Origin of the sequence: Lachnoanaerobaculum sp. Marseille-Q4761, assembly GCF_017565785.1 — a bacterium.
Classification (GTDB): Bacteria; Bacillota; Clostridia; order Lachnospirales; family Lachnospiraceae; genus Lachnoanaerobaculum.
In genome coordinates this window covers 173,015-288,357 of the sequence record NZ_JAGEKB010000003.1, presented here as the reverse complement: position 1 = coordinate 288,357, position 115,343 = coordinate 173,015, and the positions used below count along the sequence as shown (strand labels likewise).

The 115,343-nt window shown below is 36.1% G+C and carries 105 protein-coding genes, 10 tRNA genes, 3 rRNA genes and 1 riboswitch (2 of these 119 running past the window's edge); of the genes, 107 read left to right on the top strand and 11 right to left on the bottom strand.

Going from position 1 to position 115,343, the window contains the following annotated elements:
- The 30 genes from murQ to J4O15_RS12370 form a co-directional block, all read left to right on the top strand.
- A protein-coding gene (murQ, locus tag J4O15_RS12510; RefSeq protein ID WP_009218948.1) for an N-acetylmuramic acid 6-phosphate etherase crosses the window boundary here: on the top strand, positions 1–884 show its 3' portion. The gene continues 31 nt to the left of window position 1, outside the view; the window shows 884 of its 915 coding nt (coding positions 32–915); its start codon lies off the left edge, out of view; its stop codon occupies positions 882–884.
- A 202-nt stretch (positions 885–1,086) separates the two neighbouring features.
- A complete protein-coding gene (locus J4O15_RS12505; protein ID WP_208099327.1) occupies positions 1,087–2,412 on the top strand; it encodes an IS1380 family transposase in 1,326 nt (441 codons plus the stop codon).
- 207 nt (positions 2,413–2,619) lie between these two features.
- On the top strand, positions 2,620–2,931 hold the full coding sequence (locus J4O15_RS12500) for a PTS sugar transporter subunit IIB (RefSeq protein ID WP_208100998.1): 312 nt from the start codon (positions 2,620–2,622) through the stop codon (positions 2,929–2,931).
- A gap of 1 nt (position 2,932) precedes the next feature.
- Positions 2,933–4,279: a PTS sugar transporter subunit IIC gene (locus J4O15_RS12495; protein WP_009218946.1), complete on the top strand. Its 1,347-nt coding sequence runs from the start codon at positions 2,933–2,935 to the stop codon at positions 4,277–4,279.
- Between the two features lie 30 nt (positions 4,280–4,309).
- The gene (locus J4O15_RS12490) at positions 4,310–5,404 is read left to right on the top strand and encodes a DUF871 domain-containing protein (protein ID WP_208100997.1); all 1,095 of its coding nucleotides are present in this window, start codon (positions 4,310–4,312) and stop codon (positions 5,402–5,404) included.
- Positions 5,401–6,270 (top strand): BadF/BadG/BcrA/BcrD ATPase family protein, encoded by an 870-nt coding sequence (locus J4O15_RS12485; RefSeq protein ID WP_208100996.1) that lies wholly within the window; start codon positions 5,401–5,403, stop codon positions 6,268–6,270. Before J4O15_RS12490 ends, J4O15_RS12485 begins: the two co-directional genes overlap by 4 nt.
- A gap of 64 nt (positions 6,271–6,334) precedes the next feature.
- Positions 6,335–7,363: an RNA ligase family protein gene (locus J4O15_RS12480; RefSeq protein WP_208100995.1), complete on the top strand. Its 1,029-nt coding sequence runs from the start codon at positions 6,335–6,337 to the stop codon at positions 7,361–7,363.
- Positions 7,364–7,867: 504 nt separating this feature from the next.
- The gene (locus tag J4O15_RS16185) at positions 7,868–7,999 is read left to right on the top strand and encodes a hypothetical protein (protein WP_279546294.1); all 132 of its coding nucleotides are present in this window, start codon (positions 7,868–7,870) and stop codon (positions 7,997–7,999) included.
- A 57-nt stretch (positions 8,000–8,056) separates the two neighbouring features.
- Positions 8,057–9,698 (top strand): 16S ribosomal RNA (locus tag J4O15_RS12475).
- A 264-nt stretch (positions 9,699–9,962) separates the two neighbouring features.
- Positions 9,963–10,082 (top strand): 5S ribosomal RNA (gene rrf / locus J4O15_RS12470).
- A gap of 42 nt (positions 10,083–10,124) precedes the next feature.
- Entirely contained in the window at positions 10,125–10,337 is a 213-nt protein-coding gene (locus J4O15_RS12465) for a hypothetical protein (protein WP_009221296.1), read from the top strand.
- A gap of 5 nt (positions 10,338–10,342) precedes the next feature.
- A tRNA-Ile gene (locus tag J4O15_RS12460) sits at positions 10,343–10,416 on the top strand.
- A 458-nt stretch (positions 10,417–10,874) separates the two neighbouring features.
- Positions 10,875–13,764: ribosomal RNA gene (locus J4O15_RS12455) — 23S ribosomal RNA — on the top strand.
- The 16S, 23S and 5S rRNA genes sit together here with 4 tRNA genes alongside, the layout of an rRNA operon.
- A gap of 273 nt (positions 13,765–14,037) precedes the next feature.
- Positions 14,038–14,110, top strand: a tRNA-Asn gene (locus J4O15_RS12450).
- Between the two features lie 21 nt (positions 14,111–14,131).
- Positions 14,132–14,202 (top strand) — tRNA-Cys (locus tag J4O15_RS12445).
- Between the two features lie 22 nt (positions 14,203–14,224).
- Positions 14,225–14,308 (top strand) — tRNA-Leu (locus J4O15_RS12440).
- Positions 14,309–14,596: 288 nt separating this feature from the next.
- Positions 14,597–16,852, top strand: coding sequence for a C40 family peptidase (locus J4O15_RS12435; protein WP_208100994.1), 2,256 nt, complete (start codon positions 14,597–14,599; stop codon positions 16,850–16,852).
- Between the two features lie 218 nt (positions 16,853–17,070).
- The gene (locus J4O15_RS12430; RefSeq protein WP_208100993.1) at positions 17,071–18,708 is read left to right on the top strand and encodes an ABC transporter substrate-binding protein; all 1,638 of its coding nucleotides are present in this window, start codon (positions 17,071–17,073) and stop codon (positions 18,706–18,708) included.
- A gap of 30 nt (positions 18,709–18,738) precedes the next feature.
- The gene (locus tag J4O15_RS12425; RefSeq protein WP_009218939.1) at positions 18,739–19,713 is read left to right on the top strand and encodes an ABC transporter permease; all 975 of its coding nucleotides are present in this window, start codon (positions 18,739–18,741) and stop codon (positions 19,711–19,713) included.
- A 9-nt stretch (positions 19,714–19,722) separates the two neighbouring features.
- Positions 19,723–20,637: an ABC transporter permease gene (locus J4O15_RS12420; protein WP_208100992.1), complete on the top strand. Its 915-nt coding sequence runs from the start codon at positions 19,723–19,725 to the stop codon at positions 20,635–20,637.
- A 1-nt stretch (position 20,638) separates the two neighbouring features.
- The gene (locus tag J4O15_RS12415) at positions 20,639–21,610 is read left to right on the top strand and encodes an ABC transporter ATP-binding protein (RefSeq protein ID WP_208100991.1); all 972 of its coding nucleotides are present in this window, start codon (positions 20,639–20,641) and stop codon (positions 21,608–21,610) included.
- Positions 21,607–22,557, top strand: coding sequence for an ABC transporter ATP-binding protein (locus tag J4O15_RS12410; protein WP_208100990.1), 951 nt, complete (start codon positions 21,607–21,609; stop codon positions 22,555–22,557). The genes J4O15_RS12415 and J4O15_RS12410 overlap by 4 nt, the downstream gene beginning before the upstream one ends.
- An 18-nt stretch (positions 22,558–22,575) precedes the next feature.
- Positions 22,576–23,436: a YitT family protein gene (locus J4O15_RS12405; RefSeq protein WP_208100989.1), complete on the top strand. Its 861-nt coding sequence runs from the start codon at positions 22,576–22,578 to the stop codon at positions 23,434–23,436.
- A 57-nt stretch (positions 23,437–23,493) separates the two neighbouring features.
- Positions 23,494–23,922, top strand: a complete 429-nt coding sequence (locus J4O15_RS12400) for a hypothetical protein (protein WP_208100988.1) — start codon at positions 23,494–23,496, stop codon at positions 23,920–23,922.
- 161 nt (positions 23,923–24,083) lie between these two features.
- A complete protein-coding gene (gene rpmE / locus J4O15_RS12395) occupies positions 24,084–24,290 on the top strand; it encodes a 50S ribosomal protein L31 (RefSeq protein WP_009218930.1) in 207 nt (68 codons plus the stop codon).
- 79 nt (positions 24,291–24,369) lie between these two features.
- Entirely contained in the window at positions 24,370–25,296 is a 927-nt protein-coding gene (locus J4O15_RS12390) for a DUF1385 domain-containing protein (protein WP_009218929.1), read from the top strand.
- Position 25,297: 1 nt separating this feature from the next.
- Positions 25,298–26,125 (top strand): peptide chain release factor N(5)-glutamine methyltransferase, encoded by an 828-nt coding sequence (prmC, locus tag J4O15_RS12385; RefSeq protein WP_208100987.1) that lies wholly within the window; start codon positions 25,298–25,300, stop codon positions 26,123–26,125.
- A 24-nt stretch (positions 26,126–26,149) separates the two neighbouring features.
- Positions 26,150–27,217, top strand: a complete 1,068-nt coding sequence (gene prfA / locus J4O15_RS12380) for a peptide chain release factor 1 (RefSeq protein WP_009218927.1) — start codon at positions 26,150–26,152, stop codon at positions 27,215–27,217.
- A gap of 15 nt (positions 27,218–27,232) precedes the next feature.
- The gene (locus tag J4O15_RS12375) at positions 27,233–28,258 is read left to right on the top strand and encodes a branched-chain amino acid aminotransferase (protein WP_208100986.1); all 1,026 of its coding nucleotides are present in this window, start codon (positions 27,233–27,235) and stop codon (positions 28,256–28,258) included.
- 57 nt (positions 28,259–28,315) lie between these two features.
- Entirely contained in the window at positions 28,316–29,944 is a 1,629-nt protein-coding gene (locus J4O15_RS12370) for a nucleoside kinase (RefSeq protein ID WP_208100985.1), read from the top strand.
- Between the two features lie 49 nt (positions 29,945–29,993).
- Here the strand turns inward: J4O15_RS12370 and J4O15_RS12365 are convergent, their stop codons facing one another.
- Together J4O15_RS12365 and J4O15_RS12360 are read right to left on the bottom strand one after the other, a co-directional pair.
- On the bottom strand, positions 29,994–31,169 hold the full coding sequence (locus J4O15_RS12365; protein WP_208100984.1) for a ribose-phosphate pyrophosphokinase: 1,176 nt from the start codon (positions 31,167–31,169) through the stop codon (positions 29,994–29,996).
- Positions 31,170–31,361: 192 nt separating this feature from the next.
- Complete coding sequence (locus J4O15_RS12360) at positions 31,362–32,078, bottom strand: helix-turn-helix transcriptional regulator (protein ID WP_208100983.1); 717 nt, start codon at positions 32,076–32,078, stop codon at positions 31,362–31,364.
- A gap of 141 nt (positions 32,079–32,219) precedes the next feature.
- Between J4O15_RS12360 and J4O15_RS12355 the strand changes: the two genes are divergently transcribed.
- From J4O15_RS12355 to J4O15_RS12285, 15 genes are all read left to right on the top strand, one after another.
- Positions 32,220–33,683: an MFS transporter gene (locus J4O15_RS12355; protein WP_208100982.1), complete on the top strand. Its 1,464-nt coding sequence runs from the start codon at positions 32,220–32,222 to the stop codon at positions 33,681–33,683.
- A 28-nt stretch (positions 33,684–33,711) separates the two neighbouring features.
- On the top strand, positions 33,712–36,000 hold the full coding sequence (locus J4O15_RS12350; protein WP_208100981.1) for a glycoside hydrolase family 2 protein: 2,289 nt from the start codon (positions 33,712–33,714) through the stop codon (positions 35,998–36,000).
- Positions 36,001–36,440: 440 nt separating this feature from the next.
- Positions 36,441–37,766, top strand: coding sequence for an ABC transporter substrate-binding protein (locus J4O15_RS12345; RefSeq protein WP_208100980.1), 1,326 nt, complete (start codon positions 36,441–36,443; stop codon positions 37,764–37,766).
- A 74-nt stretch (positions 37,767–37,840) separates the two neighbouring features.
- Positions 37,841–38,734, top strand: coding sequence for a carbohydrate ABC transporter permease (locus tag J4O15_RS12340; RefSeq protein WP_208100979.1), 894 nt, complete (start codon positions 37,841–37,843; stop codon positions 38,732–38,734).
- A gap of 11 nt (positions 38,735–38,745) precedes the next feature.
- Positions 38,746–39,606 (top strand): carbohydrate ABC transporter permease, encoded by an 861-nt coding sequence (locus tag J4O15_RS12335; RefSeq protein WP_208100978.1) that lies wholly within the window; start codon positions 38,746–38,748, stop codon positions 39,604–39,606.
- A gap of 39 nt (positions 39,607–39,645) precedes the next feature.
- Positions 39,646–40,602: a metallophosphoesterase family protein gene (locus J4O15_RS12330; protein WP_330638812.1), complete on the top strand. Its 957-nt coding sequence runs from the start codon at positions 39,646–39,648 to the stop codon at positions 40,600–40,602.
- Positions 40,603–40,642: 40 nt separating this feature from the next.
- Positions 40,643–41,332, top strand: coding sequence for an MBL fold metallo-hydrolase (locus tag J4O15_RS12325; RefSeq protein ID WP_007592448.1), 690 nt, complete (start codon positions 40,643–40,645; stop codon positions 41,330–41,332).
- A 25-nt stretch (positions 41,333–41,357) separates the two neighbouring features.
- Positions 41,358–42,188, top strand: coding sequence for a glycerophosphodiester phosphodiesterase family protein (locus tag J4O15_RS12320; RefSeq protein WP_208100976.1), 831 nt, complete (start codon positions 41,358–41,360; stop codon positions 42,186–42,188).
- A 29-nt stretch (positions 42,189–42,217) separates the two neighbouring features.
- Positions 42,218–44,401, top strand: coding sequence for an extracellular solute-binding protein (locus J4O15_RS12315; protein ID WP_208100975.1), 2,184 nt, complete (start codon positions 42,218–42,220; stop codon positions 44,399–44,401).
- 20 nt (positions 44,402–44,421) lie between these two features.
- Positions 44,422–45,483 carry a hypothetical protein gene (locus J4O15_RS12310; protein ID WP_208100974.1) on the top strand — a complete coding sequence of 354 codons (1,062 nt, stop codon included), beginning with the start codon at positions 44,422–44,424 and terminating at the stop codon, positions 45,481–45,483.
- Between the two features lie 17 nt (positions 45,484–45,500).
- The gene (locus J4O15_RS12305) at positions 45,501–46,178 is read left to right on the top strand and encodes an MgtC/SapB family protein (RefSeq protein ID WP_208100973.1); all 678 of its coding nucleotides are present in this window, start codon (positions 45,501–45,503) and stop codon (positions 46,176–46,178) included.
- A gap of 214 nt (positions 46,179–46,392) precedes the next feature.
- Entirely contained in the window at positions 46,393–47,763 is a 1,371-nt protein-coding gene (locus J4O15_RS12300) for a DUF512 domain-containing protein (protein ID WP_208100972.1), read from the top strand.
- On the top strand, positions 47,756–49,087 hold the full coding sequence (der, locus tag J4O15_RS12295; RefSeq protein WP_208100971.1) for a ribosome biogenesis GTPase Der: 1,332 nt from the start codon (positions 47,756–47,758) through the stop codon (positions 49,085–49,087). Before J4O15_RS12300 ends, der begins: the two co-directional genes overlap by 8 nt.
- On the top strand, positions 49,087–49,725 hold the full coding sequence (plsY, locus tag J4O15_RS12290; protein ID WP_208100970.1) for a glycerol-3-phosphate 1-O-acyltransferase PlsY: 639 nt from the start codon (positions 49,087–49,089) through the stop codon (positions 49,723–49,725). The genes der and plsY overlap by 1 nt, the downstream gene beginning before the upstream one ends.
- Complete coding sequence (locus J4O15_RS12285; RefSeq protein ID WP_208100969.1) at positions 49,722–50,717, top strand: NAD(P)H-dependent glycerol-3-phosphate dehydrogenase; 996 nt, start codon at positions 49,722–49,724, stop codon at positions 50,715–50,717. The genes plsY and J4O15_RS12285 overlap by 4 nt, the downstream gene beginning before the upstream one ends.
- Positions 50,718–50,764: 47 nt before the next feature.
- Here the strand turns inward: J4O15_RS12285 and J4O15_RS12280 are convergent, their stop codons facing one another.
- Entirely contained in the window at positions 50,765–52,510 is a 1,746-nt protein-coding gene (locus J4O15_RS12280) for an Rqc2 family fibronectin-binding protein (protein WP_208100968.1), read from the bottom strand.
- 662 nt (positions 52,511–53,172) lie between these two features.
- Between J4O15_RS12280 and J4O15_RS15995 the strand changes: the two genes are divergently transcribed.
- The 16 genes from J4O15_RS15995 to J4O15_RS12195 all read left to right on the top strand — a co-directional run bounded on the left by J4O15_RS15995 (position 53,173) and on the right by J4O15_RS12195 (position 71,430).
- Positions 53,173–59,844, top strand: coding sequence for an FMN-binding protein (locus tag J4O15_RS15995; protein WP_330638811.1), 6,672 nt, complete (start codon positions 53,173–53,175; stop codon positions 59,842–59,844).
- A gap of 289 nt (positions 59,845–60,133) precedes the next feature.
- Positions 60,134–62,791, top strand: coding sequence for an alanine--tRNA ligase (alaS, locus tag J4O15_RS12265; protein ID WP_208100967.1), 2,658 nt, complete (start codon positions 60,134–60,136; stop codon positions 62,789–62,791).
- A 12-nt stretch (positions 62,792–62,803) separates the two neighbouring features.
- Positions 62,804–63,529, top strand: coding sequence for a glucosamine-6-phosphate deaminase (gene nagB, locus J4O15_RS12260; protein ID WP_208100966.1), 726 nt, complete (start codon positions 62,804–62,806; stop codon positions 63,527–63,529).
- Complete coding sequence (gene nagA, locus J4O15_RS12255; protein WP_009218903.1) at positions 63,520–64,671, top strand: N-acetylglucosamine-6-phosphate deacetylase; 1,152 nt, start codon at positions 63,520–63,522, stop codon at positions 64,669–64,671. Before nagB ends, nagA begins: the two co-directional genes overlap by 10 nt.
- 254 nt (positions 64,672–64,925) lie before the next feature.
- On the top strand, positions 64,926–65,717 hold the full coding sequence (gene codY, locus J4O15_RS12250; RefSeq protein WP_009218902.1) for a GTP-sensing pleiotropic transcriptional regulator CodY: 792 nt from the start codon (positions 64,926–64,928) through the stop codon (positions 65,715–65,717).
- A 117-nt stretch (positions 65,718–65,834) separates the two neighbouring features.
- Positions 65,835–66,152, top strand: coding sequence for a hypothetical protein (locus J4O15_RS12245; protein ID WP_208100965.1), 318 nt, complete (start codon positions 65,835–65,837; stop codon positions 66,150–66,152).
- Positions 66,153–66,198: 46 nt separating this feature from the next.
- A complete protein-coding gene (locus J4O15_RS12240) occupies positions 66,199–66,531 on the top strand; it encodes a hypothetical protein (protein WP_208100964.1) in 333 nt (110 codons plus the stop codon).
- Between the two features lie 17 nt (positions 66,532–66,548).
- Positions 66,549–67,400, top strand: coding sequence for a CbrC family protein (locus J4O15_RS12235; protein WP_208100963.1), 852 nt, complete (start codon positions 66,549–66,551; stop codon positions 67,398–67,400).
- Between the two features lie 224 nt (positions 67,401–67,624).
- Positions 67,625–68,398, top strand: a complete 774-nt coding sequence (locus J4O15_RS12230) for a DUF2262 domain-containing protein (RefSeq protein ID WP_442911602.1) — start codon at positions 67,625–67,627, stop codon at positions 68,396–68,398.
- Positions 68,399–68,416: 18 nt separating this feature from the next.
- Entirely contained in the window at positions 68,417–68,851 is a 435-nt protein-coding gene (locus J4O15_RS12225; protein WP_208100962.1) for a GNAT family N-acetyltransferase, read from the top strand.
- Between the two features lie 18 nt (positions 68,852–68,869).
- Positions 68,870–69,373, top strand: coding sequence for a YfbM family protein (locus J4O15_RS12220; RefSeq protein WP_009218893.1), 504 nt, complete (start codon positions 68,870–68,872; stop codon positions 69,371–69,373).
- Positions 69,374–69,377: 4 nt separating this feature from the next.
- On the top strand, positions 69,378–69,911 hold the full coding sequence (locus J4O15_RS12215; RefSeq protein WP_243762062.1) for a hypothetical protein: 534 nt from the start codon (positions 69,378–69,380) through the stop codon (positions 69,909–69,911).
- Positions 69,912–69,921: 10 nt separating this feature from the next.
- A complete protein-coding gene (locus J4O15_RS12210) occupies positions 69,922–70,275 on the top strand; it encodes a hypothetical protein (RefSeq protein ID WP_208100960.1) in 354 nt (117 codons plus the stop codon).
- 2 nt (positions 70,276–70,277) lie between these two features.
- A complete protein-coding gene (locus J4O15_RS12205) occupies positions 70,278–70,508 on the top strand; it encodes a phosphohydrolase (RefSeq protein ID WP_208100959.1) in 231 nt (76 codons plus the stop codon).
- A 20-nt stretch (positions 70,509–70,528) separates the two neighbouring features.
- A complete protein-coding gene (locus J4O15_RS12200) occupies positions 70,529–71,017 on the top strand; it encodes an SF0329 family protein (RefSeq protein WP_208100958.1) in 489 nt (162 codons plus the stop codon).
- A gap of 2 nt (positions 71,018–71,019) precedes the next feature.
- Positions 71,020–71,430, top strand: coding sequence for a hypothetical protein (locus J4O15_RS12195; RefSeq protein ID WP_208100957.1), 411 nt, complete (start codon positions 71,020–71,022; stop codon positions 71,428–71,430).
- A gap of 28 nt (positions 71,431–71,458) precedes the next feature.
- On the opposite strand, the gene J4O15_RS12190 is transcribed toward J4O15_RS12195, so the two are convergent.
- Positions 71,459–72,817, bottom strand: a complete 1,359-nt coding sequence (locus J4O15_RS12190) for an MATE family efflux transporter (RefSeq protein WP_208100956.1) — start codon at positions 72,815–72,817, stop codon at positions 71,459–71,461.
- Between the two features lie 216 nt (positions 72,818–73,033).
- Between J4O15_RS12190 and J4O15_RS12185 the strand changes: the two genes are divergently transcribed.
- The 27 genes from J4O15_RS12185 (at position 73,034) to J4O15_RS12055 (ending at position 98,844) form a co-directional block, all read left to right on the top strand.
- A complete protein-coding gene (locus J4O15_RS12185) occupies positions 73,034–73,765 on the top strand; it encodes a TraX family protein (protein WP_208100955.1) in 732 nt (243 codons plus the stop codon).
- 48 nt (positions 73,766–73,813) lie between these two features.
- A tRNA-Arg gene (locus J4O15_RS12180) sits at positions 73,814–73,887 on the top strand.
- A gap of 91 nt (positions 73,888–73,978) precedes the next feature.
- The gene (locus J4O15_RS12175) at positions 73,979–74,833 is read left to right on the top strand and encodes an energy-coupling factor transporter ATPase (RefSeq protein WP_208100954.1); all 855 of its coding nucleotides are present in this window, start codon (positions 73,979–73,981) and stop codon (positions 74,831–74,833) included.
- Between the two features lie 19 nt (positions 74,834–74,852).
- On the top strand, positions 74,853–75,728 hold the full coding sequence (locus J4O15_RS12170; protein ID WP_208100953.1) for an energy-coupling factor transporter ATPase: 876 nt from the start codon (positions 74,853–74,855) through the stop codon (positions 75,726–75,728).
- Entirely contained in the window at positions 75,721–76,527 is an 807-nt protein-coding gene (locus J4O15_RS12165) for an energy-coupling factor transporter transmembrane component T family protein (protein ID WP_208100952.1), read from the top strand. The genes J4O15_RS12170 and J4O15_RS12165 overlap by 8 nt, the downstream gene beginning before the upstream one ends.
- Positions 76,528–76,531: 4 nt before the next feature.
- A complete protein-coding gene (gene truA, locus J4O15_RS12160) occupies positions 76,532–77,269 on the top strand; it encodes a tRNA pseudouridine(38-40) synthase TruA (RefSeq protein WP_208100951.1) in 738 nt (245 codons plus the stop codon).
- A 330-nt stretch (positions 77,270–77,599) separates the two neighbouring features.
- Positions 77,600–78,163: an alkyl hydroperoxide reductase subunit C gene (gene ahpC / locus J4O15_RS12155; protein WP_009218881.1), complete on the top strand. Its 564-nt coding sequence runs from the start codon at positions 77,600–77,602 to the stop codon at positions 78,161–78,163.
- Between the two features lie 14 nt (positions 78,164–78,177).
- Positions 78,178–79,788, top strand: coding sequence for an FAD-dependent oxidoreductase (locus J4O15_RS12150; RefSeq protein WP_208100950.1), 1,611 nt, complete (start codon positions 78,178–78,180; stop codon positions 79,786–79,788).
- 210 nt (positions 79,789–79,998) lie between these two features.
- Entirely contained in the window at positions 79,999–81,609 is a 1,611-nt protein-coding gene (locus tag J4O15_RS12145) for a mannitol dehydrogenase family protein (protein ID WP_208100949.1), read from the top strand.
- 324 nt (positions 81,610–81,933) lie between these two features.
- Complete coding sequence (locus J4O15_RS12140) at positions 81,934–82,197, top strand: type II toxin-antitoxin system prevent-host-death family antitoxin (protein WP_208100948.1); 264 nt, start codon at positions 81,934–81,936, stop codon at positions 82,195–82,197.
- Complete coding sequence (locus J4O15_RS12135; RefSeq protein WP_009218877.1) at positions 82,190–82,492, top strand: type II toxin-antitoxin system RelE/ParE family toxin; 303 nt, start codon at positions 82,190–82,192, stop codon at positions 82,490–82,492. The genes J4O15_RS12140 and J4O15_RS12135 overlap by 8 nt, the downstream gene beginning before the upstream one ends.
- A 260-nt stretch (positions 82,493–82,752) precedes the next feature.
- The gene (gene uxuA / locus J4O15_RS12130) at positions 82,753–83,820 is read left to right on the top strand and encodes a mannonate dehydratase (protein WP_208100947.1); all 1,068 of its coding nucleotides are present in this window, start codon (positions 82,753–82,755) and stop codon (positions 83,818–83,820) included.
- 227 nt (positions 83,821–84,047) lie between these two features.
- Entirely contained in the window at positions 84,048–84,617 is a 570-nt protein-coding gene (locus J4O15_RS12125) for a cell wall-binding protein (RefSeq protein ID WP_208100946.1), read from the top strand.
- A 271-nt stretch (positions 84,618–84,888) separates the two neighbouring features.
- A complete protein-coding gene (locus J4O15_RS12120; protein ID WP_208101321.1) occupies positions 84,889–85,059 on the top strand; it encodes a hypothetical protein in 171 nt (56 codons plus the stop codon).
- Between the two features lie 96 nt (positions 85,060–85,155).
- Positions 85,156–86,091 (top strand): tRNA-dihydrouridine synthase family protein, encoded by a 936-nt coding sequence (locus tag J4O15_RS12115; RefSeq protein WP_208100945.1) that lies wholly within the window; start codon positions 85,156–85,158, stop codon positions 86,089–86,091.
- A 180-nt stretch (positions 86,092–86,271) separates the two neighbouring features.
- Positions 86,272–86,736, top strand: coding sequence for a DUF5684 domain-containing protein (locus J4O15_RS12110; RefSeq protein ID WP_009218872.1), 465 nt, complete (start codon positions 86,272–86,274; stop codon positions 86,734–86,736).
- A 117-nt stretch (positions 86,737–86,853) separates the two neighbouring features.
- Positions 86,854–87,546 (top strand): GntR family transcriptional regulator, encoded by a 693-nt coding sequence (locus J4O15_RS12105; protein WP_208100944.1) that lies wholly within the window; start codon positions 86,854–86,856, stop codon positions 87,544–87,546.
- 310 nt (positions 87,547–87,856) lie between these two features.
- Entirely contained in the window at positions 87,857–88,627 is a 771-nt protein-coding gene (locus J4O15_RS12100; protein WP_208100943.1) for an acyl-CoA dehydratase activase, read from the top strand.
- A gap of 135 nt (positions 88,628–88,762) precedes the next feature.
- Positions 88,763–89,185 (top strand): IS200/IS605 family transposase, encoded by a 423-nt coding sequence (gene tnpA / locus J4O15_RS12095; RefSeq protein ID WP_009221315.1) that lies wholly within the window; start codon positions 88,763–88,765, stop codon positions 89,183–89,185.
- A 155-nt stretch (positions 89,186–89,340) separates the two neighbouring features.
- On the top strand, positions 89,341–90,570 hold the full coding sequence (locus tag J4O15_RS12090; protein ID WP_008754478.1) for a 2-hydroxyacyl-CoA dehydratase subunit D: 1,230 nt from the start codon (positions 89,341–89,343) through the stop codon (positions 90,568–90,570).
- An 11-nt stretch (positions 90,571–90,581) separates the two neighbouring features.
- On the top strand, positions 90,582–91,688 hold the full coding sequence (locus tag J4O15_RS12085) for a 2-hydroxyacyl-CoA dehydratase subunit D (RefSeq protein WP_208100942.1): 1,107 nt from the start codon (positions 90,582–90,584) through the stop codon (positions 91,686–91,688).
- A 10-nt stretch (positions 91,689–91,698) separates the two neighbouring features.
- Positions 91,699–92,853, top strand: coding sequence for a YkvI family membrane protein (locus J4O15_RS12080; protein WP_208100941.1), 1,155 nt, complete (start codon positions 91,699–91,701; stop codon positions 92,851–92,853).
- Between the two features lie 20 nt (positions 92,854–92,873).
- A complete protein-coding gene (locus J4O15_RS12075; RefSeq protein WP_208100940.1) occupies positions 92,874–94,106 on the top strand; it encodes a CaiB/BaiF CoA transferase family protein in 1,233 nt (410 codons plus the stop codon).
- Positions 94,107–94,189: 83 nt separating this feature from the next.
- Positions 94,190–95,737 (top strand): class I adenylate-forming enzyme family protein, encoded by a 1,548-nt coding sequence (locus tag J4O15_RS12070; RefSeq protein ID WP_208100939.1) that lies wholly within the window; start codon positions 94,190–94,192, stop codon positions 95,735–95,737.
- A complete protein-coding gene (locus J4O15_RS12065; protein ID WP_008754468.1) occupies positions 95,701–96,849 on the top strand; it encodes an acyl-CoA dehydrogenase family protein in 1,149 nt (382 codons plus the stop codon). Before J4O15_RS12070 ends, J4O15_RS12065 begins: the two co-directional genes overlap by 37 nt.
- Positions 96,850–96,861: 12 nt before the next feature.
- The gene (gene etfB, locus J4O15_RS12060; RefSeq protein WP_009218866.1) at positions 96,862–97,650 is read left to right on the top strand and encodes an electron transfer flavoprotein subunit beta; all 789 of its coding nucleotides are present in this window, start codon (positions 96,862–96,864) and stop codon (positions 97,648–97,650) included.
- Positions 97,651–97,662: 12 nt separating this feature from the next.
- Positions 97,663–98,844, top strand: coding sequence for an electron transfer flavoprotein subunit alpha (locus tag J4O15_RS12055; protein WP_208100938.1), 1,182 nt, complete (start codon positions 97,663–97,665; stop codon positions 98,842–98,844).
- A 326-nt stretch (positions 98,845–99,170) separates the two neighbouring features.
- Here J4O15_RS12055 and ymfI read toward each other — a convergent pair whose 3' ends face one another.
- Positions 99,171–99,890: an elongation factor P 5-aminopentanone reductase gene (gene ymfI / locus J4O15_RS12050; protein ID WP_208100937.1), complete on the bottom strand. Its 720-nt coding sequence runs from the start codon at positions 99,888–99,890 to the stop codon at positions 99,171–99,173.
- 390 nt (positions 99,891–100,280) lie between these two features.
- Between ymfI and tnpA (J4O15_RS12045) the strand changes: the two genes are divergently transcribed.
- From tnpA (J4O15_RS12045) to tnpC, 3 genes are all read left to right on the top strand, one after another.
- Entirely contained in the window at positions 100,281–100,640 is a 360-nt protein-coding gene (gene tnpA / locus J4O15_RS12045) for an IS66 family insertion sequence element accessory protein TnpA (RefSeq protein WP_009219910.1), read from the top strand.
- A complete protein-coding gene (tnpB, locus tag J4O15_RS12040; protein ID WP_009219909.1) occupies positions 100,589–100,990 on the top strand; it encodes an IS66 family insertion sequence element accessory protein TnpB in 402 nt (133 codons plus the stop codon). Before tnpA (J4O15_RS12045) ends, tnpB begins: the two co-directional genes overlap by 52 nt.
- A 90-nt stretch (positions 100,991–101,080) precedes the next feature.
- Positions 101,081–102,622, top strand: coding sequence for an IS66 family transposase (gene tnpC / locus J4O15_RS12035; protein WP_208099562.1), 1,542 nt, complete (start codon positions 101,081–101,083; stop codon positions 102,620–102,622).
- Between the two features lie 1,216 nt (positions 102,623–103,838).
- On the opposite strand, the gene J4O15_RS12030 is transcribed toward tnpC, so the two are convergent.
- Complete coding sequence (locus J4O15_RS12030) at positions 103,839–104,303, bottom strand: RrF2 family transcriptional regulator (RefSeq protein WP_208100936.1); 465 nt, start codon at positions 104,301–104,303, stop codon at positions 103,839–103,841.
- 244 nt (positions 104,304–104,547) lie between these two features.
- Here J4O15_RS12030 and J4O15_RS12025 point away from each other — a divergent pair, with 244 nt between their 5' ends.
- The 9 genes from J4O15_RS12025 to rsfS all read left to right on the top strand — a co-directional run bounded on the left by J4O15_RS12025 (position 104,548) and on the right by rsfS (position 109,169).
- Positions 104,548–104,955, top strand: a complete 408-nt coding sequence (locus J4O15_RS12025; RefSeq protein ID WP_208101300.1) for a GerW family sporulation protein — start codon at positions 104,548–104,550, stop codon at positions 104,953–104,955.
- 109 nt (positions 104,956–105,064) lie between these two features.
- Positions 105,065–105,373: a 50S ribosomal protein L21 gene (rplU, locus tag J4O15_RS12020; protein WP_009218860.1), complete on the top strand. Its 309-nt coding sequence runs from the start codon at positions 105,065–105,067 to the stop codon at positions 105,371–105,373.
- A gap of 5 nt (positions 105,374–105,378) precedes the next feature.
- Positions 105,379–105,696 (top strand): ribosomal-processing cysteine protease Prp, encoded by a 318-nt coding sequence (locus J4O15_RS12015; protein WP_009218859.1) that lies wholly within the window; start codon positions 105,379–105,381, stop codon positions 105,694–105,696.
- Positions 105,697–105,987: a 50S ribosomal protein L27 gene (rpmA, locus tag J4O15_RS12010; protein WP_009218858.1), complete on the top strand. Its 291-nt coding sequence runs from the start codon at positions 105,697–105,699 to the stop codon at positions 105,985–105,987.
- Positions 105,988–106,048: 61 nt separating this feature from the next.
- Positions 106,049–107,326 carry a GTPase ObgE gene (gene obgE, locus J4O15_RS12005; RefSeq protein WP_208100935.1) on the top strand — a complete coding sequence of 426 codons (1,278 nt, stop codon included), beginning with the start codon at positions 106,049–106,051 and terminating at the stop codon, positions 107,324–107,326.
- Positions 107,327–107,337: 11 nt separating this feature from the next.
- Positions 107,338–107,634, top strand: coding sequence for a ribosome assembly RNA-binding protein YhbY (yhbY, locus tag J4O15_RS12000; RefSeq protein WP_208100934.1), 297 nt, complete (start codon positions 107,338–107,340; stop codon positions 107,632–107,634).
- Position 107,635: 1 nt separating this feature from the next.
- Entirely contained in the window at positions 107,636–108,244 is a 609-nt protein-coding gene (gene nadD / locus J4O15_RS11995) for a nicotinate-nucleotide adenylyltransferase (protein WP_208100933.1), read from the top strand.
- Positions 108,237–108,830, top strand: coding sequence for a bis(5'-nucleosyl)-tetraphosphatase (symmetrical) YqeK (gene yqeK / locus J4O15_RS11990; RefSeq protein WP_009218854.1), 594 nt, complete (start codon positions 108,237–108,239; stop codon positions 108,828–108,830). The genes nadD and yqeK overlap by 8 nt, the downstream gene beginning before the upstream one ends.
- Positions 108,831–109,169, top strand: a complete 339-nt coding sequence (gene rsfS / locus J4O15_RS11985; RefSeq protein ID WP_009218853.1) for a ribosome silencing factor — start codon at positions 108,831–108,833, stop codon at positions 109,167–109,169. It abuts the gene before it with no gap.
- Positions 109,170–109,210: 41 nt separating this feature from the next.
- On the opposite strand, the gene J4O15_RS11980 is transcribed toward rsfS, so the two are convergent.
- From J4O15_RS11980 to J4O15_RS11960, 5 genes are all read right to left on the bottom strand, one after another.
- A tRNA-Thr gene (locus tag J4O15_RS11980) sits at positions 109,211–109,283 on the bottom strand.
- A 67-nt stretch (positions 109,284–109,350) separates the two neighbouring features.
- Positions 109,351–109,422, bottom strand: a tRNA-Glu gene (locus tag J4O15_RS11975).
- Between the two features lie 25 nt (positions 109,423–109,447).
- Positions 109,448–109,519, bottom strand: a tRNA-Glu gene (locus J4O15_RS11970).
- A gap of 6 nt (positions 109,520–109,525) precedes the next feature.
- Positions 109,526–109,599: transfer RNA gene (locus J4O15_RS11965), tRNA-Pro, on the bottom strand.
- A gap of 10 nt (positions 109,600–109,609) precedes the next feature.
- Positions 109,610–109,680 (bottom strand) — tRNA-Trp (locus J4O15_RS11960).
- Positions 109,681–109,792: 112 nt separating this feature from the next.
- A riboswitch (TPP riboswitch) is annotated at positions 109,793–109,890 on the top strand.
- 28 nt (positions 109,891–109,918) lie between these two features.
- On the opposite strand from J4O15_RS11960, the gene J4O15_RS11955 reads away from it, so the two are divergent.
- From J4O15_RS11955 to J4O15_RS11925, 7 genes are all read left to right on the top strand, one after another.
- Entirely contained in the window at positions 109,919–110,227 is a 309-nt protein-coding gene (locus J4O15_RS11955; RefSeq protein WP_009218852.1) for a thiamine-binding protein, read from the top strand.
- Complete coding sequence (locus J4O15_RS11950) at positions 110,214–110,981, top strand: ABC transporter permease (protein WP_208100932.1); 768 nt, start codon at positions 110,214–110,216, stop codon at positions 110,979–110,981. Before J4O15_RS11955 ends, J4O15_RS11950 begins: the two co-directional genes overlap by 14 nt.
- A complete protein-coding gene (locus J4O15_RS11945; RefSeq protein ID WP_208100931.1) occupies positions 110,965–111,969 on the top strand; it encodes an ABC transporter substrate-binding protein in 1,005 nt (334 codons plus the stop codon). The genes J4O15_RS11950 and J4O15_RS11945 overlap by 17 nt, the downstream gene beginning before the upstream one ends.
- On the top strand, positions 111,950–112,726 hold the full coding sequence (locus tag J4O15_RS11940; protein WP_009218849.1) for an ABC transporter ATP-binding protein: 777 nt from the start codon (positions 111,950–111,952) through the stop codon (positions 112,724–112,726). The genes J4O15_RS11945 and J4O15_RS11940 overlap by 20 nt, the downstream gene beginning before the upstream one ends.
- Positions 112,727–112,825: 99 nt before the next feature.
- Positions 112,826–113,800, top strand: a complete 975-nt coding sequence (locus J4O15_RS11935; RefSeq protein ID WP_208100930.1) for a choline-binding protein A — start codon at positions 112,826–112,828, stop codon at positions 113,798–113,800.
- Positions 113,801–113,870: 70 nt separating this feature from the next.
- Positions 113,871–115,052: a M14 family zinc carboxypeptidase gene (locus J4O15_RS11930; protein WP_208100929.1), complete on the top strand. Its 1,182-nt coding sequence runs from the start codon at positions 113,871–113,873 to the stop codon at positions 115,050–115,052.
- Between the two features lie 10 nt (positions 115,053–115,062).
- A protein-coding gene (locus J4O15_RS11925) for a hypothetical protein (protein WP_208100928.1) crosses the window boundary here: on the top strand, positions 115,063–115,343 show its 5' portion. It continues 232 nt past the right edge of the window; 281 of the gene's 513 nt are visible here — the first part of the coding sequence; its start codon is at positions 115,063–115,065; its stop codon lies off the right edge, out of view.

Below are 115,343 nucleotides of genomic sequence, written 5' to 3'. Positions count from 1 at the left end.
AAAGAAATATTAACACGATGAATCTGGATGAACTTTCCACTGTAGAAATTATTGCGAAAATAAATCAAGAGGATAAAAAGATTGCGGACTGTGTGGAACCTGCTATAGCCGAGATTGGAAAGGCAACAGATTTTGCGGTCGGCAGTATAAAATCCGGAGGCAGGCTTATATATATGGGTGCAGGAACATCAGGAAGACTTGGGATACTTGATGCGAGCGAATGTCCTCCGACATACGGCGTACCTTTTGATATGGTTATCGGAATTATAGCAGGAGGAGATAAAGCTATCAGAAAGGCTGTTGAGGGTGCTGAAGATTCCAAGGAACTTGCGGTAAAAGATTTAAAAAAGATAGGCTTTAATGAAAAAGATACCTTAGTAGGACTTGCAGCAAGCGGAAGAACGCCTTATGTGATAGGCGGACTTGAATATGCAAGAAGTATAGGCGCAAAAACTGCAGCAATAAGCTGTGTTCAGGGAGCAAAAATATCCGATATGGCAGATGCAAAGATAGAGGTGATAGTAGGTGCCGAAGCGGTAACCGGTTCTACCAGAATGAAGGCGGGGACAGCACAAAAGATGGTGCTAAATATGATTTCCACTACCGCAATGGTGAAAATAGGTAAAGTTTATCAAAATCTTATGGTTGATGTAGCTACAACAAATGAAAAGCTGAAAGTCAGGGCATTAAATATTGTAAGCGAGGCTACAGGTATAGAGAAAGAAAGTTCAAAAAAACTTTTAGAGGATTCGGGATATGATGTCAAAGTGGCAATAGTTATGGGGCTGGCATCCGTAGACGCCTCTAAAGCAAGAAAGACACTTGAGAAAAATGATTTAAATGTCAGTGCCACAATAAAGAATTTGCTGATGCTTAATAAATAAAGTGCATATTTTGAACTTTACAATACAGGGTATAGTTATCCTAGATTATTCATGGCAACATCATGAACGTGGCTGAAAGCCATATAATTACTATATTTTAACAAAATATTGCTTTCACCTAGTAAGTGAATAAAAAAAGAGCGTCCATTTGTGGTAAAATTAAGGTGCTAAAACTCAATATAATCACACAAAGGAGCCCTTTATGAGTATTGTAAACACCTTATCACTTGAAAGCAATAGAAAAATTAAAATTAATTTCGATGGAGGAGATTTATCCTCCGATGCAGGCTTACTTCTTATAAAAGAATTCGTAAGTAAACTTGGCATTGACAAACTTTTCTGTAAATCATTTAAGACCAATGATTCTGCATTATTCCGTTATCACACTGATAAAGAAAACCTTCTTCAGATGATATATATGATCATTGCAGGCTATTTTGAAGATGATTCTTCAGATGAACTTACAAATGATCCTGTGTTTAAAGCAGTGCTGAATAAAGACACTTTAGCATCGCAGCCAACTATTTCACGATTTCATAATCGAATGGATGAGGACTCACTGAATCAGTTCCTTTCTATGAACCGGATCCTTCGAAAGAAAGTTTATAGTATTCAGATGCCTGAAGCTATCATTTTAGATCTGGACTCAACACTTCTTAATGCCTATGGCAAACAGGAAGGCAGAGCATTTAACTTCCACTATCAAAGTAACGGTTACCATCCACTTGTTTGCTATGATGGACTCACAGGAGATTTGATTAAAATTCAGCTTCGTGATGGGACTCAGTATTCAAGCACAGGTGTTGTGGAATTTCTTCAGCCTATACTTGATGAATATCTTAAAGATTTTCCGGAAATTAAACTTCTCCTTCGTGGAGATAGTGGCTTTGCAACACCGGGTTTGTATAAACAGTGTGAAGAAAACGGTACCGGCTATGTAATTCGTTTGAAAGAAAATGCTATACTTCGTGATAAGGTATCATATCTTGTAGATGAACTTGATGAAATCACAAAAAACAACAAAGTAGATTATGCTGTAGTTTATGGTGAATTCATGTATCAGGCAGGTCCTTGGCATTATGAAAGACGTGTTGTCTGTAAAGTTGAAAAACCTGAAAACCAAATGACTTACATGTATACATTCATTGTTACAAATATGGAGTCATCCCCTGAATATCTTATCAAGTTCTATTGCAAAAGAGGCTTGATGGAAAACTTCATAAAGGAAAGTAAAACAGGTTTTGACTTTGCTTCTGTCAGCAGTCATACAAGAATTGTAAATGCCAACAGACTCCAAATACATGCACTTGCTTATAACATATTTAATTGGTTTAGACGATTAGCATTATCTGCAAATATGAGAAAACAACGAATTGATACTGTTCGTCTAAAACTGCTAAAGATTGCTGCAAAAGTAATTCGTTCAGCAAGGTATATAACATTCAAGCTGTGTAGCAGTTGCCCATATAAGGATGAGTTCTATGAGACTATATCAAATATTAGCAAGCTATATGTACAACTCGAATAGCAACTAATAACGAACCTTGAGAGCTTAATAACTACTCAAAAACTCTACCTAGGGGGAAGTCTGCCCATTTTTAGATGTATTAATTCAGTTATAGCGTCATTGGTCAAGTTTAAAGATTTATAGCACGGTAATTAACTAAAATATTGTACCGTGAATAATTCAGGGTTATTTTTAAAATTGAAATAATATTTAGAAAGAAGGTAATGTATGAAGGTATTATTTGTTTGTTCAGGCGGAATGTCATCAACCATTGCTGTTAATGCCTTAAAAAAGGAGGCTGAGAAGCATGGCGAAAGTATTGAGGTTCTTGCAATAGGAACTCAGGCTGTTGATGATGAGGTAAAAAACGGTTGGAACTGTGTTATGGTAGCGCCACAGATTCGCCATAGATTTGAAAATATCAAGGCTGCGGCAGATGCACAAAATATTCCATGTGCATTGATTGAACCCATGGCTTATTCACCTCTAGGTGGACCGAAGCTTTACACACAGATGAAAGGATTAACAGGAGGTAAGTAAAATGTTTGACAAGATGGCTACTTTTTTAGACAAGAATCTAAGTACACCTATGGCTAAGCTCAGCGAACAAAGACATTTAAGGGCTGTAAGAGACGGTATTATTGCGACTTTGCCTATAGTAATAGTGAGTTCTTTGTTCCTTGTAATCGCATTCCTGCCGAATCAAATGCCTGCAAGCTGGGGAATTGCACAGTTTATAAAAGCAAATGTAGGTAGAATACTACTTCCATATCGTATGGCAATGTATATTATGACATTGTATGCAGTATTTGGAATAGGGTTCTCACTTGCAAAAAGTTATGATTTGGACGGACTCTCGGGAGCTATTCTTTCAGAATTGGCATTTCTTTTGACAGTAGTACCTGTATCGCTCCCGGAGGCAAGTGAGGAGATTAAAAATCTTGCTGCAAGCAATCAGGCTTTGGCTGACTATCTTAAGGCTATACCGAGCGGATGGCATCTGGGAATGTCATATATAGGTTCTGACGGAATGTTTGTAGGTATTCTTACAGCCTTTTTTGCGGTAGAGATCTATAGATTTACACAGAAATCAGGTTTTAAAATCAGAATGCCTGAGCAGGTTCCCGCATCAGTTGCAAGAAGCTTTGAAGCACTTACACCTACAGTTATTATTCTACTTATAGTTTCGACTATATGTATGTGGCTTGGAATAAATGTTCACGGCATTGTAGGTGCGGTTATAAGACCGATAGTACATGTTGCGGATACACTTCCGTCAGTATTATTCCTTACATTCCTTGATTCATTCTTCTGGTGCTTCGGTATACATGGAAGCAGTGTTGTAGGAAGTGTAACAAGACCTATATGGCTTGTGCTTCTTGAGCAAAATTCAAATGCACTTGCTGCGGGAGTTCCTATTCCTAATATAGCACCGGAGGCTTTCTATCAATGGTTTATATTTATCGGAGGTTCGGGAACAACTATCGGACTTGCAATTTTACTTTTATTTAAGTCAAAATCACAGTATGGAAAGACACTCGGAAAGGTGGCTTTTGTGCCGGCACTCTTTAATATAAATGAGCCTATGATTTTTGGTTGTCCGATAATACTCAATCCTGTACTCTTGATACCATTTGTACTTACACCTACTATTTGTGCTATAATCGGATGGATTGCAACAGAACTGGGGCTTGTAAACAGAGTGGTGGCATCGGCGCCATGGACATTGCCCGGACCTATAGGTGCTTTTCTTGCTACAAATGGAGATATAAGAGCATTTATATTAAATGTATTACTTATAATACTCTCAGTGATTATATATCTTCCATTCTTTAATAAGTATGATGCTGATTTAAAGAAGCAGGAGGACAGTGATATAGCTGCTTAAATATTTTACGGATAAATAAAAAGGAGAGATATGCGTAGACTTGGAATATCGATTTATCCTGAAAAAGACAGTGTCGAAAATATTATTGAATATATTAAAAAAGCCGGAGATTCCGGCTTTTCTCGTATATTCTCATGTCTTTTATCAGTGAATAAATCAAGGGAAGAGATAGTAAATGATTTTAGAGATATAAATCTTTATGCAAAGAATCTTGGCTTTGAAATAATTGTGGATGTATCACCTTCAGTTTTTGATAAGCTGAAGATTTCATATAAAGATCTTAGCTTCTTTAAGGAAATAGGAGCGGACGGCTTAAGACTTGATATAGGATTTAGCGGACTTGAAGAGTCAATTATGACATTTAATGAATATGGACTTAAGATTGAAATAAATATGTCAAATGATGTTTCAACTATTGATACTATAATGGATTATGAACCTAACAGATATAATCTCTATGGCTGCCATAATTTTTATCCTCATAATTACAGTGGACTGGGGATTGATTTCTTTAAGCGCTGTACTAAAAGATTTAAAAAGTACGGTCTTAATACAGCGGCATTTATTACAACAAGAAGTGAAGGCTCATTTGGACCATGGCCTACTGATTTCGGACTCCCAAGTCTTGAAATTCATAGAAATATAAGTATTGATAAGCAATTAAAGCATATGATAGCTCTGGATGATATTGATGATATCATTATTTCAAACTGTTATCCTACAGATGATGAGCTTAAAAAGATAAAAAGTATTCCTCTTGACAGAGTGTGCTTTGATGTGGAGCTGTTACCTGAACTTCCCATACTCGAAAGAACTATAGTTTTAAAAGAAATGCATTTTAACAGAGGAGATAAATCGGATAACTTTATAAGATCAACAGCTTCAAGGGTAAAATATAAGGGTGAAAAATTTGAAGTAATAAATCCCGCACCTATAAAAAGAGGTGATATTATAATTGAAAGCTCACTCTACGGTCATTATGCAGGAGAACTGCAGATTGCTTTAAGCGATATGGAAAATTCCGGAATGAGTTCGGTTGTCGGACATATTGATAAAGATGAGTTGTTTTTACTTGATTATATCAGACCGTGGCAAAAGTTTGCTGTGAAAGAGAAGCATAGATGAAAAACACTTATTATATCGGAATAGACGGGGGAGGAACAAAGACAAATTTTATACTGTTTGACAATGATAAAAACAGTATTACATCTGTTTTAATGCCTACAATTCATCCTGCACAGACAAGTTTTAAGGAAGCGGTATCTATTCTTACTGCGGCAAAAGAAAAGTTGATTATCAATATAAAAGACTGTAATTATAATCTTAAGGTTGGGGCAGGTCTGGGCGGATATGGTATAAATACGGATTATAGAAAAAAGCTTGAAGATGAGTTTTCTATGGTTTTTGATGATTTTAAGCTGTATTCAGATGCATATATTGCAATGGTCGGGGCACTTGGAGGAGATGACGGTATACTTATAATTGCCGGTACCGGAAGTATAGGCTTTGCAAAGATAGGGAATAATACCTATAGATGCGGTGGCTTCGGATATAGATATGGTGATGAGGGCAGTGCATACAGCATAGGCAGGGATATTATATCAACTGCATTAAAAGAAGCTGACGGAAGGAATAAAAAAAGTAAGATATCAGATTTGGTGCCGGAATATTTTAATATGAATAGTGTTAATGATATAGCAACGGGTGATTTCACAAGAGAACATATAGCAGGTCTTGCTGCAGAAGCATCAAAATATATTTATAGCAGTGAAAGTATAAAAAATATATTTGAAAGAGCTGCAAGAGAAATAACTCTACATATCAGAGCTTTGAGTACAAAATTTGAAAAAAATAAAAGGATAAAGTTAAGTTATATAGGTGGAGTATTCAAGTCTGATTATATAATGGAACGTATAAAGGAAATGAATCCGGATATCGATATTGTTGCACCGTTATTTCCACCGGAAAAGGGAAGTATACTACAAGTATAATGCAAAGCAGTTATAAATTTGCTATAATGAGTGTATAGAAAAAAATTATTATGTTGAGGTGAAAATGGGAAAAAGAAAATTAGCCTCCATACAGTTTGTACATAATATCACGCCTATAGAAGGTGCTGAAAAGATAGAATGTGTACATGTATTGGGATGGCAATGTGTTGCAAATAAAGGTCAATTCAGTATAGGTGATAAATGTGTATATATGGAAGTGGACTCGTTCCTTCCGGTATGTGAACGCTTTGAATTCCTTAGAGCAAGCAGCTTTAAAGAAAATGAAATAATGGGAGCGGGATTCAGGTTAAAAACTATGAAATTCAGAGGACAGATATCACAGGGATTGGTACAACCGTTAGAGATACTTCCTACAGGTGAATATGAAATAGGTGATGATGTAACCGAACTCCTTGGAATAAGAAAATGGGAAATAGAGGAGAGAGTAAGCAATGACGGTACGGTTATTGCAGAGTTTCCAAGTGAAATCTCAAAAACTGATGAGCTTAGAGTACAGTCATATCCTGAGCTGATAGAAGAGTTTAGGACAGTAAGGGGGTACTACATCAGTACTAAAATGGACGGCTGCAGTGTAACCATGTATAAGAGCGGTGATCATTTCGGTGTATGTGGTAGAAACTACGAATATGCGGATGATGATAAATGTGCTATGTGGAAATATGCACATAAGCATAGAATAGAGGAAAAACTTAAAGAAAATAATCTTGAAAACATAGCAATTCAAGGAGAGTTTTGTGGTCCCGGTATTCAAAAAAACAGGTTAAAGCTGGCAGAACCGGAGTGGTATGTATTTACAGTAACCGATATGGTCAACAATGTAAGACTCTCTCTAGGTAAAATGGAAGAATTGTGTAAGCTTCTTGATTTAAATATGGTACCTGTAGAGGAAGTGGAGGAAGAGTTTAAATATAAAAGTGTTGATGAACTTTTGGAAAGAGCAAAGGGTAAGTATGATTCAGGTAAGAACAAGGAGGGTATAGTGATAAGACCTATAGAAGAGGTATATTCAAGTACTATATCAGGACCTCTTTCTATGAAGGTTATAAACAATGATTATCTGTTGAAAGAGTAGAAAATTTTTAAAGCATTAAAATGGCTATAGCTTCGGATATACTGTATCGAAGTTGTAGCCATTTTTACAGTTATTTTTGAGAGTATTTTTGCTCTTTTTTTCTTGGATTTTGCTTGACTTTGAAGATAATTGAATGTATAATCAGAACACTGCTTTTGCAAAGGACTTAATTCAAATGTCAGAATAACTTAAAAATAATTTAAAAAGTTATTGACAAGACAAAGAATAAATGATATCATATCAAAGTTGCTTGAAAAGAGCAGAAAAAGCTTTAAATAATCTGAAAAATAACTCTAAAAAAGTTGTTGACAAGATAAAATGAGCTTGATATAATAGTTAAGCTGTTGCAAACAGCAAAGCAATGAACCTTGATAATTTAAGATTAAACAGTACACACAACCCTGAAAAATTGCATATTTCGCATATTTTTCTTAGTGAAAGTGAGCGTAAGCGAAACTTGAATTTAGAAAAATAGCGCACCTCGTCGAGCGTAGCGAGACGATGGTGTTACATATAAATATGATGAAGTTTCAGATGCATTTTTCACTTGATGAAAACGAGCGAAAGCTTGTTTTATATCTTAGTGAAAAGAGAGTTCTTCGTACGAGTGAAACAAGTGCGATAGAACAACCTTAAAAAAATAGTAGATCTGTGAAAACAGATGCAAGCTAGCGAGAAGGCTAGATTAAACTTTTATATGAGAGTTTGATCCTGGCTCAGGATGAACGCTGGCGGCGTGCTTAACACATGCAAGTCGAACGAAGCTGCTTAAAGGAAGTTTTCGGATGGAATTTAGGTAGACTTAGTGGCGGACGGGTGAGTAACGCGTGGATAACCTGCCTTATACAGGGGGATAACGGAGAGAAATTTTCGCTAACACCGCATAAGACCACGGCACCGCATGGTGCAGGGGTAAAATATTTATAGGTATAAGATGGATCCGCGTCCGATTAGCTGGTTGGTGAGGTAGAGGCTCACCAAGGCGACGATCGGTAGCCGGCCTGAGAGGGTGAACGGCCACATTGGGACTGAGACACGGCCCAAACTCCTACGGGAGGCAGCAGTGGGGAATATTGGACAATGGGGGAAACCCTGATCCAGCGACGCCGCGTGAGTGAAGAAGTATTTCGGTATGTAAAGCTCTATCAGCAGGGAAGAAAATGACGGTACCTGACTAAGAAGCCCCGGCTAACTACGTGCCAGCAGCCGCGGTAATACGTAGGGGGCAAGCGTTATCCGGATTTACTGGGTGTAAAGGGAGCGCAGACGGCAATGCAAGTCTGAAGTGAAAGGCGTGGGCTCAACCCATGAACTGCTTTGGAAACTGTATAGCTTGAGTGTCGGAGGGGTAAGCGGAATTCCTAGTGTAGCGGTGAAATGCGTAGATATTAGGAGGAACACCGGAGGCGAAGGCGGCTTACTGGACGACAACTGACGTTGAGGCTCGAAGGCGTGGGGAGCAAACAGGATTAGATACCCTGGTAGTCCACGCAGTAAACGATGAATACTTGGTGTCGGAGAGGTAAACTCTTCGGTGCCGCAAGCTAACGCATTAAGTATTCCACCTGGGGAGTACGTTCGCAAGAATGAAACTCAAAGGAATTGACGGGGACCCGCACAAGCGGTGGAGCATGTGGTTTAATTCGAAGCAACGCGAAGAACCTTACCAAATCTTGACATACTCTTGAATAGCCTTGTAATGAGACTAGTCTTTCGGGACAAGGGATACAGGTGGTGCATGGTTGTCGTCAGCTCGTGTCGTGAGATGTTGGGTTAAGTCCCGCAACGAGCGCAACCCTTGTCGTCAGTAGCCAGCAGTAAGATGGGCACTCTGACGAGACAGCCGGAGATAATCCGGAGGAAGGTGGGGATGACGTCAAATCATCATGCCCCTTATGATTTGGGCTACACACGTGCTACAATGGCGTAAACAAAGTGAAGCAAAGCTGCGAAGCCAAGCAAATCACAAAAATAACGTCTCAGTTCGGATTGTAGTCTGCAACTCGACTATATGAAGCTGGAATCGCTAGTAATCGCAGATCAGAATGCTGCGGTGAATACGTTCCCGGGTCTTGTACACACCGCCCGTCACACCATGGGAGTCATCAATGCCCGAAGTCAGTGACCTAACCCACACTGGTAAACATAAAGCTGTGATAAGGATACGAGAGAGTAAGCCGAAAGGCTTATGAACGAGTATACTTATATGATATAAAGAATAGCAGTAAGTTGTGTTTAGCAGTGTGGGAAGGAGCTGCCGAAGGCAGGGAGGATAACTGGGGTGAAGTCGTAACAAGGTAGCCGTATCGGAAGGTGCGGCTGGATCACCTCCTTTCTATACATTTTTCACATAATGAAAACGAGCCGAAGGCGAAGTTTGAGTATTAGTGAAAAAGTAGTTCTTCATACGAATGAAGTGAGTATGATAGAACATAATTAAAGGCTTTAGTAGGGGTTGTGAGTACTGTTTAGTTTTACATTATTTTCTCGGCTAAAACGGGCGAAAGCAAGGTTTAATGCCGGAGAATAAGTACACCTTGTCGAATGAAATAAGACAATGGTGTAGCCTTATTTAAGGTTTAAAGCTAAAACCAACATTAGCGGTGTCGATGCGTCTGGGGGAGACACACCCGTTCCCATTCCGAACACGATGGTTAAGACTCAGTCGGCCGATGGTACTATATTGGAGACGATATGGGAGAGTAGGTGGATGCCGCTTTATTAAATGATTTAAATGTCTTTAATATATAGGAGGGGATGTATGGGTGAGCAATTTGGAAACTTGTTCAGACAATATCCATGGCATGTGGTTTGCCTTGTTTCATTATTATTTATAATCGGACAGGGAGTTATAATTTATCTGGCTAAGAGATATAATTGGTCGCTTAGAATAAGACCTGTACAAATCCTTATGTTTATTGTGTTGTTCTTTATATCATTGTATATGATAATCACAGGACAGACGACGATGTAAAGTAAGGGCTTATAGCTCAGCCGGTTAGAGCGCACGCCTGATAAGCGTGAGGTCGGTGGTTCGAGTCCACTTAAGCCCATGTATTTTTCACTTGATGAAAACAAGTAAAGCTTGAAGCCGGGTGAAAAAGTATGCCTCATCAATTAAAACAAGATGATGGTATTACCATATAGAAGAGATAATATCAGATATTCCTCTGGAGAGGATGAAAGATGTTGAAGTTCGAATCTTTAAATCTCATTTGCAGAGAATTTGAAAAGTTTTCTGCATAAGATGTACCTTGAAAACTGCATACCAAACGAGAAATTATATAAATATTTTATAATTAGACATCCGAGGTACTAATTACAAATGTAGTTAGTATTTAATGCATTATTTACTTGATGAAAATGAGCGAGAGCTTGTTTGGATTCCGGTAAATAAGTAGTTCTTCATATAAACAAAGTAAGTGTGAAGAACATCAAAAATAATAAATTTTAAATATAGTGTATGATACACGCTAGTGTCATACAAACACTAAATCTATATGATTTAAGAGGTTAAACATAAAGAGCGTAGGGTGGATGCCTAGGCACTGACAGCCGAAGAAAGACGTGACAAGCTGCGAAAAGCTGCGGGGAGAAGCACATATTCAGTGATCCGCAGATGTCTGAATGGGGAAACCCGCTTGGAAGGACTCCAAGCATCTGTATGCCAATACATAACATACAGAAGGGAACCCGGTGAACTGAAACATCTAAGTAGCCGGAGGAAAAGAAAACAACAGTGATTGCGGGAGTAGTGGCGAGCGAAACCGTAAGAGCCCAAACCGTGGTGCGTGCACTGCGGGGTAGAGGACTGCAAAAGGAGAAAGATATATTACCTGAACCGTTTTGGAAAAGCGGGCCAAAGAGCGTGAGAGCCGTGTAAGGGAAAATGTATAAAATCCTGCAGTATCCGGAGTACCACGAGACACGAGAAACCTTGTGGGAAGCAGGGGGGACCACCCCCCAAGGCTAAATACTAGTCAGTGACCGATAGCGTATAGTACTGTGAAGGAAAGGTGAAAAGAACCCCGGGAGGGGAGTGAAAAAGAACCTGAAACCCTATGTTTACAAACTGTGGAACACCGCAAGGTGAACCGCGTACTTTTTGTAGAACGGTCCGGCGAGTTACATGTACAGGCAAGGTTAAGTATTAAAGATACGGAGCCGAAGGGAAACCAAGTCTTAATAGGGCGAGTTAAGTCAGTATGTGTAGACCCGAAACCGGGTGATCTATCCATGTCCAGGTTGAAGTTTGCGTAAAAGTGAATGGAGGACCGAACGCACATCCGTTGAAAAGGGTGGCGATGAGGTGTGGATAGGGGAGAAATTCCAATCGAACCCGGAGATAGCTGGTTCTCCTCGAAATAGTTTTAGGACTAGCCTCGTTAACAGTCTACCGGAGGTAGAGCACTGAATTTTTGCGGGGGCGTCAAAGCCTACCAAGAGATATCAAACTCCGAATGCCGGCTAGATGATAAACGGGAGTCAGACTACACGAGATAAGTTGGGTAGTCAAAAGGGAAAGAGCCCAGACCTACGGCTAAGGTCCCAAAGTGTGTGTTAAGTGGAAAAGGATGTGGGATTTCAAAGACAGCTAGGATGTTGGCTTAGAAGCAGCCATACATTAAAAGAGTGCGTAACAGCTCACTAGTCGAGAGGTCCTGCGCCGAAAATGTCCGGGGCTAAACACAACACCGAAGCCTGGGAATGTATTTTATACATTGGTAGAGGAGCATTCTTATAAGCGTAGAAGCCATACCGGAAGGAGTGGTGGAGTAATAAGAAGAGAGAATGCCGGAATGAGTAGCGAGAAAGAGGTGAGAATCCTCTTGGCCGAATATCTAAGGTTTCCTGAGTAAAGCTGATCTACTCAGGGTAAGTCGGGGCCTAAGGCAAGGTCGAAAGACGTAGTCGATGGATAACAGGTACAGATTCCTGTACTACATATAATCAGAACTGTGGGGACACGGAGACTAAAAACCGAACCCGGGAGGACAAAAACCGGGGCAAGCGAAGTACCTGTATGGGAGGCAAATCCACCATGCAAAGGGAAAACGTGATGCGTACCGAAAGTTAGTAGGGAAGTCGGTTAGGGAGCCGTCAAGAAAAGCCGCTATTGTATTATATGTACCCGTACCGCAAACCGACACAGGTAGATGAGGAGAGAATCCTAAGGCCGGCGGGAGAAGCATTGTTAAGGAACTCGGCAAAATGACCCCGTAACTTCGGGAGAAGGGGTGCCACTTTAAAAGAGTGGTCGCAGAAAAAAGGCTCAAGCAACTGTTTAGCAAAAACACAGGTCTATGCGAAACCGTAAGGTGAAGTATATGGGCTGACGCCTGCCCGGTGCCGGAAGGTTAAGAGGAGAAGTCAGGAAACGAAGCTTTGAATTGAAGCCCCGGTAAACGGCGGCCGTAACTATAACGGTCCTAAGGTAGCGAAATTCCTTGTCGGGTAAGTTCCGACCCGCACGAAAGGCGTAATGATTTGAGCGCTGTCTCAACAATGCACCCGGTGAAATTGAAGTACCAGTGAAGATGCTGGTTACCCGCGCCAGGACGGAAAGACCCCATGGAGCTTTACTCCAGTTTGGTACTGGGATTCGGTAATACTCGTACAGGATAGGTGGGAGACATTGAGGCATGAACGCCAGTTTATGCAGAGTCGCCGTTGGGATACCACCCCTGTATTGCTGGATTTCTAACCTGCAGCCGTTAGCCGGTTGGGGGACAATGCCAGACGGGGAGTTTGACTGGGGCGGTCGCCTCCGAAAGAGTATCGGAGGCGCTCGAAGGTTCCCTCAGAATGGTCGGAAACCATTCAAAGAGTGCAAAGGCAGAAGGGAGCTTGACTGTGACACCGACGGGTGGAGCAGGTACGAAAGTAGGACTTAGTGATCCGGTGGTATAAAGTGGGATTGCCATCGCTCAACGGATAAAAGCTACCCTGGGGATAACAGGCTTATCACTCCCAAGAGTTCACATCGACGGAGTGGTTTGGCACCTCGATGTCGGCTCATCGCATCCTGGGGCTGTAGCAGGTCCCAAGGGTTGGGCTGTTCGCCCATTAAAGCGGTACGCGAGCTGGGTTCAGAACGTCGTGAGACAGTTCGGTCCCTATCCGGCGTGGGCGTAAGATATTTGAGAGGAGCCGTCCTTAGTACGAGAGGACCGGGACGGACTGACCGCTGGTGTACCTGTTGGAGAGTAACTCCATGGCAGGGTAGCTATGTCGGGACGGGATAAACGCTGAAGGCATCTAAGCGTGAAGCCCCCCTTAAGATGGGATATCTCATGTGAAAACAGTAAGACCCCTTGAAGACTACGAGGTAGATAGGGCCAAGATGTAAGTACAGTAATGTATTAAGTTGATGGTTACTAATAGGTCGAGGGTTTAACCAAAAGATAGGAAAATTTATGTATATAATCGGAGACATCATCAAATCCGTAAGTGAATTTGAGATGTGCTTTCTTACTAAGCTTTAAACAAAGGTTTAGCTAAGTAAGAAGTGCAGTTTGGTAGGCAGTTCTGAAGGTACATCACCTTTTCTTAGAGAGTACAGGCGAAGTGAATACGAGCTTAGAAAAAAGATTTTATGAAGTAAAATCATAGTAAATTCTTTTAAAAACCACTTGCAAAGTTAATAAAAATTTGCTATACTCCATAAGGAAATTGCCCTGATAGCTCAGTAGGTAGAGCATGCGGCTGTTAACCGCAGTGTCACAGGTTCGAGCCCTGTTCGGGGCGTTGTTTAGGAAACTAGACTACGGCGACATAGCCAAGCGGTAAGGCGTGGGTCTGCAACACCCTGATCACCAGTTCAAATCTGGTTGTCGCCTTGATTAGAAAATCTAATCCTTTGCGGGAATGCTGGAATTGGCAGACAGGCAAGACTAAGGATCTTGTGTCTGTATAGACGTGAGGGTTCAAGTCCCTTTTCCCGCACTTTTAAGAACAACTTCGGTTGTTCTTTTTTTAGATATACCTATATATTGAAATCTGACATATATAATATTTTAAACTGAAAATTATTATAGAGAAATTATCCAAAACATTAATGTATTAACAAGAATTTAATATTTAATAATGCAATATTAATAAAAAAGATTGCATAAAACCAAATGTAATTAAAAATTTAACATATTGTAATAAATATACTAGTGTAAATTAATTGTTCTATTTGCAAAACTCTGATATAATCTAATCGTTCTAAAATTAAAGCAAGGAGTGCTCATGGAAAAGAAAATTTTAACATTAGCATCTGCTCTAACCCTTGTTTCATTATGTAGTTTTAACGCTTATGCAGATATGGATTTGGAGACAAATAACGCGGTCTCCGGAATGGCGATAGCTTTGAATAATTATAAAGCCAGCTCTATATCTCCACAGACGGCTTTAGAGGAGTCACTAAAGGTAGCAACGACTAATACGATAGAAATAACAGGAGCTGACGATGCAAGAGTGAAGCTTGTAAATGATACGGTGAAGTACGAGGCACCATCTATACAGGATAAACTCAAAGAGGATATTGTCAAAGATAATATCGCAGTAGCAAATAAAAAAAAGGACACCGTAGTTCATGCAAGTGCAAAGGAAACCGGTGAAGCTGTAGGAAGTATTTCATACAGCTCGGTTGCAACAATTGTAAGCACTGAAGTAAATGAAAGCGGAGAGTGGCTTAAGATAAGCTCGGGAAGTGTTGAAGGATATGTAAAGGCTTCAGAAGTTGCAACAGGAAATAAAGCCAAGAAAATGGCGAAAGAATCGATTGTAACATATGCCACAGTGGTAGATATTGACAATGTAAGACTGAGGAATACCCCCGATATAACTTCAAATACCCTTACAATGCTTGAGGGTGGTGAAAAGTTCGTTGTCGTCGGACAGGATAAGAACTTTGTAAAGCTTCAGGTGGATGATGATTTGACGGGATATGTTTATAAGGACTTTATAAAGACCGATATTTCATATAAAACCGCCAAGACAACAGAAGAGAGTACCATTGAGGCATTAGAGAAGGCAAAGCTTGAGACTGAGGCAAAAGAAGCAATGGCTGTATATGAAAATCTTGTAGTTGCAGATGAGGAAAAGACTACTGCAGCTAAAAAAGAAATTGTTGCGATTGAAGATACAACCAAGGCTAAGGATACAACAAAATCCGAAGAGATAAAAACGTCCAAGGAAACAACAAAAGTAACGATAATTACTGATAAAACAACAGCTAAAGTGAGTGAAGAGCCAAAAACTGTTAAATCTCCTGCAGCTGAAAAAAGAGAAACACCTGCCAGCAAAGAGGCGAATATAAATGTTCCCGATACAACAAAGGAAACAATAAAGGCTATAGAGGATAAGCCTGATGTGCCAAAGAGTGCCGATGCACCGAAGGAAACACCAACTTCTCCTGAGACAACAGTAAGGGAAACAAGCAAGCCTACTGAAGCAAGCTCAAAGCAGGAAACCAAAGTGGAAACTACCACCGAAACGGTAGAGGCAAAAAAAGAGGCTGAAACTAAAAAACAGTCGGAATCTATTAAAGCGGTGGAAGATACCAAGAAAGAGTCGGAATCTATAAAGGCTATAGAGGATACCAAGAAAGAGTCCGGATCTATAAAGGCTATAGAGGATACCAAAGAGTCGGAATCTATAAAGGACATAGAGGATACTAAAAAAGAGAGTGAATCTGTTAGAATAGAGACTGCAAAAGAGCCTGAGGCAAGTACCACAGAGGCTACAAAGCCTGTTGAAACAGTGAAGGAACCTGATTCAACAAAGTCTGCCGACACAGTGGAGGATCCAAATGGAAATAAGCTGTTGTCAGCAGTCAAGGAGTCAGAAACAATAAAGGCTGTTGAGGATACAAGCAAGCAGCCTACGACTACAAAGGCGAAGGCGGAGACAACGACACAGGCAACTACTCAAGCTACAACTCAGGCAACCACACAGGCTACAACAGCAGCCCAGTACGGACCGGGAGGAAACAGTGAAAAGCCTAAGGAAACAGAGGCAAAGACTACAGCCGCTCAGAAGGAAACAACTGTTGTAACAGGAGAAAATGGCGGACCGGGTGTAAGCAAGTCAAAGGAGACAGCCGCTACAACAGCTGCTGCAACAAAAGCCGCTAAGGAAAAAGCGTCAAGGTCGGCAATAGTTGCCTATGCAAAGCAGTTTGTCGGCAATCCATATGTTTATGGCGGTACATCCTTAACAAATGGAGCTGATTGCTCAGGTTTTGTAATGAGAGTGTATGAGCATTTTGATATAAGTACCGGAAGAAATTCAAGACAACAGGCTAATAAGGGAACTGAGATAAGTATTTCAGATGTTCAGCCCGGAGATTTGTTATTCTATGGAAGTTCCGGTGAAATAAGTCATGTGGCTATATATGTCGGTGACGGAAAGATAGTACATGCAGCCAATAAGGAATTGGGAATTACAGTAGGTAGCAGAAGTTACCGTGCCCCTATAAAGGCAGTCACATTCCTAAGATAATATATACTGTTTATAAAAAGTCGGGTTAATTTGATATGTACCCGACTTTTTTATTATAATATGATGCTTTAAGAAAAAAACAGTATTAAAAATATATTTGATTATAAACACCTATGACATATCTACACGGTATTTACTAAAAGTATTATAAAAAATATTTGGCATTAATTACAAAAAGTATTATAATGATATGTAGTAAGAAGAAATGGGAGAAATAAATGAAAAAAAGTTTTATATTGTTAGGTGCCGTATTGGCATTAACGCTTAGCGCATGTGGCTCAAAGCCGGCTGAAACAACTTCCACACAGGGCAGTCAGGACAGTTCTGCAAAAACAAGTATTGACACTGCAGGATTCCTTGTTACTTCAATCAATGCGGATATACAGACTGCAGATCCACATAAGACATCCAAGGATTATCTTGTACCTCTGAATGTTTTTGACAGACTTGTGGAAGCACAGATTAAAGATGACGGTTCCAGTGAATTGGTGCCTTCTTTGGCAAAAAGCTGGGATATATCGGATGACGGAAAGGTTTATACTTTACATCTTCAAGAAGGTGTAAAATATTCAAACGGTGCGGATTTTAAATCAGATGATGTTGTATATTCACTTACAAGAATATTAGGCGTTACAGGAGCTGTGAACGGTGATTTTGTAAGTCAGATAGAAGGTGCGGATAAGGTTATGGATGGAAGCGCTACAGAACTTACAGGAGTAAAGGCTGTAGATGATTATACCGTAGAGATAACATTGTCGGAGCCTTATGCAGGTTTTCTTGCATGTCTGTCATCTTCACCTGTATGTATGCTTGATAAAGATACCACTGAAGCTGCCGGTGACAAGTTCGGAATAGATCCGGAGGTCACAGTAGGTACAGGTGCTTTTAAAATGGCGGAGTGGACAGTGAATGATTCAATAGTGATGACAAAGAATGATACTTACCGGGGTGGAGATGTATCTCTTCCGGGAGTTCTTATAAGAGTTATACCTGATTCAGAGACCAGAAATATGATGTTTAAGAATGGTGAGCTTGATATATTGGACTTTGACTTTATGCTTGACTATGTAGAAACATATAAGAAAGAGATGCCGGATGTACTTTATCATACACCAAGAGTAGGAATCACATATTTTACATTTAATGAGAATATCGAACCTTTAAACAATGTAAATGTCAGAAAAGCCGTATCAATGGCAATAAATCGACAGGAAATAATAGATTCTTTACTTGGCGGAGTGGCAGCGGTAGAGAACGGTATTTTCCCCAGAGGACTTATCGGACATAATAATGATTTGCCGGAGTTAAAGTATGATCCGGAAGGTGCAAAGGCTTTGCTTGCAGAGGCAGGTTATCCTAACGGTTTTGATATGGAGATATCAGTGGATTCATCATCTTCAGATACAACAAAGACAATACTTGAGGTAATGGCATCACAGTTAAATGAAGTGGGTATCAATGCAACCATTAAAAACTATGATGAGTCTACATGGCTTGCCACAAGAAAGGACGGAACCTTAGGTTCATTTATGTCTACATGGACAGCAGATTACAATGATCCGGATAATTTTATATATACATTCTTCGGAAATGAAAATAATACAAAGCAAAGATCAATTAACTATAGTGATAAGGCGGTAATGGACAGAGTAAGTGCAGCCAGAACAATAGTAAATACTGAAGAGAGAATAGCCGAGTACAATGAACTTGAAAAGAAGATTGTTTCGGAAGACTTTGCATGGCTTCCTATGTTCTCAAAAGAGCATTATTATGGTGTAAGTAAGAATATAGAGGGCTTTAAGCCAAACTGGGCAGGAATTTCGGATATGAGATTTGTCGGATTTTCAAAAAAATAGATATAGCACTTGATATGGATAATTGGTATAATGGAGCGAGATATCGCTCCATTTTTAAATGGGGATTTTTTGGAGGCGGAATTGTTTAAAAACATATTAAAAAGAGTTTTGGTTTCCATACCTGTGTTGATAGGTGTGGTTTTGATAATATTTATTATGTTAAGAGTTGTGCCGGGAGATCCTGTTACCACAATGCTTGGAGAACATGTAAATCAGACCGTTATAGATAAGATAAGTAAAGAAATGGGGCTTGATAAGCCTTTATATATGCAGTTTTTTACATATATTTCACATGCAATAAGAGGAGATTTCGGAACAAGCTACAGACTGAACAGGAATGTTACCGGTATTATACTTGATGCATTTCCAAATACTGTAAGGCTTGCAATATGCGCCGCAATAGTATCCTGGATAGTGGGAATAGTTGCCGGAATATTTGCGGCAGTAAATAAAAACAATATCTTGGACAGATTGTTTATGGGAAGTGCATTGCTTGGAGTATCCATGCCTGTATTTATGGTTGCGCTTGTTTTACAATATCTTTTTGCCTACAAGTTAAAAATTTTTCCGGTGTCGGGATATGAAAGTGCAGCTGCAATGGTATTGCCGTCTATAGTTCTTGGCTGGAATTCCGCCGGAAGTATTGCCAGAATGACAAGATCCAATATTCTTGAAGTAATGCAGGAGGATTATATAAGAACTGCAAGGGCAAAGGGCTTGCTTGAATTTGCTGTAATGAAATCACATGCATTAAAGAATGCCATGCTGCCTGTGGTAACAATGATGGCATTACAAATATCCTCCATGCTTTCAGGTGCCGTTATCACGGAAAATATATTTGGTATACCGGGGATTGGCAGGCTTGCTGTGAATGCGATAGAAACCAGAGATATGCCGCTTTTACAAGGAACGGTTATATTTACTACAATACTCGTTATATTAGGTAATCTGATAGCGGATTCATTGTATTCTATTTTAGATCCGAGAATCAGAAAGGAGATATAGGATAGTTCAATGAATAAAAAAGATAATATAAAAACAGATCCTGTAAAAGAACAGATATTTGGATCTGAAATTGAGCCGGAAGAGAGTTTTATAGAAAAACTTAAGAATATAATAAGTCAAAACAGATTGGCTTTCTTTTCTTTAATAGTTATTATACTGATTATACTCTGTGCTATATTTGCGGATATAGTATGTGTGTATAATCCATATGCGCAGAGTTTAAAGGACAGATTGCTGGCACCGTCATTTGCACATCCTTTGGGAACTGACGAACTTGGAAGAGATACTCTTACAAGAGTAATATACGGTGCGAGGATTTCACTTACAATAGGTTTGATACCTACATTTATCTCTATGACTATAGGTACAGTGCTTGGACTTATTGCAGGCTATTTTGGTGGAAAAATTGATTTTGCCATAATGAGACTTGCAGATATAATGCTTGCATTCCCTTCACTATTGCTGGCTATGGTGGTGATGTATACCATGGGTGGAGGGCTTATAAATATTTTTATTGCACTTTCTTTGGTGAACTGGGCATCTACATCAAGGGTGGTGCGATCAGAAACACTTTCTCTTTCAAAAAAGGAATATGTGGAAGCGGCAAAGAGTATGGGAGTAAATAACGCTACAATTATTTTCAGACATATATTGCCAAACTGTATACCGACCTTGGTTGTATTGTTTACTTTAAGTATTCCTTCGGCAATACTTTCTGAAAGCTCATTAAGCTTTTTGGGTGTCGGAGCTCAGCCTCCTACAGCAAGCTGGGGATTGATGGTTGTAAGTGCAAAGAAATACCTGTTTACACAGCCTGTACTTGTACTGGCACCTGCTATTGCCATAATGATAGTGGTTTTAGCATTCAATTTTCTGGGTGACGGATTAAGAGATGTGCTTGATCCATACCTTAAGGAGCAGTAATATGGACAATATTTTGACTATAAGAGATTTGAAGGTTGCCTTTCAGGTAAAGGGAAAATCAGCCTATGCACTGGACGGCATAGATATAGACATACCAAAGGGAAAGATAGTTGGGATAGTCGGAGAGAGCGGCTGTGGAAAATCTATGACTGCTATGAGTATTATGGGACTTATAAAAAAGCCTGGAAAGATAGTGGGAGGAAGTATAGATTTTTGTGGCAAAGATCTTACCAAAACAGGAGTGAAAGATTATGCAAAAATCAGGGGCAAGGAGATCTCAATGATCTTTCAGGAACCAATGACATCACTTAATCCTGTGGTAAAAGTAGGAAAACAGGTGATGGAATCCATTATATTGCATGAAAATCTTTCTAAGGATGAAGCCAAAAAAAGAGTTATTGATATTTTTAATGAAGTAGGTATACCGGAGGCTGAAAAAAGATTTAATTCATATCCGCATGAGCTTTCGGGCGGGTTAAGGCAAAGAGTAATGATAGGTATGGCAATGATATGTAAGCCTAAGCTTTTGATTGCGGATGAGCCTACCACTGCGCTTGATGTTACCATAGAAGCACAGATTTTAAAGCTTATGAAAAAACTTTGTGAGGATAACGGTACATCAATAATAATGATTACCCACAATATGGGTGTGGTGGCAGAGATATGTGACTATGTTTATGTAATGTATGCCGGAAGAGTGGTGGAATCGGCAGATACAAAGACAATTTTTACAGAAACTTCACATCCATATACATCAGGGCTTTTAAAGTCTATTCCGACAATCGGGAAAAAACAAAGCAGACTATATACCATAAAGGGAAATGTACCGAATATTTTAAATTTGCCAAAGGGTTGCAGATTTGTAGACAGATGTGATTGTGCAGAGAATATTTGTTATTACGACAGACCGGAAAATGAATTTATCAGTCAAAATCATATGGTTTCATGTTTCCTAAAAAAGGATATAAGATGAGAAATATTGTATTAAGATTAAAAAATATAGTTAAGGAATTTCCTACATCAAAGAAAAATAAAAAGGTTCATGCCTTAAGTGATGTAAGTCTTGTTATATATGAGAATGAAACTTTGGCACTTGTAGGAGAGAGTGGCTGTGGAAAGTCCACATTGGGGAAATGTGCCATAGGACTTATAATGCCTGACAGTGGGGAAAGTATTTTTCTTGATGAAAATATATATACTAAAAAAGGAAATGATTTAAAAAACACCAAGAAAAATTTACAAATAATTTTCCAAGATCCCTATGCCTCACTGAACCCCAGAATGACAGTGGGTGAAATAATATCAGAGCCCATTATTACACATAATAAGGGAATGAAAAAAGAAGAGGTAAAATCAAAAGTACTTGAACTTATGCAAGATGTCGGTATTAGAAAAGAGTACTATAACAGATATCCGCATCAGTTTTCAGGAGGTCAAAGACAGAGAATCGGAATTGCCAGAGCGATTGCACTTAATCCGAAGCTTATTGTATGTGATGAACCGGTGTCAGCTTTGGATGTTTCGATACAGTCTCAGGTTTTGAATCTGCTTAAGGATTTGCAGGAAAAGAAAAAGGCATCATATTTGTTTATTTCACATGATTTATCTGTGGTTAATTTTATTGCAGACAGAGTTTGCGTAATGTTTTTGGGTAAGATATGTGAGATAGGAAATACGGATGATATTTTTGAAAATCCTCTTCATCCATATACAAAGCTTTTGCTGGATGCCATACCAAGCATTGAAAATGCCGGAAGGCAAAAGGAAATGTTAAAGGGGGAAATACCAAGCCCTATAGATGTTCCAAGCGGCTGTAGATTTCATACCAGATGTCCGCATTGTATGGATATATGTAAAACAGATGAGCCGGTTTTGAATGAAAAGAATGGCAGAAGTGTAGCCTGCCACAGGGTAAAATAGATTTTGTGAGATAGTTTAATGGACGAAAATATAAAAAGGGATATAAAAAGATTTATTGTTATTACATTGGCGGCTGTTTTGATGGCCGTAAATATAAAGACCTTTGTAAAAACCGGAGATTTATTTCCGGGAGGTGCAAATGGAATTACTTTGCTTATCACCAGATCGGCAGATGTGTTTTTTAATGTGAAGTTACCATATACATTGGTAAATCTTATATTGAATTTCGTACCTATATACATAGGCTTCAAATTTATCGGCAAGAAATTTACATTATTTTCATGCTGGGTTATTTTTTTCGCAGGATTTATGGTAGATATTATTCCGGGATATGCAATAACAGAGGATATATTGCTTATATCTATTTTTGGAGGGATGATAAACGGAACGGTTATCAGTATATGTCTTTTGATGAATGCAACTACAGGCGGAACTGATTTTATTTCTATCTTCCTTTCAGAGAAAAAGGGGGTTGATGCTTTTAACATAATTCTCGCAGGAAATGCAGTGGTTATTCTTATCGCCGGTTTTTTGTTCGGATGGGATAGAGCATTATACTCTATTATATTCCAATATGTAAGTACTACTGTGATAAGAATACTGTACAGAAAGTATCAACAAATTACACTTTTTATAGTTACAGATCATCCGAATGATGTTTGTGATATGATTTCAAATATAAGTAATCACGGTGCCACTACATGGAAGGCTGAAGGGTATTATAATCACAGCGACAGAACTCTGGTTTACTCAATAGTTTCAAGCGCCGAAGCCGATAAAGTAGTCAGTGCCATCAAGAAAATAGACAAATCGGCATTTATAAATCTTATAAAAACACAGCAGCTTTTGGGCAATTTTTATAGAAGCAGAGAAGAATAGAAATAGGCGTAAAATCCGTACATATTCAGAAAGATAGGATAAAGTAGAGAAAGTATTATGGAGCTGAAAATTATTAATATATGTACAGACGGCTATGAAAGATTTGTTGATGCTGAAACGGAGGACAAAAAGAGAATTATAGTACACTTTCTTGAATATAAAGAATATATAGATTATAAGAAGAAGTCAGAGTTAAAGTTTGTAGGAGATATAATAAAAGGTGATCTAAGAATAGATTTAGTAATCGTTTCCTATATTGAAAACGGTGAACTTATGTTTGAACAGCCGCATAAACATTCCTCGCATATAAGAGCGATAGTAGAAGTAAAAAAGACCGTGGATGAGTTTTCACTTTATGTAAAAACAAATATATGCGATGAGGATATATTGGTTGAGTTTGAGAATAAAGTAAAATATGCTATCAATGACAGGATATATGTTGTAGGCTCTTTGGAGTTTGATATTATGGTCGGTACAAAAGACTGAGGAATAAATTAAAGATGATATTTTAATATAGTTAGTACCGATTTTTATGACATCGCTCAGTAATTATACTCTTGCATTTTGCTTTTATTTATGCTATTCTAAGATGTACTTTGTAACGAGTCTACTTTATGTAACCGTTAAATTTTTTAAAGAGGTGAATTATGAAACAGGAAATACATCCAAATTATTATCAGGCAACAGTAACTTGCAACTGTGGAAACACATTTGTAACAGGTTCAACAAAGGAAGATATCCACGTAGAAATTTGTTCTAAGTGCCATTCTTTCTATACAGGTCAGCAGAAATCAGCTCAGGCTCGTGGTCGTATTGAGCAGTTTAACCGCAGATACGGTGTTAAGGCTGATTAATAAAATAAAGAGATACTATTTATTAGGGGGAGTCAGGCAGGTGTCTGACTCTTTTTGAATAGATTATAATGGAGAAGGTATGAAATATTCAGGTATAGGCGGTCAGGCTGTAATAGAGGGCATCATGATGAAAAACGGTGACAGATATTCTACAGCAGTAAGAAAGCCGGATAAAACAATAGCAGTTATGGAAGATAAATATGAGAGCTTAACAACAAGGTTTCCTATTTTTGCTCTTCCGTTTTTTAGAGGTATATTTTCATTTATAGATTCCCTTATTTTGGGAATGAAGACCTTATCATACTCATCAAGTTTTTTTGAGGATGATGAAGATTCAAAACCGTCAAAGTTTGAAGAGAAACTTATAAAAATCTTCGGTGACAGACTTGATAAAGTGATAATGGGTATTACAATGTTTATTTCGGTAATAGCCTCTATTGCGATATTTATGGTTTTGCCGATGCTTTTAAGTAATATTATAAAGATGAAAATTAATAATCATTATATAATTGCAATCTTTGAAGGAATAATAAGAATAGCTATATTTATTATATATATAAAGCTTATTTCCGGTATGGAGGATATAAAAAGGACTTTTATGTATCATGGAGCGGAGCATAAATGTATCAATTGTATTGAGCATGGGCTTGAGCTTAATGTGGAAAATGTAATGAAAAGTTCAAAAGAACATAAAAGATGCGGTACAAGCTTTATTATTATTGTAATGATGATAAGTATACTTTTCTTTATGGTTGTAAGGGTGGATACCATCTGGTTAAGAGCAGTTTCAAGGATAGTATTGGTACCTGCTATAGCGGGAGTAAGTTATGAGTTTTTAAGAATTGCCGGAAAAAGTGATTTTTGGCTGGTAAATCTTTTAAGTAAGCCGGGACTGTGGATGCAGGGGCTTACCACAAAGGAACCTACTCCGGATATGGTGGAAGTGGCTATTACTGCTGTGGAGAGGGTATTTGACTGGAGAACATATTTAGAGGAAAATTTCTAAAATGAAATATATAGAAGCTTTTGATAAATATGTAAAGCTTTTGGAAGAAAATGGTTTTAAAGATGCTGCCAGCGATATATTGCTGCTTATATATGAGATATTTGACCTTGATTTTTCCAAATGGACAATGTATAAATACGAAACCATAAAAGATATATCAAAGCTTGAGACATTAAAAGAGTATGTAGAAAAAAGGCTTACAAATATGCCTGTGCAGTATATCGTAAATAAGGCTTATTTTTGCGGATTACCGCTGTATGTGGATGAAAATGTGCTTATACCGAGATTTGATACAGAGGTATTGGTGGAAGAGGTCTTAAATCTAGGAGATAAAAATAAAAAGATCCTTGATGTATGCACAGGCTCCGGAGCGATAGCCATTGCACTTAAAAAGCTTGGAAAGTTTGAAAGAGTTGATGCTCTTGATATATCCGAGGAGGCATTAAAAATAGCAAAAAAGAATGCCAAAGCTTTGGAATGCGATATCAATTTTTTAAAGAGCGATATGTTTTCAAGCTTAACATCCGAAAATAAATATGATATCATAGTATCCAATCCTCCATATATACAGAGTCATATAGTGGACAGCCTTGAAAGACAGGTAAAGGATTTTGAACCGAGACTTGCACTTGATGGAGATATTGACGGTATGAAGTTTTATAAAATAATAGAAAAGAATTTTATGAATTTTTTATCTACGGGCGGTATATTGGCACTTGAAATAGGTTATGATGAAGCTTCGGATATTAAAAATCTCTTTGAAGATAAGAAAGTTATTATCAAGAAGGATTTGGCAGGTTTAGACAGAGTAGCTATAGTATACACATAGAAAAATAAAACATAAGAGGAAGAGATGTTTGATAATTTAGAAGACATAGTAATACATTATGATGAAATAATGGCAGAACTTGCCGGTGGTGATGTGGCGAATGATCAAAATAGATTCAGAAAGCTTATGAAAGAGCAATCCGACCTGGCACCGCTGGTGGAAACATATGGAGAATATAAAAAAGCAAAACAGTTGCAGGAAGATGCACTTGAAATGCTTGAGATGAATGATGATGAGATGAAGGAAATGGCAAAGGAAGAGCTTGCAGAGGGTAAAAGACTTGAAGAGGAGTTATCAGAAAAGCTTAAGATTTTACTTTTGCCAAAAGATCCTAATGATGAAAAAAATATAATGCTTGAGATTAGAGCAGGTGCAGGCGGAGATGAGGCGGCACTTTTTGCTATGCAATTATACCGTATGTATGTTCATTATGCTGAAACTCAAAACTGGAAAGTTGAGATGATTGATGTAAATGAAAACGGTATCGGAGGCTACAAGGAAGTTGTGGCTATGGTAAGCGGAAAAGGTGCCTATTCAAAGCTTAAATATGAATCCGGTGTACATAGAGTACAAAGAGTGCCGGAGACTGAATCAGGCGGAAGAATACATACTTCCACAGCATCTGTTGCGGTAATGCCTGAGGCGGAAGAAGTGGATGTTCAGATAGATATGAATGATGTCAGAATAGATGTTATGAGAGCCAGCGGAAACGGTGGACAATGTGTAAATACTACCGATTCCGCGGTTCGTCTTACTCATTATCCTACGGGCATTGTTATCTATTCACAGACTGAAAAGAGTCAGCTGCAAAATAAGGAAAAGGCATTTGCACTCCTAAGATCAAAGCTTTATGAAATAGAGCTTGAGAAAAAGCAAAGTGCCGAGGCTGCCGACAGAAGAAGCCAGATAGGTACAGGTGACAGATCTGAAAAAATCAGAACTTATAATTTCCCACAGGGAAGAGTAACCGACCATAGAATAAATCTTACTCTTTATAAACTTGATAAGATAATGAATGGAGATATTCAGGAACTTATAGATGGATGTATTGCTGCCGATCAGGCGGCAAAACTTGCCAAACTTAATGAATAGCAGGAGGCAATAATCATGGAAACAAAGGATTTGGATTGGGGTAATATCGGTTTTAACTATAGAATTACCGACTACAGATATATCAGTAATTTTAAAGACGGTAAATGGGATGAAGGAGAGCTTTCGACCGACTCAAATGTTACTATAAACGAGTCGGCAGGTATATTGCAATACTGTCAGGAGGTCTTTGAGGGACTGAAGGCATATAGGACAAAGCAGGGAGATATCGTTACATTCAGACCTGATCTAAATGCTAAGAGAATGTTTGATTCTGCAAGTAGACTTGAGATGCCGCCATTTGATGTGGAGAGATTCCTTGAGGCGGTAGACAGGGTTGTGCTTGCAAATGAAGACTGGGTGCCTCCATTTGGTTCCGGGGCAACACTCTATATAAGACCATATATGTTTGCTTCATCTCCTGTAATAGGAGTTAAGCCTGCAGCGGAGTATCAATTCAGAGTATTTGTAACACCCGTAGGACCTTATTTTAAGGGTGGGGCAAAACCTATTACTATAACAGTAAGTGATTTTGACAGAGCTGCACCAAGAGGAACCGGACATATTAAGGCAGGACTTAACTATGCAATGAGCATCCATCCTCTTATGGAAGCTCATAGAAAAGGTTTTGATGAAAATATGTATTTGGATGCCGCTACAAGAACCTATGTTGAGGAAACGGGCGGTGCCAACTTTATCTTTGTTACAAAGGATAAAACAGTGGTGACACCAAAGTCGGGTTCAATACTGCCATCTATTACAAGAAGATCACTTCTTTATGTGGCAGAGCATTATCTGGGATTAAAAACCGAGGAAAGAGCGGTCGCCTTTGATGAAATAAAGGATTTTGCAGAAGCGGGGCTTTGCGGTACCGCAGCGGTTATTTCACCTGTGGGAAGAATATACAGAGGCGAAGAAGTTATAAGTTTGCCTTCAGGTATGGAAGGTATGGGTGAGATTACAAAGAAACTTTATGATACACTTACCGGAATACAGATGGGTGAGATTAAAGCACCGGACGGTTGGATAAGAAAAATAAAATAAGAATTAGGGGAGAAGGCTGATATTTCAGTCTTTTCTTTAGATAGGCAGGTGATGGAAATGAAAAAGTTTAAGGTAAATATAAATAATGAAATATTTGAGTATGCCGAGAAGACAAAATATTTTGATATTGTAATGGAACATAAAAAAAGAGCATTGCTGGTTAAGGTAAACGGAAAGCTGCAGGAGCTTCATAAGACATTAAAACGGGATGTTACACTTGAGTTTATTACTTTAAGCGATGCTATAGGCAGAATGACCTATGAGAGAAGTGCGGTTCTTATATTATTAAAATCCATAAAGGATATATATGGAGACAGTATAAGACCTGTTGTGGAGTTTTCTACAGGAAACGGACTCTTTATAAGAATGAACGCTGATTTTGATATTGAAAGAATAGATAAAAGAATGAGAGAGCTTGTAGATGAAAATATCAGAATCGAGAAGATGAATGTTCATACAGATGCGGCTATACAGATGTTTCATGATGCCGGAATGTATGAAAAGGAAAAACTTTTCAGTTTCAGAAGAGTTTCAAGGGTAAATATCTATAAGCTGGAAGAGTTTATAGATTATAATTACGGATATATGGTTTACTCAACAGGCTATATTGATAAATTCAGACTTACAAGATATAAGGACGGGCTGGTAATTGTAATTCCAAAGAAGGAAAATCCTGATATAGTGGAGGAGTTTGCTCCTGAGGAAAAGATATTTAACGAACTTGACAGTGCCAGCAAGAATGCTGAGGATATGGGAGTATCAAATGTAGGCTCATTAAATGAGATGATTGCAAACGGTATGACAAATGAGATGATACTTATCTCAGAGGCATATATGGAAAAGAAAATAGGTGATATTGCAGATGATATCGTAAAAAGAGGAAATATAAAGCTTGTTATGATTGCAGGTCCTTCATCATCAGGTAAAACCACATTTTCACACAGACTCAGTATACAGCTTAGAGCACATGGCTTAAAACCTCATCCTTTGGAGGTGGATAATTATTTTAAAAACAGAGAAGATACCCCGAGGGATGAAAAGGGAGAGTTGGATTTTGAATCTCTCGGCGCAATGGATATAGATAAATTTAATGAGGATATGCTGGCTCTTTTAAACGGAGAGAGCGTGGAATTGCCGAAGTTTAATTTTAAAATAGGACAAAGAGAGTACAATGGTGACTTTTTAAAACTTGGTGAAGAGGATATTCTCGTGATTGAAGGTATACATTGTTTAAATGATAAACTTTCTTATAAGCTGCCACAGGATTGCAGATATAAAATCTATATAAGCGCACTGACTCAGTTAAATATTGATGAGCACAATCGTATATCCACTACTGACGGCAGATTGCTTAGAAGAATGATAAGAGATGTCAGAAAAAGAGGTATCTCACCTACAAAGACTTTGGCTATGTGGGATTCTGTAAGAAGGGGAGAGGGAAGAAATATTTTCCCGTATCAAAGCAGCGCAGATGCCACATTTAACTCGGCACTCAATTATGAGATAGCGGTTTTAAAACAATATGTTGAGCCGGTCTTATTCAGTGTGAAAAAAGACAGCAAGGAATATCCCGAGGCTAAGAGACTTTTAAAATTCCTCGATTATTTCCTTGGAATACCAAGTGATAATGTACCTTCAAATTCTATTCTTAGAGAATTTATAGGCGGAAGTACATTTAACACATAAAATAAAAAAGACCGACAGATTGGTGATTTCCAAACTGCCGGTCTTTGTATTATTTATATTTTGATACAAAATTTTGTATTTTAACTGTAGGTGAAAGGCTCTTGCCTATTGAAACATCATGGTTATAGGAGTTTATAATGGCGGCAAGATACTTTGTCAAATCAGCTTCCAGATACCAAGGCTTTGTAAGAAGCTCAGGATTTCTATAATGTACATTAGTGGTGCAAACATAATCGATAAGTCCGAGATTATGGAACTCATCGAATTTTTCAAGTCCGTTTGTAAACAGTCCGAAAGTTGCACAGATGATGATTCTTTTGGCATTTCTCTTTTTTAATTCCTTAGCGGTATCAAGCATACTCTCACCTGAAGATATCATATCATCCATTATGATAACATCCTTACCTGCAACACTGCTTCCCAAAAATTCATGAGCAACTATAGGGTTTCTTCCGTCAATTACTCTGGAATAATCACGCCTCTTATAAAACATACCCATATCAACACCGAGGTTATTTGCAAGATATACGGCTCTGCTCATAGCTCCCTCATCAGGGCTTATTACCATCATATCATCTTTATTTACTTTTAAATCGGATACATTTTGGAATAATGATTTTACAAACTGATATGTAGGCATAAAATTATCAAATCCTGTAAGAGGAATTGAGTTTTGGACTCTCGGATCATGTGCATCAAATGTGATAATATTGCTCACTCCCATATCAGCAAGCTCTGCAAGTGCAAGTGCACAGTCAAGAGACTCTCTCTTGGTCTTTTTATGCTGTCTGCTCTCATAGAGGAATGGCATAATTACATTAACTCTTTTTGCATTGGAAATACTGGCACTGACGATTCTTTTTAAATCCTGATAATGATCATCCGGGGACATATAATTTGTAAAACCGTTGAGTTTATAGCTTAGTGAATGGTTTAATACATCAACCATTACAAATACATCCGTACCGCGAATCGATTCTTTTATAACTCCTTTAGCTTCACCTGAACCGAATCTCGGACAGGCTATATCCAGAAGATAATTATCACAGTCATAACCTCTGTAATGCAAATCCACCTTACTGTTCATAAGTTCGGTAGTATCATTTCTTCTAAATTCCACTATATAATCATTGATTTTTTTTGCGAAATCATAGCAACTTTCAAGTGCGGCAATTTTTAAGGGTGCTACAGGCAGTTGATCTCTAAAAACAAAATTGTTCGGCATTTCTTTCTCCTAGGTACTTAAGATTGTCAATAGTTAAAGAAAGAACTTTCAACTATTACAAATGTAATTATTCATTTACGAAGACACTATACACTATTAAAAATATTAAGTCAACAAAATAGCCTTCAAACTCCTGACTATAAAATATTAAATTTCAGATGAAATTTATATAAAAACTCACAATGATTGTATCTATTGATGTAAAAGTTTATTTCTGTATTGTCCCGGAGATATTTTATGCTGATTTTTAAAAATTCTGCAAAAATAATTGCTGTCCGTGTAACCGCAGAGCATGGCAATATTATGTATAGGAAGCTTGGTGGTATTTAAAAAAAATATTGCCTTATCAAGCCTTACATCATGAATATATTCAGTTACAGTCTTACCGATTTGCTTTTTAAACACCGCACTCAGATAGTTTTTGCTGACATGAAAATGACCGGCAAGACTTGAAAGACTCAGTTCGTCAGTATAATTTAACTCAATATATGAAACAGTTTTATTTACAATCTCGGTATATTGATGCAGAGAGTGATTTCTGGCGAGCAGACAATACTTTTTTATATACTTTCTTATAACTGCATTTATATCATTTATGGTTTTTGTATTAAAAAGTTCTATAGACATTTCCCTGGAAATGGAATCCAAATAATAAGGATGAACCTTGTTTCTGTATTGTAATGTTTTTCTGCAAAGGGTTCCTAGTACAATTGCCAGATAATAGGCATCATGAAAAGAGTCACCGCTTCTTCCGTCAGGCTTTACAGAAGTAAAAATTTCGTATGCATTCATGGCTTTGGAAAAATCTCCTGAAGATAGTTCCTGTAAAAAGTTTTCTTCTATTTCATATATTTCTTCAATGTTTTTTATTGATAAAAGATCATTATCTTTATAAATTTGATATTTCATAATTCTCCGATATTTTAGCCTAAAATACATCTACTGAATAAGAATACCATAATATTATGCTATTTTAAAGATATCGGCTCACTTTTTAATTTTTCTGATTTAATATAATATCTAGTTAAAGCAATAATATGGAGGTGTTTTATGAACCATCAAGGAATACATAGGGCAAAGTTATGGCAAATAGGAGGTTTTGCATTAAATAACACTGCCACTAATTTGTATTTATTTTTTATGAACTTTATCAGTTACTATTTGGTAGGATTTGTGGGAGTAGGAGTAGTTGCGGCATCCACAATAGTTATGAATATGAGAATCTGGGACGGTGTTACAGATCCTTTTATAGGATATGTTGTAGACAAAACAGATTCTAAATTCGGTAAAAACAGACCTTTTATGCTTATAGGAAATATAATACTGGCTATATTTTCATTTCTTATAGTGCATATGACACATAAGGCACCTGAAAGATCAAGGCTTACTGTATTTATTCTTTTATACATGATCTATATTATAGGGTATACATTCCAATGTGTTGTTACAAAATCTGCACAGACATGTTTAACAAATGATCCTAAGCAAAGACCTATGTTTACAATTTTTGACGGTATTTATAATACTATACTCTTTGCAGCCGTACCTGTACTTGTATTTCAAAAGCTTATACCGAAGTACGGTGAGTTTAATACGGATTTTTTCCATGAGTTTTGGATGATAACCGCAAGCATATCTGCAGTATTTACAATTATTGCAATATTTGCAATATCGTCAAAGGACAGAACAGAGTTCTTCGGTCTTGGAACGCCTACAAAGATCAGACTTAGAGATTATTGGGAAGTTTTATCAAAGAACAGGGCTATACAGATGCTTGTAGTATCGGCATCTACAGATAAGCTTGCACTTACTACACAGTCAAATGCCGTAGTAGTAATTATGGTATATGCAATAGTTTGCGGTAATACTGCAGCAGGCGGTCAGGTAGCGGCTTACACTGCAATACCTACAGCACTTATGCTCTTTTTCGGTGTGGGTTATATAGCAAGATATCTTGGACAGAGAAAGGCAATGCTTTTCGGTACAATAGGAGGTCTGGTGACCTGTGTACTTTCAATAATAGCATTCTATGTTTTAGATCCTACTACTTTAAGCTTACCCGGAGAGGGCTTTAAGGGATGGAATGTATTTACAATAGTATTTTTAGTGCTTTTCCTGCTTATGAAGGGCTTTACAGGAGTTTCAGGAAATATTGTAATACCTATGACTGCGGATTGTGCGGACTATGAGGTATATCGTTCAGGAAAGTATGTTCCGGGACTTATGGGAACACTTTTCTCATTTGTTGATAAGCTTATTTCATCACTGGGAGCTACAATTGTAGGTCTTAGCTGTGCGGCTATAGGATTTAAGGAAGTGCTGCCTACAGTAGACACACCTTCATCAGGGGCATTAAAGGCTGTGGCGATGTTTTGTATGTACGGACTGCTTATAATCGGACTTGTATGTAATCTTATTGCTATGAAGTTCTATCCTCTTACAAAGGAAAAGATGGAAAGTATACAGGATGAGATTGCTGAAATAAAGAAAAGGACGGAAGCTGAGCAAGCATAAAAATTGATAATATTTTAGGAGGGAATATATGAGAATAATAGAAAATGTAATGGAAGGCTGGATGTTTAAAAAGACTGAAGAAATTCCAAATGTCTTACCGGCTGATGAGAGCTGGGACAGAATAAACCTGCCACATACTTATAATGCCTTTGACGGACAGGACGGCGGCAATGACTATTACAAGGGAAAGGCTGTGTATGTAAAAAGATTGGAAAGACCTTTGGTTTCTCCCGATAGTGAATTTATTTTAAGCTTTGGAGGAGTAAATTCCGTTGCAAGAGTATATATTGACGGAGAGTTTGTACAGGAACATAGAGGTGGATATTCAAGATTCAGAGTTAATATTACAAGATTTTTTGAAAATAAGAAATCCATTGTTCTTGCTGTGGAAGTGGATAATACCAACAGTTCGGATGTATATCCTCAGATGGCTGATTTTACATTCTATGGCGGTATTTACAGAGATGTGAGTCTGATATCGGTACCTAAGACAAGATTTGATATAGAGTATTATGCAGGTAGCGGAGTGGCTGTTACTTCAAAGTTGGACGGTGAAGATGCAATAATAGATATTACCGCTTATGTAAAAGATCCGGACGAATCAGACATGGTTATGGTTGAGGTAAGAGATAATGACAGTTATGATGATGTAGGCTTTGTTGTCGCACCTGCAAAGAAGATAACAAAGCTAAGCCTTAAGATAGACAATCCCCGTCTTTGGAACGGTATCGAGGATCCATTCCTGTATGATTTGAGTATTAAACTTGTAAGACATAATGAAGTACTTGATGATGTAGAGGTAAATCACGGTATCAGAGAGTACTATGTAGATCCGGATAAGGGATTTTTCCTGAATGGAAGGAGCTTCCCTCTTAGAGGTGTCAGCAGACATCAAGACAGACTGGGCAATGGAAATGCACTTGATCAAATCGATCATTTTGACGATTTGGATCTGATACTTGATGTAGGTGCAAATACTGTAAGACTGGCACATTATCAGCAAGATGATTATTTTTATGAGCTTTGTGACAGATACGGTCTTATAGTATGGGCTGAGATTCCTTTTATATCAAGAATGAATAAGGATCCAAAGGCACATGAGAATGCTATGGAGCAGATGAAAGAGCTTATTTATCAAAATTATAATCACAGCAGTATATTTTTCTGGGGAATTTCAAATGAAATAACAATTGCCGGAGATATACCGGGACTTACAGATAATTTAAGAGAACTTGATGAACTTGTAAAGAGTATTGATAAAACAAGACTTACAACAATGGCTCAGGTATCAATGCTTCCTATGGAATCCGAACATAATCAGATAACGGATATTTTGGCTTATAACCTTTATTATGGATGGTATGGCGGGAAGTATACAGATAATGAAGTATGGTTTGATAAGTTTAGAGCTATGCATCCAAACAGGGCTGTAGGACTTTCAGAATACGGCTGTGAGGGCATTATAAGCTGGCATTCCAATACCCCTGCATGTAAGGATTACACCGAGGAGTATCAGGCTGAGTATCATGAGCATATGGCAAAATTACTTAGTGAAAGACCTGAGATCTGGGGCTCATATATCTGGAATATGTTTGATTTCGGTTGTGATGCCAGAGATGAGGGCGGTGTTCAAGGCAGAAACAATAAAGGTCTTGTAACTATAGACAGAAAAATAAAGAAGGATTCATTCTATTTATACAAAGCTTATTGGTCAGATGAGTCATTTGTTCATATTACAAGCAAGAGATTTGCAATAAGATGTGCTGAAAAAATAAATGTAAAGATCTATTCAAATATGCCAAAGGTTAGACTGTTTGTAAACGGTGTGGACCTTGGTGAAAAGGAAGGTGATAAAATCTTTATATTTGAGAATGTAAGTCTTAATATGGGCAGCAATTATATAAAGGCGGTAGGTGTAAACTTAGATGAAGAAGTAGTTGACAGAACCACATTTATCAGAGAGGAGAAACCTTTTGCAGGATATGTAAAGCCTGTTGAAAAAGAGGAAGAGGACGGTGTTAAGAACTGGTTTGATGATATTGATAAGGAAAACCTTGAAGCAGGCAAACTTGAGTTTAAGCCGGAATTTTTCAGTATAAAGGATACCGTAGATGATGTAATCAGAAATGATGAAGCCGGAGATATACTTGTATCTATAATAAATCAGTTTGGAACTATGAAGACGAAAAAGAGTATGCTGGGTATAATGGGCGGCATGCAGGTTGATGAAATGGCAGCATTCTTTAATCCTGAAAAAGTAGATACGGATAAGGTATTTGCACTTATAAATAAGAAATTGCAGGAAATCAGAAAATAATATACTAAGCGAAACAATATTAAAAAACAATCTATATAAAAGCCTCAAAATTTGGGGCTTTTTTGCGTATCTACATCATATTTAAGTGGAGCCTTGGTTTTATAATTGTAACTTAATATAAATTAATAATTAAATATTACAGAGGTGTCATTGCAGCTGCAACTAGACACTTTTTTGTTTTCAATTGATAAGAGTTATTTACATTTGCTATAAACATAAAAGTTTAACGCCATATAACTTTATAATTCTACTCTTAAAATAATCTCTAAAATGGCTTTATTACTGTCATAAATAGACAATGAAAAGAGGTATTTTATATTGAACATGATGTCACTAAACGTAGCTTATAATATGATATTGAAAAATATTGACACGTTTCAATTTAAACGTTATAATAAAGTCAATAAATAAATGAACCTTGATTTTATAGGAGGAAAATTATGAGAAAAGTGTTAGCAGCTGCATTATCGGTAGCAATGGGGATGTCACTGGTGGCTTGTGGTAGCGGTTCGTCTAAGCCGGTAGAGGAGACTACAAAGTCAGTAGAATCCGGTGCAGATAATACGGAAAGTGGTGATGCAAAACTAAACGCAGACATTGAGTATTGGTCAAGTTGGAGTGAAACTGAAGCTCAAGCAGATGCATTAAGGGAAGCAGCAGATGAATTTATGAAAGCTAATCCGGGTGTCAAAATTAATTTTACATTTAACGGTCGTGATAACAGAAACCTGGTTGGCTCAGCAGTATCGGCAGGAACAAAGGTTACAATGATGGATGCTAATGCTGATAATATTAAGTCTATGTGGTCTGAAATGACAATGGATCTTACACCTTATTTTGAAGAGTCATATGAATCAACAGGTGGAGAGAAGTATGTTGATAGAATTATGCCAAGTATGTCGGGATTGTCTGCTAAGCTTTTTGATGGAAAGTATTCATATTTTCCTTACGCACCGCAGGCATTTATGATTTTCTGCAATAAAAACATATTTGATGATTGTGGGATAACAAAATATCCTGAAACCTGGACAGAATTTATGGATGCTTGCGAAAAAATCAAAGCAAAAGGATATACTCCGGTTACTACAGACAGCGGTTATGCTACCAGTTGGGTTGGATATTATATGAGCCGCTTAATGGGTAATGATGAGGTCGCAAAATTGAGCAATGATCCGTCAGCCTGGAGTAATCCGAAGGTATTAGAGGCGGCTAAGGCTATTGAGGATATGGCAAAGAAGGGATACTTTGATCCGGTTATAGAAACAAATACATATCCGAATGCACAGCAAAGTATGGTTATAAATGAAAAAATAGCAATGTACATCAATGGAACATGGCTTCCTAACGAAGTAAAAGAGTCAACACCGGATGATTTCAAATGGGGTTCTTTTGCATTCCCAACTGTAGAAGGTGGGGTTGATGATCAGACATCAGGATGCTACAGCAGCTATGGTATTGCAATCAATAAGGATGCAACAGAGGAAGAAGCTAAGGCGGCAGCAGCTTTTGGAGTTTATGTAACTACAGCGTTTGACCAGAAATTTTCCGATATGGCAAATGCTATTCCGGTTGGTGTTGACGGTGTATGGCCGGATAGTTTAAAAGATGCACAACAAGTTATATCAAAATATACAAACAGATATCCGTCACAGACAGCGCTTATCTTAAATAGTAACAGTAAGCAGATTATTGCGGATGCTTGTTTAAAGCTGATGGGTGGAAGTATTACAGCAGAAGAATTTGTTGAAATGGCATCCAAGTTCTAGTATATATCAGTGATAAAATCATTGCTAAAATGTAAAGGCATCTTGCCTTTACATTTTTTCATAAGGAGGATTTTATGAAGCAGACGAAAAGGTCGATTATTACGTTTATGTTACCGGCTGTAGTACTTATGGTATTTATATTTTTATATCCGACATTAAGAACTATTGCCATGAGTTTGTTTAAGGTAAAGAGTGTAACTACTCCGCTAATGGACTGGAAATTTGTTGGTTTTGGAAATTTTTTTAAGTTATTTAAAACACCTTTATTTGTTAGATCCATGGTAAATATTCTAAAAATATGGATTTACAACGGTATTGCTACAATGGTTTTATCTATGTTGTTTGCACTGGCGTTCACAAAGGATATTCGATTCAAAAAGTTTTTTAGAACCATAGTTTACCTTCCAAATGTAATTGCAGCTATTGCAGTAGGTTATATGTGGTTACTTTACGTATACAATAGCAGATTTGGACTTCTTACAACTATGTTTGCAAGACTTGGATTAAAAGCTTTAGCAGATTATCAATGGCTAAATTCCGATCATATGTTTTTCTCAATGTGTATTGCAAATGTATTCGGTAATGTAGGATACTTTATGATGATGTTCATAGCAGGAATTGAAAAGATACCGCAAGATTACTTTGAAGCGGCATCATTAGAGGGAATTACAGGATTTCAACGCTTTAGACATATTATTTTCCCTTTGACAAAAGGTGTTTTGAGGACTGCAATAGTATTGTGGACAACAAGAACTATGGGATTCTTTGCCTTATCACAAGTTTTCTCAGGTGTAAATACATATACACCTATGCTATTTACATATCAGACTTTGTTTGGAACGGAAGTAGCCTCAGAGTCGGTAAATGCAGGAATGGCTGCCGCCGCGGCAGTGCTAATGACAGTTATCGTAGTCATTGTGTCAATGATTCTAAATCATGCAATTAAAGATGATAACTATGAGATATAGGAGGTGAAGTGATGAAGAATAATAAAAGAAAGTCCGATTTCAGATGGAGAAAAGAAGTTACTTTATTACCTAGTTACATTATTGGAATTATTTGGGCATTTTTTACAATATTTATGATTGGCTGGATTATTGCAGCTTCACTTTCGTCAACAAAAGAGGTTTTTACAGGAAATGTATTATCTACCGGTTTACATTTTGAAAATTATACTAAAGCTTTCTTTAGAAATAAGGCATTGATGAATCTTTTAAATTCAGTGATTTATACAGTACCGTCATGTATCCTTACTATTATAGTGAGTGCACCTGCAGCATATTGCCTTACCAGATTTAAGTTTAAATTTAACGGTTTGATTAAAAAGAGTATTATTACAGCTCTTGGAATTCCCGGTATTATGATTGTTATGCCGCTATTTTCAATTGTCAGTACATTAAAATTGAGTGGAACACACTTGACTTTGATCTTTATATATACGGCAACTTCAGTACCATACACAACATTTTTTCTAATGGCATTTTTTCAAGGAATATCTGATGTTTATGAAGAGGCTGCGGCAATAGACGGATGTGGTCCGATACAATGCTTTTGGAGAATTATGTTTCCATTGGCACAACCTGCTATTATGACAGTAACAATTTTTAACTTTATAAGCAGATGGAATGAATATTTTATGGCGTTGATTTTTGCCAATAAATCTGAACTTCGCCCTGTAGGTGTAGGTCTTTATCAGACTGTGCAATCAATGATGCAATCAGGTGATTGGGCCGGAATGTTTGCATCTGTAGTAATTGTATTTATGCCAACTGTAATTATATACCTATTCCTTTCCGATAAAATTGTGGCAGGGGTGACATCAGGTGGTGTTAAGGGTTAATTTAATAATAATTGAGGTGACAAAATGCATTATAGTAATGTGAAATTTGGGATTTTTACTGATTTACATCTTGATATTATGCATGATGGAAGAATACGACTGGATACATTCATAGAACAAATGAAGAAAGAAGATGTTGACTTTATCATTCAACTGGGAGATTTTTGTTACCCGGAGGATACAAGTAAATGCCTATGTTCAGAAAAGAATATGCCTATAAATCTTAAAAATGCGATGAGAGTACCGGCTGATGTACCTAAAATTGAACTCTTGGAGAAATTTAATAAATTTTCCAAACCACATTATCATGTACTTGGAAATCATGAGTTTGATTTTTGCTCAAAGGAACAGGCGATGAAGCTCTATGGAATGGATAAGAGATATTACTCTTTCATATGTAAAGATTGGAAATTCTTAGTGCTTGACGGTAATAATTTTAAAACGAAGACCGGAGAACTTAAAGATTATTATTATGGGGATTATTTTGATTCTGATGATTTACCATATATTGATTCTGAACAAATGGAATGGATTGAAAAAGAACTGTTGGAATCTGATATGCCTAAAATAATATTTTCGCATCAACCTCTAAATGAAGGCTCCAGAGGTATAAAAAATGCTGACGAACTTTCAAATTTATTCATAAAGGCAAATAGAAACGGTAAAAAAGTTAGACTTTGTATAAATGGACATATACATGTAGATAGATTGGAATGTGATAAAGGAGTGTATTACTATACTCTAAACAGTATGTCAAATCATTGGATCGGGACAAAGTTTGCAAAACATAGATTTTCAGATGAAATAGAAGAGGCTTTTCCAAATCTTCAATATACATTTCCATATAAGAGCCCTCTGTATGCAATAGTAGAATTAAATAGCAAAGGGGCTTATATTAAAGGAAAATCGGGAGAGTTTATAAAGCCAAGTCCGTTGGATATGGGGTGTGATGAGGATTTGAGTGCATCTGTACAAGATAGAGAAATCTTATGGTGATTTATATAAAAATTTTAGTATAGGAAAATAAGGAGATAAAATGGAATTAAAATTCACCGGAATAGGAGCGGCATATTATCCTGTACTGGGAAGTAATTGTGCATTTTTTGAGCATGATAACTGTCTATACTTAATAGACTGTGGAGAGAGTACTTTTAGAGCTATGTTTTCACGTAATGAAATATATGATTATGATAATATAGTTGTACTGCTTACACACCTTCATGCTGATCATATCGGTAGTCTGGGATCTTTTCTTTCTTTTTGTAAAAATGTACTTGATAAAAAAGTATTATTGGCAGCTGAGGAAAATACCATTGTGAATATATTGGCTCAAAGTGGAGTTCACACTGATAAATATAATTTCACAACAGACTTCAAAGAATGCGAAGCGATCGGATTATCTATTTATGTGAAGAGAGAAATCCATGCTACAGATATGTTATGTTGCGGATTTATTTTTGAATGTAATGGAGAAAAGATATACTACAGTGGTGATACAAGCAATGTTCCGTCTGATATTTTAAATGCCTTTCTATCAGGAGAAATAAAGACTATGTATCAAGAATGTACATTCCTAGATACAGACAGTACATCACATTTTTCTCTTAAGAAATTATGCGAGATTATTCCGTATGAAGAAAGACAACGTGTTTATTGCATGCATTTAGGAGATGATATTGAAGATGATATTGTTAAAGCAGGATTTCGTGTTCCGAAGATAGTATAAATTGGAATGCCGGAGGTAAGTTAGAATGAAAAATACACTTCATTTATACAATAATGATAATGTACAGATTGTGGCTCATCGTGGAGCGGCAGGTTCCAATATTCCTTGTAATACAATACCTGCATTTGATATCGCTCTAAAAGGCGGTGCATCAATTTTAGAGATGGATCTTTTTAAAAGTACTGATGGTAAAATATTTATTTTTCATACAGGTAAAGAACCGTATCAACTTAATAAAAACATTGATCTTACAAAACTGGACAGTGAAGAAATAAAAAAACTTCGCCTTATCAATGTTGATTTCAATCCTACACAATGGGGAATAAATTCTTTTGACGATATATTAGAGCATTTTAAGGGACGTTGTATTTTAAATCTTGATCGCATTGGGGACTGTATCCCCGATGTCATAAAAGTAGTTGAAAGACATAACATGAAAGATCAGGTTTTACTTAAACATGCCCCGATTCCAAGTGTTTTAAAGATAATTGAAGATGTGGCACCTGATTATATGTTTATGCCGATATATATGGAAGAAGATAATGCTTCTGAGATAATTGAAAAAATGAATATAAATTATATCGGTGCTGAACTTGTGTTTAAAACAGAAGAGTCCCCTGTGATACAACCTGAATATATAGAGAGTATGAAGAAGAGGGGCAAGACTTTATGGGGGAATGCAGTATTATACAATTATAAAATACCTCTTTCAGCCGGGCATACGGATGATGTCTCAATGATTGATGATCCGGATAAAGGATGGGGGTGGTTAGTTGACCATGGCTTTGATATAATTCAAACTGATTGGACATATCAATGCTGTAAGTATTTAAAGGATAGAGGAATAAACCATTAATACTTACAAATCAGATTGGAGTATAGAAAATGGCAACTATAAAAGATATAGCCAAGGTGGCAAAAGTATCACAGGCAACCGTTTCAAATGTTTTAAACGGGAAAGATAATGTAAGCAGTGATAAAATACGTAGAGTAATGAAAGCAGTTGAGGATATGGGCTATGTTATAAATGAAAAGGCTCAAAACCTCAGAAAGGGTACTGCAAAGATTTTAGCAGTTGTAGTTCCAAATTTATATGATAAAACATACATAGATTTTTTTTCCAGTTTTAAAGATTATGCGGAAAGAAAAGAATATACAGTAGATTTATACATTACAAATGATGATGATGATTATGAGAGGAAGCAGATTCAGAAAATTAAATCCAGAATGACGGAGGGAGTAGCTGTTTTTACATCCATATCAGATGGAAGTGAGGCTTACTATGAAGCAGGATTTTCAAATAAAGATGTTATTTTTATATCTAATAAACAGCCATACAGTTGTAAGTTTATCGGGTATGATGATATAGAGGCCGGAAAGGAGATTGCAAAAAAAATATTGCAAGGTAATTATGAAAAAGTTGCTCTTTTAACAGGACCTCTTACATATTCAGGGAAAATGGACTTTCGTAATTCATTTTTAGAAAGTATTGGAAAATCAGATAAAATATCAGAAGTATATGAGAGAGTTACTACTGAGCAGTGCAAATATCAGAATGTAGTGAGAGTTTTTACTCATATGCAACCTGATGCAGTCATTACTGACAGTATATCATTGGCTCAAACGGTAAAAAGTGTATATCAAAACTTCTATAGAAATAAGCCGGTAGATATTTTTTCACTTTCTCCTGTATATACTATTCCTGAAAGAGATATTATTAGGTATGAAATAGACTATAGAAAAATGGGTATAGATGCCGCTTCATATCTAATAAACCGTAACTGGGAAAATAGAAATGAACTGATTATAGAATCAAAAGGATTTTCAGATTGGCCAAAAATAAATTCAAAAAATGAAGAAAATGTATTGAATATTTTATCTATTGCAAGCCCTACTACACGAGCACTTAAGACAGTGGTAAATTTATATGAATTTAATACCGGAATAAAGATAAGAATAACAGAATCAGACTATGAAAGTATGTATAAACTGGTAAAAAACAGGGGGGCGGAACTGTCATATGATATAGTTCGTATGGATAAGGATTGGTTTCCGGTTTTAGCTAAATCGGTATTTGTGCCACTTACAAACATAGAATCCAATATCGGTAACAGCTTAGACGGTTTTTTGCCTAATGCACTAAAAAATTATTCTTATCTTGATGGTGATATTTATGCATTACCGGGAACACCAAGTATTCAATTACTGTTTTATAGAAAGGATTTGTTTGAAGATACAAGATTAAAAAGATTATATTATGAGATGTACAAGAAATCATTAGAGGTTCCAAAGACCTTTGAAGAGTATAATCGTATTGCGTATTTTTTTACAAATGAATTTAACAATGAATCTCCGATTAAGTATGGTTGCAGCTTTACATCAGGAGAACACGGAACTGTCGGTGTTGAATTTTTGATGCGATATTTTAGTCATTCAAAAAGATTATTTGATGAAAATGGAAATATTCTTTTAAATACTGAGGCAGCAAGAGATGCATTAAGAGAAACTAAAGACTCTTGGAATTGTTCCTCAAAAATAGAGCACAATTGGTGGACAGATTCAGCTCAGGAGTTTGCGGAAGGTGATACGGCAATGGGTATTTATATGATAAACCATGTTAGTGGATTTGTCGGACCCGACTCAAAGATTAGAGGGAAAATAGGGTGGTCTATTGTACCCGGAGATAATCCTATGCTTGGTGGTAGTGTTCTTGGTATTTCTAAATATTCAAAAAATAAGGATATTGCTTTAGACTTTTTGAAATGGATTAGTCGAGATGATATAGGTACAGCTACTGTATTACTTGGCGGTATGTCTGCAAAAAAAAAGGCATATGATGATGCTGAAGTAAATGATGCTTATCCATGGCTTGATTATGCAAAAAAATGTTTTAAAAATGCTCAGACCAACTACTATCCTATAGTAGATGGAGATAATATTGGATTAAAAGAGTTGCAGAATTTACTAGGTGTGGCAATAAAAAAAGGTATAATGGAGCATTTAGATATTGATGAAATACTTGAAACTGCTATGACCGATTATAAAAATTTGAAAAAGAAAAAACTTTAATATGCAGAGGGAGGCTTTAAATGTCTGATTTTCCTTATAAATCAAGTAAATATAGATATACAGCAATAAGATTTATTAAAAATAAAAAAGGTATATTTGGAATACCGAAGATTAATATAAGTGCAGATTTTGAATGTGAGATTACAAAAGAAAACGGTTTATATTATGAAACAGATGGAGAAATTGTAATTTATATAAAGCATTTTATCTTAAAGGATGCTTGCTTGATTTCTATAGACGTAGAAGACAGTGAAGAATATGAAATAAAGTATATATTATGTGAAGGCAAATATATAGCATTTGATCACAGTAATAACAAATATATATTTCAAATTGAAATTAGTGGACTTCTTGGTCCGACAAGAACATTATATGCACATAGTATTTTAAGAGAAGACGGCATTACTCTTAGAGTTGAAGAGAACGATATTGGAAGGTGTGCGGGAAAATATGATAAAGATACATATCCGCAAACTCAAATCGATGCTTCGGTTCACTATACATTTGCGGCAAGAGAAGTCTTAAGGCATATGGGTATAGGAAAATATTTGCATGACAATCATCTCGGATATATATTGCTTCTTGGATTTGAAACTTGTAATGAGTTACACCCTGATTATCCACCGCATTGGCATTTGATATTCAGATGGCCATATTTTTGTGGCTCACAGGCACCTCATATATACATTGATAAAGAAGGAAAGATGGAGTCAAATGTAACTTATATTGACGGAATAAGTGGAGTATGCAGAAAGTATCAGACTTTAGAATGGTGCAAGATGGTTGATATGTACGGTGCGGATGTAATTGCTTTTAGACTGGTAGAAGATGGAGGTATGGAGCTTACTTCTCCCGGTGGAAATACCTATAAAATTGCCCCTTATAGTATGGAAGACGGTGTAAAAGTATATTGTGATGAAAGGTATATTGGTAATATTACCATAAAAAATGACACTGATAATGGACAGATTAAGTTATTATGGAATAACAGCGATTGTATTCAAGATTCTTATAAAGAGATTATCGAATATGATCAATATACGGGAAACATCAAAAAAGTTGAATGTGTCGATAGTATATAAATATAAGGAGATGCTAAATGGAAAAATATGTAATAAATGATAGTATTTTTTTATTTCAGCTTATATGTGCCGGACTTTGTGGTACAGCTTTAGGTGTGGAACGACAGAGTAGAATGAAGTCTGCCGGAGTAAGAACACATTTCATAGTATCCGTAGCATCTGCACTTATGATGATTGTATCAAAATACGGTTTTTTAGACGTTATATCTATTGAAGGTGTAAGTGTAGATATATCCAGAGTTGCAGCAGGAATTATATCAGGCATAGGCATACTTGGAGGAGGATTGATTTTTATCAGTAAACAAGGTCTTGTTCGAGGTATGACAACAGCTGCCGGAATATGGATGACAGTAGGCATTGGTATGGCTATAGGTGCAAGAATGTATGTACTGGGTTTTGAAGGTACAATTCTTATACTTCTTATGCAGTGCTTATTCCATAGAAAACTCGAAATACTAAAAGATCCGTTAAGAGCAAAGGTAATGTTTTTGGTTGGAGACAAAAAAGAGGATGTAGAAACTATAGTTCAAAAACTTGAGGCAATTGGTATTGAAGTAAGTATGATAAAGATTGAAAGAAAGGGAGAAAAAAAATTTCAAATGAAATGTGAAACTGTACTTCCAAGAAATATGGAAAGGGATGATTTTACAGAAAAAATTGTGGGAATAGAAAATTTGTTGTCATATGAGGTTTAGAGAACAAAAATGTTTAATGACATAATGGATGTTATATGAAATAAAAAATAAGATATTGAAATCTAAAATTTAATATGTTAGACTGAAAGAGGCAAATGAAGTTAAGATATGTAGTCGGATAGTGCTACAATAAGAAAGCCACGAGCTCGTATCTCGTGGCTTTTTCCGTTATAGTAGTAGATGTCATTTGCTGTTTACAGATGAATGGAGTAGAATGAATTTTCATATAATAAAAAGCGTTGCCAAAGGTTCTATAGCCGAGGAGCTTGAAATAGAGCCGGGAGATAAGCTTATATCTATCGACGGCAATGAGATAAAAGATGTATTGGATTATAGATATTATATAAATGCCGAAGAATTTACCATGTTGATAGAAAAGGCAAATGGTGAAGAATGGGAGCTGGATATTGAAAGTGATTATGAAGATATAGGAATTGAGTTTGAAGAAGGACTTATGAGTGATTATAAATCCTGTACAAATAATTGTATATTCTGCTTTATAGACCAGATGCCGGAGGGAATGAGAGAGACTCTTTATTTTAAAGATGATGATTCCAGACTTTCCTTTTTACAGGGTAATTATGTAACACTTACAAATATGAAGGATGCGGATATTGACAGAATAATAAAGTTTAACCTGGCACCTATAAATATATCAGTGCATACCACCAATCCCGAACTTAGAAAAAAAATGCTTCACAATCGCTTTGCCGGAGAGTCACTCAGATATATAGATAAACTGTATGAAAAAAATGTACCTATGAACGGTCAGGTGGTGATGTGCCCGGGATATAATGACGGTGAAGAGTTAAGAAAAACATTAAATGATTTATTAAAATATGCTCCAACAATGGAAAGTGTATCTGTAGTGCCGGTTGGTATTACAAAATTCAGAGATGATTTACCGAGGCTTACACTTGTGGATAAGGCTAAAGCAATAGAAACAATCGGAATAATAGAGGAAATTCAAAAAAAGGCGATGGAAAAATGTAATAAACATTTTGCACAGGCAAGTGATGAATTTTATCTTATTGCCGGTAAAGAGATGCCAAAGGAAGAGACTTATGACGGATATATTCAACTTGAAAACGGTGTCGGAATGCTTAGGCTTTTAAGTGAAGAAGTAAAGGATGCCATAGAGAATTTAAAGATAGATAAGGAAGATATAAAAAAAGAAGAAACTATAAGTATTGCAACAGCTATTTTGCCGGCACACTCTATGAAGACTTTGGTAAAGAGAGTGGAGCAAAGATTTCCGACTAAAAAGATAAATTTCTATACCATAAGGAATGATTTTTTTGGAGAAAGAATCACTGTAGCAGGGCTTCTGACCGGAGTTGATATAATAAATCAGCTAAAGGGCAAGGAACTTGGTGACAGGCTTTTACTGTCGGTGAATATGTTTAGAAGCGGAGAAGAGGTGTTGCTTGATGATTTGACCAGAACCGATATTGAAAGAAGTTTGAATGTCAAGACCGTTATAGTAGGTCAGTCGGGTTATGATCTGGTAAATGCTATAGTTTCAGATAATTATATAGAAGAAAATGCCTATAAGGCATATGAAAAAGGAGTAAATAATGAGTAAACCTGTAGTTGCCATCATAGGCAGACCAAATGTCGGAAAGTCCACATTATTTAATGCCATAGCCGGAGAGCCTATTTCCATTGTTAAGGATACACCGGGAGTTACAAGAGACAGGATTTATGCAGATTGTACATGGCTGGATATGAATTTTACCTTAATAGATACAGGTGGTATAGAGCCTGACAGCAGTGATATTATACTTTCACAGATGAGGGAGCAGGCTGAGATAGCTATAGAAACAGCTGATGTAATTGTTTTTATAACAGATGTGCGTCAGGGGCTTGTAGATTCCGATTCCAAGGTCTGTGATATGCTTAGAAAATCAAGAAAACCTGTGGTACTTGCGGTAAATAAAGTAGATTCTATTGCCAAGTTTGGAAATGATGTATATGAGTTTTACAATCTGGGTATTGGAGATCCTGTGGCTATATCCGCCGCATCAAGGCTTGGAATAGGTGATTTGCTTGATGCCGTAGCGGTACATTTTAAGAGCAAGGGAAATGAAAGTGAAGAGGATGATGACATACCGAGAATAGCCATAGTCGGAAAGCCGAATGTAGGTAAATCATCCATTATAAACAGGCTTACAGGACAAAACAGGGTTATAGTATCGGATATTGCAGGAACCACCAGAGATGCTATAGATACCGTAGTGGTAAATAATAAGCAGGAATATGTATTTATTGATACCGCAGGACTTAGAAGAAAATCAAAGGTAAAGGAAGATATTGAAAGATACTCCATTATAAGAACGGTAACAGCGGTGGAAAGAGCGGATGTGGTAATTCTTGTTATAGATGCAAATGAAGGTGTGACCGAGCAGGATGCCAAGATTGCAGGTATTGCACATGACAGAGGCAAGGGTATTATATTTGCCGTAAATAAATGGGATTTGGTGGAAAAAGACAATAAGACTATTTATGAGTATACCGACAATATAAAAAGAATACTCTCATTTATGCCATATGCAGAATATATTTTTATATCTGCACTAAGTGGACAGAGATTACAAAAACTTTTTGAAATGATAGATATTGTCAGAGAAAATCAGACTTTAAGAATACAAACAGGTGTACTTAATGAAATAATCTCTGAGGCTACCGTTATGCAACAGCCACCATCCGACAAGGGCAAGAGATTAAAGATTTTTTATACCACACAGGTGGCGGTCAAACCGCCTACATTCGTTATTTTTGTTAATATAAAGCAGCTTATGCATTTCTCCTATCAAAGATATTTGGAGAATAAGATTAGGGAGGCCTTTGGATTTAAGGGAACTTCTATCAGATTTATTATCAGAGAAAGAGGAGAGGATGCAAAATAATGTTTAGGATTCTTCTTTTAATAATAGGATACTTTATCGGAAATATTGAGACCGGATATATATTCGGAAAGCTCAATAAAATGGATATAAGAAACTACGGCTCGGGGAATGCAGGTGCTACAAATACTCTTAGGGTACTTGGACCAAAGGCAGGATTTATAGTTTTTTTGGGAGATTTTTGTAAATCACTGATACCATGTCTGTTGGTAAGATTTATTTGTAGAGATAATGTCAGTCTCAGCTATGTGTATATGCTATATATTGGACTTGGAGTAGTACTTGGTCATAACTTCCCATTCTATCTTGGATTTAAGGGTGGAAAGGGAGTTGCTTCAACAGCAGGTATAATAATGGCTCTTGATTATAGAATTGCTTTTGTTTGTCTGGCTATATTTATCTTGATAGTTGCTATAACAAGATATGTATCACTTGCATCCATTTTTGTTATGATTATTTTTATAGGTATGGCACATTTTTTTGTAAGGACAGATTATGGCTTTGCAGATGGAAGTTCTACTGTAGAATTTAGAATATTGGTTGCCGTTATAGGACTTTTGTCAATATTTATGCATAGAGCAAATATAAAGAGATTAGTAAGCGGAACTGAGAATAAAATCGGGAAAAAGGTGGAAAAATGAAAATTGCTGTTATTGGTTCGGGAACCTGGGGAATGGCACTTGCAAGGCTTCTGTCTGACAACGGACATAGCGTAAAGGTATGGTCAGCCATTGAAAGTGAAATAAAAGAGCTTAGAGAAAAGCGTACACATAAAAATCTGCCGGGTGTTGTATTTGATGAAGCGATTCGATTTGAGACTGATTTGGAAGTTGCTATGGAAGGCTCCAAGATTTGTGTGCTTTCAGTACCTTCAATTTTCACAAGAAGTACTGCAAAAAGAATGGCACCGTTTTATGAAGAAGGACAAATCATTGTAAATGTTGCAAAGGGTATTGAAGAAAATACTCTTGAAATACTTACAGAGCAGATTTTGGATGAAATAAAGAATGCAAATGTAGCAGTACTTTCAGGGCCAAGCCATGCTGAAGAGGTGGTAAGACTTCTGCCTACTACATGTGTAGCCGGAGCAAATGATTTAAAGACTGCTGAGCTGATTCAGTCTGTATTTATGAGTCCGGTATTCAGAGTATATACTTCTACAGATATGCTTGGTATTGAGCTTGGCGGTTCACTAAAAAATGTTATAGCATTGGCGGCAGGTATCTCAGACGGACTTGGCTATGGTGACAATGCCAAGGCTGCTCTTATTACCAGAGGAATTGTTGAAATAAGCAGACTCGGTACAGCTATGGGAGCCAGAATAGAGACATTCTACGGGTTGTCAGGTATCGGTGATCTGATAGTTACCTGTGCAAGTAAGCACAGCAGAAACAGAAAAGCCGGTATGCTTATGGGACAGGGAAAGACCATGGATGAGGCTATGAAAGAGGTGGCAATGGTGGTGGAAGGTGTGTATTCAGCTAAGGCAGCCAAGGCTCTGGCTGATAAATATAATATATGTATGCCCATAGTAAATGAGGTAAATGCGGTACTTTTTGATAATAAAGATCCGAAGCAGGCGGTGGATGCACTGATGCTTAGAGATAAGATATCAGAAAGCATCGGAATGTAAAAAGAGGGATGAGTTAAAGTATAAACTTTTACTCATCCCGTTTAAATTTATTTTGCCTGCTGTAAATCCGCCCTCGGTGTGGCAATCATTGACCAGTTGGAGTGGTAAATCACAAAGCCCGGAGCGGCACCTGCAACTTTTTTAATATTTTTTCTTTGAATATAGTCTACTTCGACTTTTTCGGAATCCTTTGCCTTTGAATAAAAGGCTGCAAGTGCGGCTGCCTCTTCATAAGTTCTATCCGGAAGCTCTTCTTCATTGTTTGATTTTAAAATCACATGTGAGCCGGGTATACCCTTTGCGTGAAACCACCAGTCATTCCCTGTAGCAAGTTTAAAAGTGAGCTCCTCATTCTGATAATTGTTTTTACCTACATAAATGTCATATCCGTCGCTTGAAATATAGTGATATGGATGTGAGGAGGTCTTTTTTTGCTTTGAAGAAGAATGTTTTTTGATATAACCAAAGTCAATGAGCTCCTGGCGTATCTGTGAAAGGCTCTCATCATCACTTGATACTTCCAGTGCGGTCTGTATGGATAGCAGATGCTCCATGTCTTTTTTGGTATTGACTATCTCTTCGCTGAGTGCCTTGGTTGTTCGACTTAGCTTTGCATATTTATCATAGTATTTCTTGGCATTTTCTTTAGCCGATTTATGCTTATCAAGCGGTATAGTGATTTCCTTATTATCATCATAAAAATTTTCTGTGGTAAATGAACCTTCTCCCCCCTTTAGGCTGTAACCATAAGTATTTAATAAATCACCGTAAACTCTGTAGATATCTTTTTTATCAGCATCCTGTAACTGTTTTTCTTGTAAATCAAATTTTTTTGACGCTCTTTCAAGTGCAGTATTTACAATACGGCGCAAATCAGAGCTTTTTTGCCTGTTAAGTACAAAGGCTTCTCTAAAAGAGTAGAAATTGTAAAGCATTTCACTTACAGAGTCAAAAAAAACTTTTTTATATTCTTCATTTTCATAAGAAAAAAGATTTATAGAAGAAAATTCAAATGCCTCTTCGCCACGATATATGATGTTGGGAGAGAAATTATGTAAGGAAATATCTTCCAATAAATTTTTAATTGTATGAAACAGATGTGTATATTCAAGTTCATTAAGTGATGTGGAAGGGGCTTGAGAAGAAAGTGATGCACGAATAAGGATTTCTTCTGCAATAAGCGGGCTTATACCGGCAAAATTCATATATATAGACTTTGAAAGAGCATATTCCTTTGACTTTAATATATCTTTAAATTCCTCCAAAGTAACTGTAAGTAAATCTTTTTTCTTTAATTCATCCGGAAGAAAGTACTGCCTTCCGGGCAAAACCTCTCTAAGTGAACTCATATTTGCGGAAATTCTTTTTATTGAATCAATTATTTTATTATTTTCATCTGTAAATATTATATTTGAATGTTTGCCCATTATTTCCACATACATTTTTTTGTGGCTGATATCACCGAGTTCATTTAAATGCTCAAGTTCAAAACATAATATTCTCTCAAGATCCCTTTGAGATATATCGATTATTTTTGCCGTTCCTATGTATTTTCTAAGAAGCATTAAAAATGCCGGAGCAACTTTGGGAGCGGGTTTATTTACATCCGTAAGGTATACAAGTGGAAGTGAAGCACTTGCAGATACCAAAAGTCTATAAGTTTTTGCATTATTTTTAACTGTAAAAATAAGCTCGTTTTCTTCCGGCATGGAAATTTTTGAAATTCTGCCGCCTACAAGCTTTGTATTCAATTCATATGATAAATTTGATATTACTATGCCGTCAAAAGCCATTTTATTACCTCTATCCTAAACTTAAATCTTAATAGTAATTTTAAAAATACATTATACCACAGTATATCTATATATACTGCATTATTTAGAGAAATAAATGAAACTGAAATTTATAGATATTATGTTTTAATAATTTTATAGATATTATGTTTTAATAATTTTATAGATATTATGTTTTAATAATAATTATGCAACAAAAAAATTGGATGTAATTTTCATCACTTTGTTAAAAACTTGAACAAAGTTATTTTAGGATATTACAGAATTTATATTGATGTAGAAAAATTGTATGTATTCATAAGAAAACACAAAATTCCTTTATTATTTATATGCACTATGATAGAATAACAAGCATGATGGATGAAAAAATACACATATCAATGGATATTCTCATTTATTATTGTCTGAAAATATAAGAAAAATGCTAAATAAGTCTGTACTAAGGGTTTGAAAACTCTTTTTTTACATCTTTGAGTTAGGTGATACTTACTAATTAAAGCAATTATCATCAATGCATAAATTTACAGAAAATAATTTGGAAGCGAATATCAAATTGATTGTCTTTAGAAAGGAGGCATTAAAAGTATAGTTTACTAAGATTATTTTTCATTCCATATAATATTAGATGTTACTACACTTATACTAGAGGGGGTACTTATTTTGTGAAAAGAACATTCAATAGAATAGCTACATTGATGTTTGCTTCTACATTAGCATTCGTGAATACATTTCCAAGCCAAGGGGCTGTTACAAAGGGGAAGTGGGAATTATCAGGTGATACCTGGAAATTTTATAATGAAAAGAATGAAGTCCATAAGGGCTGGGTTGAAACTTCTTCAGGATGGTATTATCTTGATCCTGAAACAGGAAACATGAAGACCGGATGGCAAAATATAAATGGAGTAGATTATTATTTTGACTCTGACAAGGATGGGGTATCGGGACATATGCATACCGGATGGTATAAAAATCCGGAAGGTAAATGGTATTTTTTCAATCCTGATCCTGCAACAGGTGGAGGAATGCTTACCGGATGGCAGTGGGTAGACGGATATTGCTATTATTTTGATCCTACACCGGGAAAAGATGGTGGCGGAATGGTTGTCGGTAAGACCACACCTGACGGATTTAAGATTAATGAAAACGGTCAATGGACTGATGACTCAGGGAAAGTACAGTATGTTGCAGGAAAGGGGTTCTCAACAAGTAATTCCGGAACTGCCGGAGGAGGTTCCAATACTTCTACCGATACATCAAAAGATTCCAAATCAAGGAAAGAAAAATCATCAGGACAGAGACGAAGCCATGGTGGAAGCGGTTCGGGAGGATCATCAGGAGGAGCAGGGCAGTCAAGCAATCCAAATGAAAAGCCGAAAACACCTGAAAATAAGGAAGAGAGTAAGCCAAGCGAGAAGCCTAAAACACCTGAAAATAAGGAAGAAAGTAAGCCAAGCGAGAGCGAAAAGCCTAAGACACCTGAAAATAAGGGAGAGGGTAAGCCAAGCGAGAAGCCGAAGGCACCTGAAAACAAGGAAGAGGGTAAGCCAAGCGAGAGTGAAAAACCGAAGGCACCTGAAAATAAGGAAGAGGGTAAGCCAAGCGAGAGTGAAAAACCGAAGGCACCTGAAAATAAGGAAGAGGGTAAGCCAAGCGAGAGCGAAAAGCCGAAGGCACCTGAAAATAAGGAAGAGGGTAAGCCAAGCGAGAGTGAAAAGCCTAAGACACCTGAAAATAAGGGAGAGAATAAGCCAAGTGAGAGTGAAAAACCGAAGGCACCTGAAAATAAGGAAGAGGGTAAGCCAAGCGAGAGCGAAAAGCCTAAGACACCTGAAAATAAGGAAGAGAATAAGCCAAGTGAGAGTGAAAATGCTCTTACGGACGGTGAATGGTATGGAACAGCTACCTGGAGCAGATACAAGCTTCAAAGAGGTTCAAATATCGTTAAGGTAACTATAAAGGACGGAAAAATCGAAAAGGTAGATTCTGTAGTATATACAGATGATGATAAGATAGCGGGAAGCTATGAAAGAAAGAGAGATTATCTTCTTGAGAAGTTTAAGGGACTTGAAAATGTTGACGGAATCAAAAAGCAGCTTAGCGAAAGAAAAGGCGAGATTTTTGATGCAGTCAGCGGAGCAACAGAAACAGCGCAGGGACATGTAAGTGCTGTGGAGAATGCCCTTGAGAGATCAAAGAAGTTTAAAAAAGACCAAAAGGTTCAAAGAATTGACTATATTGAGTTTAAAACAAGACCTGACAGTGTTGCAACAGGTCAGAGCCTTGATCTTTCAAAAACAGTGCTTAAGCTTCATTTAAAGGGTGGAGAGGTAAAAGAAATAACACCTGCAGAGTTTGCAGAGTATGGAATAGTTACCGATCCTCTACATGGAAGCGCATTGCCGTCATTACTTGAGTTTGTACATGTACATTTTAAGAATGCGGATTCTCTTATAGATATACAAAGTGAGATTCAGGTAAGAAAGAAACTTGGTAAAAAATATCCTGATAAGATAGTGATTTCATATGAGAGCGGAGAAACAAAGGATATCACATTAACTAAGGATGAATATCGCTATACAGTTGAAGCTAAGGGAAAGATAAAAGAAATGACAATCTACTCCGGAGAAGAGGAGCTTGGAAAGGCAAAGTATGACAGAGATCTTTCACAGTGGCGCTTCAATATGAAAGAGATAGCCCATCCGGGATATGATGCATGGGGATATGATGTATATGCGGTAATAGTTGATGTATCAAAGGATACCTCTGAGATAGCATCATTTGCCCTTGAGACAAAGCTTATAAAGAAGAACTACTATGTAGGAGACAGCCTTGAAATCGGAGGCCTTGAGATAAATGCCGTTACAAAGAACGGAAACAATAAGGCATTTGTAGGCTGGGAAGCATGTAAGACGGGAGGATTCACCTCAGATCCTGATAACGGATATGTGTTTACAAGTGCTGATATAGGTGAGAAAACCATCACTATCAGAAAGAGCATAGGCGGACAGACTGTAGAAAAGACGTTTACAGTAAATGTATCCGATCCAAAGAAACAGGCACCTGCAAAGATTGAACTTTATGCAGGCGAGAAGAAGCTTACAACAGTAAATGTAGACTTTAATAAGTTTAGAGAGGCGCAGGGGTATTTAAAGATATTTAATGTTGAGATACCTAAAGAGTATGAAAACTGGACTAAGGATACCTTCACTGTAAAGGCATACAATGAGGACGGAGTATTACTTGAGAGCAAAGTAGGAAAGAAATACTCTGTACTTACAGTGGACTTTGCCAACTACAGAGCATTCCATGAAAGCGGCGGCTATGTATGGATAGGCTTTAAGTTTGTGGAAACAGCTGCAAGCCAAAGCGAATATGTGGACGGTGAATGGTATGGAACAGCTACCTGGAGCAGATACAAGCTTCAAAGAGGTTCAAATATAGTTAAGGTAACTATAAAGAATGGAAAGATAGAGAAGGTAGATTCTGTAGTATATACTGATGATGATAAGATAGCGGGAAGCTATGAAAGAAAGAGAGATTATCTTCTTGAGAAGTTTAAGGGACTTGAAAATGTTGAAGGAATCAAAAAGCAGCTAAGTGAAAGAAAGGGCGAGATTTTTGATGCAGTCAGCGGAGCAACAGAAACAGCACAGGGACATGTAAGTGCTGTGGAGAATGCCCTTGAGAGATCAAAGAAGTTTAAAAAAGACCAAAAAGTTCAAAGAATTGACTATATTGAGTTTAAAACAAGACCTGACAGTGTTGCAACAGGTCAGAGCCTTGATCTTTCAAAAACAGTGCTTAAGCTTCATTTAAAGGGTGGAGAGGTAAAAGAGATAACCGCTGCAGAGTTTGCAGAGTATGGAATAGTTACCGATCCTCTACATGGAAGCGCATTGCCGTCATTACTTGAGTTTGTACATGTACATTTTAAGAATGCGGATTCTCTTATAGATATACAAAGTGAGATTCAGGTAAGAAAGAAACTTGGTAAAAAATATCCTGATAAGATAAAGATATCATATGAGAGTGGAGAAACAAAGGATATCACATTAACTAAGGATGAATATCGCTATACAGTTGAGGCTAAGGGAAAGATAAAAGAAATGACAATCTACTCCGGAGAAGAGGAGCTTGGAAAGGCAAAGTATGACAGAGATCTTTCACAGTGGCGTTTCAATATGAAAGAGATAGCCCATCCGGGATATGATGCATGGGGATATGATGTATATGCGGTAATAGTTGATGTATCAAAGGATACCTCTGAGATAGCATCATTTGCTCTTGAGACAAAGCTTATAAAGAAGAACTACTATGTAGGAGACAGCCTTGAAATCGGAGGCCTTGAGATAAATGCCGTAACAAAGAACGGAAACAATAAGGCATTTGTAGGCTGGGAAGCATGTAAGACGGGAGGATTCACCTCAGATCCTGATAACGGATATGTGTTTACAAGTGCTGATATAGGTGAGAAAACCATCACTATTAGAAAGAGCATAGGCGGACAGACTGTAGAAAAAACATTTACGGTAAATGTATCCGATCCAAAGAAGCAGGCACCTGCAAAGATTGAACTTTATGCAGGCGAGAAGAAGCTTACAACAGTAAATGTAGACTTTAATAAGTTTAGAGAGGCGCAGGGGTATTTAAAGATATTTAATGTTGAGATACCTAAAGAGTATGAAAACTGGACTAAGGATACCTTCACTGTAAAAGCCTATAATGAGGACGGAGTATTACTTGAGAGCAAGGTAGGAAAGAAATACTCTGTACTTACAGTGGACTTTGCCAACTACAGAGCATTCCATGAAAGCGGCGGATATGTATGGATAGGCTTTAAGTTTGTGGAAACACCACAGAAAGAGCAGGTATTACCGGCTGCAGTTGAATTATATGATAAGCAGGAACTTATTTACAATAAAACAGGTATTACAAAGCAGGAGTTTGAAGGAAGTAATGCACATTTAGTGCTGGATGTCACAATACCTAAAAAGTATGAGAATAAATGGAATGAGGATACATTTACAGTAAAAGTACTTGATTCCAACGGCATACAGCTTAATTACAGCCTTACAAAGAGCGACAATATCTTAAATATCAAACTTGTAGATTATCACAGCCCGCAGTTTGGAAACGGAAGTATAGGACTAAGGTTTAAATACGAAGGTGGTGAAAGTGAAGCCGAAACTATAAAGACTGCAAAGGGAGAGGCTCAGATGGAGACTTTCTTCTATAAGGCAAAAGTTTTGGTAACATATAATGAAAAAACAGGAAAAATTATAAAGGTTGAAGATGACGGCACAAACCCGGGAAATACCCATAACAGAGTTTACTGGAATATGTCGCTTGAAATGTTTGATAAACTTGTAGGAAAAACAAAGGACAGTGTTGATACTGTTGATGCTATTACAGGGGCAACACTTTCATCAAATGCCATTAAAAATGCCGTAAAGGATGCATTCCCTAAGCCACCTGTATCCGAAGAAACCAATATGGATAAATTGAATCTGGTAGTGGACGGAAAGACACATACTTATTATTACAAAAAGTATGATCCTAAAAATACCAACATGACATTTATTGTAAACGGCAAGGATGTAACCAATAAGGCTAATCTGGTAAGAAATCCATATGTACCTAAGGTATACTATTATGTAGAGGATGATCAAAAACTTACTGGAAACCTATACGGTACTGCTGATTTCCCATACTCATACTTCTATTTAAGGGAGCTTTTAGCTATAAGAACTGCGCCTTCATTCGGAGGTGATCCTACAATAGGTCAGGAACCTACTCCATTGCAAATGATGAGCTTTGGAGGAAGATATGATGCAGTAAGCTCTTCCAAAATAGGAAGCTATGGCAAATTTGCTACAGCGGCTTATACAGATAAAACCGAAACAGGATATAAGATTAAGGGAGTTAAAACACCGGTTCAGGTAGATGCTGATCTGTATGCAAAAGTAAAACTTTTGGCAGCTGTAGGTGCGGAAAATCATACAGCACTTATTCCGGCAATTACAAGTATGACTGCTCCGGATTCCGTTACAGGAATAAGCAGAGAGGTTACAAAAACAGAATTGCCTACTTATAAGGTTATTAATTATGATTCTACAATCTCTGAAATGAAGGCAAGTGAGAATACTCCTGAAATAAATGCCAATCCTTCAGATGTAAGAGTTTCACTCACAGATCAAAGCGAGTATGGAAATTATCAAATCAACCTTGAAGGTCTGCCTGAGGAAATAAAGACTGATAAGAATGTACTCGGTGTAACATTTGAGGCAGGAAGCAGTAAGAGAAATGCTAAAGTTTTCGGATTATCACATGTTGACAATATTATTGCTGACGGTGAGCTTGCATTCTCAGTGGAGATGGGAAAATATGGCGGCAACTTAGCACATAAGCGTTTTGCTTCATTACCGGGTGATAAGATTTACAAAATTACATATTTATTAAGTGATCACAAGAAGTTTGAGATAGACGGATTGGAATTATATATTCCTAAGAGACTTCGCAGCAGTCATATACCGGCTATAGCATCAAAAACAGAGTTCAGTGCGGAAAACGGGGCAGATGTAACATTTGATATGAGAAAGATGCCTTATGAGGGATATGAGATTGGTGATCTATACTTCGGTTCAAAAGATAATGCTAAGAAACTTGTTGAAGGAAGCGATTATACATTTGATAAAACAAATGAAACTCTTTCAATTAAGAGTACGGAAAACACCGGTATGGGAGAGTATACAGTTATCTTAAAAGATGCAAATAAAAAAGACGGATACTGCTCCACAAGCTTTAAGTTTGAACTTGGTGAAGCAAAAGAGAAAGAAGAAGGACAGGACAATATAGTAAAAGATGTTGTAGAGAATGTTACAATGTTCGGATACTATGCAAGCCTCAGAGTAACCTTCAATAAAAAGACCGGAGTTATTGTAAGTGTAGAAGACAATGAAACAAGCCCGGGAGCTAATGCCGGATTCTGGTCAAATGCATTAAGAATGTTGCCTAATTTTGTCGGAAAGAAAGCATCTGAAATTGATTCTGTAGACAGTATAAGCGGTGCAACAGTATCATCAGTTGCTATAAAAAAGGCTGTTAAAAAAGCGTTTGCAGACCAAAGCGGCTTTAGAATGGCAAACAGAGATATGGCTGCACAGCAGAGACTTGCTACAGACAGTAATGCCACAAAGCCTGTAGAAGAAAAAAGAAATGATTCAGAAAATGATAGAGAAGATTTAACAATTTCTCCAAATCATGCAGGAAGAAAAGGCATTATGAAAAATAAAATCTTGGGACTATATGATCCTAAAAATCTGATTGTTAAATAGTAAATATTTACTTTCAAGAAGGCGATGCTTTATGTGGGCATCGCTTTTTTATTATTTTACCATTACAATATGGACATTGAGTTTTAACAATGATTGTGATATTATAAAAACAGTTTGTCTATAAAAATAGAAGGCATTGCCTAAGAATAAGTGAGGTGTATTATGACTATTTTGTTATCATCATTTATAGGAAGTTTAGTTAAGGCTATTATTTTTGGAATTTTAGCTTTTATAGGTATAAAGCTGGGCAAAAAAGTAAGAGATATGAGAAAAGGAAAGTAATAGATATATGAGCAACACAAGTGTACACAGTGAAAAAGGGGTAAACCGGATACGAAAAAAATTTCTTGATTTTTTTGAGGAGAAAGGTCATCTGTCAATGAAGAGCTTCTCTTTGGTTCCTCATAATGATAATTCACTACTATTGATTAACTCAGGTATGGCACCGCTTAAGCCATATTTTACCGGACAGGAAATACCGCCAAGAAAAAGAGTATGTACATGTCAAAAATGTATTCGTACAGGAGATATAGAGAATGTAGGAAAGACAGCAAGACATGGTACATTTTTTGAGATGCTTGGAAATTTCTCATTCGGAGATTATTTCAAGCATGAAGCAATAGCATGGACCTGGGAGTTTTTGACAGAGGTTGCAGGTCTTGATGCAAACAGACTTTATCCTTCCGTCTATTTAGAGGATGATGAGGCATTTGAGATCTGGAATAAAGAGATAGGGATTCCGGCTGAGAGAATATTTAAGTTCGGAAAAGAGGATAACTTTTGGGAGCATGGAGAGGGACCTTGTGGACCTTGCTCAGAAGTTTATTATGACAGAGGTGAGAAGTACGGATGTGGAAAACCTTCATGTACAGTAGGCTGTGATTGTGACAGATATATGGAAGTCTGGAACAATGTATTTTCACAGTTTAACTCTGACGGAAAGGGTAATTACACAGAACTTGTACAAAAGAATATAGATACAGGTATGGGACTTGAAAGACTTGCGGTAGCACTTCAGGATGTAGAGTCTATCTTTGAGGTTGATACAATAAAGAGTCTGCTTGATCGAGTGGCAGCTTTGGCAAAGACCTCATATAAAGAGGATGCAAAGAAGGACATATCACTTCGTCTTATTACAGACCATATCAGATCATGCACATTTATGATCTCAGACGGTATTATGCCAAGTAATGAAGGCAGAGGTTATGTACTTAGAAGACTCTTAAGAAGAGCGGCAAGACATGGAAGAATGCTTGGTATAAAGGATACATTCCTTGCATCTCTTGCAAATACAGTAATAGAGCTCTCAAAGGACGGCTATCCTGAACTTGAAGAGAAAAAAGAGATGATTCTTAAGGTTCTTACCGAGGAAGAGAACAAATTTGATAAGACCATAGATCAGGGACTTTCAATTCTTTCAGAGATAGAGGAAAATCTTACAAAGAGCGGTGAAAAGGTTATTTCAGGTGAGGATGCATTCAGACTGTACGATACTTACGGTTTCCCTCTTGACCTCACAAAGGAGATAATTGAAGAAAAGGGCTTTACTGTAGATGAGGCAGGCTTTAATAAGGCTATGGAGGCTCAGAGAAACCAGGCAAGAGCAGCCAGAAAAGCTACAAACTATATGGGTGCGGATGTTACCATATATCAATCACTTGATCCGAAGCTTACCTCAGTATTTGAGGGTTATGACAGTCTTTTGGATACAGGAAAGATAACAGCACTTACAACAGAGGATGAGATAGTCGAAGCTATAGCTGAAGGTGATCATGGTACTATTATTCTTGATAAGACTTCATTTTATGCTACCATGGGTGGACAAAATGCCGATATAGGTCTTATAAAGAAAGATGATGCAGTATTTAATGTAGTTGATGTTATCAAGCTTTCAGGTGATAAGATAGGACATGTAGGATTTGTAACTAAGGGCATGTTTAAGCTTGGTGATACAGTGGAGACTGTTGTAGATGCCGATAACAGAAAGAAAACAGCAGCAAATCACTCCGCAACTCACCTTTTACATAAGGCACTTAGAGAGGTGCTTGGAAACCATGTAGAGCAGGCGGGAAGCTATGTAGCTGCAGACAGACTTAGATTTGACTTTACACATTTTAAGAGCCTTACAAAGGAAGAGATTGCAAATGTAGAGGCAATTGTAAATGCTGAGATAAATAAAGCGCTTCCTGTAGTTACTGATGTGATGAATGTGGAGGATGCTAAAAAAAGCGGTGCAATGGCACTCTTTGGTGAAAAATACCGGGGTGATGTAAGAGTTGTCAGCATGGGAGATTTTTCAAAGGAGCTTTGCGGTGGTACTCATGTACATAATACAGCAGATATTAAGCTTTTTAAGGTTCTTTCAGAAAACGGTATTGCGGCAGGTGTTAGAAGAATAGAAGCACTCACAGGTGACGGAGTTATAGAATTCTATCAGGATATAGAGAGCAGAATGCAAAAAATGGCTGAACTCTTAAAAACAGGCGAAGCCGAGCTTATTACAAAGGCAGAGAGTTTGCTTGATGAAATGAAAACTCTTAAGTCTGAGAATGAGAAGCTTAAAGCAAAGCTTGCAAGTGAGGCACTTGGAGACAGTGCGGAAAATATTGAAACAATAAACGGAGTTAAGTTCATCGCAATGCAGGTAAGCGGAGTTGAGATGAATGAACTTAGAAACCTTGGAGATAAGCTTAAGAATGATGTGGATGACGGCATGGTTGTTCTTGCATCAGATGTGGAAGGCAAGGTTAATCTCTTATGTATGGCAGGAGATAATGCTCTTAAAGCAGGGGCACATGCCGGAAATATCATTAAGGCTATTGCAACACTTGTAGGAGGCGGAGGCGGTGGCAGACCGAATATCGCTCAGGCAGGTGGAAAAAATCCTGCAGGTATCAAGGATGCCCTTGATAAGGCAAAGGAAGAGTTTAAATCACAGTTAGCATAGGGGGAAAATATTATGCGAATTATATGTGCAAAAGATTATAAAGAAATGAGTGAAATGGCGGCAGATGTAATAGGAGCACAAGTGCTTTTAAAGCCTGATGCCGTACTTGGACTGGCTACAGGCTCAACACCTGTCGGAACTTATGAAGAGCTTGTAAGAAGATATGAGGCAGGCAGACTTGATTTCAGCAAAATAAAGACTGTAAATCTTGATGAGTACAGAGGGCTTACAAGAGATAATGATCAAAGTTATTATTATTTTATGCATTCACATCTTTTCGACCATATAAACATAAATAAAAATAATACAAAGGTACCTGACGGTATGGAGCCGGATGCAATAAAGGCAGGTCAGGATTATGAAAATATCATAAAAAATTACGGTGGTATAGATTTGCAGCTTCTGGGACTTGGAAATAACGGACATATAGGCTTTAACGAGCCATGTGATGAATTTATTGATAAGACTCATGTTGTGGATTTGACAGAGAGTACAATTGAAGCAAATAAGAGATTTTTTGCAAGCGCAGATGATGTTCCGAAACAGGCTTATACAATGGGAATCGGAAGTATTATGAGAGCAAAGCGTGTACTTATGATTGTAAGCGGTAAGGGAAAGGCGGATATAGTGAAAGAAGCATTCTTTGGACCTATCACGCCTAAGGTACCTGCATCCATACTACAATTGCACAGTGACTTTATTCTTATAGGTGATGCGGAGGCTTTATCATGCTTATAAAAAATGCGATAGTATTTGATCCGGATAGAGTATTCAGAAACAGAGAGATAAATATTTCCGGAGAAAAGTTTGTAGAGTCATCATTTATGAATCTCGGGTTTGCATCGGAAAATGATAAAAAGCAGGTGGATGCTACAGGGCTTTATGCGATACCGGGACTTATAGATATACATTTTCACGGTTGTATGGGTGATGATTTTTGTGATGCAAAGGAAGACACCATAAAAAATATAGCAGAGTATGAAGCTAAAGTGGGAGTAACAAGTATATGCCCTGCTACCATGACTATTTCCAAAGATGAGTTGAAAGAAATCATGAAAAAAGCCGCAGCATATACCGGTGATACAGGTGCCAAGCTTGTTGGTATAAATATGGAAGGTCCTTTTATCAGTGAGGCAAAAAAGGGAGCCCAGTCATCAAAGTATATATTAAACACAGATGTGGATTTCTTTAATGAATTAAATGAGCTGTCGGGTAATCTTATAAAGCTTGTAGATATTGCTCCTGAGGGTGAGGGTGCTATGGACTTTATAGCAGGTGTAAAAGATAAGGTTATTGTATCCATAGCACATACTATGGCAAATTATGATATAGCTACAAAGGCTTTTGAAGAGGGTGCATCACATGTAACACATCTGTACAATGCAATGCCTCCCTTTACACATAGAGAACCGGGAGTAATCGGTGCCGCTATTGATAATGACAGGGTATGTGTAGAGCTTATTTGTGACGGTATACATATTCATCCGGCTGTAGTGAGAGCTACATTTAAGATGTTTGGAGATGAGAGAGTTATACTTATAAGTGACAGTATGAGAGCATGTGGACTTAGTGACGGCGAGTATACACTTGGAGGTCAAAAGGTATTTGTTACCGGAAGGAAGGCGGTACTTGATGACGGAACTATAGCAGGTTCTGTTACAAATCTTTTTGAATGTATGAAGAGAGCGGTACAGGATATGCATATCAGACTTGAGGACGCTATAGCAGCCGCTACTATAAATCCTGCAAAACAAATCGGTATATATGATAAAGTAGGAAGTATTGAAGACGGAAAATACGCTGATTTGGTTTTAATGGACAAGTCATTAAATATCAAAGCAGTATATGTGCATGGTAAAGAGATATATAGTGAACTATAAATTGTTTAAGGCAAAGTGAAAACTTTGCCTTTTATTTTGTTGTTATCAGATTATATATAATTTTATTAGAATTAATCAGATATTTTACAAGAAGTGCTAAATGAAAATAATGTGTTATTTAGATTTAGCTTGATTAGATAAGTAAATAATATTAAATATAAGATAAAAAAGTTGTACATTTATTCAAATTGTGCTAAAATTTAGATGTGAGCTTTATTGAAAATACGTTGTTTTCTAAGGGGAGGTTTTCTTGAATGAGTGTACAATTATTGGATAAGACTAGAAAGATTAACAAGTTATTACACAATAATAATTCACAGAAAGTAGTATTTAATGATATTTGTGATGTATTATCAGAAATACTGGAGGCAAATAGTCTTGTTATTAGTAAAAAGGGGAAGGTATTAGGAGTTGGAACACATAAGGGCACATCTGAAATCACAGAGCTTATCGCGGATAAGGTCGGAGGATTTATAGATGAAATGCTTAATGAAAGACTACTCTCAATATTGTCCACTAAAGAGAATGTTAATCTGGCAACACTGGGGTTTGACGAGAAAAATGTTAATAGATTTCAGGCTATTATAAGCCCGATTGATATTGCAGGTTCAAGACTTGGTACTGTATTCATTTACAAAGAGGAAAATGGCTTTGATATAGATGACATAATATTAAGTGAGTATGGTACAACAGTAGTAGGACTTGAAATGATGAGAAGTGTAAATGAGGAGAATGCAGAGGAGAACAGAAAGATTGCAATTGTAAAATCTGCAATATCTACACTTAGCTTTTCAGAACTGGAAGCTATAATACATATCTTCGATGAATTAAACGGAAATGAGGGTGTGCTTGTAGCAAGTAAGATAGCTGACAGAGTAGGAATTACCAGATCGGTAATAGTAAATGCACTTAGAAAATTTGAAAGTGCAGGAGTAATAGAGAGCAGGTCATCAGGCATGAAGGGTACCTACATCAAGGTAATAAATGATGTAGTATTTGCAGAACTGGAAGAAATCAAGAAGGATCAAGGTATCAATTTAAAGTAAACATATAAGGGACCGGCAATGCCGGTCCTTTTTTCGTAAAAAGTAGAATAGATACAGATTGTATATGGTTGATATATTAAAATAAGTATAGAATAACAGATTAGGAGTGTAGCGTATATGAAATATGAAGAACTTGATTTTTTTGAATTTTTTGAAAGTGAGCCGACTTATCTTTTTGAAAAAGAGGCGGGGATTTGCAGTTACTCATATGAAAAAGATAATTTTAAAATAGGGGTGTCTTTATCATGTTATGAAGATTATATGAGTATATTTATTTCTTATAAAGAAAGCTCGGTTTACAGCGGAGAGATAAGAAATATAGAAGAAATAAGGAAGTTTGATACAGATATACTTAAAGTAATAACAGATAGAAATTGGATATTTTTAAAAAAGTGGCCCAATATTGGAATTGATTTTGATGAAAGGTTGGAATAGAAATTATAATTAAACTATAAAACAGTATAAAAAATCAGGAGATACTATGGATAATATAAATTTTAAACTTCCAATAATCTATGAAAAGTTTTTAAAGGAAATAAAGGGAAGTGACGGATTTTCAATAGAAAATACAGGTGTGATACTTTATGAAGAAGATTTGCCGGAAAGAAATCTGACATATGAAGTTTTCGAATATGAGCCTGATTTTTTTATGATAGGTCAAGACGGAGATATGGCTTTCTTTATAAAAAAGGACTCGGACGATACCATATATAAAAATGATTTAGGTGCACTTGGTTCGCTTGAAATGGAGAAATTATCCTCAGATATATATAAATTTATAGAGTATGCAAAAGAACATTACGATGATATGTAAAGGAATGAGAAGTAAAAATGAATGAATTTCTAAAAGAATATATAAGCTTAAAAGAAAATTTTGTAAAACAAAATGAGAGTAGTGAAAGTGTATTGGCACTATATGAATTTGCAGACAGATTGTTAAAGCATAATGAAAAAGAAGCTATAGAGGTATTGGTTGATGTCTATCAACAACTGTATATGATGGAGAGTGCATATAAACTGTATGCAGATATTTATGATAAAAAGGATAAAAAGCAGTTAAAAAAGTTTTCCGTATTAGAAGATTTAAGTAAAAGTCATGGTGACAGATTTGCAACAAAAAGACCGCTAAATGCAAAGGAAAAAATTGAAAGAAATAAACATAAAAAATTATTACCGAAATTTGAATATCATCCTGATCCTGTAGGCACAGGGGCATTTATAGAAGGAGAAGCAATGATATGTCCATGCTGTGGCAAGGAAAGCACCGTATATTATGCCACTATTCCATACAGTAGAGAAAATGTAGAAAATCTCTGTCCGGTTTGTATTTCAAACGGAGAAGCGGCAAAGAAGTTTGATGCTGAATTTATTCAAGATGCGGAATGGGATTTTGAACCTGATGAGGAAAAGTATGATGAACTGTTCCACAGAACACCGGGATATTTGAGCTGGCAAGGGGAATATTGGCTTTCCTGTTGTAATGATTACTGTGCATATCTTGGTAGTGTAGGTACAAAAGAATTAAAAGAAATGGGAATTGCAGAAGAAGTCTTCGAAGAGTACAATAAACGAAACGAGTTTGATGATATAGAAGAATATCTGGTAAAAGGCGGATCTGTTTGCGGATACTTATTTAGATGTTTGCACTGTGGAAAACATCATCTGTGGGTGGATGCGGACTGATATTTTTGATTGTGAGACTTCAAGGAATTTGTAACAGACTATTATGAAATAGATTTTGATGAAAATTTGCTTGAAAAGTTATATACTAATGGTGAGCTTAGCGATAATGAATTATCAGAACTCGTAGGGGGTTAATCTTAATGGAACTCATTGATTATATGAGAAAAAGAAACCAAATGACTAAGGAGGAATGGGAAAATTCTTTTTATAAAAAAGAGTAGGAAATTCTTGTACTTAGACATGAAGGTGATGTCACAAGTAAGAGGAACGGCTTTTGGGAAGTAGCAATTTGCTGCTTGGCTTTTATAAGTTTGGAAACAGGAGAGCTACATAAAGAAAAGTGCCGTTTCGTGTTTTCTGCAAGTGAAAAAGAGTATGACAATCATTTTATACCGGAATTTGATGATGAAGCTATTTATCATTTGAAGGTGCGTAAGAAGCTACCTGAGGAATTGCCGGAGATTATGATAAAAAGACTTGATTTTCTTCTTGTGTCTGTAATAGAAAAAGATGTAAAAAGCCCGGAGCTTGAAGAAATTCTTACTGAATACAAAAAGCCCGTAATCATAGGTGATGATATATTGGGTGAACCGGTATATGATAGAAAAATAAAAAGCTTTGAAGGACATATACTTTGGATTGACAAAAATATTGATATTTATTTGGATATTGATAAAGACAATAAATCAGGAATCACAAAGGCAAGGAAAGCAATGAAGGAATTGTACTTAAGTGCTGAAAAATGGGATGCAAATATGAGAACATTTGCAGCAGAAAAGCTTATAGACCTTGCAAGAGATTGGTGTGAATCCGAGGAAGAAGCCTTAAAAATTACGGAAGAGAGCTTTGCCAAGAAAATCGATATTGAGACAATTTCTATGACATCCGGTGGTTCATTCACAGCATATTTTAATGATGACGATATTTTTGCAGGACATTGTATTATTGTGAACGGAAGCTTGAAAAAGGGCATTACATCTGCAAGTATGGGCGGCTGAGAGGATAGTTTAACATATATGATAAGAGAAATTAATATATCTGATGCAGAAGAAATACAAAAAATATGCAAAATTACTTTAGGTTATGATGTTGATATAAGTACAGTAAAGAATCAAATAAATAAATTATCTTGTGATAATAAACATCATATTATTGCGGTATATGAAGATGATAATATACAAAAAGCTATTGGATTTGTCCATGCCCAAGTATATGAAAGTGTGTATAGTGATACCGGACTTAATATATTAGGTTTGGCTGTTGATCCCAAATTTCAGGGTAATGGAGTTGGTAAAAAATTAATGTACTATATTGAAAAATATGCTCTGGATAATAATATGGCTTTTATTAGGTTGAATTCAGCAAATTATCGTTTAGAAGCACATAAATTTTATGAGAATATAGGATATACATCGGATAAACTGCAAAAAAGATTTATAAAAATATTTTAATATTTAAGGAGAGAAAAAATGGGACTTAGAGCGAATTATCAGTATTTAAGTGATAAGGATTTGGTAGCACTTAAACAATTTGACAATGATGATGATATTTTTGAAACAGTGGAAGATTGGAATGAAAATGCCGAAATAATTCTTGATATTGATAAGAACTGGGATCTGCTTCACTACATGATGACAGGAATAACTGCCTCAGAACCTGTAGAAGACGATCCACTCAGTGAAGCTGTAGTTGGTGTGAATTCTATAGAAAAAATAGAAGATTTTATAGCCTATATCGAAAAGGATAGAGTTTCTGATATATTAAGAGCACTTGAAGATTTTGATATGGAAAGTGCATTGGAAAGCTTCAGTTTGAAAGAAGGAAAAGAAGCGGATCTTTATCCGAGTATTTGGGATTATGAAGATGAGGAAGATGAAATAAAAGAAGATCTGCTTGACTGTTTTGAAAGGATGAAAGATTTTTATAAGGAAATTTTGGAAGCGGATGGAAATGTATTGGTTACAATCTATTAAGGATTTGAAATATTTATTGTTTCTTCTTGTACCTGTGGGAATATATCTTATTGTTATCGGTATTAAAAAAGTCAGAGGATTTGCCAAGGCTAAGATGATATATGAAATTCCGGTCAGCTCCATAGACGGGAGCTTTACACTTGAGGATGGCGGTAAATATGATATATGGCTTTCAGAAAAGAAGTATTCAGTATCACCTATATATAATTTAAATATTAAACTTAAAAATAATGCTACAGGAAAGTTTATGCAATTGTATCCGGATTTTTTTAGGACTACAGCAAACAGTTTTAAGGATGTCAGAGTCAAACTGTATACATTTGGTGCGGAGAGCGGAAGTTATAATATCTCATTAACAGACAGAGCGGAAGAAAGAGAGAATATTATAAATAACAGGGGTATTGATTACAGTAAGTTCTCCATACAGATTCGTGAAAATGTTAAGGTTTTAAATATATTCTTGGGTGTTTTGGGTATTGTACTGGGACTTATGGCTATTGATGTGGGATTGGCATTTCCTCTTTTATATAAATTTTAAGGAGAAGAGTATGCAAATAAAAGTCTATATGGGCAGGAGCAGTATGTGCATGGGAGATGATGTAAACGCACCTAATCCCGATACATTTATTTTGCCGGATACCTTGGCAGAGTTTGTAAATATTGTGTATGATAAGTTGCCTTTTGGAAGGTGGGATTGCTATTTGGGAAAATATATAAAGACCGATTCACCTGACTCAGGGCTTGAGGACGGAATATTGGTTTGGAAAATAAAATCCGGAGAGAGAGCACCGATAGTTGCAAGGTGTTATGATGAAAATGGAAAGGTTCTAATAAAGCATGATGATAACTGGCATGAAGAGATTGCAAACTACCCATATTTATATTTTTACAAGAGGGACTAGCATTGGAGATAGGTAAGGCTCATATTGTTAGAAAGAGTATTTTTAACTTTAAGGTTGGTCAGATATTGACTCTAATAAGATACGGCTACCAAGCTTATTTTGGTGAATATAATTTTGTGTTTACAGATATGGATAACAAAAATATTTATGTGGTTTTAAGTGACAGTGAAGATGATGATATGAAAATATATCATCACTTAGAGGAATATTTTGAGAAGTTGGATAGTAAATAAGTTTATGACTTGGAGGGAAGATGTCAACTTGGAGTGGTATAAGAAAAAAGTTGGAAGGTGAATATCTGGCAGATAGCTTGCGCGGACATATCAGTTATTTTGTAACGTCTTACAACAGATCACATGACCATGAGGGAAGGGCGGCTATAAGATATGATGGGAAAGAGATTATAAAGGGTTGCTATTATTATAATTGGACAAAGGCTACTCTTTTTCCGGAAGATGAAAAGTATGAAAGGCGTATGAAGGAAGAGTTTGCTTTTATGGACGATACTGCCATAAAGCTGGGATTATTCGATCATGCTTGCTTTTATAAGGCATTTGATGAGTTTGATAACCAAAGCATTGAAAAGAGTCTATACAGTGAAAATATGCTTGTCAGGATATTTGCTGTTTTGGATAGAAGAGTCGGTAAAAGAAAACTTATATCCATGAAAGAAACTATAGAAAACGAAGACGATACATTTAAAGAGTTCTTTACTATAAGAATGAATGCGGAAGGGATATAGAAATGGATTTTATAATAGCCGAAGAAGGTGTACCTGTAAGTGTAGGTGCATATGGAGCCCAAATCGCATATTATGGAAGTGAGATTGTATTAAACTATGAGACTGAGCCGCCGATGGGGGATTTTATTTTTTCAGCTAAGCTTCCACTGTTAGATAAAGAACTACCGTTTTGGATGTATGGAAGAAATCTTGTATTCTTAGACGCATATTATGTAATTGTAGAGAGTGTTAAAAAGAAAACTTGGGATCCTATAACTACTGTAATCGTTGATATTCACACAGGAAAATATGCAAGTCTTAATCATTGGTATAGTGATATATCTGTGGAAGATGAAGTTGTGCTCAAAAACAGATATGATAAAAGTGTACTTACATTAAAGAGCGTAGACAGATTGGAATGGATACAATTATAGTTATAAGGGGTGATTATCGCCCCTTATTTTAAAAATCTCTTGTAATATTTTTTAGCCATTTATAGCTTTTATAATGCTTATAAATAAAAGGAATCTTTACAAACTCATCGGTACAAATAAGGAAATATACCCACATTGGCGGAAGCTTAAGAACAAAAGCCGATATAAAGCCGAGCGGAACCGAATAGCACCACATATCTATTATGTCACAGAAAAATCCCCATTTGGAATCGCCACCCGATCTAAACACGCCACAAATCATTGCAGTATTGAATGCTTGGCCTACTATATAATACATATTTATAAAAAGCATTATACTAAGATAACTCTTTGCAGTAGGAGTTAAATCAGCCATAGTGAAAAATACCGGTCGTAAAAGAAATATAACTATTCCACCTACAACTGCCGACATACTTGTTATTTTTACGAAGTGTGAAGAATCAGACTTTATAGTATCGGTATTTCCGGAACCTATTGATTTTCCAAGGATAATTGCTCCTGCATCGGCTATACCGAAACATGCCACAGTACCAAGATTTCTTGCAACCACAACTACTGCATTCGCCGCCACTATATCACTGTCAAGATGCCCCATAATAACAGAGTACATAGAAAAAGCCACTCCCCAAACTATCTCATTTCCGAAGGCAGGAAGAGAATATTTCATAAAATCAAAAAACAATATTTTATTTACTTCCAAAATATTTTTTATATGGAAATGAATGGCTTTCGGTATAAAATTATCTATGACACATATTGTAAATTCAACAGCTCTTGCAATTACGGTTGCCAGTGCAACACCAAGTATTCCAAGTTTTGGAGCACCAAATAGTCCAAAAATAAAAACTGCATTAAAGATAATATTTAAAATAAGTGCAACGGCATTTGTTACAGTTGAAAAATGAACTCTTTCTATACTTCTCATAGCACAAAGGTAGACTTGAGAAAAACTCATAAAAAGATATGAGAAGCTTACCATTCTAAGATAAGGTATACCTTCAGTGATTAAATTTATATCATTTGTAAATATTCTCATCAAAACATGTGGAAAAAAGAATGCCATAATAAAAAACATAATTGATATAAACATGGACAGCTGCATACCTATGCCCATTATATGTTCAATTGTCTTTGTATCCTTTTTCCCCCAGTATTGTGCGGCAAGCATTATGACACCTGAAGAAATACCTGTATATACAAGGTTTAAAATAAACATAACCTGATTCGCCAGTGATCCGGCTGAAAGTGCATTTTGTCCTACAAAACCCAGCATTATTACATCAGCTGAATTTACAGCGGTTGTAACAATATTTTGTAAAACTATTGGGATGGCAAGCCTTAAAATATCTTTATTAAAAGATGAGTTGCCTTTTGTAACGGTGTACATACTGATCCTCCATACTAATAAATCTCTATATCCGTTAAAATATTTAGGTGATTTTAGAGTGTGATTTTACCATTATATGTGCAGTGAACTTACAAGTCAAATGATTAAAAAGAATATGTTAACATTCATTTTATAAAATGTTCATTTAGATATGATATAACGAAAATTCATTAATTATAATTTGTTTCATAAATATATAAAAATATGAGGGAAACTATGGAATTAAAAAAACGATTTGAATCTGATAAATTAAAAAGAATTCAAATTTTTACGGGAGCACAGTTAAAATATATAGCATTTATTTCAATGCTTATTGATCATGTAAATAATGCCCTTATAACACCTATACTTGATGGTAGTGGATTTTTATTGTATTTGTCAAATATATTTTCAATATTGGGAAGAATCGCTTTTCCTATATTTGTGTTTTTTATAGTGGAGGGATTTTTTAAAACAAAAAACAGGAAGAAATATCTAATTACATTGATAGTATTCGGTATAATATCGGAAGTACCTTTTGATATGTTTACATCAAAAACATTCTTCAATCCATATTGGAATAATATGATGTTTACTCTGGCTCTATGCCTTATAACTATATGGATAATTGATGCTTTAAAAGAGAAAATTAAGATTAAAGCCTTATGGTATACAGTTTCGATTATAATAGTTATAATTTCAGGACTTTCAGCCATGGAACTTAGCCTTGACTATGATTACCACGCAGTAGTAGTAGCTTACATCTTTTATATTTTTTATGATAAGCCTCTGACCCGAGCAGGATTAGGTTATCTTTCAATTATAAAGGAGTTTTACTCATTTTTGGGGTTTGGTCTGACTTTAACTTATAATGGAAAAAGAGGTAAACAATATAAGTGGATTAATTATCTTTTTTATCCGATACACATACTTATTTTGGGTATTTTTCGTTTTTATTTAAATATTTAAATCCTATTGACAAACACAATACACTAATGTAAAATATGTACTTGCAATGTGTGTGTAGCTCAGCTGGATAGAGCACTTGGCTACGGACCAAGGTGTCGGGAGTTCGAATCTTCTCACGCACGTTATTAGAACCTCAGCAACCTTGCTGAGGTTTTTGTTTTATATTACAGGGTAATAACCCGTATTTGATTAATAAATAAGTAAAAGGTAAAAATGGGAATAGTAAAAGCGACAAAGCTTATATTTGATTATATAACGAGAGATGAAGAGGATAATGTAGAGGATGTAAAAAGGGCTATCAATAATCTAAATATTGATATCACGCAAAGTGATTTTGTGGCTATTTTAGGTCATAACGGTTCCGGAAAATCTACATTCGCAAAGCATTTAAACGGTATACTTCTGCCTACAGAGGGAACTGTTTATATCTCCGATTTGGATACGGCTAATGATGAAACACTTTTGGATTTGAGAAAGATGGTTGGAATGGTATTCCAAAATCCGGATAATCAAATCATAGGAAATGTGGTAGAAGAAGATGTGGCATTCGGACCTGAAAATATCGGTATTCCGACTGATGATATGTGGAAGAGGGTAGATAATGCATTGGAGGCTGTAGGTATGACGGCATACAGATATAAATCGCCAAATAAACTCTCAGGAGGACAAAAGCAGAGGGTAGCTATAGCCGGTATTATGGCAATGAAGCCCAAATGTATTGTTTTGGATGAGCCTACCGCAATGCTTGATCCGAATGGCAGGAAAGAAGTTATAAAAACAGTACTGGAGCTTAATAAAAAAGAAAATATTACGGTAATACTTATTACTCATTATATGGAAGAGGTCATAGGGGCTGACAGAGTTATAGTAATGGACGAAGGTCGGATAGTTATGGATGGAACACCTAAAGAGGTTTTCTCTCATGTTGAGGAGTTAAAAAAGTTAAGACTTGATGTACCAAGTACTACAGAACTGGCATTTGAGTTAAAGCAGGCAGGGCTTGACCTGCCTGACGGCATACTTACATTGGATGAATTGGTCGATAATCTTTTGCCTATACTAAAATAGGAACCGTTTGGAGATAAGAATGCAGGATAATGTGCAATTAGAAGCAAAAAAATTAAATTTTATATATGGAGAAGGAACAGCCTTTGAACAGTATGCTATAAAGGATGTTTCATTTAAAATAAAAAAGGGTGAGTTCGTAGGAATTATAGGACATACAGGTTCCGGGAAGTCAACTCTTATACAGCATTTAAACGGACTTATAAAAGCTACATCAGGTGAATTGCTGTTTAACGGAGAAAATATTTATACACAAAAGTATGATATGAAACTTTTAAGACAGAGAGTAGGACTTGTATTTCAGTATCCGGAACATCAGCTTTTTGAAGTGGATGTACTTTCAGATGTGATGTTCGGACCAAGAAATCAAAAGCTTCCTGAAAAGGAAGTGGAGTCTCGTGCAAAGGAGAGTCTTGCTTTAGTAGGTCTTGATGAAAGTTATTATAAAAAATCACCGTTTGAACTCTCAGGAGGACAAAAAAGAAGAGTGGCTATAGCGGGAGTTCTTGCGATGAATCCGGATGTACTCATTTTAGATGAGCCGACAGCGGGGCTTGATCCAAAGGGAAGAGATGAGCTTTTTGAGGAAATTATCGAGCTGAAAAAATCAAGAGATATGACCATTATTTTGGTTTCACACAGTATGGAAGATGTTGCAAAATATGTTGACAGACTTCTTGTGATGAATAAAGGAGAATTAGTGCTTGACGGTACTCCAAAGGAAGTTTTTAAGCAGTATAAATTCCTTGAAAGTATCGGACTTAGTGCGCCGGGAATAACATATATTGTTGAAAGGCTGAAAAAAGAAGGTATTGATCTGGGAGATGATATCACCACAATACAAGAGGCAAGAGACAGGATATTAGAATATATTAAGAGAAAGGATAAAAATGATTAGAGATATTACATTGGGACAGTATTACCCAATAGACTCTGTAATACATAGACTGGACCCAAGAACCAAGCTTTTTGGCACCATGATTTTTATTATTTCTCTTTTTATAGCTGATTCATGGCTTGGATATGCACTGGCAACCCTGTTTTTGATAACAGCTATAGTTTTATCAAAGGTGCCGGTAAAATTTATGTTAAAGGGACTTAGGGCTGTTCTTATACTGTTAATTATAAGTGTCAGTTTTAATTTGTTTTTAACTGACGGAGAGGTTATATTCAAACTTTGGATACTTAAAATAACCAAAGAAGGTATCAGGGTTTCAATATTTATGGGGCTTCGATTGATTTTTTTGATAGTTGGTTCATCTATAATGACTCTTACGACAACACCCAATGCACTTACAGACGGACTTGAAAAGAGTATGGGATTTTTAAAGGTTATAAAGATACCTGTGCATGAGATATCTATGATGATGTCGATTGCACTTAGGTTTATACCCATACTGATAGAGGAAACCGATAAAATAATGAAGGCACAGATGGCAAGAGGTGCTGATTTTGAATCGGGTAATATCGTGCAAAAGGCAAAGGCTATGGTGCCTCTCTTGGTACCGCTTTTTATTTCAGCTATGAGAAGAGCCACAGATCTTGCCATGGCAATGGAAGCCAGATGCTATCATGGCGGAGAGGGAAGAACAAAACTAAAGCCTTTAAAGTATAAAAAAATAGATATAATTGCATATTTATATTATTTAATATATTTAATGATATGCATTGCTTTAGCTTTTGTATTTAGAAAGTAGATTAATGAGAAGAATTAGACTTATAGTATCCTATGATGGTACGAATTACTGCGGTTGGCAAAAACAACCCAACGGAATCACTATAGAAGAGGTGCTAAATAATGCTATTACGAAGCTTACAGGCGAAGATATAGAAGTAATAGGTGCATCAAGAACCGATTCAGGTGTTCATGCATATGGGAATATAGCGGTATTTGATACAAATGCAAGAATGGCGGCAGATAAGTTTGCATTTGCAATAAATCAGAGATTGCCTGAGGATATCAGAATACAGTACTCGGATGAAGTGGAGTCGGGCTGGCATCCAAGAAAAAATGATTGTATAAAGACATATACATATAGGATATTAAACAGAAAAATTGATATACCTACCGAAAGGCTCTATGCACATTTTTGCTATTTTAACCTTGATGTGGAAAAAATGAGGGAGGCAAGCGGATACTTTATAGGAACACATGATTTTACAAGCTTTTGTTCTCAAAAGTCACAGGCTTCATCACCGATAAGGACTATATTCTCATTGGAAATATTACAGGATGAGGATATGATTACCATAGTTATACGAGGTGACGGATTTCTCTACAACATGATAAGGATTATAGCAGGTACACTTATAAAAGTAGGTATGGGAGTTTACCCTCCAAGTCATATCACTGAAATAATGAAGGCAAAAAACAGAAAGCTTGCCGGACAAACAATGCCTGCAAAGGGGCTTACATTGGTGGAAATAGAATATATTTAAAAAGGATGCGAGAATTCGCATCTTTTTTGTTTTGAAAATAATTATAAATGAATTTATCAAAGTGAGGGTATAAGATTAAAAAGTATTATAAACACATGGAAGAGGCATAGAAGATATTTTAGTATAAAATAATTAGCGATAATAGGAATTATTATTAGTTAAAACGACGAAATTACAAAAATAGTATTGCGTATACAATTATTTTATGTTAAATATAATAGCAGAGTGTTAGGGAATCCTATCAGTTGATTAAGGTCAAAGAAAATAATTGATAGTCATCTACCTACTCTTATTGGAACATAAAAAATATTTTTATATAAGGAGGACATTATGTCATTAATTAACAAGGAAGTTGGAGAGTTTAGCGTACAGGGATTTCATAAGGGAGATTTCGTTGAGGTATCTAAGAAGGACATTTTAGGAAAGTGGAGCATCTTCTTTTTCTATCCTGCAGATTTCACATTTGTTTGCCCTACAGAGTTAGAGGATTTACAGAAGAATTATAAGGAGTTTTCTGAGGCAGGATGTGAGGTTTACTCAGTTTCTACAGATACTCACTTCACACATAAGGCATGGCATGATCATTCAGAGCGTATCTCAAAGATCGAGTATCCGATGCTTGCAGATCCTACACATGTATTATCAAGAGATTTTGAAGTATATATTGAGGAGAACGGACTTGCAGAGAGAGGTTCTTTCATCATCAATCCTGATGGAAAGATCGTTTCATATGAGGTTAATGCAGGTGGAGTAGGAAGAAATGCAGAGGAACTTTTAAGAAAGCTTCGTGCTTGCCAGTTCGTTCATGAGCATGGTGATCAGGTTTGTCCTGCAAAGTGGCAGCCGGGTGCAGAAACATTGAAGCCAAGTCTTGATCTTGTAGGTCAGTTATAATATACAGGGAAATTATGAGTAAGAACATGTATGATGCAGTCATTGTAGGCGGAGGTCCTGCAGGTCTGACAGCGGCTATATATTTAGCCAGAGCATATTATCGTGTACTTGTTATAGAAAAAGAAAAGTTCGGCGGTCAGATTAGTCTGACTGCCGAAGTTGTAAACTATCCGGGCATTGAGCATATTTCAGGTGCTAAGCTTGGCGAGCAGATGAGAAAGCAGGCTGAGAACTTCGGTGCCGAATTCCTGCTTGCAACAGTAAACTCTATTGATATGGACGGGGATATTAAAAAAGTCCATACATCAAAGGGAGATATTGAATGCTTCGGAGTAATACTTGCGACAGGTGCTTCCCCGAGAATGATAGGATTTGAAGGAGAGGCTCAGTTTAAAGGTCATGGTGTTGCATACTGTGCAACTTGTGACGGAGAATTCTTTAAAGGAAAAGAAGTTTTCGTTGTAGGTGGAGGTTTTGCGGCAGCGGAAGAAAGCGTATTTTTAACAAAATATGCAAAGCATGTAACCATCTTGATAAGAGAGGCTGATTTTACCTGTGCAAAGACAACAGCGCAGCATGCCTATGATAATGAAAATATTACCGTACTTACACATACTGAAGTGGTAAGAGTGGAAGGCAATGATGTGCTTGAGAGAATAGTTTACAAAAACAATCAGACCGGTAAAGAAGAAGTTTTTGAAGATAAGAACGGTTTCGGTGTCTTTGTATTTGCAGGATATGAACCTGCAACTTCTATTGTAAAGGATTTTGGTATCCTTGATGAGAGAGGTTATGTAATTACCGATGAATCAAAGAAGACATCAATTGAAGGCTTATATGCTGCAGGAGATGTTTGTATAAAACCTCTTAGACAGGTGGTTACTACAGTCGGTGATGCAGGTATTGCGGCAACGGAACTTGAAAAGTATATTTCTTCAATGCATAAAAAGACAGGTATCAAGCCGGTGGTTCCTATTCGTCAATCAGGTGCAGGAAAAGGAAGTCTTAAAAAAGAAGAGACTAAGGAAGAAGGATTGTTCAACTCAGATATGCTTGCACAGCTTAATACTGTATTCGGCAAGATGGAAAATAATATCTTGTTAAAGGTATATGTGAAGGATGATGATGTATCAAGAGAATTGCTTTCATATATGTCGGAACTTGGCAAGCTTACCGATAAGATTTCGATAGAAGAAATCAAGGATGAACAAAAGGCTCCTCTTGTAGAGATATATAAGGATGGAGAACATAGCGGACTTGCATTCCACGGTGTTCCGGGAGGACATGAATTTACTTCATTTATACTTGGTATATACAATGTATCAGGCCCCGGACAGGGATTAAGTGATGATATAAAAGAAAAGATACTTGCAATTAAAGAAAAGGTATCATTTAAAATTCTTGTATCATTAAGCTGCACGATGTGCCCGGATCTTGTTGTAGCGGTACAAAGAATTGCTTCATTAAATCCATTGGTGGACGCACAGGTTTATGATATAAATCATTTCGGTGATTTAAGAGAGAAGTATCATGTGATGAGTGTGCCATGTCTGGTAATGAATGAGGATAAAGTATTCTTCGGTAAAAAGAGCATAGAAGAAGTACTTGACTATATAAATAATTAAATATTGAAATCCATTGAAATAAAAAGGCTGAACTGTGATACAAAAGCAAAGAAATGTATCTGTTCAGCCTTGCTTTTTATATTAAAACAATGATAAAATACTGAATAGTCTGACATTTAAATTTATTATATGTTCAGTATTGCGGCTTTTAATTATTGTTTCTGAAAGCAGGATATTTATCGTTTTACTATTAGGGCAAGGGGAAGGATGATGAAACTTAATAAAAAAAGTATTGTAGAAAATAAGGCGACATGGGAAAAACTTGGCTATTCTCTACCAAAATATGATAGAGAAAAGGTAAGAAAAAACACAATAGAAAATCCGAACTGGATACATTTCGGAGCCGGAAATATTTTCAGGGCTTTTCAGGCTAATGTATTAAACAATCTTTTAAATGAAAATAAAACAGATACAGGTCTTATAGTTGCAGAAGGATTCGACTATGAGATAATTGACAAGGCTTTTAAGTCATTTGATGATTTGACAATCTATATGAAACTTTGCTGTGACGGTACAGTTGAAAAAAATATAGTCGGTTCAATTGTGGAATCATTGAGGGTTGATCCTGAAAATGCAGATTATGAGGTTTTAAAAGAGCTCTTTAGGAAGTCTTCACTTCAGATGGTAAGTTTTACTATTACAGAAAAGGGATATGCTGTAGCAGACGGAAACGGTAACATACCGGCAGGTATTGAGGCTGATTTTAAGGCAGGTCCATACAAGGCTACAAGTTATATGGGCAAGGTATGCGCAATGCTATATGAAAGATTTAAGGCCGGTGCAGTTCCTTTAGCTATGGTAAGTATGGACAATTGCTCACATAATGGTGATAAATTAAAGGATGCGGTAAGAGCATTTGCAAAAAAATGGCAGGAAAACGGAGTATGTGACAATGGATTCCTTTCATATGTTGAAGATGATAGTAAGGTCAGTTTCCCATGGTCAATGATTGATAAGATAACACCAAGACCTGCCGACTCTGTGATGGAAATGCTTATTAAAGACGGTATAGAGGAGGTAGACTTTGTAAAAACAAGCAAGAATACCTTTGTGGCTCCTTTTGTAAATGCGGAGGAAGCGGAATACCTGGTAATAGAGGATAATTTCCCAAATGGCAGACCAAAACTTGAGGATGGCGGTGTAATGTTTACAAAGCGTGAAGTCGTAGATATGGTGGAGAGAATGAAGGTATGTACCTGTCTTAATCCTCTTCATACAACACTTGCAATCTATGGCTGCTTGCTCGGCTATGAAAAAATCAGTGATGAAATGAAGGATGATGAGCTTACAAAGCTTATAAAGATTATAGGATATAAAGAGGGTTTACCTGTAGTTACAAATCCGGGTATTATAAATCCTAAGGATTTTATTGATACTGTGGTGGAAGTAAGATTACCAAATCTATTTATGCCGGATACGCCTCAAAGGATTGCCTGTGACACGTCACAAAAGCTTGCAATAAGATTTGGTGAGACGATTAAAGCTTATAAAAACTCAGACAGCCTGAAGGTAGAAGATTTAAAGCTTATACCTCTTGTCTTTGCAGGCTGGGCAAGATATCTTATGGGAATAGATGATAATTTAAACAGCTTTGAATTAAGCCCGGATCCGATGCTTGAAAAGATGGTACCATTGGTTGAGAATATAAAAATCGGTGATGTGGATGTGCATTCAAAACTTGAGAAGCTGTTTAGTGATGCGTCCATATTCGGGGTAAATCTCTATGAGGTCGGTCTCGGAGAACAGACAGAGAAATACTTTGTGGAACTTATAGCAGAAAAGGGTGCAATAAGGGAAACATTAAGGAAGTATGTGGGGTGAAATAAAATAAACGTTGCTGTTATATAAATTGCAGCGTTTTTCTTTGCAATCTTTGGCAAAACGTGAATTTCCGTTGTTGTAGAGATTAAGGGATAAGTGGAATAGCAAGCATAGGAAAGAGGTAGCCTTTCCGTATTTTCAGCCTATTGCACGATTCGTGCTTGTCTGAAAATTGCCTGTTTGGAAGTGTCCCAAACCCTCTATGAAAGCAGAAAGGATATTAGAATAAATAGAGTAAGACGGAGTTGCATAAAAAAGAGTATAAGACTTGTGATTTGTATATAATTTTGCTATAATTATGTACAAAGAAAGGAGGCAAATACCATGCCACAAATCAGACCGATTACAGATTTAAGAAATACCACAGAAATATCGGAACTTTGCCATGCAAAAAATGAACCCCTTTTTATCACAAAAAACGGTTATGGAGATTTGGTTGTAATGAGCATTGAAGCATACGAAGAAATGCTTGAAACAGCACAGACAGATGCTGCAATAAATGAAGCGGAAAGAGAACTTGTTACAGGCGGTGAGCTTCTGGATGCACGTGATGCTCTTTTATCTTTAAGGAGAAAGCATTTTGGATAAATACCTTGTAAAGCTCTATCCTCGTGCTTACCGGGACTTAGATGGAATCTACACCTATATCGCAGATACTCTGTTGGAGCCTACTACAGCTTCTAAAATGATTGATGAACTTGAAAATACTATTTTCAGTTTAGAAACCTTGCCGGAGCGTGGAGCAATTCGATGTATAGGAGCTTATGCAAATCGAGGATACAGGCAGCTGTTCCATAAAAATTACACCATCATTTACCGTGTTTTGAAAGAAAAGAAGGAAGTCTATATCATAACAGTTAGATACACACCGAGCAATTTATAACAACTCAATAGGAGAACGAAAAGACATTCTGAAAAAACAGGATGTTTTTCATCGTAAGGCGTTAGTGATGAAACAATCGTGATTTTGTACTTTTTATTTGTTACACAGTTAAAGGGCAATTTTGAAGAAAAAGGTATATTCCCTGTGTTTTGTCAAAACCACCCTCTGAAAGCCTTGTATTTCAAGGGGGTTGAGGATTAATTATTAAAGTTTATGTAAATATTTAACTTAAATAAAACAATTACAGTAAGGAGAAATTTATGCAAATGACTTGGCGCTGGTATGGAGAAGGAAACGACTCCGTTACCTTAAAGCAAATCAAGCAGATACCGGGTGTTGAAGGTATTGTCTGGGCATTACATAACAAGGCTGCAGGAGAAGTTTGGGAAGTAAGCGAAATAGAAGAGGTAAGAAAGCAACTTGAGTCATATGGTTTTAATATGGATGTTGTTGAATCTGTGAATGTTCATGATGATATAAAGATAGGATTACCGACAAGAGATGCTTTGATAGAAAACTATAAAACAACTCTTAAGAATCTTGCAAAGTTTGGTGTAAAGGTGGTATGTTACAACTTTATGCCTGTATTTGACTGGACAAGAACAGATTTGCACCATGAACTTCCGGATGGATCAAATGCTCTTTTTTATGAGAAAAAAGTTATAAGAGAAGATCCTATTGAGATGGCAAAATATATTATAGAAGGTTCAAAGGGATATACAATGCCGGGATGGGAGCCGGAGAGACTTGAGCGTTTAAAGGAGCTTTTTGAGGCATATAAACCTGTTACAAAGGAAAAACTCTGGGAGAATTTAAAGTATTTCTTAGAGGCTATTATGCCTACTTGTGAAGAATGCAATATTAAGATGGCTATACATCAGGACGATCCGCCATGGGATATATTCGGACTTCCAAGACTTTTGGTTGATGAGGAAGCTATTGACAAATTTTTGAAACTTGTAGACAATCCGTATTCCGGACTTACACTCTGCTCAGGCTCACTTGGGGCAAATGAGCATAACAGGGTTGCAAATATAGTTAGAAAGCATAGTGACAGAATATACTTTGCACATATCAGAAATGTAAAGCATTATGAAGGGGGAGATTTCTCAGAGGTGTCACATAGAGATTGTGACGGAGATGTAGGAATCCTAGATATTATTAAAGCATATCATGACTGTGGATATACAGGTTATGTACGCCCTGACCATGGAAGACATATATGGGATGAGCAGTGTAGACCGGGATATGGTTTGTATGATAGAGCACTTGGTGTGATGTATATACTAGGTGTTTGGGATGCTTTAGAAAAATTTGATAGAAGATAGACAACTTTAAGGGAGGGATGACCTCCCTCTTTTTATATAAACTGATTAAATGAAATAATGTACAAATGTTAATTATTAGTTATAATGAAAATTTTTGTATCCCAAATCACATTTAAGATTGTAAGAAAGTTGTAAAAAATTAGAAAGGTAAACGGCATTGCTTTGTTTTAAAAATAGTGTTATTATCCTAAATGTTCATCAAAGAAATAAAATAATGGGAGGGATATATGAAACGTATATTGACAACACTTACATTAGGAATAGGTTTAACTGCGGGTACAGTATTTGCAGCTAGTGCCGCTCCGTCACAGATAATAACACCATCGGCTACAACGGCAGGTACTACAAGAACTGCAACACCGTCTACAGCAACACCATCTACACCATCGAATTCAAGAAGATCAGGTGGTGGTTCAGGTGGATCAGGCGGTGGTTCAGGCTCTTCCGGCAGATCATCAAGAAATTCTGTAGCAAGTTCTTCTGCAGGTACATGGGTTAAGGATGCCAAGGGTTGGTGGCTTAACTATGGTGCAGGAAATTATGCAAAGAATACTTGGGTAAACAAGGATTCTAAGTGGTATTATTTCGATGTAGAGGGCTATATGCTTACATCATGGAGATTTATCAATAATAACTGGTATTATTTACATGATGACGGACATATGAACACAGGTTGGCTACTTACAGAGAACACTCGTAAGTGGTACTACTTCGATAGCACAGGTGCTATGTGGTACAATGCAACAACTCCTGACGGATACTATGTAGACAATAACGGTGTTTTTGTAGAAAGATAATCATATATGTAAATTAAGGAAGCGGATAGGTTTAGTGCCTATTCGCTTTTTATATGCAATAAAAACACAAATTTTACACCTTACATACACATTTTAAACATATATTTAAACGATAATACAAAACATAAGTAAGTACAGGTGTACAGGAAATGTCACAGACATTTCAGATAAGTTTATAACAGGAGAGACATATACGGTAAGTGCCGGAGATAACAGTGAAGAGATAACTATAGCTGCAGGTGAAAATACCATTGGTCAAAGTGCCGGCGGCATGGGTGGTTTCGGTGGAAACGGAGGTCCCGGAGGCATGGGTGCACCTGACGGAACCGGTGGAAATCCTCCAAGTGGACAGCCGCCACAAAAGCCTACTGATGTAAACGGTAATGAAATTGAAATGCCTCAGCCACCAAATGGAGAATCTAATAAGTCGGAGGATAATTAGATTTCAAAGCAAAAATACATTTGATAAATTCATACAAGATGATAAACTTACATGGAAGGAATTTAAACCTTCCATGTTTTTTAGATTAGGAGATTTATGGATATATACATGGCACCGATGGAGGGTGTAACAAATTATGTTTTTAGGAAAGTCTATATAAAACATTTCAAAGGAGTGGATGAGTTTTTTACTCCTTTCATTACACCACATATGAAAAAGGGATTTTCAAAATCAGAATTAATGGAACTAAATCGTGAATATAACAAGGGGCAATATCTTGTTCCACAGGTCCTTTTAAATAATGCAGAAGAATTTTTGAAACTTACGGATGAAATAAAGCAGATGGGATATAGCGAATTTAATATAAACCTTGGTTGTCCGTCCGCAACAGTGACATCAAAAAAAAGAGGTTCGGGTTTTTTACAGGATGTAGATTCTCTTGATAAATTTTTTTATGCTATATTTGAAAAAAGAAAGAATATAAAGATTTCCATAAAGACAAGAATAGGCTTTTGTGATTATGATGAGTGGGATGAGTTGTTGAAAGTTTATGAAAAATATGATTTTAATGAGATAATAATACATCCAAGGCTTAGAAGTGATTTTTATAAGAATAATGTGTATTTACCGGCATTTTTAGATGCCGGAGGCAGGTTAAAAACAAAACTTATATATAATGGGGATATAAATACATTAAATGACTATATTAAATTAAAGGAAAATTTAAAGAATAATATAGCAGATGGAATTATGGTCGGCAGGGGATTGGTAAGAAATCCTTTATTGGCGGAATCTATAAAAAGCAACAACCAAATTTTTGATTTAAGTAAAACAATAGATTTTGTGAATGATATAAGAGACGAATATTTATCACTTGATTTCGGAGAAAGAAATACATTGTTTAAGCTGAAAGAAATTTGGGGATTGATATTGTGTGAAGAAGAAAAATACTCCAAAGTATTAAAAAAGATTAGAAAATCAAATGCTGTAAAAGATTATAATAATATAATTGCCGAACTTAAAAATGTATAGGGCGGTATAAAAGCAATAAAGAGTTGCAGGCTTATATTGATTAATTAGACTTTATAAAAAAGTAAGAAGTTTCATATATAAAATCATTGCGAAATGATAAAATTTACTATATACTTTAATAAGTATTGATAAAATTTTAAATTTTTTGGCAATATCAAAAATTTTCCGGGAGGTAGGTTTATGGCTTTATTAAATGGCATAGTTAGTACTGTTTTTGGTTGTTTTGCATTTATTTTCTATGTTTTATCTGTCATAGGAATGTATAAAGTCTTTGAGAAGATGAACATTGAGGGGTGGAGAGCAATTATCCCTTTATACAATGATTACCTGTATGCAGAAAAAACCTGGGATCAGAAATATATTATATATCTTTGTTGTATATTCCTAGGTTCAAGAATCATAGGGGCGATATCGGGTATCGGAGGATTTATCGGAGGATTACTCTGGCTGGTAAGTGCAGCTTCATTCATATTTTATTGGGTTGCAAGAGGAAGATTTTGCTATTGGAAAGCAAAGGCATTCGGTCAAGATTTGGGTTTTGCGATAGGATTGTTACTTGCACCATTTGTATTTGAGATTATATTGGGATATGGAGAATACCAGTATCAGGGAAATGCTTATAGTGTAAGTGGAGAAAAGTATTAATAAATAGTAAAAGAGAAAGACTTAGGTCTTTCTTTTTTATTTGAGAAAAATAATTTCTTTTGTAGTATAATTTTATTATAAAGTATTTTGATAAAATTTATTTAAGGGACAGATAATATGATAAATGAAAAAAAAGTATATAGTGCGGAAGAAGTATATAAGAGTATTTTAAAGAGAATAATAAAACTTGAGTTGGAGCCGGGACAGCTTATAAGTGAAAATCAAATGTGTATCGACTATGGAGTATCCAGATCTATAATCAGGAATGCTTTTACAAAACTGGCACAGCTTAAATTTGTTGAGGTTAGGCCACAAAGGGGTACTTTTGTAACTCAAATAGATTTAAACTATATATCTGATTTATTGATGCTTAGAACTGCAGTGGAAAAAGAAGTTATATATGAGATGTTTACCAAGCTTGACGAATCTGCCAGACTTGAGCTTGTAGAAAAACTTGAAAAAAATATAGAAGAAGAAGAAAAATATATTGATGAAAAAGTTTATTCTCGTAAGTTTGGAATACTTGACAGTGAATTTCATAAAACTATGATTGACAGTGTTAATAGATACGCTTTGGTAATAATACTTAGTGATATCATGCTGCATATATCAAGGTGGAGGAATTTTGATGTTAAATTTGCGGATAGAATACATGAACTTGTGGAGGAACATAAGAATATAGTAAAGGGAATAAAAAGTAATGATTTAAAAAAGGCACAGGAATGTATGGCAATTCATCTTGAGACTATTACAGATATATATGAAAGTGCAATAAAACAATATCCGAAATATTTTATATCAAAAAAGTAGACAGATGTAGAAAAATACAAATAATACTAAATTGGTAAAGAATACAAATATTACGGTAATATTATTTATAATATAGTATAATATTATTTTTAAGCTACTTATAAATATGCGAAATAAACAAAAAAATATTTCAAATAGAAAAATAAATAAAAAATAAACAAAAGATAATATATAAATATGTTTAAAATGCATATTTACAAATGGAATAATAATTGATAATCTAATTACATAAATGTTAGTTATATTATTAACATACTTATTTTTTTGCGGTAACTTGTATACTAGTAGACAAGATATAAAGGAGAGAATTATGTACACATTGGGTGTTGATATAGGCTCAACTACATCCAAAGCAGTAATATTGGAGGGTGGAGAAAATATAGTTGCATCTTCAATTGTTATAGCAACTGTAGGAACAGCAGGAGTAGAAGAGGCTGTAAAAAATGTACTAAACTTTTCAAAACTCGAACTAAATGACATTAAAGTAGTGGTTGCTACAGGATATGGAAGAATGAATTATGATGTAGCGGATTACAAGGTTAGTGAATTAACATGTCATGCATTAGGTGTACATAAGGAGTTCCCGAATGTCAGAACTGTAATTGATATCGGAGGTCAGGATGCCAAGGTAATATCTCTTGCAGCAAACGGTAAGATGACAAATTTTGTTATGAATGATAAATGTGCGGCAGGGACAGGTAGATTTCTTGATGTAATGGCTAATATATTAAATCTTGATATACAGGATTTGGAGGTGGAAGCCTTAAAATCAGATAATCCGGCAAATATATCAAGTACTTGTACAGTTTTTGCGGAATCGGAAGTCATATCACAGCTTGCTACAGGAAGAAATATTCCTGATTTGGTTGCAGGGATATGCAAATCTGTTGCAGTAAGGGTTGCCGCCCTGGCAAAACGAGTAGGTATAGTTGAAGAAGTGTGCATGAGCGGCGGAGTGGCAAAAAACTCGGGTGTGAGGAATGCTATGAGTAAAGAGCTTGGTGTAGATATAGTGTTTAGTAAGGATGCTCAACTTATGGGAGCACTTGGAGCCGCAATATACGGTTTTAAAAAGTTATAAATGAAAAAAGCTATTAATCCCCCATCTGAGATGGGGGAACCGGCAAAGCCGAAGCGTTACTTAGAGTATTAAAAACTCCTATGCTATAATGATATTGGTTTCGCAGGCCATATCAAAGCATAGGAGGTATCCAAAGTGGATAATCAAAGTATAACACATACACGTTGGAATTGCACTTACCATATTGTTTTTATACCAAAATACAGAAGAAAAATCATGTATGGAGAAACAAAAAAAGATTTGGTGGAAATAATAAAAAAGTTGTGTGAGATGAAACAGGTAAAGTTGATAGATGGAAGAGTATGTATAGATCATATTCATATGTATATAGCAATTCCACCAAAAATAAGTGTATCGGAATTCATGTCATATTTAAAAGGTAAAAGTGCATTAATGCTATTTGATAGACATCCTGAGTATAGAAATAAATGGGGCGATCGTCATTTTTGGGCAAGAGGATATTATGTATCAACAGTAGGAAATGTGAATGAAGAAACAATCTTGAAATATATTAAGGAACAAGAAGAAAATGATAAGGTAGCGGACGGAAGAAAGTAGAATAGCCTTCTTTAGGAGGCTACCGATAAAAATGGTACTGCGAAATCCCGCCCTTGGCGGAACCGGAGAAATACCCCGGAGGGGTTAAAATTAAACCCCCATTTGAAATGGGGGTTGTTAACTAGAAAATATTATAAAAAAGTAGGAGGAAAATAGTGGAAGAAGCTAAAAAACAAAAGCCTACAGTTGATCCAAATAGCGCAAAGGCTAGATTGGGCAGGATAGCAGCAAAAGCATATAGTGACTGTGTTGAGGCTAAAAAGCGAGGAGAATTGGTAGGATGGTGTGCAAGTAATTTTCCGGTAGAGATACCTGAGACCTTGGGATTGTACGTATGTTACCCTGAGAATCAGGCGGCAGGTATTGCTGCCAGAGGCGGTGGAGAACGAATGTGCAGTGAGAGTGAAGGTGACGGATACTCTAATGATATATGCGCATATGCAAGAATTTCGCTTGCATATATGAAGCTGAAGGAAGCTCCTGAACAGGATATGCCACAGCCTGACTTTGTTCTATGTTGTAATAATATATGCAACTGCATGATTAAATGGTATGAAAACATAGCAAAAGAACTTAATATTCCTATGATTATGATTGATATACCTTTTAACCCTGATTATGAAGTTTCAGATGCTATGACAGCATATATCAGAAATCAGTTTTGGGATGCAATACATCAATTGGAGGAAATTACAGGCAAAAAATGGAGTAATGAAAGATATGAAGAGGTAAGGAAAATATCAGGAAGAAGCTCCAGAGCATGGCTTGAGGCTACAGCAACTGCCAAATATTCACCATCTCCGTTTAACGGATTTGATTTATTAAATCATATGGCGGTTATGGTTACTGCCAGAGGAAAACTTGAAGCTGCAGAAGCAATGGAAACACTTTTGCAGGAGTACAAGGATAATCATGAGAAGGGAGAGTCTACGTTCAAGGGAGAAGAAAAATATAGAATAATGTTTGAGGGTATAGCATGCTGGCCATGGCTTCGTGCTACTGCTACAGGACTTAAGAGTCGTGGAATCAATATGGTTACAACTATATATGCGGATGCTTTCGGATTTATTTATGATGACTTTGACGGAATGTGTAGAGCATATGCAAATGTTCCTAATTGTATGAATATAGAGCATGCAAGAGATAAGAGAACAAAACTTTGTAAGGACAATAGTGTTGAAGGACTTCTAGTTCACACAAACAGGTCCTGTAAACTTTGGTCAGGATTTATGTCTGAAATGAGCAGGCAAATAGGTGAAGAATGTGGTATTCCGGTTGTAAGCTTTGATGGAGACCAAGCAGATCCAAGAAATTTCTCAGAGGCTCAATATGATACGAGAGTTCAGGGATTGACAGAGATAATGGAAGCAAATAAGGAAATTTAAAGGGGGAGACTATGTGGCATTGTTTAGAAACTTTAAAAAAGATTAGTGCGTCTCCAAAGGAACAGCTTAATAAATACCTTGAAGAAGGAAAAAAAGTTATTGCTGTTGCACCGGTTTATACACCTGAGGAGATTATCCATGCTTTTGGATTTGTACCTATGGGGGTATGGGGTGCAGATATTGAAATTAATGAATCGAAAAAATATTATCCTGCATTTATTTGCTCAATAATGCAGACAATATTGGAGCTGGGAATAAAGGGAAATTATAACGGAGTTAGTGCTATAGTGGTTCCTTCGCTATGTGACTCATTAAAAACTTTGGGACAAAATTGGAAATATGCGGTAAAGGACATTCCTTTTATACCAATGACCTATCCACAAAATAGAAAACCTGATTATGCTGTTGATTTCACATTGGAGATGTATAAGAGAGTAATAAGTGATTTGGAAAATATTACCGGAGAAAAGTTTGAAGAAGGTAAACTTAAAAACACTTATGAAATTTATAATGAGCATAATAGGGTGATGAGAGAATTCACAAAGGTTTCGGAAGAGTATGAAGTTTCGGCAACAGATAGAAGTGCTGTATTTAAAAGTTCATGGTTTATGCTTAAGGAAGAACATACAGAACTTGTTAAGGAATTGATTGAGCTTATAAAAAAAGAGGGTAAAATATCTAAGAAGCTAAGAATTTATACGACGGGAATATTGGCGGATGCACCGGATTTACTCAATATTTTTGACAGTAATAATATGCAAATCGTAGGTGATGATATAGCTTATGAATCAAGACAGTATAGAACAGATATACCTGATGGAAATGGTCTGTATGCTCTTGCAAAGAAGTTTTCGAATATGGACAACTGCACTCTTTTATATGATAAGGATAAGAGAAGGGTTGACTTTATTATTGAAGAAGCAAAGAAAAAAAGAGCTGACGGAATAGTAGTTCTTATGACAAAGTTTTGCGATCCTGAAGAATTTGATTATGTGCCTATAAAGAGGGTGGCAAATGAAGCAGGAATTCCACATATAAATATAGAAGTGGATAGGCAAATGAAAAATTATCAACAGGCAAATACTATGTTACAGACATTTGCTGATTTATTGATTTAGGGAGATGAATATGATTAATAAGGATAAGATGCCGGTAGTAATAGGCGTAGCATTCGTATGGTTTACAACTCAATTTGGTGGCGGATTCGCCTCAGGAAATCAGTTGAGGGCATTTTTTTTAAATTTTGGTATATGGGCCTTTTTGACCTGTATTTTAACACAGGCAATCGGAGCATTTTATCAATGGTATGCACTGAAATATGCAAAAAAACATGAATTATATAACTATGCAAGCTTTAATAAAAGCTTTTATAGATTCAATGATAAATTCGGAAAAAAAGCGGGGGATGTTTTATCAGTTGTTTTCAGTTCATTGTACGAATTAGTTTATTTAGTGACAATTTGTGTAGCACCTGCAGCAGCTTTTGCAACCGGTGTAGCAACAATGGAAAAATCATTCGGTATAAACCATTGGATTGGAACTGTCTTTACAGGATTATTTATATTTATTGTTGCGGTATATGGTACCAATGTGGTAAGAAAGGTTGCATCAACATTATCTGTACTTATAGTAGCAGGTTTATTCCTTGTTTATATTCCAAATATTTTTTTACAGTGGGGAGATATTGTATCAAATATTTCAGCAGAGATTGCTAATCCTGCACCTGTAGGCCCGGCTCTTATAAAGGGTATAGTGTACGCAGCTTTCCAGTTGGGAGCAATAGGTTTGCTTGTACAGCATGCTAAACCGTTTGATTCTCATCACTTGGCAAAAACATCTATGGTATATGGATTTTTTGTAAACGGTTTTATATGCTTATTGGCAGTTCTCGGGCTTACAGCTATTATAAATGAGCCAGATTTCGCAAAGGAATCCATTCCTCTGATTATACTTGTAAACAGAGGTTTTGCACCTGAAGTCTTAAGACCAATGATTTCAATACTTATTGTGTTGGGTTCAGTATCAACAGCTGTAAATATGATTGCAGGAATGAGCAATAGAATATGTTCATCTATAGATAAGAGTTTTGATCCTAATAACAAGCCGGGTATAAATGTTATTGTTGTTACATTAGTATGCACATTACTTGCTTTCTTCATTGCACAACTTGGTCTTAATAAGATTGTTGCAGTAGGATATAAATATTTAGGCTATCTTACAATACCTGTAATTATGATACCTTATCTTATACATATGGCTATTACAAAATTTGATAAAGAATAATTTGAAGAGGGAGAAGAGATATGAGTAAACCTTTAGAGGGCGTAAAAGTAGTTGAATTGGCAACATTTATTGCAGCTTCCACATCAGGGAGATTTATGGCTGATTTGGGCGCAGATGTTATAAAGATAGAAACAGCAAAAGGTGATCCTTTAAGATATACTGCACCAAGTGAGGGAAGACCACTTGATATGTATGAGAATACTACTTGGGATCTTGAAAATGGAAATAAAAGATGTATTTCACTTGATATGAGAAATCCTGAAGGAAAGGAAGCTTTCTTTAAACTTCTTGATACTGCTGATGTACTTATAACCAATTGGAGAGTACAGGCACTTGAGAGAGCAGGACTTGATTATGAAACACTTAAGAAGAAATATCCAAAGCTTGTATATGCTATTTGTACAGGATATGGAGAGTTCGGACCTGACAAGGATCTTCCGGGATTTGATTTTACCGCATTTTTTGCAAGAGGCGGATACCTTGATTCTTTAAGGCAAAAAGGAAGTATACCTATGAATGTTGTTCCGGGGCTTGGAGATCATAATGTAGGAATGAATCTTGTTGCGGGAATTCTTGCAGCATTGTATCAGGCAAAGGTAAAGGGAGTAGGTGAAAAGGTTGAGACATCATTGTTTGAAAGTGCAATATTCAATTTTGGAATGATGATTCAGGCTTCCAATTATGAGGGAATTGCACAAAACTATCCTATAGATGTAAGAGAAAGTGCAAATCCGTTTAATGCTGCGTGGAGAACAAAAGACGATAGATTTATTCAGACTTGTATGCCGGATTATAATACATATTATAAAAAGTTTATGGCTGCAATAGGTAGAGAAGATATAGTGGAAAATGATAAATATTTCCCTGTTCAGAATCTACAGGCCAATAAACTTGGTACAGAAGTATATGATATTGTAATGGATGCAATTAATAAGAAAGATTTAGAGTATTGGAGAAGCGTATTTACAGAAGCTGATATTCCTTTCGCATTAGCACAAAATTGGATGGAAATAAGAAATGATAAGCAGGCTGAGGCAAATAACTGTTTCTATGATATGAAATATGAGAATGGAAGCACAAGAAGATTGGTGAGACTTCCTGTAAAGTTTACTGAGATGGGAGTACCGGATTATAAAAGAGGTCCGTTTATAGGTGAGAACGGAAGAGAGGTACTTAAAGAAATCGGCTATAGTGATGCAGAAGTGGATAAGCTCATAGAAAGTAATGCTTTGTTTATCTGGGAGAAAAAATAATATAGCAAAAAAGGACTTTATAGTCCTTTTTTAGCAAGATTAAACTTGTATACAAGTATCTAATTAGCTTTAAAGGTAGAAAAATGTTTGTAAATATTATTGAAGTATTAAAAGATAATGCAATAAAATATTCTGATAAGATAGCAATTGAAGATGAAAATAACAGCTTATCCTGGAAAGAACTTGATGAAAGCTCGGATAGAATTGCACGGTTTTTTTTTAAGATGGGGTATGAAAAAGGTTGTCACATCGGATTATCTGGGAAGAATAGTGTTGAGTGGGCAAAGATTTTCTTAGGTATTTTAAAATTTGGTGGTATACCTATTTTATTAAATATTCAGCTAAAGATATGCGAACTGAAAAAAATGGTGGAGCATTGTGATATTGAATGTATAGTATATGAAGAACAAATTAATACAGTTAAAAAATTGGATAATGGAAAAATAAAATGTATTTGTTTTGATGAAATAAAATATACATCAATTAATAAAGCTGATTTTAAAATGGAAAAGTTAAATATTGTTCCATCAGATACTGCATGTATAATTTTTACTTCAGGTTCTACATCTATGCCTAAGGCTGTGATGCTAAGTCATAAAAATATATTAAGTAATTCGAGTTCTATTGTTAAAGCATTGCACTGGAATAGTGACGACAAAATGTGTATATGTGTACCGATGTTTCATTGCTTCGGTCTTACAGCAGGCTTACTTTCAGGAATTGTAAGTAAAGCCTGCATGTATATAATGAGGGAATTTAGAAATAAAAAGGTATTTGAAGCTATAACTATCGGGAATTGTAATATTCTTAGCGGTGTTCCAAGTATGTTTCTTATTTTTTATGAAAAATACGGGGATAGGAGTTTTACAGGCTTAAAAAGTGGAATTATAGCCGGATCTCCAATATTGTTAAAAGATTACAGAAAAATTCTTGCTATGTTCCCTAAGATGAAATTGTTGACTTCCTACGGGCAGTCAGAAACTTCTCCCTGTGTTACTGTAACTGATTGGGATACTGATATAGAAAATATGCCGTTAAACAGCGGAAGTGCAATAGAAGGTGTAAGTGTAAAAATTGATAGTAACTTTGTTTTAAAAGGAGAAGAAAATATACTCTGTGGTGAAATTCTGGTAAAAGGTATTAATGTTATGCAGGGGTATTACAATGATCCGGTTGAGAATGAAAAAGTATTTACAGATGACGGATGGCTTAGAACAGGAGATCTGGGATATCTGGATTGTGACGGGAATCTATACATTAAAGCCAGAAAAAAAGATGTTATTATCAAACTGGGAGAAAAAATATCTCCAATGGAAATAGAAGAGGTTGTGTACAAGATAGATGGCATAAAGCATGCAAAGGTATGTGGTATTCCGGAGAAAATAGTACAGGAAGAAGTTGCCCTGTGTATAGTTACCGATAGGGAAATTTCTGATGAATATATAATCGAATATTTAAAGCAGTATTTGGCAGAATATAAATTACCTAAAAAGATATTCAGATTTGATACTTTTCCAACCACATCAAATGGAAAAATTGATATTGCCACATTAAAAAATAGAATCAATGGAATATTAGACAAAGGAGAAAATCAATGTCAGAATGCTATTTTACAGAACAACATGAATTGATTAGAAAACTCGCAAAAGATTTTGCTGAAAGAGAGCTTACAAAGGAATTGCTTGATGAAGTGGAGGAAACCGGAGTTTTTCCGGAGGAAGTACTGCAAAAAATGGCTAAAGCAGGTTTTTTTGGTATAAAAATCCCAAAAGAGCTTGGAGGACAGGGAGCAGATGCAAGAAGTTATGTGCTTGTAATGTCTGAAATAGCAAAAGTATCCGGAGTTGCAAGTATATATGTATCAAGTCCAAACTCACTTTCAGGCGGTCCTCTTTTACTTGCAGGAAATGATGAGCAAAAAAGAAAATACTTAACACCTGTTGTAAGAGGTGAAAAAAAATTATCTTTTGCATTGACTGAGCCGGGAGCAGGATCTGATGCAGCAGGTATGACTACTACAGCTGTAAAAGACGGTGATTATTATATTTTAAACGGAAGAAAATGCTTTATTACAATGGCACCTTTATCGGATTATGCTGTAGTTTTTGCAAAGACAGATATGACTAAGGGAACAAGAGGAGTAAGTGCTTTTATAATTGATATGAAGCAGGAAGGTGTAAGCTGTGGTAAGCATGAGGATAAGATGGGGCTTATCGGTTGTGCAACATCTGATATTGTAATGGAAAATGTAAGGGTGCATAAGTCCAATTTGCTCGGAGAAGAAGGTAAAGGCTTTAATCTTGCTATGGCTACACTTGATACAGGTAGACTCGGAGTAGCATCACAGGCAATAGGTGTAGCTGAGGGATGTTTAGAGGAAGCATGTAAGTATGCAAAGGAAAGAAAGCAATTCGGGAAAAATATAGGTGCTTTCCAGGCGATAGGATTTACAATTGCAGATATGGCAACAAAGCTTGAGGCGGCAAAGCAGCTTACATACAGAGCGGCATATATGATGGATACAAAACAGGACTCTGGTATGGCTGCAAGTATGGCAAAGCTTTACTCTACAGAAGTTTGTAATGAAATAGCTGCAAAAGCAGTGCAGATACATGGTGGATACGGATATATCAAGGACTATAAAGTTGAGAGAATGTACCGTGATTGCAGGGTATTTACTATATATGAGGGAACAAGTCAAGTTCAACAGATTGTTATTAGCTCAAAATTATTAAAGAAATAAGGGAGGATACAAATGAAAATATGTGTATGTGCTAAACAAGTTCCTGATACAAATGAGGTAAGAATAGATCCTGTTAAAGGAACTTTGATTAGAGAAGGTGTTCCTTCAATATTAAATCCGGATGATGCAAATGCCTTGGAAGCTGCACTTCAAATAAAGGATAAATATCAAGATACAACAATATCTGTCATAAGCATGGGGCCTCCACAGGCGACTTATATGCTTAGGGAATGTCTGGCAATGGGTGCAGATGAAGCAGTGCTTTTGAGTGACAGAGCTTTTGGTGGTGCTGATACCTGTGCTACATCTACAACTATTGCGGCAGGTATTAAAATGCTTGGTGATGTGGATATAATTTTTGGTGGAAGACAGGCTATAGACGGAGATACTGCTCAAGTAGGACCACAGGTTGCTATGAGGCTAGGAATTCCGGTAGTTACATATGTACAAGAGATTGTGGATTATACCGGAGATAAAATAAAAGTTCAAAGACAATTAGAAGACGGATATGAGCTTATTGAAGTAAAACTGCCTTGTTTCTTAACCTGTGTAAAGGAATTAAATGAACCGAGATATATGAGTGTAGGTTCCATAGTTGATGCTTATAAGAAGGATATTAAAGTATACAATCATGAAGATGTAAATTTGGATCCAAAGGATTGTGGACTGAATGCTTCTCCAACACAGGTGTTTAGATCTTTTACTCCTCCTGTAAAAGGAAAAGGAGAGATGCTTCAAGGAAGTAACAAAGATATGGCAAAGGAACTTGTGATTAAACTTAAGGAAAAACATTTGATTTAAGGGGAGGAGAATATGTCAGTTGTAGTAATCGAAAAGGATTGTCGAGGATGTACTAAATGTGTTAAATCTTGTCCGTTTGATGCCATCACCATGGAAAATAAAAAAGCTGTGATAGGAATTGCATGTACTAGCTGTGGAACTTGCATCGAAGTATGTCCATTTGATGCAATAGTGAAAGATGAAATAGAAAAGGAAGAAAATGATTTAACATTATACCATGATATCTGGGTATTTGCAGAACAAAGACAGGGACAGTTACAGGATGTAGCATTGGAACTTTTGGGAGAAGGAAAAAAGCTTGCAAATGCAAGAGGCTGCGATCTATGTGCAGTTGTTTGCGGATCTAATCTTTCACATATTGTTGATGAGCTTTTTGCTCATGGTGCTCAAAAGGTATATTATATTGAGGATGACAGATTAAACCAATATACAACAGACGGATATTCTATCGCCATAGGTGACGCTATAGAGCAATATAAGCCGGAAATTGTTTTGCTGGGTGCAACTCATATAGGCAGAGATTTGGGACCATGTTTGGCTGTTAATTGCAATACCGGACTTACAGCAGATTGTACTAAGCTTGAAATCAATGAAGAAACTAAAGGTATAATGCAAACAAGACCTGCATTTGGCGGTAATTTAATGGCTACTATAGTTTGTCCAAATCATAGGCCTCAAATGTCTACAGTTCGTCCGGGAGTAATGGAAAGGGCTGAAAGAGTTGAAGGTTCCAAGGGAGAGTTGATAAAAGTACAGACCAAATTAAAAGATGAGGATATAAGAACAAAAGTTTTAGAAGTAATAAAAACAGTAAAAGAAAAAGTATCACTTACAGATGCAAAAGTTATAGTTTCAGGTGGAATGGGACTTGGAAATGCTGAAGGATTTAAACTTTTAGAAAAATTGGCAAAAGCTTTTGGAGGAACTGTTGCAGCTTCAAGAGCGGCAGTAGATGCAGGATGGATCGATCATGCCTATCAAGTAGGTCAAACAGGTACTACCGTAAAGCCTAATATATACTTTGCATGTGGAATTTCAGGTGCTATACAGCATGCTGCAGGTATGCAAAATTCAGGATTGATAATAGCAATAAATACAAATGAAAATGCTCCTATTTTTGATATTGCAGATATTGGAATTACAGGAGATTTATACAAGGTTATACCTGAAATACTTGATGAAATGAATTTATAATGATAAACAGGGTTATTGCACAGTAGTGTGATAACCCTGTTCCGCCAGTATGATGAAACATTTATGGCTTATAAATCATTTTCATATTTAAAAATATTATATTGACATAAACTTATATGCTGTCTATAATTAAGGCATAGTATAAATTAAGACAGTTTATGAATATATCTATAAATTACTAATCGTGAAAGTAATTTAGTATTTGGTGTATTCAAGTGTTGATATAAAGATATTTTATCTTTATATATAAGGGGCTATCAATAACGCTATAGGAATGACCTGATATGATTTACCGATATAGAACCTGTAGTATGATAGCCCTCATTTTATGTCCATCCGCCGTCTATGGTTATTATTTGACCGGTTAGATATTTTGAAGTAGCTATTTTATATACTAAATCAGCAACTTCGGAGGTTTTTCCGGCTCTGCCAAGCGGGATTTCTTCAAAAATTGCTTCAAGTTCTTCTTTTTCAAAGTTTTTATTCATTTCTGTATCTATAAACCCTGGAGATATGGTATTTACTAAAATATTGCTTGGTGCAAGTTCCTTTGCCAATGCTTTTGTGAAAGTATTTAAACCGCCTTTTGAAGCGGAATAAGCGACTTCCATTGATGCCCCTATATTTCCCCATACCGATGATATATTTATAATATGACCGTTTTGTTTTTTTAGCATATATGGTATTACATATTTGGACATTAAAAAAGCGGAAGTAAGATTTGTGTTTATTATATTATTCCATTCTAAAATACTCATATCCTGCAAAAGCCCTATATATGAAATACCTGCATTATTTATTAAAATATCTATTCCTCCTAATTTATTTGCTGATTCATATATAAATTTTTTAATTTTCTCCTCATTTGATATATCACAGAGTTCTATATAAGAATCCACGCCGTAGGAAGTAATCAAATTTTTTGTGTCAGAGAGTCCGTTAAAATCAGATTTGGCACATCCTATAATATTATATTTATTTTTGGCAAACTCAAGCGCAATAGCCTTGCCTATGCCTCTTGAAATACCGGTTATAAGTACATTCATCCTATTATCCTTTTTAATTATTATAATTATGATTGCCGTAATTCATACTTGAAAAACTGCAGTTTATACCTTTTAGATATATTTTATAAAATAGCTGATATAATAGCAACTGTTAGAGCAAATTAAAAGAGTGATATAGGAGTTCCATCCAAGAGTAATATAGTTTGGAGTATATAGGATATCATAGTAAAAAGCTGTCGTTATTGACGGCTTTTTACTATTTTACTATTGAATAATAAACCTTTATATGTAGTAAAAGCGTAAGCGCCTTATAATATAATGCCTTATATTCAGTTATAAATAATGAGATAATAGTTACCAACAAGTGTATAGTACTATTTAGTTATAGTGAAGTATAGTACTGTATAGTAATGCAAGTCGGAGGTAATTATGGATCAAGTAACAAAAGTAAAAAGGCATTTAAAACAAGAGCAATGGAAAGCACTTATTAATGACTGTCAGTCCAGTAAAATGACTGTAGCAGCCTGGTGTAAAGTAAATGGTATATGTGAGCAAACATATTACAGAAACTTAAAGCGTCTTCGTGAGCAGTTATGTGAGACTATTTCTATCCCCTCAGAATCTTTGGAAAATCCTACAACTTTCAAAAAGATAGAAATCACTTCACCTTTACCGTCTACAAATGCCGGAGTTATTATTCATTTACAAAATGCTACTGTCGAAATTTATGAAGGAACATGTCTGCAAACCATACAAACAGTGTTGTCAGCACTCAAAAGCGTATGTTAGGCGATATCAGTGTTGCTAAAAATATCTATATAGCCTGTGGATATACAGATATGCGAAAATCTATTGACGGACTTGCCGCTATAATTTTACAGCAGTTTAAAATGGACCCTTTTCAATCAGCATTGTTCCTTTTTTGCGGAAAAAGATGCAATCGCATAAAAGCACTACTTTGGGAAAAAGATGGCTTTGTACTGCTATATAAGCGTTTGGAGAATGGCAGTTTTCGCTGGCCACGCAATGAAAGTGATTTAAAAGTAATTTCATGGCAACAATTTCGCTGGCTGATGGAGGGACTTGCAATTGAGCAAAAGTCATCAATCCTTCCTGCTAAAAAGGGAGCTTTCTGCTAAATGAAATCGTTATATAGCCTTATTTTCACTGGATGTGTGTCACTTTTTGTAGTATAATTATATCATCAAAATAGTAAGGAATATACAAAAATGCAAAATAAAGATGCCTATATAGAGCACCTTGAAAACACCATAAAAGACCTTCAAAATCAAATAAAAAACCTTACTGAAATGCTTTCATTGCTTCGAAAGGAGAAGTTTGCTTCTTCAAGTGAGAAGACTTCTAAAAAGCAGTTTGAAGGTCAACTTTCTTTATTCAATGAGGCAGAACTGGAGGCAGATGCAAGAGTATCTGAGCCAATTGAAACAGCTGTTAAAGGCTATAGACGTAAAAATTGCAAAACAAAAAGGGATGAGCTTCTAAAAGATCTGCCTGTTCGTGAAGTATTATGTAGTCTTGTTGAGGAAGATCAATACTGTGAACAGTGTAATACAAAGCTTAAAGTTCTTGGTAAAAAGGTAGTAAGAGAAGAATTAGAGTATATTCCTGCAAAACTTAGAATTGTTCGTTACATTCAGTTGGTTTACGAATGCCCAAAATGTAAACACACAACTCATCCTTATATAGTGAAGGCACATACTCCTTCATCACTTATGAATCATTCATTGGCTTCTCCAAGTTCAGTAGCCAATGTTATGTATAAAAAGTATGTAAATGGTATGCCACTTTATCGACAGGAAAAAGACTGGGAGCAATTGGGAATATCTTTAACACGTTCAACTATGGCAAACTGGATAATCCGTTGTAGTGAGGATTATCTAAAACCAATAGTGGAATATCTGCATAAAAGATTGTTGGAGCGTGATATCCTACACTGTGATGAAACCCCGGTACAGGTGCTTAAAGAAGAAGGCAAAGCACCGCAGGCAAAGTCTTATATGTGGCTATATAAAACAGGAAATGATGGCAAACCATCCATTATCATTTATGACTATCAGCCTTCAAGAAATGGTGATCATGCGGTGAAATTTCTCAAAGATTTTAGGGGATATGTTCATTGTGATGGTTATTCCGGTTACAATAAACTTTCTGATATAACCAGGTGCGGATGCTGGGCACATCTTAGGAGAAAGTTTATAGAAGCAATTCCTTCTCAAAAAGTAAAGGATGCACCTCTTACTCATGCAGAGATCGGAAGGGATTATTGTAATAGGTTGTTTTATATTGAAGACAGCCTAAAAAACTTAACATACAAAGAAAGATATTATAAGCGTCCGGAACTGGAAAAACCTGTTCTTGAGGCTTTTTGGAGTTGGATTGATTCTATAACAGCTTTGAAAGGTTCAGCCCTTGGAAAAGCAATCATCTATGCAAAGAATCAACGCCCATATCTTGAGAATTATTTACTTGATGGAAGATGTGCTATTTCAAATAATACTGCTGAAAATGCAATTCGTCCATTTACGGTAGGTCGTAAGAATTGGCTATTTTCAGACACCTCAAAAGGCGCGTCTGCAAGTGCTATTGTTTATAGTATTGTAGAAACAGCAAAGGCAAATGGATTGAATGCCTACACATATCTGGAATATCTCCTCATGTACATGCCTGATACTGAGTGGCAGTCTGATCCTGATCTTTTGGAAGATTTAATGCCCTGGTCAATGGATGTGCAGGAAGAGTGTAAACTATAACTTAAAGTGCTCTTTTAATTTTGAGCACTTTTATTTTATATTATTATCATATGGATTTTGATGGAATACAAGGCATCATGTTATTGTGCGCTTACGTAAAAGCTTAGAAACGGCTTAAATAAAGAGTTTATCAGATATAAAATTAAAGAGTAAAAATTCAATACCGCAGTTCATACCTAAAAAACTGCAGTTTATACCTTTTTTATGAAAATATTAAGAATAGTGCTATAATCATAATTGTCAAAGCTAAGAAATGTTTGAGAGTTCAAACTTTCCATAATGTAAATGTATTGAGTGCTATATTTTAGAGTGATATGTTAGGTGATATAGGATATAAATTAGAGTGATTGATATTTACATTTTACAGAGTGGTTATGGAGTGATTTAGTGATATAAAAAGTTAGAGTCCCCCCCCACAGAGTGATATAGTAGACTTAGGGTGATATATAGACGCAATGTTAGAGCATTTATAGAGTGATAATGTTAGAATATTTTAGAGTGATATGGGTAAAGGTTAGAGTTTATAGAAATTTTAGAACAGTATAAAAGGCATGGTGTAGCGAACACTATGCCTTTTATACTGTTATCATATATATTTTGATGGAATACAAGGCATCATGTTATTGTACTCTTACAGTGCTCTCTGGTGTTCTTGCTTTAAATGCCTTTTTACTTTTGTTACTTGATCCATAATTACCTCCGACTTGCATTACTATACAGTACTATACTTCACTATAACTAAATAGTACTATACACTTGTTGGTAACTATTATCTCGTTATTTATAACAGAATATAAGGCACTATATTATAAGTCGCTTACATTGATACAAATATTTAAATAAAATTTTATTTTATAGTAATTGAACTAAATATCTAAAATTGTATATAATAAGAGAAAAGGAGTAGGGCTTATGAGGAAGGTATTAAACAATATATTTGGGGTTTGTTGGCTTATTTCTGCCATTGTAGTATGTTTAAATCAATTTACAAAAATTCTCAACTTGGATTATAAGAGTTTAATGCTTGTATATGCTATACAATCAGCGGGAATTTTTTGGCATTTTATAATAGTGTCTGATTTTTTTAAAGATACAAGGGAGTATAAAATTGCAAGAGGTATGTGCATAGCGATAGCTTATATTATTGTTTTATTTTATTTATTTATGTTCTTTATAAAATAAAAGATTGATAAAAGCGGTTGCCACAAACCCGAAATCAGGTTTTATTATGGCAACCGCTTTTATTTTCTTCAAATTCCTTCTCTCTTTTTCTGATATCAAGTTCATCATCAACCAAATCCTGTAGTGAAATATTATCAACCACATTATTTATGGCGTCTTCTACTTTTTTGAAAAGATTCTGTGTTACACAAAAATCCGAATGTACACAGAAACCGTTGCCATCCAGACAATCCACTGGAGAAAGAGAGCCCTCGGTTAGTCTGAGTATCTCACCTACAGTATATTCCTCAACAGGCTTGACTAAAAGATACCCTCCCTGAGCACCTCTGATACTTTTCACAAGCTTTGCCTTAGATAGAATTGAAACTATTTGCTCTAAATATTTTTCTGAAATACCATATGATTTGGATACCTGATTTATTTTTGTAGGTGAATTTGAGTTTATGGCAAATTCAACCATCATTTTTAATGCATATCTACCTCTAGTAGAAATCTTCATTCAATCCTCTTTTCTATATAAACCGACAATATTTTATCAGAATAAATCTTGAAAAGTATGAGCGATATTATCAGTCTTATTTTATTCAATGTCTAGTATATAACTAGGAATTAATAGTATCATATCAAATATAGAAATAAATGTAAACCAACTATGGTGATATTCTTATAAAAATATGGTATAATGAAGACTTTAAGAGAGTATAAATTTGCATATATTATGTTTTAAGATAGAAAGGGCAAAGATGGAGAAGAATAATCGTTTTTTTGACAATGCCGAAGCCATATTTAAAGGTATGAATACTTTTCTCACAACAAAAACTGTAGTGGGAGAGCCTATAGTTGTAGGAGAATCTACAATAATACCTCTTGTGGATGTCAGCTGCGGTATGGCTACAGGTACATTTGAAGAGAGCTCAAAGTCTAAAGGCGGTGGCGGAATGAGTGCCAAAATCACACCTACTGCAATGCTGATAATTCAGGATGGTAGAACAAAAGTTGTCAATATAAAAAATCAGGATGCCATAAGTAAGATCCTTGATATGGTTCCGGATCTTATAAATAAGGTGAGCAATAAATCCGATGTAGATAAGGAAACTACAAAAAAAGCTGAAACTATATTAAATGACAGTGAAAGTAAATATATTGATTGACATTATACAGAGTTTTGGTATATACTAAGTAGGTATGCCGCTCAATGTTGGTTTCAAGCTTGTTTACAAGCACCAATTTTGGCGAGTAATGATAAGAGGAGGTATCCTTATGTACGCAATTATTGCTACAGGTGGTAAGCAGTATAAGGTTTCAGAAGGAGATATCATTAGAGTAGAGAAACTTGGAAAAGCAGACGGTGAGGCTGTTACATTTGATCAGGTTCTTGCACTAAACGATGGAGAACTTAAAGTTGGAACACCTACTGTAACAGGAGCAAGTGTCAGTGCATCCGTTCTTAAAGAGGGTAAGGCTAAGAAGGTTATTGTATACAAGTACAAGGCTAAAAAAGGTCACCACAAGAAGAATGGTCACAGACAGCAGTATACAGAAGTTAAGATTGAAAAGATTAATGCATAATCTTTATGATTGATGTTATTGCATTTGCTAAAAACGGCAAATATACCGGTTTGAAAGTTTCAGGTCATGCAGGCTTTGATGAGAACGGTAGGGATATAGTTTGTGCTGCGGTATCGGTTCTGACACTGAACCTGGCAAATTCTATTGAACATTTTTGTGATGATGACTTTAGTGTTGATTCATCTGACGGTTTCTTTCATCTTATATTGCAGGATAGAAGTGAAAAATCGGGAGTGTTACTGGATTCGTGTATTCTTGGTCTTATGGATATAGGAGAGGAATACGGTGATTTTATTAAGATTAATTTACAGGAGGTCAAGTAAATGTTTAAAATGAACCTTCAGCTTTTCGCTCATAAAAAGGGAGTTGGATCTACAAAGAACGGTCGTGACTCTGAGTCAAAAAGACTTGGTGCTAAGAGAGCAGACGGACAGTTTGTTTTAGCTGGAAATATACTATACAGACAGAGAGGTACAAAAATTCATCCGGGACTTAATGTAGGTCGTGGCGGTGATGATACTTTGTTCGCTACAGTTGATGGTGTAGTTCGTTTTGAAAGAAAGGGCAGAGACAGAAAGCAGGTTTCTGTTTACCCAAGAGCTATTGCTGAATAAGAGTTGAGACAGGAGGCTTCATACAGATGTATGAGGCCTTCTTTAATACAAAGAGGTATTTATGTTTGCTGATAGTGCAAAAATTTTTATAAAATCAGGAAAAGGCGGGGATGGACATGTAAGCTTTAGAAGAGAGCTTTTTGTGGCTGCCGGCGGACCTGACGGTGGAGATGGCGGAAAAGGTGGAGATATCATCTTTGAAGTGGACGAAGGTCTGAATACTCTTACCGATTTTAGAATGAAAAGAAAGTATGTAGCAGGAGACGGAGAACCGGGAGGCAAGAGAAAATGCCATGGAGCTGATGCTAAAAGTCTTATTTTAAAAGTGCCTGAGGGTACGGTTATTAAGGACTTTGAAACCGGTAAGGTCATTGCGGATATGTCCGGAGGAAATAAAAGAGAGGTAATACTTAGAGGTGGAAAGGGCGGATTTGGAAATATGAATTTTGCCACAGCTACTATGCAGGTGCCGAAGTTTGCAAAGCCCGGACAGCCCGGAAAAGAAATGTTTGTTCTTTTAGAGCTTAAAGTTATTGCCGATGTAGGTCTTGTGGGTTTCCCAAATGTCGGAAAGTCAACACTTCTTTCAAGAGTAAGTAATGCAAAGCCTAAGATTGCAAATTATCATTTTACAACTCTGGATCCACATCTTGGAGTGGTAGATGTAAAGGGTGCCGGAGGCTTTGTTATGGCGGATATTCCGGGACTTATAGAGGGTGCGAGCGAGGGCGTCGGACTCGGTCATGATTTCCTAAAACATATTGAAAGAACAAAGGTGCTTGTACATGTGGTGGATGCGGCTTCTACTGAAGGAAGAGATCCGGTAGAGGATATAAAAACCATAATGAATGAGCTTAAAAACTATGATGAGAATCTGCTTAAAAGGCCTCAGCTTATTGCCGCCAATAAGATAGATGCAATCTATGATGAAGAGAATGATAAAATAGAAAGAATTCAGGCGGCTTTTCCGGATATCAAGGTTTTCCCCATATCGGGTGTAAGCGGAAAAGGTATACAAGAACTCCTATATGAGTTGGTAAATGTTCTTAGTACCATTGACAGAACGGTCAAAGTATTTGAAAAAGAGTTTGAAATAGATTATTCAAGTGATAAGAATTTGCCGTTTACAGTGGAAAAAGATGAGAACGGAGTATTTGTGGTGGAAGGCCCAAGAATTGAAAAAATGCTTGGATATACGAATCTTGATTCTGAGAAGGGCTTTGATTTCTTCCAAAAGTTTTTAAAAACATCAGGAGTACTTGAAAAACTTGAGGAAGCCGGAATAGTGGACGGGGATACTGTTCGTATGTATGGCCATGAGTTTGACTATTATAAATAAACAGGAGAAAAATGAATAGTAAACAAAGAGCATATTTAAAGGGTTTGGCAATGAATATTGATCCTATAATGCAAATAGGAAAGGCATCTTTGACTGAGGAGAATGTTTTTGCCATTGCAGAGGCGATGGAGCCGAGAGAATTGATTAAGATATCAGTTTTGAAAAATTGTACAGATGATCCTAAGATGATTGCAAATGAGATTGCAAACCTGACAAGAAGTGAAGTTGTTCAGGTTATAGGAAAGAAAATTGTATTGTATAAGCAGGCTGATGAACCGAGGAACAGAAAGATAAAACTTCCAAAATAATATGAAGAAAATAGGAATTCTTGGAGGTACATTTGATCCGGTTCATTTCGGTCATTTGATACTGGCACAGGAAGCAAAGGATATCTGTAATCTTGATGAAGTGTGGTTTATGCCTGCAAAAACACCGCCACATAAGCTTGGGAAAAAAGTGAGTGATTTTTCTTTAAGAAAAGATATGATAAATCTTGCTATAAAATATCATAAGGGATTTTATTGTTCTGATTTTGAAAATACTTTGGAGGGAAATTCATACACATTTAATACATTGGAAAAGCTTCAAGATAAGTATTATAATGATAAGTTTTATTTTATTATGGGTGCAGATTCTTTTTATGAGATAGAAACCTGGAAAAATCCGGATATTATCCTTAAAGTTGTAGAGCTTATAGTTGCCTCAAGAGATTACAGTAATGAAAATTTGACATTGAAAAATCATTATGAATATCTAAAAAGTAAATATAAGATTAGAGGAATACATTTTTTAGATACAATGGATATTGATATTTCATCAACCTGTATCAGAGAGATTTTGATATCGGGAGGTGATATAAAAAAGTATGTTCCGGAGGATGTTTGTAGATATATAAGAGAGAAGAGAATTTATGCTTGATTTGAATAGAGAAAAGATAGATCTTATAAAGTCGGATTTAAAAGAAAAGTTGTCAAAAAAAAGATATGAGCATACTCTTGGAGTAGCTTATGTATCTGCAGCACTGGCTATGTGCTATGGAGAAGATATTATAAAGGCGGAGCTTGCCGGTATTTTGCATGATGTGGCAAAGGCTGAAAAGGTTTCAAAGCTTAAGGAAGATATGGGAGGATTTATTGATCCTTATACTGATTCATCCTATGTGGATTTGATAGCGGATAAGGCTCCACAGATTTTACATGCTGTATATGCACCTTTTTTGGCAAAGAAGAATTATAATATAGAAGATAAAGATATCCTATCGGCTATAAGATGGCATACTACAGGTAAAAAAAATATGAGTATGCTTGAGAAAATCGTGTTTGTAGCAGATTATATAGAGCCGAACAGAAAGAAACTACCCGGACTTGATGAAATAAGGACATTGGCTTTTCATGATATAAAAAAGGCGGTGAAGAGAATTTCAAAGTCAACTATTGAGTATTTAAGCAGTCAAAATATGTATATAGACAGATTTACATATGAATTAAGAGATGATGAGGTGTAGATGGAAGTAAAAGATATTGTAAAGAAGATTTATAATATAATAGAAGATAAAAAGGGTGAGGATATTAAAGTTATTGATATCACCAAAGTAAGTACTATTGCAGATTATTTTATAATTGCAAGTGCAAATAATGTAAATCAGGTTAGTTCCATATCCGATGAAATTGATTTTATTCTGGGCAAGGAAGGTATAATGCCTCATGCCATAGAAGGTAATAAGAATGCAACATGGATATTACTGGATTATAAAGATATCATTGTTCATATTTTCTTAAGGGAAGACAGAGCATTCTATGATTTGGACAGAATCTGGAGAGACGGAATAGAAGTTGAAATGTAGAGGAACAAAAATGCTGCCATATTTAAGTGGCAGCTTTTTTAAGCTCGCGATCGGACTCGAACCGACGACCTACTCATTACGAATGAGTTGCACTACCAACTGTGCTACACAAGCCTGTATTGGTATACTTGGTAATACCATTATTATATAAATAAAGGAAGAGTCTGACTCTTCCTATTGATGACCAATCCGGGAATCGAACCCGGGTTTGTGCCGTGAGAGGGCACCGTCTTAGCCGCTTGACCAATTGGCCGAATACTCGGTTATTTACTTTTTTATGACCAATCCGGGAATCGAACCCGGGTTTGCGCCGTGAGAGGGCGCCGTCTTAGCCGCTTGACCAATTGGCCTTAAAATCGAGGTGACAAGATTCGAACTTGCGACCTCAGCGTCCCGAACGCTGCACTCCACCAAACTGAGCCACACCTCGAGATTTAAAGCAGGGGAAGAGGGGCTCGAACCCCCATTTACGGTTTTGGAGACCGTTGCTCTACCATTGAACTATTCCCCTCTGTAAGGTACTTTGATAATATACCAGTAAAGCTTAAATCTGTCAACAAAAAGTTTTATTTTTTTATAAAATAATTTGATTGAAAATTATTTTTTTAGTATTATAATCAAAGATAATATAAAAGGGGTGCTGATACGGCTGAGAGAGGTTTTCCTTAACCCATAACCTGATCCGGATAATGCCGGCGTAGGGATGAAAAACAGACTGCCGTATAGCAGTCTGTTTTTTGGAGGTAGATATGAATGCAAGTGTAGCTATACAAACATTACCTGAAGTTTATGATAATGAAGAAATCGTCAGAATAGTGGACGAAGTCATAGCATATATAAAAGGAACAGGTCTAAAATATTATGTAGGTCCGTTTGAAACAACTATTGAAGGTGATTATGATGAGCTTATGGATATTGTAAAGGAATGTCAGCATATAGCAATAAGAGCGGGAGCACCGGCTGTTATGGCATATATCAAGGTCAGCTACAGACCGGATGGAGATTTGCTCACTATAGAAAGAAAGGTTACAAAACACCATTTAGATGAGAATAAATAAAAAAGATAATATATACCCTGTTGTTTTTGGTATTGTATTTTTATTGATTTGGCAAATATTATGTTCGGTAAAAATAATTCCGTCATATTTGATGCCTTCACCGCTACAAATAGTAATGGCATTGGCAGGAGATTTTACTCTGCTGATGTATCATCTTGTATATACATTGGCAGAGAGTATACTGGGACTGGTATTAGGAGTAATATTGGGGCTTATATTTGCACTATTGATGGACAGATTTTTAAAATTATATAAAATCTTTTATCCATTTATCATTATAAGTCAAACTATACCTACTATTGCGATTGCACCATTACTGGTGCTTTGGTTTGGATATGATTTGTTGCCTAAGATTATATTGATAGTGCTGGTTACATTTTTTCCTATTACAATAGGTGTTTTTGAGAGTTTTAAAAGCACGGACAGGGATGAAATAAATTTGTTAAAATCAATGGGCGCAAGTGAATTTGATATATACAGATTTATTAAACTGCCCTCATCAATGGGAAAGTTTTTTGCCGCATTAAAAATATCGGCATCCTATTCGGTTGTGGGAGGTGTTATATCGGAATGGCTTGGAGGATTTAGGGGACTTGGAGTCTATATGACCAGAGTCAGAAAGGCATATGCCTTTGATAAGATGTTTGCGGTGATAATTATTATTTCGATACTTAGTTTATTATTATTAAAGGCGGTGGATTTATTACAGAAGATATCCATGCCATGGGAGGAGAAAAATGAAAAGAATAATTAGAAATTTTTTAGTAGCATTAAGTATAGGTGCAATGGCGTTAACAGCTACTGCCTGCGGAGATAAAAAGTCAGGTACTTCAGAGAATAAGAAATTGACTCTGGTGCTTGACTGGACACCTAATACAAATCATACAGGATTTTATGTTGCAATGGAAAAGGGATATTATAAGGATGCAGGAATAGAACTTGAAATAGTACAGCCGCCTGAGGACGGTGCGGAGGTCTTGGTATCAAGCGGTAAGGCGGACTTTGGTATATCTTTTCAGGATACTATGGCAGGAGCATTATCAGGAGATAATCCTCTTCCTATAAAAGCAATTGCGGCGATAACACAGCATAACACCTCGGGTATAATGTCAAGAAAGGGAGACGGTATTACATCTCCTAAGGGGCTTGAAGGGAAAAATTATGCGACCTGGGATATGCCTATAGAAAAGGCTGTATTACAAAATGTAGTGGAAAAGGATGGCGGAGATTTTTCCAAGGTTAATCTGATACCTTCCACAGTTACGGATGAGGTATCCGCACTTAGCAGTAAACAGGTGGATGCTATCTGGGTGTACTATGGCTGGGCAGGCATTGCAGCCAATACAAAGGGATTTGAATTTGACTATTTTGCATTTAAAGATATTAATCCTACTTTTGATTATTACACTCCTGTACTTTTTACAAATGATGATATGATAAAGAACAATAAGGAAGTTGTAAAAAGCTTTTTGGAAGCGACAAAAAAGGGATACGAGTTTGCGGCAAACAACTCAAAAGAGTCGGCTGAGATCCTTTTGAAGTATGCACCTGAGATAGATAAGGAACTGGCAATGGCATCTCAGGAATATTTATCAGCCTACTATATGGATGAGAATATTCCATGGGGATATATTGATGTAGAAAGATGGAAAAATTTCTATAGATGGTTAAATGAAAATAATCTGTTGGAAAGCCATATAGATGAGGGAGCGGGACTTTATAATGAATTTATCACAAAATAGTGAAATACTCTTAGAGGTTGATAATATAAGCTTCGGATATGATGAAAAAAATATTATATCAAATATAAATTTAACTTTAAAGAAAAATGAGCTTATCTCACTTCTTGGTGTAAGCGGCAGCGGAAAGAGCACATTATTTAATATAATAGCCGGATTATTAACTCCAAGTGAAGGTAGAATAATATATAGGGGAGAGGATATAACCGGTAAATCAGGTTTAATAAGCTATTCATTTCAAAAGGATCTTTTACTGCCCTATATGACTATTGAAGAGAATGTTGCACTTCCTCTTTTGATTAAAAAAGAAAAAAAGAAGGAGGCTGTAAAAAAGGCAAATGAGATGCTAAAGGAATTCAAACTGGATGCTTATGCCAAAAAATATCCCAAGGAATTATCCGGAGGAATGAGGCAGAGGATAGCACTTATCAGAACCTACCTTTTTTCAAAGGATGTTTCGCTATTGGATGAACCGTTTTCAGCTCTTGATGCCATTACAAAGGATGAGATGCATGAGTGGTATATGGATATGAGAAAAAAATACAATATGTCCACCATATTTATAACTCATGATGTGGATGAGGCTTTGATTTTATCAGACAGGATATATATTCTTGGAAATGGGAATATAAAATCCGAGATAAAAATAAAAGCAAAAAACAGAGATAATTCATTTAAACTCAGCCAAGAGTTTTTGGACTATAAAAAAGAGGTTTTAAAAAATCTCGAAAACAGCAATAAAATCATTGCGGAAAAATAATTATTCAGCTTATACGGTTTGACTGTATAGGCTGATTTTTTTATACTTATATAAAGAAATTATTTTACAGTACGGATTTATAATAAAACAGGAGGGTTTATGGCAAAGAAGGGCTGGGTAAAGGATAGAGGGAAATGGTACTACTATGATACAAACGGTTCTATGAAAAAGGGCTGGATAAAGGACAAAGAAAAGTGGTATTACTTGCTTGATAATGGGGAGATGGTTGCAAACAGATGGTTACAGGATCCTAAAAATTCCAAATGGTATTTTTTTAGAAGCAATGGTGAAATGCTTGTTTCGGATTGGGCACAGGATAGTGCAGGGAAGTGGTATTATCTTAGAAGTAATGGAGAGATGGCTCTATCTCAGATGAGAAAGGGAAAGGACGGAAATAATTATTATCTGGGTTCTGACGGTGCTATGGCTACAAGAGGTGAAATAAATTGGGCAGGAAATTGGTATTATGTAAAAAGAAGCGGAGTTTGCGGGATAATTAAAAATATAGTGACAAAAAGAAACTTACTTGATCTGAATTGGAGGGAAAAACTGCTTACTGATAATATGTTGCTTAAACTAAATGCAGCCCTGTCGGAATACAGTATTATAGATAAAAACAGTCTGAGACATTTCCTTGCACAATGCTGTGTGGAGAGCGGATGTGGAGAGATATTACTTGAAAAGCACAGTTCTAAATTTACTTCACCACAGGAGTATTTTCGCAGCAGAGATTTTAAAGAATACAATAATGTACCGGGAAGTCCTGCGATGGAGGATGACGGTGCAAAATACCGTGGAGCAGGATATATACAAATAACTTGGAAGGATGCATACTATAAATTTGCAAAATATATAGGTGATGATGAAATATTAAACAGGGGATGTGAATATGTAGCCGCAAACTATGCATGGGAGTCTGCAGGATGGTTTTGGAGTGTATTTAAAAAGCTGAACACCCTTATAGAAAATGAACCGGATATAACAGTGGATAGGGTTACAAAGATAGTTAACGGAGGATATACGGCTCTGGAGAGAAGAATAGAGGCATATAACAGAACTTGTGAGGTGATTTAATATATATGTAACTTTATTTTTTCTCTTATATATCGTATAGTAGAAGAACAGCAATATGATGGAGGAAGAAATGTTAAAAGGTAAAAAACAAAAATACTTATTGACCATGGCTTGCTTGACTGCATGTATTTCAGTGGCATCAAGCGGTCCGGTTTTTGCGGCAAGAATTATAGGTCATGGTGCGGCAGGTTATAATAATACCGCTAACGGCACTGTTCCAAGTATACAGGTACAAAGCAGCAATTTTGAATTTCTTGGAACGGATATGTATACATATTCCAAGATGGAAAGTGATATAAATCTTTTAAAACAAAGATATGAGGGTGTCACTTCGGATACTATAGGTACCACACAGGATGGCAGAAATATCTATAGAATAGTTATAGGAAACAGACAGGCGGCTAAAAAGATTTTGGTTATAGGATCAATACATGCAAGAGAGTATATCACTACACCGCTTGTAATGAGACAGGTGCAGGAGATGCTTGACAGAAGAGGCGGCGGAGACAATGTTTTAGATAATGTCTGCATACATTATGTTCCGATGCTTAATCCTGACGGTGTGGCAATTTCACAATATGGTGTGGACGGACTTAATAAGGAAGAGTCAAAGCAAAAGCTCAGAGAAATCATACAAAGCTGGTCTGAATGGGGACTTAATGAAAATCAGGATAAATATAACTGGTTTTTAAATAAATGGAAAAACAATCTGAATGGTGTTGATATAAACAGAAACTTCCCGACACAGGGATGGGCACAAAAGCCTGACAGCAGGAAAAAGCCTTCAAATGAGTTTTTTAAAGGTTTTTCAGGCGGCTCCGAATCTGAAACACAGGATTTGATGAAATTGGTAAATACCGAAAATTATAATGCGGTATTAAACTATCATACACAGGGGCAGATTATTTATTGGTCAAATCAACATGCAAGTGCAGAGGTATTGGCGCAGAATAAGGCAATGGCTGATATTACGGCGGCACATACAGGGTATAAGCTTGTGGCTCCTTCAGCCGACGGTTCCAAGTTTGGAACAGGATTTAAGGATTGGCTGGATTGGGAAAAGTCGATACCAAGTGTTACAGTGGAGGTTGGTATAGGTGTTTCACCTGTTCCGGAAATTCAGATAGAAACTATTTGGCAACAAAATAAGGGAGTGTTGCCTGATATTGTAAACTATGTCTTAAACGGACAGGTTCAAAACAAAACTGCGGGAGAAGTTCTTTCGCCATCAGTTCAGTTGGAGGCTGAGTAAATTTATAACAATGCTAAATTTTAGAAACATTATATTAGAAGCGTTTATATGGTCATTTTTATGGGTGATTCTTGTTTCAATATCGGTTAGAATCTTCCCATTTACTATAGAACATGACTATCCCGAGGATGTAAGAAAAGTTGCAGCCATTAAGCCGCCATCAGGCTCTCACAAACTTAAAGGATATATTTTTGCCGGATTAAGCTTTTTTATACTTATGGGAATGCTTATAGCTTTTTCGGTTTATGAATACAATTTATATAAATTAAATATATTTAAAATATTTTTTCA

Coding starts and splice junctions, on each gene's coding strand:
- J4O15_RS12505 (WP_208099327.1), top strand. CDS start 1,087: ATGAGTATTGTAAACACCTTATCACTTGAAAGCAATAGAAAAATTAAA.
- J4O15_RS12500 (WP_208100998.1), top strand. CDS start 2,620: ATGAAGGTATTATTTGTTTGTTCAGGCGGAATGTCATCAACCATTGCT.
- J4O15_RS12495 (WP_009218946.1), top strand. CDS start 2,933: ATGTTTGACAAGATGGCTACTTTTTTAGACAAGAATCTAAGTACACCT.
- J4O15_RS12490 (WP_208100997.1), top strand. CDS start 4,310: ATGCGTAGACTTGGAATATCGATTTATCCTGAAAAAGACAGTGTCGAA.
- J4O15_RS12485 (WP_208100996.1), top strand. CDS start 5,401: ATGAAAAACACTTATTATATCGGAATAGACGGGGGAGGAACAAAGACA.
- J4O15_RS12480 (WP_208100995.1), top strand. CDS start 6,335: ATGGGAAAAAGAAAATTAGCCTCCATACAGTTTGTACATAATATCACG.
- J4O15_RS12465 (WP_009221296.1), top strand. CDS start 10,125: ATGGGTGAGCAATTTGGAAACTTGTTCAGACAATATCCATGGCATGTG.
- J4O15_RS12435 (WP_208100994.1), top strand. CDS start 14,597: ATGGAAAAGAAAATTTTAACATTAGCATCTGCTCTAACCCTTGTTTCA.
- J4O15_RS12430 (WP_208100993.1), top strand. CDS start 17,071: ATGAAAAAAAGTTTTATATTGTTAGGTGCCGTATTGGCATTAACGCTT.
- J4O15_RS12425 (WP_009218939.1), top strand. CDS start 18,739: ATGGAGCGAGATATCGCTCCATTTTTAAATGGGGATTTTTTGGAGGCG.
- J4O15_RS12420 (WP_208100992.1), top strand. CDS start 19,723: ATGAATAAAAAAGATAATATAAAAACAGATCCTGTAAAAGAACAGATA.
- J4O15_RS12415 (WP_208100991.1), top strand. CDS start 20,639: ATGGACAATATTTTGACTATAAGAGATTTGAAGGTTGCCTTTCAGGTA.
- J4O15_RS12410 (WP_208100990.1), top strand. CDS start 21,607: ATGAGAAATATTGTATTAAGATTAAAAAATATAGTTAAGGAATTTCCT.
- J4O15_RS12405 (WP_208100989.1), top strand. CDS start 22,576: ATGGACGAAAATATAAAAAGGGATATAAAAAGATTTATTGTTATTACA.
- J4O15_RS12400 (WP_208100988.1), top strand. CDS start 23,494: ATGGAGCTGAAAATTATTAATATATGTACAGACGGCTATGAAAGATTT.
- rpmE (WP_009218930.1), top strand. CDS start 24,084: ATGAAACAGGAAATACATCCAAATTATTATCAGGCAACAGTAACTTGC.
- J4O15_RS12390 (WP_009218929.1), top strand. CDS start 24,370: ATGAAATATTCAGGTATAGGCGGTCAGGCTGTAATAGAGGGCATCATG.
- prmC (WP_208100987.1), top strand. CDS start 25,298: ATGAAATATATAGAAGCTTTTGATAAATATGTAAAGCTTTTGGAAGAA.
- prfA (WP_009218927.1), top strand. CDS start 26,150: ATGTTTGATAATTTAGAAGACATAGTAATACATTATGATGAAATAATG.
- J4O15_RS12375 (WP_208100986.1), top strand. CDS start 27,233: ATGGAAACAAAGGATTTGGATTGGGGTAATATCGGTTTTAACTATAGA.
- J4O15_RS12370 (WP_208100985.1), top strand. CDS start 28,316: ATGAAAAAGTTTAAGGTAAATATAAATAATGAAATATTTGAGTATGCC.
- J4O15_RS12365 (WP_208100984.1), bottom strand. CDS start 31,169: ATGCCGAACAATTTTGTTTTTAGAGATCAACTGCCTGTAGCACCCTTA.
- J4O15_RS12360 (WP_208100983.1), bottom strand. CDS start 32,078: ATGAAATATCAAATTTATAAAGATAATGATCTTTTATCAATAAAAAAC.
- J4O15_RS12355 (WP_208100982.1), top strand. CDS start 32,220: ATGAACCATCAAGGAATACATAGGGCAAAGTTATGGCAAATAGGAGGT.
- J4O15_RS12350 (WP_208100981.1), top strand. CDS start 33,712: ATGAGAATAATAGAAAATGTAATGGAAGGCTGGATGTTTAAAAAGACT.
- J4O15_RS12345 (WP_208100980.1), top strand. CDS start 36,441: ATGAGAAAAGTGTTAGCAGCTGCATTATCGGTAGCAATGGGGATGTCA.
- J4O15_RS12340 (WP_208100979.1), top strand. CDS start 37,841: ATGAAGCAGACGAAAAGGTCGATTATTACGTTTATGTTACCGGCTGTA.
- J4O15_RS12335 (WP_208100978.1), top strand. CDS start 38,746: ATGAAGAATAATAAAAGAAAGTCCGATTTCAGATGGAGAAAAGAAGTT.
- J4O15_RS12325 (WP_007592448.1), top strand. CDS start 40,643: ATGGAATTAAAATTCACCGGAATAGGAGCGGCATATTATCCTGTACTG.
- J4O15_RS12320 (WP_208100976.1), top strand. CDS start 41,358: ATGAAAAATACACTTCATTTATACAATAATGATAATGTACAGATTGTG.
- J4O15_RS12315 (WP_208100975.1), top strand. CDS start 42,218: ATGGCAACTATAAAAGATATAGCCAAGGTGGCAAAAGTATCACAGGCA.
- J4O15_RS12310 (WP_208100974.1), top strand. CDS start 44,422: ATGTCTGATTTTCCTTATAAATCAAGTAAATATAGATATACAGCAATA.
- J4O15_RS12305 (WP_208100973.1), top strand. CDS start 45,501: ATGGAAAAATATGTAATAAATGATAGTATTTTTTTATTTCAGCTTATA.
- J4O15_RS12300 (WP_208100972.1), top strand. CDS start 46,393: ATGAATTTTCATATAATAAAAAGCGTTGCCAAAGGTTCTATAGCCGAG.
- der (WP_208100971.1), top strand. CDS start 47,756: ATGAGTAAACCTGTAGTTGCCATCATAGGCAGACCAAATGTCGGAAAG.
- plsY (WP_208100970.1), top strand. CDS start 49,087: ATGTTTAGGATTCTTCTTTTAATAATAGGATACTTTATCGGAAATATT.
- J4O15_RS12285 (WP_208100969.1), top strand. CDS start 49,722: ATGAAAATTGCTGTTATTGGTTCGGGAACCTGGGGAATGGCACTTGCA.
- J4O15_RS12280 (WP_208100968.1), bottom strand. CDS start 52,510: ATGGCTTTTGACGGCATAGTAATATCAAATTTATCATATGAATTGAAT.
- alaS (WP_208100967.1), top strand. CDS start 60,134: ATGAGCAACACAAGTGTACACAGTGAAAAAGGGGTAAACCGGATACGA.
- nagB (WP_208100966.1), top strand. CDS start 62,804: ATGCGAATTATATGTGCAAAAGATTATAAAGAAATGAGTGAAATGGCG.
- nagA (WP_009218903.1), top strand. CDS start 63,520: ATGCTTATAAAAAATGCGATAGTATTTGATCCGGATAGAGTATTCAGA.
- codY (WP_009218902.1), top strand. CDS start 64,926: ATGAGTGTACAATTATTGGATAAGACTAGAAAGATTAACAAGTTATTA.
- J4O15_RS12245 (WP_208100965.1), top strand. CDS start 65,835: ATGAAATATGAAGAACTTGATTTTTTTGAATTTTTTGAAAGTGAGCCG.
- J4O15_RS12240 (WP_208100964.1), top strand. CDS start 66,199: ATGGATAATATAAATTTTAAACTTCCAATAATCTATGAAAAGTTTTTA.
- J4O15_RS12235 (WP_208100963.1), top strand. CDS start 66,549: ATGAATGAATTTCTAAAAGAATATATAAGCTTAAAAGAAAATTTTGTA.
- J4O15_RS12225 (WP_208100962.1), top strand. CDS start 68,417: ATGATAAGAGAAATTAATATATCTGATGCAGAAGAAATACAAAAAATA.
- J4O15_RS12220 (WP_009218893.1), top strand. CDS start 68,870: ATGGGACTTAGAGCGAATTATCAGTATTTAAGTGATAAGGATTTGGTA.
- J4O15_RS12210 (WP_208100960.1), top strand. CDS start 69,922: ATGCAAATAAAAGTCTATATGGGCAGGAGCAGTATGTGCATGGGAGAT.
- J4O15_RS12200 (WP_208100958.1), top strand. CDS start 70,529: ATGTCAACTTGGAGTGGTATAAGAAAAAAGTTGGAAGGTGAATATCTG.
- J4O15_RS12195 (WP_208100957.1), top strand. CDS start 71,020: ATGGATTTTATAATAGCCGAAGAAGGTGTACCTGTAAGTGTAGGTGCA.
- J4O15_RS12190 (WP_208100956.1), bottom strand. CDS start 72,817: ATGTACACCGTTACAAAAGGCAACTCATCTTTTAATAAAGATATTTTA.
- J4O15_RS12185 (WP_208100955.1), top strand. CDS start 73,034: ATGGAATTAAAAAAACGATTTGAATCTGATAAATTAAAAAGAATTCAA.
- J4O15_RS12175 (WP_208100954.1), top strand. CDS start 73,979: ATGGGAATAGTAAAAGCGACAAAGCTTATATTTGATTATATAACGAGA.
- J4O15_RS12170 (WP_208100953.1), top strand. CDS start 74,853: ATGCAGGATAATGTGCAATTAGAAGCAAAAAAATTAAATTTTATATAT.
- J4O15_RS12165 (WP_208100952.1), top strand. CDS start 75,721: ATGATTAGAGATATTACATTGGGACAGTATTACCCAATAGACTCTGTA.
- truA (WP_208100951.1), top strand. CDS start 76,532: ATGAGAAGAATTAGACTTATAGTATCCTATGATGGTACGAATTACTGC.
- ahpC (WP_009218881.1), top strand. CDS start 77,600: ATGTCATTAATTAACAAGGAAGTTGGAGAGTTTAGCGTACAGGGATTT.
- J4O15_RS12150 (WP_208100950.1), top strand. CDS start 78,178: ATGAGTAAGAACATGTATGATGCAGTCATTGTAGGCGGAGGTCCTGCA.
- J4O15_RS12145 (WP_208100949.1), top strand. CDS start 79,999: ATGAAACTTAATAAAAAAAGTATTGTAGAAAATAAGGCGACATGGGAA.
- J4O15_RS12140 (WP_208100948.1), top strand. CDS start 81,934: ATGCCACAAATCAGACCGATTACAGATTTAAGAAATACCACAGAAATA.
- uxuA (WP_208100947.1), top strand. CDS start 82,753: ATGCAAATGACTTGGCGCTGGTATGGAGAAGGAAACGACTCCGTTACC.
- J4O15_RS12125 (WP_208100946.1), top strand. CDS start 84,048: ATGAAACGTATATTGACAACACTTACATTAGGAATAGGTTTAACTGCG.
- J4O15_RS12120 (WP_208101321.1), top strand. CDS start 84,889: ATGGGTGGTTTCGGTGGAAACGGAGGTCCCGGAGGCATGGGTGCACCT.
- J4O15_RS12115 (WP_208100945.1), top strand. CDS start 85,156: ATGGATATATACATGGCACCGATGGAGGGTGTAACAAATTATGTTTTT.
- J4O15_RS12110 (WP_009218872.1), top strand. CDS start 86,272: ATGGCTTTATTAAATGGCATAGTTAGTACTGTTTTTGGTTGTTTTGCA.
- J4O15_RS12105 (WP_208100944.1), top strand. CDS start 86,854: ATGATAAATGAAAAAAAAGTATATAGTGCGGAAGAAGTATATAAGAGT.
- J4O15_RS12100 (WP_208100943.1), top strand. CDS start 87,857: ATGTACACATTGGGTGTTGATATAGGCTCAACTACATCCAAAGCAGTA.
- J4O15_RS12085 (WP_208100942.1), top strand. CDS start 90,582: ATGTGGCATTGTTTAGAAACTTTAAAAAAGATTAGTGCGTCTCCAAAG.
- J4O15_RS12080 (WP_208100941.1), top strand. CDS start 91,699: ATGATTAATAAGGATAAGATGCCGGTAGTAATAGGCGTAGCATTCGTA.
- J4O15_RS12075 (WP_208100940.1), top strand. CDS start 92,874: ATGAGTAAACCTTTAGAGGGCGTAAAAGTAGTTGAATTGGCAACATTT.
- J4O15_RS12070 (WP_208100939.1), top strand. CDS start 94,190: ATGTTTGTAAATATTATTGAAGTATTAAAAGATAATGCAATAAAATAT.
- J4O15_RS12065 (WP_008754468.1), top strand. CDS start 95,701: ATGTCAGAATGCTATTTTACAGAACAACATGAATTGATTAGAAAACTC.
- etfB (WP_009218866.1), top strand. CDS start 96,862: ATGAAAATATGTGTATGTGCTAAACAAGTTCCTGATACAAATGAGGTA.
- J4O15_RS12055 (WP_208100938.1), top strand. CDS start 97,663: ATGTCAGTTGTAGTAATCGAAAAGGATTGTCGAGGATGTACTAAATGT.
- ymfI (WP_208100937.1), bottom strand. CDS start 99,890: ATGAATGTACTTATAACCGGTATTTCAAGAGGCATAGGCAAGGCTATT.
- tnpA (WP_009219910.1), top strand. CDS start 100,281: ATGGATCAAGTAACAAAAGTAAAAAGGCATTTAAAACAAGAGCAATGG.
- tnpB (WP_009219909.1), top strand. CDS start 100,589: ATGTCTGCAAACCATACAAACAGTGTTGTCAGCACTCAAAAGCGTATG.
- tnpC (WP_208099562.1), top strand. CDS start 101,081: ATGCAAAATAAAGATGCCTATATAGAGCACCTTGAAAACACCATAAAA.
- J4O15_RS12030 (WP_208100936.1), bottom strand. CDS start 104,303: ATGAAGATTTCTACTAGAGGTAGATATGCATTAAAAATGATGGTTGAA.
- J4O15_RS12025 (WP_208101300.1), top strand. CDS start 104,548: ATGGAGAAGAATAATCGTTTTTTTGACAATGCCGAAGCCATATTTAAA.
- rplU (WP_009218860.1), top strand. CDS start 105,065: ATGTACGCAATTATTGCTACAGGTGGTAAGCAGTATAAGGTTTCAGAA.
- J4O15_RS12015 (WP_009218859.1), top strand. CDS start 105,379: ATGATTGATGTTATTGCATTTGCTAAAAACGGCAAATATACCGGTTTG.
- rpmA (WP_009218858.1), top strand. CDS start 105,697: ATGTTTAAAATGAACCTTCAGCTTTTCGCTCATAAAAAGGGAGTTGGA.
- obgE (WP_208100935.1), top strand. CDS start 106,049: ATGTTTGCTGATAGTGCAAAAATTTTTATAAAATCAGGAAAAGGCGGG.
- yhbY (WP_208100934.1), top strand. CDS start 107,338: ATGAATAGTAAACAAAGAGCATATTTAAAGGGTTTGGCAATGAATATT.
- nadD (WP_208100933.1), top strand. CDS start 107,636: ATGAAGAAAATAGGAATTCTTGGAGGTACATTTGATCCGGTTCATTTC.
- yqeK (WP_009218854.1), top strand. CDS start 108,237: ATGCTTGATTTGAATAGAGAAAAGATAGATCTTATAAAGTCGGATTTA.
- rsfS (WP_009218853.1), top strand. CDS start 108,831: ATGGAAGTAAAAGATATTGTAAAGAAGATTTATAATATAATAGAAGAT.
- J4O15_RS11955 (WP_009218852.1), top strand. CDS start 109,919: ATGAATGCAAGTGTAGCTATACAAACATTACCTGAAGTTTATGATAAT.
- J4O15_RS11950 (WP_208100932.1), top strand. CDS start 110,214: ATGAGAATAAATAAAAAAGATAATATATACCCTGTTGTTTTTGGTATT.
- J4O15_RS11945 (WP_208100931.1), top strand. CDS start 110,965: ATGAAAAGAATAATTAGAAATTTTTTAGTAGCATTAAGTATAGGTGCA.
- J4O15_RS11940 (WP_009218849.1), top strand. CDS start 111,950: ATGAATTTATCACAAAATAGTGAAATACTCTTAGAGGTTGATAATATA.
- J4O15_RS11935 (WP_208100930.1), top strand. CDS start 112,826: ATGGCAAAGAAGGGCTGGGTAAAGGATAGAGGGAAATGGTACTACTAT.
- J4O15_RS11930 (WP_208100929.1), top strand. CDS start 113,871: ATGTTAAAAGGTAAAAAACAAAAATACTTATTGACCATGGCTTGCTTG.